105 protein-coding genes (1 of these 105 running past the window's edge) are annotated in these 115,343 nt (G+C 51.0%); 31 read left to right on the top strand and 74 right to left on the bottom strand.

The window, feature by feature from the left end; genetic code table 11:
- Positions 1 to 33: the 5' portion of a DUF896 domain-containing protein gene (locus C2I18_RS28780; protein WP_249899106.1), read on the bottom strand. It extends 177 nt beyond the left edge of the window; 33 of the gene's 210 nt are visible here — the first part of the coding sequence; it begins with the start codon at positions 31 to 33; its stop codon lies beyond the left edge, outside the window.
- Between the two features lie 109 nt (positions 34 to 142).
- Positions 143 to 556, bottom strand: coding sequence for a LysM peptidoglycan-binding domain-containing protein (locus C2I18_RS28785; RefSeq protein ID WP_249899107.1), 414 nt, complete (start codon positions 554 to 556; stop codon positions 143 to 145).
- Positions 557 to 752: 196 nt separating this feature from the next.
- Between C2I18_RS28785 and lexA the strand changes: the two genes are divergently transcribed.
- Complete coding sequence (gene lexA, locus C2I18_RS28790; RefSeq protein WP_249899108.1) at positions 753 to 1,379, top strand: transcriptional repressor LexA; 627 nt, start codon at positions 753 to 755, stop codon at positions 1,377 to 1,379.
- A 129-nt stretch (positions 1,380 to 1,508) separates the two neighbouring features.
- Positions 1,509 to 1,847: a L,D-transpeptidase gene (locus C2I18_RS28795; protein WP_249899109.1), complete on the top strand. Its 339-nt coding sequence runs from the start codon at positions 1,509 to 1,511 to the stop codon at positions 1,845 to 1,847.
- A gap of 97 nt (positions 1,848 to 1,944) precedes the next feature.
- On the opposite strand, the gene C2I18_RS28800 is transcribed toward C2I18_RS28795, so the two are convergent.
- The 4 genes from C2I18_RS28800 to C2I18_RS28815 all read right to left on the bottom strand — a co-directional run bounded on the left by C2I18_RS28800 (position 1,945) and on the right by C2I18_RS28815 (position 3,114).
- Positions 1,945 to 2,166, bottom strand: coding sequence for a hypothetical protein (locus C2I18_RS28800; protein WP_249899110.1), 222 nt, complete (start codon positions 2,164 to 2,166; stop codon positions 1,945 to 1,947).
- 120 nt (positions 2,167 to 2,286) lie between these two features.
- Positions 2,287 to 2,511, bottom strand: coding sequence for a hypothetical protein (locus C2I18_RS28805; RefSeq protein WP_249899111.1), 225 nt, complete (start codon positions 2,509 to 2,511; stop codon positions 2,287 to 2,289).
- Positions 2,508 to 2,720, bottom strand: a complete 213-nt coding sequence (locus C2I18_RS28810) for a hypothetical protein (protein ID WP_249899112.1) — start codon at positions 2,718 to 2,720, stop codon at positions 2,508 to 2,510. Before C2I18_RS28810 ends, C2I18_RS28805 begins: the two co-directional genes overlap by 4 nt.
- A gap of 202 nt (positions 2,721 to 2,922) precedes the next feature.
- Positions 2,923 to 3,114, bottom strand: coding sequence for a sporulation protein Cse60 (locus C2I18_RS28815; RefSeq protein ID WP_249899113.1), 192 nt, complete (start codon positions 3,112 to 3,114; stop codon positions 2,923 to 2,925).
- Positions 3,115 to 3,544: 430 nt separating this feature from the next.
- On the opposite strand from C2I18_RS28815, the gene C2I18_RS28820 reads away from it, so the two are divergent.
- Positions 3,545 to 4,000: a GreA/GreB family elongation factor gene (locus C2I18_RS28820; protein ID WP_249899114.1), complete on the top strand. Its 456-nt coding sequence runs from the start codon at positions 3,545 to 3,547 to the stop codon at positions 3,998 to 4,000.
- Positions 4,001 to 4,094: 94 nt separating this feature from the next.
- Here C2I18_RS28820 and C2I18_RS28825 read toward each other — a convergent pair whose 3' ends face one another.
- Positions 4,095 to 4,280 carry a hypothetical protein gene (locus C2I18_RS28825; protein WP_249899115.1) on the bottom strand — a complete coding sequence of 62 codons (186 nt, stop codon included), beginning with the start codon at positions 4,278 to 4,280 and terminating at the stop codon, positions 4,095 to 4,097.
- 150 nt (positions 4,281 to 4,430) lie between these two features.
- Between C2I18_RS28825 and C2I18_RS28830 the strand changes: the two genes are divergently transcribed.
- The 4 genes from C2I18_RS28830 to C2I18_RS28845 all read left to right on the top strand — a co-directional run bounded on the left by C2I18_RS28830 (position 4,431) and on the right by C2I18_RS28845 (position 7,524).
- Positions 4,431 to 5,021 carry a hypothetical protein gene (locus C2I18_RS28830; RefSeq protein ID WP_249899116.1) on the top strand — a complete coding sequence of 197 codons (591 nt, stop codon included), beginning with the start codon at positions 4,431 to 4,433 and terminating at the stop codon, positions 5,019 to 5,021.
- 110 nt (positions 5,022 to 5,131) lie between these two features.
- On the top strand, positions 5,132 to 5,380 hold the full coding sequence (locus tag C2I18_RS28835; protein WP_249899117.1) for a DUF3951 domain-containing protein: 249 nt from the start codon (positions 5,132 to 5,134) through the stop codon (positions 5,378 to 5,380).
- 246 nt (positions 5,381 to 5,626) lie between these two features.
- Entirely contained in the window at positions 5,627 to 5,818 is a 192-nt protein-coding gene (locus C2I18_RS28840) for a hypothetical protein (RefSeq protein WP_249899118.1), read from the top strand.
- 530 nt (positions 5,819 to 6,348) lie between these two features.
- A complete protein-coding gene (locus C2I18_RS28845; RefSeq protein ID WP_249899119.1) occupies positions 6,349 to 7,524 on the top strand; it encodes a serine hydrolase domain-containing protein in 1,176 nt (391 codons plus the stop codon).
- A gap of 305 nt (positions 7,525 to 7,829) precedes the next feature.
- Here the strand turns inward: C2I18_RS28845 and glnA are convergent, their stop codons facing one another.
- The 13 genes from glnA to mutS all read right to left on the bottom strand — a co-directional run bounded on the left by glnA (position 7,830) and on the right by mutS (position 25,945).
- On the bottom strand, positions 7,830 to 9,158 hold the full coding sequence (glnA, locus tag C2I18_RS28850; protein WP_249899120.1) for a type I glutamate--ammonia ligase: 1,329 nt from the start codon (positions 9,156 to 9,158) through the stop codon (positions 7,830 to 7,832).
- Between the two features lie 30 nt (positions 9,159 to 9,188).
- A complete protein-coding gene (locus tag C2I18_RS28855; RefSeq protein ID WP_019910684.1) occupies positions 9,189 to 9,599 on the bottom strand; it encodes a MerR family transcriptional regulator in 411 nt (136 codons plus the stop codon).
- A gap of 95 nt (positions 9,600 to 9,694) precedes the next feature.
- Positions 9,695 to 10,948: a methionine gamma-lyase family protein gene (locus C2I18_RS28860; RefSeq protein ID WP_249902287.1), complete on the bottom strand. Its 1,254-nt coding sequence runs from the start codon at positions 10,946 to 10,948 to the stop codon at positions 9,695 to 9,697.
- Between the two features lie 150 nt (positions 10,949 to 11,098).
- The gene (gene hflX / locus C2I18_RS28865; protein WP_249899121.1) at positions 11,099 to 12,385 is read right to left on the bottom strand and encodes a GTPase HflX; all 1,287 of its coding nucleotides are present in this window, start codon (positions 12,383 to 12,385) and stop codon (positions 11,099 to 11,101) included.
- A 63-nt stretch (positions 12,386 to 12,448) separates the two neighbouring features.
- Positions 12,449 to 13,420, bottom strand: coding sequence for an AAA family ATPase (locus C2I18_RS28870; RefSeq protein ID WP_249899122.1), 972 nt, complete (start codon positions 13,418 to 13,420; stop codon positions 12,449 to 12,451).
- Between the two features lie 101 nt (positions 13,421 to 13,521).
- Positions 13,522 to 14,178, bottom strand: coding sequence for a YdcF family protein (locus C2I18_RS28875; RefSeq protein ID WP_249899123.1), 657 nt, complete (start codon positions 14,176 to 14,178; stop codon positions 13,522 to 13,524).
- Between the two features lies 1 nt (position 14,179).
- Positions 14,180 to 14,734, bottom strand: a complete 555-nt coding sequence (locus C2I18_RS28880; protein WP_249899124.1) for a ribonuclease FAU-1 family protein — start codon at positions 14,732 to 14,734, stop codon at positions 14,180 to 14,182.
- 462 nt (positions 14,735 to 15,196) lie between these two features.
- On the bottom strand, positions 15,197 to 17,914 hold the full coding sequence (locus C2I18_RS28885) for a transglycosylase domain-containing protein (protein WP_249899125.1): 2,718 nt from the start codon (positions 17,912 to 17,914) through the stop codon (positions 15,197 to 15,199).
- A 137-nt stretch (positions 17,915 to 18,051) separates the two neighbouring features.
- On the bottom strand, positions 18,052 to 18,291 hold the full coding sequence (hfq, locus tag C2I18_RS28890) for an RNA chaperone Hfq (RefSeq protein WP_249899126.1): 240 nt from the start codon (positions 18,289 to 18,291) through the stop codon (positions 18,052 to 18,054).
- 19 nt (positions 18,292 to 18,310) lie between these two features.
- Positions 18,311 to 19,291 (bottom strand): tRNA (adenosine(37)-N6)-dimethylallyltransferase MiaA, encoded by a 981-nt coding sequence (miaA, locus tag C2I18_RS28895; RefSeq protein WP_249899127.1) that lies wholly within the window; start codon positions 19,289 to 19,291, stop codon positions 18,311 to 18,313.
- Positions 19,288 to 20,061: a class I SAM-dependent methyltransferase gene (locus C2I18_RS28900; RefSeq protein WP_249899128.1), complete on the bottom strand. Its 774-nt coding sequence runs from the start codon at positions 20,059 to 20,061 to the stop codon at positions 19,288 to 19,290. The genes miaA and C2I18_RS28900 overlap by 4 nt, the downstream gene beginning before the upstream one ends.
- 907 nt (positions 20,062 to 20,968) lie before the next feature.
- On the bottom strand, positions 20,969 to 23,086 hold the full coding sequence (mutL, locus tag C2I18_RS28905; protein WP_249899129.1) for a DNA mismatch repair endonuclease MutL: 2,118 nt from the start codon (positions 23,084 to 23,086) through the stop codon (positions 20,969 to 20,971).
- 48 nt (positions 23,087 to 23,134) lie between these two features.
- Positions 23,135 to 25,945 (bottom strand): DNA mismatch repair protein MutS, encoded by a 2,811-nt coding sequence (gene mutS, locus C2I18_RS28910; protein ID WP_249899130.1) that lies wholly within the window; start codon positions 25,943 to 25,945, stop codon positions 23,135 to 23,137.
- 194 nt (positions 25,946 to 26,139) lie between these two features.
- On the opposite strand from mutS, the gene C2I18_RS28915 reads away from it, so the two are divergent.
- On the top strand, positions 26,140 to 26,943 hold the full coding sequence (locus C2I18_RS28915) for a GNAT family N-acetyltransferase (RefSeq protein WP_249899131.1): 804 nt from the start codon (positions 26,140 to 26,142) through the stop codon (positions 26,941 to 26,943).
- Positions 26,944 to 27,506: 563 nt separating this feature from the next.
- On the opposite strand, the gene C2I18_RS28920 is transcribed toward C2I18_RS28915, so the two are convergent.
- Positions 27,507 to 28,280 (bottom strand): putative amidoligase domain-containing protein, encoded by a 774-nt coding sequence (locus C2I18_RS28920; RefSeq protein WP_249899132.1) that lies wholly within the window; start codon positions 28,278 to 28,280, stop codon positions 27,507 to 27,509.
- Here C2I18_RS28920 and C2I18_RS28925 point away from each other — a divergent pair.
- The gene (locus tag C2I18_RS28925; RefSeq protein ID WP_249899133.1) at positions 28,279 to 28,557 is read left to right on the top strand and encodes a hypothetical protein; all 279 of its coding nucleotides are present in this window, start codon (positions 28,279 to 28,281) and stop codon (positions 28,555 to 28,557) included. The two genes, C2I18_RS28920 and C2I18_RS28925, sit on opposite strands and share 2 nt — an antisense overlap.
- A gap of 584 nt (positions 28,558 to 29,141) precedes the next feature.
- Here C2I18_RS28925 and C2I18_RS28930 read toward each other — a convergent pair.
- The 6 genes from C2I18_RS28930 to C2I18_RS28955 form a co-directional block, all read right to left on the bottom strand.
- Positions 29,142 to 29,699 (bottom strand): outer spore coat protein CotE, encoded by a 558-nt coding sequence (locus tag C2I18_RS28930; protein WP_249899134.1) that lies wholly within the window; start codon positions 29,697 to 29,699, stop codon positions 29,142 to 29,144.
- 217 nt (positions 29,700 to 29,916) lie between these two features.
- A complete protein-coding gene (locus C2I18_RS28935) occupies positions 29,917 to 30,933 on the bottom strand; it encodes an HD-GYP domain-containing protein (protein ID WP_249899135.1) in 1,017 nt (338 codons plus the stop codon).
- A 179-nt stretch (positions 30,934 to 31,112) separates the two neighbouring features.
- A complete protein-coding gene (locus C2I18_RS28940; protein WP_249899136.1) occupies positions 31,113 to 32,102 on the bottom strand; it encodes an aromatic acid exporter family protein in 990 nt (329 codons plus the stop codon).
- Between the two features lie 164 nt (positions 32,103 to 32,266).
- The gene (locus C2I18_RS28945) at positions 32,267 to 33,106 is read right to left on the bottom strand and encodes an ABC transporter permease (protein ID WP_249899137.1); all 840 of its coding nucleotides are present in this window, start codon (positions 33,104 to 33,106) and stop codon (positions 32,267 to 32,269) included.
- Positions 33,103 to 33,882, bottom strand: coding sequence for an ABC transporter ATP-binding protein (locus C2I18_RS28950; protein ID WP_249899138.1), 780 nt, complete (start codon positions 33,880 to 33,882; stop codon positions 33,103 to 33,105). Before C2I18_RS28950 ends, C2I18_RS28945 begins: the two co-directional genes overlap by 4 nt.
- Positions 33,883 to 33,896: 14 nt before the next feature.
- Positions 33,897 to 34,904 (bottom strand): ABC transporter substrate-binding protein, encoded by a 1,008-nt coding sequence (locus tag C2I18_RS28955; RefSeq protein ID WP_249899139.1) that lies wholly within the window; start codon positions 34,902 to 34,904, stop codon positions 33,897 to 33,899.
- 382 nt (positions 34,905 to 35,286) lie between these two features.
- Here C2I18_RS28955 and C2I18_RS28960 point away from each other — a divergent pair, with 382 nt between their 5' ends.
- A complete protein-coding gene (locus C2I18_RS28960) occupies positions 35,287 to 37,017 on the top strand; it encodes an alpha-amylase family glycosyl hydrolase (protein ID WP_249899140.1) in 1,731 nt (576 codons plus the stop codon).
- Here C2I18_RS28960 and C2I18_RS28965 read toward each other — a convergent pair.
- Complete coding sequence (locus tag C2I18_RS28965) at positions 37,004 to 37,672, bottom strand: hypothetical protein (protein ID WP_249899141.1); 669 nt, start codon at positions 37,670 to 37,672, stop codon at positions 37,004 to 37,006. The genes C2I18_RS28960 and C2I18_RS28965 overlap by 14 nt on opposite strands.
- 170 nt (positions 37,673 to 37,842) lie before the next feature.
- On the opposite strand from C2I18_RS28965, the gene C2I18_RS28970 reads away from it, so the two are divergent.
- Positions 37,843 to 38,082: a hypothetical protein gene (locus C2I18_RS28970; protein ID WP_249899142.1), complete on the top strand. Its 240-nt coding sequence runs from the start codon at positions 37,843 to 37,845 to the stop codon at positions 38,080 to 38,082.
- Between the two features lie 105 nt (positions 38,083 to 38,187).
- Here C2I18_RS28970 and C2I18_RS28975 read toward each other — a convergent pair whose 3' ends face one another.
- Positions 38,188 to 38,325, bottom strand: coding sequence for a hypothetical protein (locus tag C2I18_RS28975; RefSeq protein WP_249899143.1), 138 nt, complete (start codon positions 38,323 to 38,325; stop codon positions 38,188 to 38,190).
- Positions 38,326 to 38,653: 328 nt separating this feature from the next.
- Here C2I18_RS28975 and C2I18_RS28980 point away from each other — a divergent pair, with 328 nt between their 5' ends.
- The gene (locus C2I18_RS28980; RefSeq protein WP_249899144.1) at positions 38,654 to 39,280 is read left to right on the top strand and encodes an FMN-dependent NADH-azoreductase; all 627 of its coding nucleotides are present in this window, start codon (positions 38,654 to 38,656) and stop codon (positions 39,278 to 39,280) included.
- A 207-nt stretch (positions 39,281 to 39,487) separates the two neighbouring features.
- Here C2I18_RS28980 and rsgA read toward each other — a convergent pair whose 3' ends face one another.
- The 4 genes from rsgA to C2I18_RS29000 form a co-directional block, all read right to left on the bottom strand.
- Positions 39,488 to 40,582, bottom strand: a complete 1,095-nt coding sequence (rsgA, locus tag C2I18_RS28985; RefSeq protein WP_249899145.1) for a ribosome small subunit-dependent GTPase A — start codon at positions 40,580 to 40,582, stop codon at positions 39,488 to 39,490.
- A 664-nt stretch (positions 40,583 to 41,246) separates the two neighbouring features.
- Positions 41,247 to 41,918 (bottom strand): HAD family hydrolase, encoded by a 672-nt coding sequence (locus C2I18_RS28990; protein ID WP_249899146.1) that lies wholly within the window; start codon positions 41,916 to 41,918, stop codon positions 41,247 to 41,249.
- A gap of 149 nt (positions 41,919 to 42,067) precedes the next feature.
- Positions 42,068 to 42,523: a DUF3939 domain-containing protein gene (locus C2I18_RS28995; RefSeq protein WP_249899147.1), complete on the bottom strand. Its 456-nt coding sequence runs from the start codon at positions 42,521 to 42,523 to the stop codon at positions 42,068 to 42,070.
- 298 nt (positions 42,524 to 42,821) lie between these two features.
- Positions 42,822 to 43,502: a hypothetical protein gene (locus tag C2I18_RS29000; RefSeq protein WP_249899148.1), complete on the bottom strand. Its 681-nt coding sequence runs from the start codon at positions 43,500 to 43,502 to the stop codon at positions 42,822 to 42,824.
- A 223-nt stretch (positions 43,503 to 43,725) separates the two neighbouring features.
- Between C2I18_RS29000 and C2I18_RS29680 the strand changes: the two genes are divergently transcribed.
- The gene (locus C2I18_RS29680; protein ID WP_275100947.1) at positions 43,726 to 43,857 is read left to right on the top strand and encodes a hypothetical protein; all 132 of its coding nucleotides are present in this window, start codon (positions 43,726 to 43,728) and stop codon (positions 43,855 to 43,857) included.
- Positions 43,858 to 43,887: 30 nt separating this feature from the next.
- Here the strand turns inward: C2I18_RS29680 and C2I18_RS29005 are convergent, their stop codons facing one another.
- Complete coding sequence (locus C2I18_RS29005) at positions 43,888 to 44,484, bottom strand: DUF2087 domain-containing protein (protein ID WP_249899149.1); 597 nt, start codon at positions 44,482 to 44,484, stop codon at positions 43,888 to 43,890.
- 192 nt (positions 44,485 to 44,676) lie between these two features.
- Between C2I18_RS29005 and C2I18_RS29010 the strand changes: the two genes are divergently transcribed.
- Both C2I18_RS29010 and C2I18_RS29015 read left to right on the top strand, forming a co-directional pair.
- Positions 44,677 to 45,660, top strand: a complete 984-nt coding sequence (locus C2I18_RS29010) for a YpdA family putative bacillithiol disulfide reductase (protein ID WP_249899150.1) — start codon at positions 44,677 to 44,679, stop codon at positions 45,658 to 45,660.
- A gap of 18 nt (positions 45,661 to 45,678) precedes the next feature.
- Positions 45,679 to 46,122: a DUF441 domain-containing protein gene (locus C2I18_RS29015; protein ID WP_249899151.1), complete on the top strand. Its 444-nt coding sequence runs from the start codon at positions 45,679 to 45,681 to the stop codon at positions 46,120 to 46,122.
- 421 nt (positions 46,123 to 46,543) lie between these two features.
- Here the strand turns inward: C2I18_RS29015 and C2I18_RS29020 are convergent, their stop codons facing one another.
- Entirely contained in the window at positions 46,544 to 48,292 is a 1,749-nt protein-coding gene (locus C2I18_RS29020) for an ABC transporter ATP-binding protein (RefSeq protein ID WP_275100948.1), read from the bottom strand.
- A 121-nt stretch (positions 48,293 to 48,413) separates the two neighbouring features.
- Here C2I18_RS29020 and C2I18_RS29025 point away from each other — a divergent pair, with 121 nt between their 5' ends.
- The gene (locus tag C2I18_RS29025) at positions 48,414 to 48,932 is read left to right on the top strand and encodes an ADP-heptose synthase (protein WP_249902289.1); all 519 of its coding nucleotides are present in this window, start codon (positions 48,414 to 48,416) and stop codon (positions 48,930 to 48,932) included.
- Positions 48,933 to 49,041: 109 nt separating this feature from the next.
- Here the strand turns inward: C2I18_RS29025 and C2I18_RS29030 are convergent, their stop codons facing one another.
- Positions 49,042 to 49,359 carry a HesB/YadR/YfhF family protein gene (locus C2I18_RS29030; protein WP_249899152.1) on the bottom strand — a complete coding sequence of 106 codons (318 nt, stop codon included), beginning with the start codon at positions 49,357 to 49,359 and terminating at the stop codon, positions 49,042 to 49,044.
- A gap of 528 nt (positions 49,360 to 49,887) precedes the next feature.
- On the opposite strand from C2I18_RS29030, the gene C2I18_RS29035 reads away from it, so the two are divergent.
- The 3 genes from C2I18_RS29035 (at position 49,888) to C2I18_RS29045 (ending at position 55,123) form a co-directional block, all read left to right on the top strand.
- On the top strand, positions 49,888 to 51,636 hold the full coding sequence (locus C2I18_RS29035; RefSeq protein WP_249899153.1) for an ABC transporter ATP-binding protein: 1,749 nt from the start codon (positions 49,888 to 49,890) through the stop codon (positions 51,634 to 51,636).
- Between the two features lie 33 nt (positions 51,637 to 51,669).
- On the top strand, positions 51,670 to 53,760 hold the full coding sequence (locus C2I18_RS29040) for an ABC transporter ATP-binding protein (RefSeq protein ID WP_249899154.1): 2,091 nt from the start codon (positions 51,670 to 51,672) through the stop codon (positions 53,758 to 53,760).
- A gap of 121 nt (positions 53,761 to 53,881) precedes the next feature.
- Complete coding sequence (locus tag C2I18_RS29045; RefSeq protein WP_249899155.1) at positions 53,882 to 55,123, top strand: winged helix-turn-helix domain-containing protein; 1,242 nt, start codon at positions 53,882 to 53,884, stop codon at positions 55,121 to 55,123.
- Positions 55,124 to 55,319: 196 nt separating this feature from the next.
- On the opposite strand, the gene C2I18_RS29050 is transcribed toward C2I18_RS29045, so the two are convergent.
- The 5 genes from C2I18_RS29050 to C2I18_RS29070 form a co-directional block, all read right to left on the bottom strand.
- Positions 55,320 to 55,784 (bottom strand): hypothetical protein, encoded by a 465-nt coding sequence (locus C2I18_RS29050; RefSeq protein WP_249899156.1) that lies wholly within the window; start codon positions 55,782 to 55,784, stop codon positions 55,320 to 55,322.
- A gap of 26 nt (positions 55,785 to 55,810) precedes the next feature.
- A complete protein-coding gene (locus C2I18_RS29055) occupies positions 55,811 to 56,521 on the bottom strand; it encodes a hypothetical protein (protein ID WP_249899157.1) in 711 nt (236 codons plus the stop codon).
- A complete protein-coding gene (locus tag C2I18_RS29060) occupies positions 56,518 to 57,480 on the bottom strand; it encodes an ABC transporter ATP-binding protein (RefSeq protein WP_249899158.1) in 963 nt (320 codons plus the stop codon). Before C2I18_RS29060 ends, C2I18_RS29055 begins: the two co-directional genes overlap by 4 nt.
- A 208-nt stretch (positions 57,481 to 57,688) precedes the next feature.
- Positions 57,689 to 58,036 carry a four-helix bundle copper-binding protein gene (locus tag C2I18_RS29065; RefSeq protein WP_249899159.1) on the bottom strand — a complete coding sequence of 116 codons (348 nt, stop codon included), beginning with the start codon at positions 58,034 to 58,036 and terminating at the stop codon, positions 57,689 to 57,691.
- Between the two features lie 93 nt (positions 58,037 to 58,129).
- The gene (locus C2I18_RS29070) at positions 58,130 to 59,161 is read right to left on the bottom strand and encodes a CobW family GTP-binding protein (protein WP_249899160.1); all 1,032 of its coding nucleotides are present in this window, start codon (positions 59,159 to 59,161) and stop codon (positions 58,130 to 58,132) included.
- Positions 59,162 to 59,344: 183 nt separating this feature from the next.
- On the opposite strand from C2I18_RS29070, the gene C2I18_RS29075 reads away from it, so the two are divergent.
- Complete coding sequence (locus C2I18_RS29075; protein ID WP_249899161.1) at positions 59,345 to 59,866, top strand: MogA/MoaB family molybdenum cofactor biosynthesis protein; 522 nt, start codon at positions 59,345 to 59,347, stop codon at positions 59,864 to 59,866.
- Between the two features lie 90 nt (positions 59,867 to 59,956).
- Here C2I18_RS29075 and C2I18_RS29080 read toward each other — a convergent pair whose 3' ends face one another.
- The 5 genes from C2I18_RS29080 to C2I18_RS29100 form a co-directional block, all read right to left on the bottom strand.
- Positions 59,957 to 60,154 (bottom strand): hypothetical protein, encoded by a 198-nt coding sequence (locus C2I18_RS29080; RefSeq protein WP_249899162.1) that lies wholly within the window; start codon positions 60,152 to 60,154, stop codon positions 59,957 to 59,959.
- Between the two features lie 99 nt (positions 60,155 to 60,253).
- A complete protein-coding gene (locus tag C2I18_RS29085) occupies positions 60,254 to 60,856 on the bottom strand; it encodes a DUF1349 domain-containing protein (protein WP_249899163.1) in 603 nt (200 codons plus the stop codon).
- A 189-nt stretch (positions 60,857 to 61,045) separates the two neighbouring features.
- Entirely contained in the window at positions 61,046 to 63,352 is a 2,307-nt protein-coding gene (locus C2I18_RS29090; RefSeq protein ID WP_249899164.1) for a thiamine pyrophosphate-dependent enzyme, read from the bottom strand.
- Between the two features lie 26 nt (positions 63,353 to 63,378).
- The gene (locus C2I18_RS29095) at positions 63,379 to 64,389 is read right to left on the bottom strand and encodes a 2-oxoacid:acceptor oxidoreductase family protein (protein WP_249899165.1); all 1,011 of its coding nucleotides are present in this window, start codon (positions 64,387 to 64,389) and stop codon (positions 63,379 to 63,381) included.
- Between the two features lie 440 nt (positions 64,390 to 64,829).
- The gene (locus C2I18_RS29100; protein ID WP_249899166.1) at positions 64,830 to 65,201 is read right to left on the bottom strand and encodes a winged helix-turn-helix transcriptional regulator; all 372 of its coding nucleotides are present in this window, start codon (positions 65,199 to 65,201) and stop codon (positions 64,830 to 64,832) included.
- Between the two features lie 1,111 nt (positions 65,202 to 66,312).
- Here C2I18_RS29100 and C2I18_RS29105 point away from each other — a divergent pair.
- Positions 66,313 to 66,897 (top strand): NAD(P)H oxidoreductase, encoded by a 585-nt coding sequence (locus C2I18_RS29105; protein WP_249899167.1) that lies wholly within the window; start codon positions 66,313 to 66,315, stop codon positions 66,895 to 66,897.
- Between the two features lie 65 nt (positions 66,898 to 66,962).
- Here C2I18_RS29105 and C2I18_RS29110 read toward each other — a convergent pair whose 3' ends face one another.
- The 6 genes from C2I18_RS29110 to miaB form a co-directional block, all read right to left on the bottom strand.
- Complete coding sequence (locus tag C2I18_RS29110; RefSeq protein ID WP_249899168.1) at positions 66,963 to 68,195, bottom strand: family 8 glycosyl hydrolase; 1,233 nt, start codon at positions 68,193 to 68,195, stop codon at positions 66,963 to 66,965.
- Between the two features lie 174 nt (positions 68,196 to 68,369).
- Entirely contained in the window at positions 68,370 to 69,782 is a 1,413-nt protein-coding gene (locus C2I18_RS29115; RefSeq protein ID WP_249902290.1) for a nicotinate phosphoribosyltransferase, read from the bottom strand.
- 95 nt (positions 69,783 to 69,877) lie between these two features.
- Complete coding sequence (locus C2I18_RS29120) at positions 69,878 to 70,423, bottom strand: cysteine hydrolase family protein (protein ID WP_249899169.1); 546 nt, start codon at positions 70,421 to 70,423, stop codon at positions 69,878 to 69,880.
- 21 nt (positions 70,424 to 70,444) lie between these two features.
- Positions 70,445 to 71,215 carry an NUDIX domain-containing protein gene (locus tag C2I18_RS29125; RefSeq protein ID WP_249899170.1) on the bottom strand — a complete coding sequence of 257 codons (771 nt, stop codon included), beginning with the start codon at positions 71,213 to 71,215 and terminating at the stop codon, positions 70,445 to 70,447.
- A 50-nt stretch (positions 71,216 to 71,265) separates the two neighbouring features.
- Positions 71,266 to 71,682: a YlbF/YmcA family competence regulator gene (locus tag C2I18_RS29130; protein ID WP_249902291.1), complete on the bottom strand. Its 417-nt coding sequence runs from the start codon at positions 71,680 to 71,682 to the stop codon at positions 71,266 to 71,268.
- 65 nt (positions 71,683 to 71,747) lie between these two features.
- On the bottom strand, positions 71,748 to 73,355 hold the full coding sequence (gene miaB, locus C2I18_RS29135; protein WP_249899171.1) for a tRNA (N6-isopentenyl adenosine(37)-C2)-methylthiotransferase MiaB: 1,608 nt from the start codon (positions 73,353 to 73,355) through the stop codon (positions 71,748 to 71,750).
- A gap of 495 nt (positions 73,356 to 73,850) precedes the next feature.
- On the opposite strand from miaB, the gene C2I18_RS29140 reads away from it, so the two are divergent.
- Positions 73,851 to 75,428 (top strand): alpha/beta hydrolase, encoded by a 1,578-nt coding sequence (locus C2I18_RS29140; RefSeq protein ID WP_249899172.1) that lies wholly within the window; start codon positions 73,851 to 73,853, stop codon positions 75,426 to 75,428.
- 49 nt (positions 75,429 to 75,477) lie between these two features.
- Here the strand turns inward: C2I18_RS29140 and C2I18_RS29145 are convergent, their stop codons facing one another.
- The 6 genes from C2I18_RS29145 to C2I18_RS29170 all read right to left on the bottom strand — a co-directional run bounded on the left by C2I18_RS29145 (position 75,478) and on the right by C2I18_RS29170 (position 82,919).
- Positions 75,478 to 76,668 carry a beta-ketoacyl synthase N-terminal-like domain-containing protein gene (locus C2I18_RS29145; RefSeq protein ID WP_249899173.1) on the bottom strand — a complete coding sequence of 397 codons (1,191 nt, stop codon included), beginning with the start codon at positions 76,666 to 76,668 and terminating at the stop codon, positions 75,478 to 75,480.
- A 134-nt stretch (positions 76,669 to 76,802) separates the two neighbouring features.
- Positions 76,803 to 77,897, bottom strand: coding sequence for an NADH:flavin oxidoreductase (locus C2I18_RS29150; RefSeq protein ID WP_249899174.1), 1,095 nt, complete (start codon positions 77,895 to 77,897; stop codon positions 76,803 to 76,805).
- 182 nt (positions 77,898 to 78,079) lie between these two features.
- Entirely contained in the window at positions 78,080 to 78,925 is an 846-nt protein-coding gene (gene rhaD, locus C2I18_RS29155) for a rhamnulose-1-phosphate aldolase (RefSeq protein ID WP_249899175.1), read from the bottom strand.
- 33 nt (positions 78,926 to 78,958) lie between these two features.
- Positions 78,959 to 80,218, bottom strand: a complete 1,260-nt coding sequence (gene rhaA / locus C2I18_RS29160) for an L-rhamnose isomerase (protein ID WP_249899176.1) — start codon at positions 80,216 to 80,218, stop codon at positions 78,959 to 78,961.
- Between the two features lie 52 nt (positions 80,219 to 80,270).
- Positions 80,271 to 81,740 (bottom strand): rhamnulokinase, encoded by a 1,470-nt coding sequence (gene rhaB, locus C2I18_RS29165; RefSeq protein ID WP_249899177.1) that lies wholly within the window; start codon positions 81,738 to 81,740, stop codon positions 80,271 to 80,273.
- Positions 81,741 to 81,767: 27 nt separating this feature from the next.
- Positions 81,768 to 82,919, bottom strand: coding sequence for an iron-containing alcohol dehydrogenase (locus tag C2I18_RS29170; protein WP_249899178.1), 1,152 nt, complete (start codon positions 82,917 to 82,919; stop codon positions 81,768 to 81,770).
- Between the two features lie 379 nt (positions 82,920 to 83,298).
- Here C2I18_RS29170 and C2I18_RS29175 point away from each other — a divergent pair, with 379 nt between their 5' ends.
- Positions 83,299 to 84,054: a DeoR/GlpR family DNA-binding transcription regulator gene (locus tag C2I18_RS29175; RefSeq protein ID WP_249899179.1), complete on the top strand. Its 756-nt coding sequence runs from the start codon at positions 83,299 to 83,301 to the stop codon at positions 84,052 to 84,054.
- Between the two features lie 489 nt (positions 84,055 to 84,543).
- On the opposite strand, the gene C2I18_RS29180 is transcribed toward C2I18_RS29175, so the two are convergent.
- The 3 genes from C2I18_RS29180 to zwf all read right to left on the bottom strand — a co-directional run bounded on the left by C2I18_RS29180 (position 84,544) and on the right by zwf (position 88,468).
- Positions 84,544 to 85,815, bottom strand: a complete 1,272-nt coding sequence (locus C2I18_RS29180) for an L-cysteine desulfidase family protein (RefSeq protein ID WP_249899180.1) — start codon at positions 85,813 to 85,815, stop codon at positions 84,544 to 84,546.
- Positions 85,816 to 86,005: 190 nt separating this feature from the next.
- Positions 86,006 to 86,899 (bottom strand): phosphogluconate dehydrogenase (NAD(+)-dependent, decarboxylating), encoded by an 894-nt coding sequence (gnd, locus tag C2I18_RS29185; protein WP_249899181.1) that lies wholly within the window; start codon positions 86,897 to 86,899, stop codon positions 86,006 to 86,008.
- Between the two features lie 45 nt (positions 86,900 to 86,944).
- Complete coding sequence (gene zwf / locus C2I18_RS29190; protein WP_249899182.1) at positions 86,945 to 88,468, bottom strand: glucose-6-phosphate dehydrogenase; 1,524 nt, start codon at positions 88,466 to 88,468, stop codon at positions 86,945 to 86,947.
- 200 nt (positions 88,469 to 88,668) lie between these two features.
- Between zwf and C2I18_RS29195 the strand changes: the two genes are divergently transcribed.
- Positions 88,669 to 88,983 (top strand): winged helix-turn-helix transcriptional regulator, encoded by a 315-nt coding sequence (locus C2I18_RS29195; protein WP_249899183.1) that lies wholly within the window; start codon positions 88,669 to 88,671, stop codon positions 88,981 to 88,983.
- 88 nt (positions 88,984 to 89,071) lie between these two features.
- Here the strand turns inward: C2I18_RS29195 and C2I18_RS29200 are convergent, their stop codons facing one another.
- Entirely contained in the window at positions 89,072 to 89,707 is a 636-nt protein-coding gene (locus tag C2I18_RS29200; RefSeq protein ID WP_249899184.1) for a class I SAM-dependent methyltransferase, read from the bottom strand.
- Between the two features lie 97 nt (positions 89,708 to 89,804).
- Between C2I18_RS29200 and C2I18_RS29205 the strand changes: the two genes are divergently transcribed.
- Entirely contained in the window at positions 89,805 to 90,308 is a 504-nt protein-coding gene (locus C2I18_RS29205; protein WP_249899185.1) for a GNAT family N-acetyltransferase, read from the top strand.
- Positions 90,309 to 90,384: 76 nt separating this feature from the next.
- Here the strand turns inward: C2I18_RS29205 and C2I18_RS29210 are convergent, their stop codons facing one another.
- Entirely contained in the window at positions 90,385 to 92,496 is a 2,112-nt protein-coding gene (locus tag C2I18_RS29210) for a glycoside hydrolase family 52 protein (protein WP_249902292.1), read from the bottom strand.
- Between the two features lie 175 nt (positions 92,497 to 92,671).
- Here C2I18_RS29210 and C2I18_RS29215 point away from each other — a divergent pair, with 175 nt between their 5' ends.
- Positions 92,672 to 93,595, top strand: a complete 924-nt coding sequence (locus tag C2I18_RS29215; protein ID WP_249899186.1) for an AraC family transcriptional regulator — start codon at positions 92,672 to 92,674, stop codon at positions 93,593 to 93,595.
- A gap of 88 nt (positions 93,596 to 93,683) precedes the next feature.
- Here C2I18_RS29215 and C2I18_RS29220 read toward each other — a convergent pair whose 3' ends face one another.
- Positions 93,684 to 96,416 carry a discoidin domain-containing protein gene (locus C2I18_RS29220; protein WP_249899187.1) on the bottom strand — a complete coding sequence of 911 codons (2,733 nt, stop codon included), beginning with the start codon at positions 96,414 to 96,416 and terminating at the stop codon, positions 93,684 to 93,686.
- A 240-nt stretch (positions 96,417 to 96,656) separates the two neighbouring features.
- Here C2I18_RS29220 and C2I18_RS29225 point away from each other — a divergent pair, with 240 nt between their 5' ends.
- Entirely contained in the window at positions 96,657 to 97,427 is a 771-nt protein-coding gene (locus C2I18_RS29225; RefSeq protein WP_249899188.1) for a hypothetical protein, read from the top strand.
- Between the two features lie 65 nt (positions 97,428 to 97,492).
- Here C2I18_RS29225 and C2I18_RS29230 read toward each other — a convergent pair whose 3' ends face one another.
- A complete protein-coding gene (locus C2I18_RS29230; RefSeq protein ID WP_249899189.1) occupies positions 97,493 to 100,159 on the bottom strand; it encodes an alpha-L-rhamnosidase in 2,667 nt (888 codons plus the stop codon).
- Positions 100,160 to 100,293: 134 nt separating this feature from the next.
- Between C2I18_RS29230 and C2I18_RS29235 the strand changes: the two genes are divergently transcribed.
- Together C2I18_RS29235 and C2I18_RS29240 are read left to right on the top strand one after the other, a co-directional pair.
- Positions 100,294 to 101,163, top strand: a complete 870-nt coding sequence (locus C2I18_RS29235) for an AraC family transcriptional regulator (protein WP_249899190.1) — start codon at positions 100,294 to 100,296, stop codon at positions 101,161 to 101,163.
- A 41-nt stretch (positions 101,164 to 101,204) separates the two neighbouring features.
- Entirely contained in the window at positions 101,205 to 101,753 is a 549-nt protein-coding gene (locus C2I18_RS29240; RefSeq protein WP_249899191.1) for a GNAT family N-acetyltransferase, read from the top strand.
- A 105-nt stretch (positions 101,754 to 101,858) separates the two neighbouring features.
- Here C2I18_RS29240 and C2I18_RS29245 read toward each other — a convergent pair whose 3' ends face one another.
- From C2I18_RS29245 to C2I18_RS29270, 6 genes are all read right to left on the bottom strand, one after another.
- Complete coding sequence (locus tag C2I18_RS29245; protein ID WP_249899192.1) at positions 101,859 to 102,695, bottom strand: carbohydrate ABC transporter permease; 837 nt, start codon at positions 102,693 to 102,695, stop codon at positions 101,859 to 101,861.
- Between the two features lies 1 nt (position 102,696).
- On the bottom strand, positions 102,697 to 103,632 hold the full coding sequence (locus tag C2I18_RS29250) for a carbohydrate ABC transporter permease (protein WP_249899193.1): 936 nt from the start codon (positions 103,630 to 103,632) through the stop codon (positions 102,697 to 102,699).
- 80 nt (positions 103,633 to 103,712) lie between these two features.
- Positions 103,713 to 105,074: an ABC transporter substrate-binding protein gene (locus tag C2I18_RS29255; protein ID WP_249899194.1), complete on the bottom strand. Its 1,362-nt coding sequence runs from the start codon at positions 105,072 to 105,074 to the stop codon at positions 103,713 to 103,715.
- A 249-nt stretch (positions 105,075 to 105,323) separates the two neighbouring features.
- Positions 105,324 to 106,670 (bottom strand): ABC transporter substrate-binding protein, encoded by a 1,347-nt coding sequence (locus tag C2I18_RS29260; protein ID WP_249899195.1) that lies wholly within the window; start codon positions 106,668 to 106,670, stop codon positions 105,324 to 105,326.
- A gap of 35 nt (positions 106,671 to 106,705) precedes the next feature.
- The gene (locus C2I18_RS29265) at positions 106,706 to 108,454 is read right to left on the bottom strand and encodes a cache domain-containing sensor histidine kinase (protein ID WP_249899196.1); all 1,749 of its coding nucleotides are present in this window, start codon (positions 108,452 to 108,454) and stop codon (positions 106,706 to 106,708) included.
- Positions 108,455 to 108,489: 35 nt separating this feature from the next.
- Positions 108,490 to 110,091, bottom strand: coding sequence for a response regulator (locus C2I18_RS29270; RefSeq protein WP_249899197.1), 1,602 nt, complete (start codon positions 110,089 to 110,091; stop codon positions 108,490 to 108,492).
- Between the two features lie 231 nt (positions 110,092 to 110,322).
- On the opposite strand from C2I18_RS29270, the gene C2I18_RS29275 reads away from it, so the two are divergent.
- Positions 110,323 to 111,069 (top strand): YdcF family protein, encoded by a 747-nt coding sequence (locus tag C2I18_RS29275; RefSeq protein ID WP_249902293.1) that lies wholly within the window; start codon positions 110,323 to 110,325, stop codon positions 111,067 to 111,069.
- Between the two features lie 273 nt (positions 111,070 to 111,342).
- Here the strand turns inward: C2I18_RS29275 and ybaK are convergent, their stop codons facing one another.
- Positions 111,343 to 111,816: a Cys-tRNA(Pro) deacylase gene (gene ybaK, locus C2I18_RS29280; RefSeq protein ID WP_249899198.1), complete on the bottom strand. Its 474-nt coding sequence runs from the start codon at positions 111,814 to 111,816 to the stop codon at positions 111,343 to 111,345.
- A 390-nt stretch (positions 111,817 to 112,206) separates the two neighbouring features.
- Entirely contained in the window at positions 112,207 to 113,376 is a 1,170-nt protein-coding gene (locus tag C2I18_RS29285; RefSeq protein WP_249899199.1) for a DUF1835 domain-containing protein, read from the bottom strand.
- Between the two features lie 671 nt (positions 113,377 to 114,047).
- Here C2I18_RS29285 and C2I18_RS29290 point away from each other — a divergent pair.
- Positions 114,048 to 114,263, top strand: a complete 216-nt coding sequence (locus C2I18_RS29290; RefSeq protein ID WP_249899200.1) for a hypothetical protein — start codon at positions 114,048 to 114,050, stop codon at positions 114,261 to 114,263.
- A 554-nt stretch (positions 114,264 to 114,817) separates the two neighbouring features.
- On the opposite strand, the gene C2I18_RS29295 is transcribed toward C2I18_RS29290, so the two are convergent.
- The gene (locus C2I18_RS29295; RefSeq protein ID WP_249899201.1) at positions 114,818 to 115,069 is read right to left on the bottom strand and encodes a YolD-like family protein; all 252 of its coding nucleotides are present in this window, start codon (positions 115,067 to 115,069) and stop codon (positions 114,818 to 114,820) included.
- Positions 115,070 to 115,343: the final 274 nt, after the last annotated feature.

Consider the following 115,343-nt stretch of genomic DNA (forward strand, 5'->3'; position numbering starts at 1 on the left):
GTTGATGCGTGCGACCAATTCATCAATATTCAATTCTTTTCCCTCCCTATAAATATCATTTTAACTTTGCCATGAGAAAAAGAGCTTGTCAAGGTTTGCTCCCTGAAAGCTCTTAGAGATTAAGTATAACAGACACTAAGCATTAATACACAGGCAAAGTCAGAACATCCCCGGCCTTGATCCTGGTATCTTTCAAACCGCTGGTTTGTTTAATTCCTTCTATATAAACTGCGGTCTTCATATTGGAGGGTTTGTTCTCCAGTGCAATACTCCACAGTGTATCTCCTCGCTCGACTACAACCCGCTTGCTCTCGGTAATCAAAGATGTTGAACCTGCGAACACATTGCCTACAACAGTAAAGCCGGAAATTACTAACATGAGCACCAGCACAAGCTTAACAAGGCTAACCTGGCGAAGCACTCTCATAATTGATGTTAACTTATCAACAGCGGAACCTTTAGTTTCGTTCATATAAGCTGAAGCGGAATGATTACTGGCAGCCTGCACCTGACGGGGTTCATCGTAAATGCTGCGGTATGTACTGTATTTTAACATAATTATCGGCCTCCAAACACTTGTTCTTACTTTCGAAAATAATATAACACGAACATGTGTTTTGATCAACAGTTTTTTCGAACAGCTGTTCGCAGTTTTGTTTTTGCCAAAAATGCAGATAGTTAGAACTTATGTTTGTACGAACGGCAGTTCTATGTTATAATTTTCCCAAACATATCATATGGGGTTGATTCCGATGTCAAAGATCTCGAGTCGCCAGCTGGCGATCCTGGAATTTATACGTAACGAAGTCCGCAGCAAGGGATATCCTCCTTCCGTCCGGGAAATCGGCGAAGCTGTAGGCCTGGCCTCCAGTTCCACTGTGCATGGTCATCTGGACCGTCTGGAGAAGAAAGGCCTGATCCGCCGCGACCCGACCAAACCGCGTGCCATTGAGCTGCTAGGCCAGGAAGATTCCGAGAATGTGCATCAGTTCGTTCAGACAGTTACCCGGATCCCTGTCGTCGGTAAAGTCACCGCCGGTTTACCGATTACCGCAACTGAGAATATTGAAGACTATTTTCCGCTCCCTACTCATTATGTAGGGGATAACAAGGTATTTATGCTTTCTGTCCTCGGAGACAGTATGGTTGAAGCTGGCATCATGAACGGCGATTATGTCATCGTCCGCCAGCAGCAGACTGCTGACAATGGTGATATTGTTGTTGCCATGACAGAAGAAGATGAAGCAACTGTCAAGACCTTCTACAAGGAACGTGACCATATCCGGCTGCAGCCGGAGAATCCGGCCTACGAACCTCTCCGCCTTAACCGCGTAACGATATTAGGCAGAGTCATCGGACTTTTCCGTGACATCCACTAAAAATTAACTCTCCCTGAAGACTGCACCGCCTCCCTGGCGAAGCGGTCTTTTTATTTTGCCAATATCCTGAAAGTTCCTGAACCGTAAAGACTCCCGGCACATATCCTGTTAACAAAGGAGTGCTGCCCCATGCCTAATTACCGGATTATTGTCGACCTGTCCCAACGAATGCTGTATCTGCTGGATAACGATAAGGTTACCCGGGGGTTCCCGGTCGGGATCGGTAAGGTCCTCACTGCCTCCCCTGTCGGCGAATACACCATTATCAATAAGCAGCCTAACCCCGGCGGGCCTTTTGGCGCCTTCTGGATGGGATTGTCCAAGCCGCATTACGGCATTCACGGAACGAATAACCCTGCCTCTATCGGGCACATGGTGTCACTGGGCTGTATCCGGATGTACAATGAAGATGTAGTGGCCCTCGCTGCGATCATTCCTATTGGAACACGGGTAACGATTCGGGAATAAATCCAACCTCATTGTACCGACGCGGGGCTGTTTATTCCGGAATAAGCAAAAAGGCATCCCGCAGGATGCCTCATCATACTTAAATATCATTTTACAGTTACAGGATACTGCGCAAGAGTCTGCTCGCGACACGGTTTAAGCGCAATGCTTCTCTGATCGATGCTCTGGCTGCCAGCAGTTCACGTCTGGCCCGGCTGGGATTCGGGATCCGGCGCAGGTTCTCATTGATTTCCTCAAGTCTTTCCAGCAAAACCGCACGCTGTGCCTGCAGCGCTCTAAGCGCCCTGCGTATTCTTGCACGTTCAGTCTGTGTCATCATTACACCTCTTTTACTTTTGATAGTATAAGAGATGCAATGCCAACCTTCTGTGCCTGTGTGATCCGGCAGTTTTCTATTTAATAGTGACAGTTAACTATGAACAGACATGTACAGGAACTGTTACTTCGTAATAGACAGACGCACGCGAAACTCAAATTCATCCCGCTGATACAGCATCCCCGCAATCATCACATCATCCGGCGTCCATCTCTGCACAGGCCCGGCATAGTCAGCAATGACATGCGGGCGTCCGTTGACCAGTTGCACGACATAAACTTTTACCTGGGCCAAGGCCGCAGTGAACAGATCTGCATCGCTTTCCAGCACTTTGTATGGAGCTTTCACCGGAACTCCCCCTTGCCTGCGGATTCGTAGGTACTGCGTATTTCAAGGTTTTTGGCGTGTATGTACAAATCCAGAGCAACAATTCCTCTGCGGGCCAGCTTCACAAACAGAATAAAAGCGTATACACATGCCGCCGCCGTAACCAGCCATATCAGTATAGAGAATAGACCTAATCCACTCAGAAAAAAAGCACCGGGATACACCGACATTTCACATACACTCCTTTGTCATCAGTACTCCCAATATACCTGATATGGGACATTCTGTAAATGAAAACGCCCTCTCCCCGCCAGGGAAAAAGGACGTTTTCTTCTATACGATCAGAACGATGTGACAGCAAAATAGCAGACCAGGATGACAATCGATAAGGTCGAAGTCAGCGACAAAAAGGTGAAAAACGAGTTCCAGCTGTTATTTTTCATCTGTTTTGTACACCACCAGTATTGTGCTTCGTTGGTGCTCTGCCCCGTCACGCGATGATTTCACCACTGAACCGTAACAGATATTCACCACCTGCTCCTCACTAAGTCCTTTAAGGAATTCATTGGCCTTATTCTCCGCATAAAAATTATCGCCATCGACAAACTCTTTTACCTGAATCATCACGTTCTCCTTTAATTATAAAGATCTGAAATGCGTATTTACGTTTGGATAGGAACACTTGTTAACGAAACCAGCGAAATGCACATGGCGCATCACCCCTTGGCACAGATGATAAACAAGCAGCAAGGCACCCCGCAGTCTCCTGCAAAATGCCTTACGTTCAGCCTAGCTTAACATCAAGCGGGTCACGGGTCAATTGTTTTTCATACACTATTTTACAATAAGTCGCTTACGCCTTTACTTTGTCAATGATTGGTTATTCTTTAGGAAGCTGTTATACTGTTGTGAAGGTCTCCGCAGCCGGAGGTCTTTATTTGTACATCCTTCTCAGCGGAGAGGCTGTGCCATTAATGATCAGGAGGGATACACATGTTACAAAGGGTTAATCCAGCAGCAAGGGATGTTGTTCTTAGAGGGGGTGAAATCTACTATGAACCGTAGTCTACTCTATCAAAGCTCAAGAACCCAGCTGATTCAGCAGCTGATTTATTTTGACGAAGAGAGAAACGGATTTCTTAATTCTTATTGCAATGGCAGCACCAGGCTTAAAAATAGTGCCGAAGAATTGATTAACAGATACTGCGCCGCTCTGGAGGAGCTTCTGTCCGATTTCAGCGAAGACAAGCTCAATTCACGCGTATTAATAGGAAGCAGGCTGAACTTGCGTTATTTGGAGGACGGCTATACGGACACTCATACGATTGTGTTTCCCGCTTACACCGAACCGTCGGCAGGCAAGATTTCCTTATTATCGCCTATGGGAATGCAGCTGCTGCTCGCGGAGTGTAATACAGAATATCTTCTCGAGGTTCCATCGGGAAAAATTGCGGTGATGATCGACAGCATAACCTATGAGAACGGCGGTGAGGTTGAAAAGGCTATTTAAACGTTAAAAGTTACACTGGTGAATAAAATTTGTTTGCGTCTGGGCCGGGTCCGAAGGATCCGGCTTTATCGTTTTGCGGCTTAAAAAGCTTGCATTATTTGCTTCTCTTGCTGAATATCCTTTTAATGATCATCTGGGCTATCCCTCCTGCCACAACCGTCAACTGCCCTGCAAGGATAACCAGCTTTTCAGTTTCACCAAAATGCCGTGCCTGCAGCCCGATACCGGCGAACCATACCAGAAAGCCAAGCAGCATCACAGCATATCCGATATATTTCATATGACGCCTCCTGACATTTGGATAAAATAACGTATTTCAATTGTATCAAACAATTAAATTAATTGGGTCTGAAATCAATAATCCGGGTAAATTGTTTTCAGTAATATTTAAGGGGGAAAAGTTTTGAAGAGGCCATTTTATAAACAATGGATGTTTTGGGTCATTGCCGTAGTTATCGTAGGGGTCATTGGATGGTCAGTCGGAGGTGAAGACACTGCTGATCAAGCTGAACCCGCGGCTACTGAACAAGCACAGCCGGATGTTAGCGCAACCGAAGCTCCAGATCAGCCAGCTGCTGAGCCAGCTTCTACTGAAGCACCGGCGGCTTCACCAAGCGCTGACTCTGCACCATCCGGAGCGCCATCCATCCATTGGGAATCAGCAATTAAGCAAATCGCCCAATCCGATACAGAAGCCACTCAAAAGGCCGATGCTGTTGAAATACTGGCCCGGGACTATCAGCCTTCTGCCGAAGAAATGTCGGATTTCCAATCACAGATAGTTGAGGAATTCACCGCTCAGAATTATTTGTCCCAGGTAGAAGACGCAGAATATATGCTGACCAATATCTTCAAAGCAGTCGTTGTGGAACGGGCCAACGAAGGAACGCCTGCCGGCGATTTTGCCTTCGATTTTTATCAGAACTCCAAATATGTGTTACGCGGTGCCGACACTCCTGACAGCGAAGCTGTAAAAAGTAATGAGGAGCAGATGCAGGCAGCGCTGGATAAAATGAAGTAAATGAAACCCCGGGATGGAAATCCCGGGGTTTGTTTAGTTTACAGAATTCATGAATTGAAATTGAAAATATTAACATTAAATTATAAAATTAAACAAAGGGGGTTTTATCAATGAACTTTGTGCAAGTCACGCTTGTTGGATCATTCGGCCTTGTAAATATCTTATTGGGAATCATCATTGTCAAGCTATTACTTACAAGAAAATTGCCTAGTAATAATTACACTCCCTTTGACTACATCACGGCCCATTCTCTTGTCGAGTTTCACGATGAGAAAAAAGAGATCGAAGAAAATGCCGACCATGGTGACGATAAGGATAAAAACATTATTTCGTTATCAAAACGATCTTCTCTTCCTTAAGGCGCATTAGGTATTAATAGTCCGCATCTTCGTACTGCATAATAAGCAAACCGATCAATATATAAAGATTCCAAATTTAGTGGTAAAGTTTGAAAGTAATTCAGTATAGAAAGGGAGTTTTTATATGAAAGAGTTTTTTGTTAAAACCGCGAATTGTATGCTTCGTTATAGTGATTTCCCAGGAGAAAAAAAACCATTTTATTTATACATGGCCTAGGATGTACTGGCTCGTTCGATTATCCACAAGTGGCAACTCAAGAAGCGTTAAAAGGACACCGTTATATTATTGTTGATCTTTTTGGTGCCGGTTATAGTGACAAACCCGATGACTCTGACTTCAAATACACAGCAAATCGCTGGCATTCTATGGCTTGGGAGAATCCAGAAGGATTAGCTAAAGCAATTGAAAACGGCATTCAAACAAATTTACATACATAACAGTTAATTTTGAAACAGTCTTTAGCAATTGACCTATTCAAATCATGCCTATAGGCTGTCTTTCTCTTATGAAGCACAGTTTGCGTCATATGCGGCATAAAAACGTCCACTTATCTTGTTCAACTATCCTGCCCGTTAACGAAATAAAGCTGCTAATCACAGCGGCAGATTTAACAATGTAATTATTAACTCAACTTTCGCAGCTCAAATCTTTAAACAAACCCCTAATATAGCTGGGTAAACTGGAGATCCATTCGTGTAGTAAATCTATTAAATTCTCCTTACGTGCTCTAGGGTTTAAGCTATTTTCCCAGGTGTGAAAATTGAGTGAAAAATATATTAATATGCCAGGCAGGCGAAGAGTTACCTCCTCATTGATGTCACAGTTTTTTATTACATTCCCGGAGGAATCAGATGCGTCTATAAAAGTATGTAGTTCATAATTGGGGGATGTCACAGCAATATCACTATACAAGCTTCATTAAAGCACTTAATATACTCATTAAAAACTGCTAAAAAGGAGACAGACCATGCTCGATTCAGGCACAACCGCACAGCTGACCAAAACGCTCAGTACCAGTATTGCTAACAACGAGATTGCCGGTGCTAACTTTATGGTCATTAAAAACGGCGAAGAAGTATTTTATCATGAGGACGGCCTGGCTGATATTGAGGCGGGGCGTCCCATAAGCAGAGATTCCATATTCCGCTTATATTCCATGAGCAAGCCTGTGACCGCGGCAGCCATCATGCTGCTTCTGGAACGGGGAGAACTGGATCTGTTTGATCCTGTAAGCCATTACATACCCGGATTCCGTAATCAAAAAGTAGTTAAGGACGGCAGACTGACGTCTCCAGTACGAGAAGCCAACATCCATGATCTGCTGAATATGACTTCTGGACTTGTCTACGGCGGTACAGATCCGGCGGGGCAACATACAGAAACGCTGATTCATGAACTGAGCAGCCGCATGTTCGGCGAGAATCCGATGACTACTATGGAATTCGCAGACAGGCTGGGCCAGGGTCCGCTTGCATTCGAGCCGGGATCATTCTGGCAGTATGGAACTTCAGGGGATGTACTCGGCGCAGTTGTGGAAGCAGTATGCGGCATGCGATACGGGGAATTTCTGCAGAAGGAATTTTTCGGGCCGCTGGGCATGAAGGATACCGGCTTCTGGCTGACTGTTGAGCAGCGAAGCCGGCTCGCCAGAACCTATCAGGATAACGGGGCAGGCGGACTTAAGCGATATGATGACAGTCAACTGGGAGTTAATCACCACTTTGACCGCGAACCGGCATTTGAATCCGGCGGAGCCGGACTTGCCTCTACGATCGATGACGCGGCCAAATTCACCACCATGCTTTTGAACAACGGAAGTCTCCACGGGCACCAGCTGCTCAAACCAAGAACTGTGCAGTATATGACTTCGGCTGGCTTAACGCCGCTACAGCAAAAGGGCTTCACCTTATGGCATTCTCGCTGCGGTCACAGCTATGGCAACCAGATGCGCATTATGACCGAGCCCGGCCAAGCCGGACATATCGGCAGCAAAGGTGAATACGGCTGGCACGGCTGGCTTGGCGCTTATTTCACGAACAGCCCTCAGGACGCGCTGAGCGTACTGTTTATGGTGCAGAAAAAAGACGCCGGCACTCTCCCTGTCACCCGCAAGCTGCGGAATATTGTGTTCAGCAGCCTGTAACAGATTGAAAGAAATATGCAACGGCAGTCAAAGGCTTGATGCTACAAGTCTTTGACTGCGTTACGTAAATATACATTGCTAAAGCAGTGGGTCCATGCTGCATAGAACGCTTCCGCCCAGTATGGAAAAAAGCGGATATTCTCTGATCAAGCAAGCAACGGTACTAACTTTTTGATTGTCCGGGGTTACTACCGTAAGTTCGTAAATACGTTGGCTATAAAAGCACCTCAAATGTCGAGCTTCTAATCCCCTTCCCATCCCACAAAAAAAGCCCCCGACGCTTTCGCGCCAAGGGCTGCTTTATCCTAGTAAAGAGTCATGTACTGATCTCTTTCCCATTCGTGTACTTGTGTCCGATAGATGTCCCACTCGATTTCTTTTAGCTCGTAGAAGTGGGCCAGTGCATGCTCGCCGAGGGCTTCGGTGATGACATGGCTGCGGATCAGCTCGTTCAGCGCTTCCTTCAGGTCGGCTGGCAGGCTTGGGATGCCTTCTTCAATGCGCTCTTCCTCAGACATCACATAGATGTTGCGGTCGATTGGAGCCGGGAGGTCAAGCTGGCGTTTGATGCCGTCCAGACCTGCCTTCAACATTACAGCAAGTGCAAGGTAAGGGTTAGCTGCCGGATCCGGGTTACGAACCTCAATCCGTGTGCTGAGTCCTCTGGAAGCCGGAATACGGATCATCGGACTGCGGTTGCTGGCAGACCATGCCACATAGCAAGGTGCTTCATAACCAGGAACCAGACGTTTGTAAGAGTTGACAGTCGGGTTAGTAATGGCGGCAAAAGCACGTGCATGCTTCAGGATACCTGCCATGTAATAACGGGCTGTTTTGCTCAGTCCAAGTGTATCGCTCTCATCGTAGAATACATTCTCGCTGCCTTTGAACAGGGATTGGTGTGCGTGCATACCGGAACCGTTCATACCAAACAGCGGCTTAGGCATAAATGTAGCATGCAGGCCATGCTGACGGGCAACTGTCTTCACGACAAGCTTAAAGGTCTGAATCTGGTCCGCAGCCTTGATTGCGTCTGCATATTTAAAGTCAATTTCATGCTGGCCGGAAGCCACTTCATGGTGGGAAGCTTCAATTTCGAAGCCCATCTCTTCAAGGGTCAACACGATCTCACGGCGGCAGTTCTCCCCGAGATCCATCGGTGCAAGGTCAAAGTATCCGCCCTGGTCGTTCAGCTCAGTAGTCGGATTGCCCTTCTCGTCCGTTCTGAACAGGAAGAATTCCGGCTCAGGACCGACGTTCATGGCTGTATAACCCATCTCTTCAGCTTCCTTCAGGCAGCGTTTGAGAATACCGCGCGGGTCGCCGGCAAAAGGCGTTCCGTCAGGCATGTACACATCACAAATCAGGCGTGCAACACGGCTGTCAGTCACCCACGGGAAGATTACCCAAGTGCTGAGGTCAGGGTAAAGATACATATCAGATTCTTCGATACGCACATAACCTTCGATGGAGGAACCGTCAAACATCATTTTATTATCGAGTGCTTTTTCGAGTTGGCTAACGGGAATCTCAACATTCTTGATTGTACCGAGCAGATCGGTAAATTGCAGGCGAATAAAACGTACATTTTCTTCCTTTGCGATACGTAGAATATCCTCTTTAGAAAAACTCACGTTACCCTCTCCCTTTCAAGTCTCTTTATGTTATTTATTAAAAAACCGGGATAGTTCACCTTGAATAAGAGATACTTGTCCCGGCCTCTTACCGGAAACCAGCTCCTGCTTCAGCAAACGGTGAAGCTGCGAATCAGACAACTCTCTACGTCTAACTTCTGTGTCAGGGGTTATTACCGTAGCTTCTTCAGACTCCTTCGAGACAGGGTTCATGACCTGCTTAATACCGGCAATGTTAACACCCTTCTCGATTAACGCTTTGATTTCCAGCAGGCGCTCGACATCGTTGAATGAGAACAAACGCTGGTTACCGGATGTGCGTGCCGGAACGATCAGGCTGTGCTGCTCATAATAACGAATTTGTCTGGCAGATAAATCAGTAAGCTTCATTACAATGCCTATAGGAAATAGTGCCATATTTCTGCGGATTTCATCACCCATGACTCATCCAACCTTCCAATGATCTTTTTCTCATCTCATTGTACATTTCTTAATTTGGCGTGTCAATGGTGTGTGAGTTTTCTTTACAATACTCTTTATAAAAGTTTACGTTCCCTCATACTCTGCAGGGACATTAGTACCCCGTATTTCACATGCGAATAGGTCAAACCGCCCTGCATGTAGCCGATATAAGGCGCTCTGATTGGCGCATCTGCAGATAATTCCAAGCTGCCGCCCTGGATGAACGTACCTGCCGCCATGATGACAGGATGCTCGTACCCCGGCATATCCCAAGGCTCCGGAACGACATGGCTGTCCACGGCTGCCGCCTTCTGGATTCCCTGTACAAAAGCAATCAGATGCTCCGGTCCATCGAAGGCGACGGCCTGAATCAGATCCGTACGCGGTTCATTCCAGGCCGGCTTCGTCTGGAACCCGCAGCGCTGGAACACGGCAGCGGCAAAAATACTGCCTTTAACCGCTTGTCCCACAGTGTGCGGAGCCATGAACAGCCCCTGGTACAGGCCGCGGGTCGTCCCCAGCATCGCACCCACTTCCCCGCCGATCCCGGGTGCTGTCAGCCTGTATGCCGACAATTCAACAAGATCACGCCGCCCGCAGATGTAGCCGCCAGTCTCGGCAATTCCTCCGCCGGGGTTCTTGATCAGCGAACCTGCAATCAGATCCGCACCGACCTGCGGAGGCTCAAGTTTTTCCGTAAACTCACCATAGCAGTTATCTACGAATACGATGACATCCGGTTTCAAAGATTTGATCCTGGTCACCATCTCACCGATTTCAGCCACAGTAAAGGAAGAACGCCAGTCATAGCCGCGCGATCTTTGAATACCGACAACCTTAGTCTTGCCGTTAACAGCCAGGGCAACCTCATCCCAATCAATTTTACCGTCTGCCGTAAGCGCTGTCTCCCGGTAAGTGATTCCATAATCCGCCAAAGAGCCTGTTCCGTCTCCGGGTTTGCCGATTACCTTGTGGAGTGTATCGTAAGGACGGCCTGTAATGTACAGCAGCTCGTCTCCCGGACGCAATACGCCAAAGAGCGCCGTTGATATGGTATGGGTACCGGAAGCGAAATGGGGACGCACCAGCGCGGCCTCTGCGCCGAATACCTCGGCATAGACAAGATCCAGCACCTCACGGCCCCGGTCATTATAAGCATATCCTGTCGAACCGGCAAAATGGAAATCGCTGACCTGCTGACGCTGAAACGCCTGGATGACCTTCCACTGATTGTGGTCTACAACCCGGTCCAGCTCTTTTACCGCACCTTCAATTTCAAGCTCTGCAGCCTCCGCCGCCTGTAATAAATCCTCTGCAAAAACAACCATTTCCCCTTTTTCTCTCCTTACATCACATTTACTTGCCATCAAAAGTCAGCCCCGCAAAGCTTAAGTCCGGCTTCAGCACCAGCCGAAACCTTCTTCATGCTCTGCAGGGACTCAGAAAAACCATCCTATCTTAACTTGAGCAGCTGTTACTTATTGCTCTACAACATACTCTTCCAGTTTGTAGCTCCATTTGGAATAGTCCTCTTTATTCAGCCGGACATTGTAGAGAACATCATTCTCGTCATAGTTCTGTTCCAGCACTTCCCCTACCCGGTAGAGCAGCGATACAACATCTCCCCTGTCTCCGGGAATCCGGAAGGTCAGTGTATCCCCGGCCAATTGGTCCGCAATTACCTCCGTGATCTTCGCCAGATCCTCCGGATTAAAGGCGCTGATCTTCAAAAAACCGGGACCTGACGGCAGCATTTCCAGCTGTTCGTCCCCGCAAATGTCACTTTTATTAAACAGCACGATTTGCGGTTTGCCCGCTGCGCCAAGATCCTGCAGGATGGACTGCACAACCTCCATCTGCTCCTCCCGCATCGGGGACGAAGCATCGACTACATGCAGCACGAGGTTTGCTTCATTCACTTCCTCCAGGGTAGCCCGGAAGGAAGCCACCAGATCATGCGGAAGGTTCTGGATAAAGCCGACTGTATCCGTAAGCACTACGTCTTTGCCGCCTGGCAGCTGAAGCACACGTGAAGTAGGATCGAGCGTAGCAAACAGCTGGTTCTCGATATATACATCAGCGTCAGTCAGCTGCTTCAGCAATGTGGATTTACCGGCATTGGTATACCCGACAAGCGCGACCTGTACCGCACCGCTCTTGCGGCGGCGCTCACGGTGCAGCTCACGGGTCTTCACCACATCTTCAAGCTGGCGCTTAAGCTCATCAATCCTCCCCCGGATATGCCGGCGGTCCGTCTCCAGCTTGCTTTCCCCCGGTCCCCTGGTGCCGATACCTCCGCCGAGCCTGGACAAATTTTTGCCCTGTCCCGATAAACGGGGCAGCAGATAGGAGAGCTGTGCAAGCTCTACCTGAATGATGCCTTCCCGGGTCTTCGCCCGTCCGGCAAAGATATCAAGGATCAGCTGCGTACGGTCGATAATTTTCAGATCCAGTGCCTCTTCCAGATTCCGTACCTGGGCCCCGGACAGCTCCTGGTCGAAGATCGCCGTATTGGCACCCAAGCCGTCTGCCGCCATGCGCAGCTCTTCTACTTTACCTTTGCCGATGAACCATTTGGGGTCAGGGGTTTCTTTATTTTGGCGGAGGACATCCAGTACCTCTACACCGGCCGTTTCAGCCAAAAGAACCAGCTCCTGCAGTGACAGCTCTGGATCTATACCGGTACGCTTGATTTTGTCTGTAACGAGACTGACCAGGACTGCACGGTCTTGAACGTCTGTCTGTGTGTCATGTGTTGTAGCCATAAGTTTAGTACTCCTTATCTCTGCACCTTTAAATGTGTATATTACTCTCTATTACCCTTATGTTTACAACTTAAAATCCTCTGTCCTGAGCGTCATGAGCTCCTGCTTGCCGGGACTTGCGCTCTCGTATTGATGAAGCAGGCGCACCGCCTGGGCACGCACAGCCTTCTCTATAGCGTTACGGACATAGCGGGCATTGCTGAAAGCATGAAAGCTCTCTGTTTTTTCAACCAATAAATGCTGCTTAAGCTTGAGTATCGCCTGCGGCATCAGAATATAGTCACGCTCTTTGGCCATCAGCTCTGCAATCTGCAGCAGCTGGTCGATCGAATAATCCGGAAACTCCACCTGAATCGGAAACCGTGAAGGCAGACCGGGATTGCTCATCAGAAAATGATCGATCTCGTCCGAATATCCGGCCAGAATCAGCACAAACTGGCTGCGGTGATCCTCCATGGATTTGACCAGCGTATCAATAGCTTCCTTGCCAAAATCCTTATCGCCGCCGCGGGCCAGACTGTAAGCTTCATCAATGAATAAAATGCCGCCGAGCGCTTTTTTGACCAGATCCCGGGTTTTTTGCGCTGTATGGCCGATATACTCGCCTACAAGATCCGCACGCTCCACTTCGATAAGATGCCCTTTATTCAGCACACCCATGCGCTGAAACAGCTTGGCAACGATTCTCGCCACGGTTGTTTTGCCGGTTCCGGGATTGCCCTTGAACACCATATGATAAGCCTGGCCGCCGCTGGCAAGCCCTGCTTCACTCCGCATCTGGGTAATCTGCAGCAGGGCATATATCTCAAACACAAGCTCCTTGATATTATCCAAACCGACCAGACCATCGAGTTCCCGGCTCAGTTCCTGAAACAATCCTCCGTAGCTGTTGCTTTTGGGAGGAAGTGTACAATTGGATTTCTCTTGCGCCCCGCTGATTGCCGCCGGAGGCTCCTGATTCCGCAGCACAATATTAATCTGTCTGGACGGTCTGCCTTCCTCCCGCCCGCTTGCCGCCGCTGCGCGTCCGTTCATCGGTATCACCTCATTATCCAGGGCTGACTGCTCTACCTCAAGTCTATTCCTGTTAACAAGTTCTTATTAGCAGATTCTGATTATTTATCACTTTGCGGAAATTACAGAAACAGCTGCTGCAGCTTCCATTTGGTATAGGCCAGAATTTCGCGCGATTTATACTTTGCCATCGACATGACTGCAGACTCGGTCAGCCCCAGCTCAGGCGCGGTATAACCAAGCTCCTCAGCAATTTCCAGGGCTCTGGTTCCGTGAAAGGAATGAGTGATGATAATAGCTGAAGCCATCCCCTCGCGATCCATAATTTCCTTGCTGAACAAAAGATTCTCATAGGTGCTGGTAGCTTCATTCTCCATAAGGATATCCTCATCCGGAACGCCCTGCTCTACCAGGTAATTGCGCATCCCCTGGCCCTCGGTATACTTATAGCCTTCCTGGTCAAGTCCCCCCGATACAATAAACCGCCCGAACTTGCCTTCCCGGTACAGCTGCAGCCCGTAATCCAGCCGTTCCTTCAGGCCCGGGCTCGGTACGTCCCCCCACATTGACATGCCAAGAATAACTCCCGCATCCGCTTCTGCCATTGGTGAGGAGGTTACCGCGCTGTTGATTTTGTTAAAAACGACGGCACACCAGAGCAAGCCGGCCGCTGCAACAACCGCACAGGCAACAGCCAGGCGGCGTTTGCGGCGGGACCGCCTTTTGCCCGAAACTTTGCGGATCGGTGATGATCCCCGCTGATACACATACCATTCCATGTTATTTCCTCCTGAATTCTCCGTGATGGAACAATTCGGCACGCTGCTTCAGAGAGAGAGAGAAAAAGGGAAAGGCATGTGCATCTATGCTGCGTAAAATATTCTTGGCGGTTGCCCAGGCCAGATTGTAGTCACTGTCGGTGATATCGCCTCTTTCCAGCGCTTCCTCCAGTTCATCCTCATCCAGCAGATACACTTCTCCGTTCCAAAGCACTACAACGTCCAGATACAGGTCATCAAACCAGGGGACCCCCTGATCCGTAACGCCCTGAACCTTGCAGGTGTCGATATACCATTGTACGATATTTTGCCGATCATCAAACATAGCCGTCACAATATAGTGGCTGTCCTTGGGGAAATACTGGAGCCACGAATAACCTTTGTCCGCAATGCGGTATGTATGCCTGCCATAGCTTTTCCATAGGGGTTCCTTCAGCCCGTAAATCGTATAGAGCGTAATATATCCGCTGAACTCCCGTGTTTCCACATAGCGGCAAGCAAAATGGCGGCGCGTAATCCGGCGCCAGTTGGCCCGGTCTCCGAATTTACGTTTCATATGAATTACCCTCTCCGTGATTTCATTCCTGAAAGCTCATAACCTCAGTCATGGACAAATGCTTGAGCAGATATCCCTCTATTAACAATTCTCTTATAAAATATCCCACAAAGTGCGGCTCTTCTTCGATGCGCAATTTAAAAAGTCGGCCGTCTTCGGACCATTATTGCTTTGGCAATTGCTTCCCCTTCTTTATATGTTAATTCTTTGTTGCTCTCCGCGTCAACTGAAGTCCGCTTTGCTTCACAAATAGACTAGGACCGGGTGAGGATGCAGATAGTATTATCTAACCTTAAATGATCTCTTTTAACCTGCGGCGGGTCTAAACAAAAAAACACCAGCCGGGTGCACCTTTAAAATAAAAGGTGATTCCACAGCTGGCGTTAACCTGTAAATGTACTAAAATCACAATTCTGTCCTTACTAAAGTTTAAAAGCAATACTGCTCAGCAAGCAACAACTGCTACTGCACACTGCTTTCGTCTACAAAGCCTGCGGCAGGATCTACACCGGCGTTGGTACCGTTGTCCGGTCCCGGATTCCCGGCAGCAGCCGTAGCCTCCGGAGAAGGAGCAGGGGGCGGTGTTGCCGGAACCGGCGGAGCGGTTATTTCCGGCGGAGTCTCACTTCCGCCGGTGTTACCGCTGCCGTCCCCGTTTCCGCTGCCACCACCGTTACCATTCCCGTTGCCGTTACCATTATTCCCGTTGCCATTGCCGTTTCCGTTTCCATTTCCATTACCATTACCATTTCCATTAACGTTACCATTACCGTTACCATTACCATTTCCGTTGCCATTCCCGTTATTGCCGCTCCAATTACCTTCGCCTTCGTTCCATTCATCTTCCGGACTCTCCGTCGGAAGGTTAGGATCAATAGTAGGCACGGGCTCAGGGGTCTGAAGCTCATCCTGCACGGCAATGGTTACTGCACCGGAAGGCTCGCTTTCCACATCCAGCTCAGGATAATATGCCGTAACATAATATTCATAGGTCAGTCCAGGCATGGCGCTTATATCGCCTACACTTGCATTCGTCGTATTCATGACCGGACTGTATTCGGACTCCGAGGATTCCCGGCGGTAAATCCGGTATTCCACCCCGTCACCCGGAACAGGCTCCCAGCTGAGATTGACGGTCATTGTCGAAGAATCGTAAGAGGCTGACAGGCCGCTTACCGTGGCTACAGCTTCCGGCGTCTCCGTCGGTTCAACTACTTCTTCATTGACCACATTGTTAGGCTTAGGGAAAGATTTCTCCTCTATCCCCTCAAGCGCTTCTTCCATCACCTTACCCCAGAACGCCGCGGCTAGCGGACTGCTGTTCTTGAGCAAATGGGTCTTACTCGGTTTGTCATACCCCATCCATACGGCTGCAGTCCATTCCGGAGTGTAGCCTACAAACCAGACATCACGGTTGGAGCTGATGCCGTCGTACCCGCTTTGGGTAGTACCGGTCTTACCGGCAACCGGGCGGCTGATCTTGGCCTTTCTGCCCGTTCCGTCCTGTACTACCTCCTGCATCATCTCCGTCATCTGGTAAGCGGTCTGCTCGCTCATGACCCGTTCTGGTGTAGTATTTGCCTTGTAAACTGTATCCCCGTCACTATTAGTAATCGATTTAATCGAATACGCATCGCGGAGCTCGCCCCCGTTCGCAAAAGCACTGTAGGCCTGAGCCATCTCCAGCGTATTGGTCCCTTTGCTCATCCCGCCCAGCGCAAGTGACAGGTTCTTGTCTTCATCTGCAAGGCCGATTCCCAGATTCTTAGCGAACTGGAATCCGGTGTCCACGCCAATTTCATTCAGCAGCCACACGGCCGGAATATTTTCCGACTTTGTAATCGCTGCGCTCATGCTGATCGTCGACGAATAACCGTGCAGGTTGTTCGGGCAGTATTTCCCGAAGCACTGCTTCTCGTTGCTCAGCATGGAATCACTTGTAAACTTACCCGATTCAAGCGCAGGAGCGTATGCAACCAGCGGCTTAAAGGCTGAGCCCGGAGATCTGCGGCTGTCGTTCACACGGCTGAATCCTTTTTTCTCATAGTTACGTCCGCCGAGCAGCGCCACAATACTTCCGTTCTCCTGGTTGATGATCGTCATCGAACCCTGAACGATTTCCTCATCCGCACTTTCCTCGAAGTTCTCACTGTCTGCGAACGCATCCTCTACCGTCTCCTGGGCATGCTTATCCATGGTAGTGTAGATTTTGTATCCGCCGATATTCAGATCATCTTCCGTAAGTCCGAACTTCTCTTCCGCCTCATCAATTGCATAATCGATAAATGCCTGGTAACGCTGCTTGCTCTCAGGCGGCTTATAGTTGTAATCTACGGCTTTGGCTTCTTCCATTTCCTGCTGGGTAATATACCCCTGCTCATTCATGAGCGTCAGCACTACCGCACGGCGTTCCTTGGACAGGTCCGGATTACGCAGCGGATTGTAACGGGAAGGACCCTTCGGCATTGCAGCCAGCGTGGCCATTTCCCAAATATCCAAGTCCTCCAGATTGCTTTTGCCAAAATAACGGATGGAGGCCGCTTTGATGCCATATACAGTTCCTCCGAAATTGATCCGGTTGAGGTACATCGTAATAATCTCTTCCTTGGTCTCCTGCTTCTCGAGCGCTACTGCGATCGATACCTCAGTCGCTTTGCGGAAAAAGGTTTTGTCACGCGTCAGGAAGATATTTTTGGCCAGCTGCTGGGTAATGGTACTGCCGCCTTCCACCATGCTGCGTGCCGCAATATCCTTCACGGCCGCACGGCCGATGGACCATAGATCCACACCTTTGTGCTCAAAGAACCTTTTATCCTCGGTCGCGACAAAAGCATTCACCAGCAGCGGCGGAATATCCTCATATTCTACCGGATCACTTTTTTCCAGCGACAGCTCGCCGATCAGATTGGCATTACGGTCATACACTTTGGTTGTCGGGTTAACGGTCAGCTTATCCCTGTTCTCATCCAGCAGCTTCGAGCCGTTGAGCATAATGAACAGGTAACCGCCCAGCGCACAAAAAACCGCCAGCGCCACAGCGAAAAACATACTCCACAGCACACGCTTCTTCGTTAAGAACTTTTTCTTTTTCTTTGGCTTTCCTGGCTTCCCCTTGGAGCTTGAACTGCCTGAGGGTCTCTGTCTATTACGGTTCGTCCTGGATATTTCGTCTCTGGACATGGTTCCTCCTGACTCCCTTTCGGAAATATCTTCAAAGTATGAGCACGAATGAAAAGAACAACCTTCTCAGGTTGCTCTCGCACTCTCTATTCAAACGATTTATAAACAAAAAGGTTTCGATTCAAAACAATAAAAAGTTACTCTTCGCTTGTGTTGTCCTGCATCAGCGATACGCTGCGCTGCGGCGTAAAGGTGGAAATGGCATGCTTGTACACCATTTGCTGACGGCCGTCGCTGTCAATGACAATGGTGAAATTGTCGAACGCTTTGATGATTCCCCGAATCTGAAATCCGTTGGTCAAATATACTGTAGCAGGGATATTCTCTTTGCGCAGCTGGTTCAAGAACGTATCTTGGATGTTAATGGACTTGTTCATATGACGTACCCCCAATGGTTCAATTAGATTGTTCAGAAGTATATTCAAGACCTGAGAGAAACTTTCCTGCTATTATATCACGTATTTTTTGAAAATTCTCAAGAAAGTTTTGATCATCGAAATCGTCGATCCACTGAATGTCCTTCATGTGGCGGAACCATGACAGCTGTCTTTTGGCGAAGCGGCGGGTATCGCGTTTGAGCAGTGTCACGGCCTCGTCCAGCGTAAGTTCTCCCGCGAGATAAGCGGCAATTTCCTTGTAGCCCAATCCCTGCATGGATACAAGATTTCTGCTGTAGCCGTGTTCCAGCAGTCCTTTTACCTCGTCAATGAGCCCGTTAGCCAGCATCTGGTCGATTCGGTCCTCAATACGTTTATATAGTATTTTCCGGTCCATTGTCAAACCTATGAGGCACAGCTCATATGGAGATTCCTTCTTCTGGCCCTCCTGGGAAGCGGAAAGTGTAACCTTTGTCTGATGGTGAATTTCCAGCGCGCGGATGATTCTGCGGCGGTCATTCGGATGCAGCCGGGCCGCACTGACAGGGTCCACAGCAGCCAGTCTGGCATGCAGCGCTTCCGCTCCGTGCTCTTCAGCAAAGGCATCCTGTTCACTGCGGAAGGCCTCGTCCGCGACAGCTTCGGAGAAGCGGAATCCGTAGCAGAGAGATTCAATGTAGAGTCCGGTTCCGCCGACAATAAAAGGCAGCTTCCCCCTCGAGCTGATCTCCTCAATCAGCCTCTTGCCCTGTTCCTGAAACTCAGCTGCGGAGTAGGCATCCTCCGGATCATGAATATCAATCAGATGATGAGGGATCCCCCGCATCTCCTCCGGTGTAATCTTGGCGGTCCCAATATCCATACCCCGGTAGACCTGCATGGAATCACCGGAAATAATTTCAGCCCCGTAGGCTTCTGCGAGTTCCAGGCTGAGCCTTGTTTTGCCCACTGCAGTCGGTCCCAGAAGCACCAGAACCTTATGTTTGGTCTTCGTTGTCAATTGCGTATCACCCCGTACGAAGTTTTGGAGCTGCCGCGCAGGAGCTCGGTAAATCCGAGACGCGCGAATTCTCCGCTTAATGCTTTTTCTTTCAGTAAAACGGTTTTGCGGGCAACTCTGACCGCCTCGGCCACGCTTTCCGGTGACAGTGCCGCATCGTTCGCGAACTGGCGCAGCGGGGAGATCGCCGAAGAATCCGTAAGCGGCACCCTGAACATCGGATCAAAATAAACGATGTCCACGCTCTTGTCCGGCTGGCTCCGCAGATACTGCAGGTGGTCACTGTGCACGACCCGGATGCGGCGCAGCGCCTCGTTCACTTTGGGCTGCCCGGAGACATACTCTCTCATCCCTTCAAGCAGCAGCGCATACAGCGGAAGAGAGCTCTCTAGTGCGGTGACAGACGAGCTCTCTCCGCCGTAAACGGAGAACAGCAGCGAATCGCTGCCCAGGCCTGCTGTGCAGTCTAGCACGCTGTCACCGGGCTCCATCGCAGCAGCCTCAATAATAGGGTCCGGTTCCCCTTTCAGAATCCGCTTAGCCCGGACAAAGCCCATACTGGGGTGAAACTCCATCGCCGGCATGTCAGGCGTAATCAGCCGGACGGCTTCCTGCAAAATCACCAGGATTTCCGCATCCCCGTAACGTTCTGCCATCTTCGGGATGGACAACCGCCCGCGCGGTGCAAAGGCGGTGCCGGTATGCTCCGCAAGCCGCCGGGCACGCAGGATGATTTCCGGATTCGGGTCAAAGCCCGTTGTTATAATCATGCTTCCTCCGATCTGGTACGCTTTAAGCTGTAAGTATAAAGTAGTTTTTGTATAAACAAGGTATATGGTGTGCCTTCTTCGGTATTTCATCCTCTGCAGCGGAGTGCACACACACCAGGAATGATTATTCGGGCGCCATCCAGTAACTAAGCTTGAAGACGTACTTTGGAGTCTAAATACCAAAAAAGGTTGCCGCGCTTGCACATGGTGCCGCAGAATTCACGCTAAACCGCTGAAAATTTGCGTCAAAGGCCCCGCAAAGTATGAGTCTGCGAACGTACTACAGACCTTATTGGGATTTCCTCCACCTAATTCTGTTCTTTTTCATCATTTATGAGCTTTAGTTGGAAATTCTCCAGGTAACCGGACGTATATAGCGCTTTTGTGACTTTGCGCGTCCATTTAAGTGGACTTTTTCCCACTCGTGTTGGAATACCGGTACTTATCAGAGAATTAAATGGAGAATTTCCGCCACCCCATGCCTGAAGTGCCCGCTTAAGGTCTATCGTAGTCATGCTGTTCAATGTACCCTTGAAGATATTCACCAGACCCTGCTAAACGCCAACTAAGCCCACTCAAAAGTCATAAGCCAACTATGATCGTTTGCTCCTGCTCCAGCATCCCAGGTTATGCAAATAAAGCCAGATTCCACACTTAAACAGCCCGCTTAAATTGTATGAATTGTATGAATCACAGTTAAAGTCTGCTCGCTGGCCCCGCCTCACCTAGCCTCCAGCTTAAATATAAAGCCAGCGGCGCAGATGAACTGCAGCTTGAGCATGTATACAACGGCTGGTCCGCAATGTCGTCTGTCCGGCTGAAAAGCACAATAAACCAAATATACTATCAAGTAACCTTAACATGCCCCTCTCCCAGCCTGCCTTCAACTAGTAAAATGATCAGGCCGTTACATGACGCGTTTGAACAGCTTTTCCAGATCATATGCAGAGAAAGAAACGACGATCGGCCGGCCGTGCGGACATGTGTAGGGCTGGCGGCAGGCCGCAAGCCTCGACAGCAGCGCCTCCACTTCCTGTTCTGTCAGCTTCTGGTTGGCCTTAATAGATGCCTTGCACGAGCATAGAATCGAGGACTTCTCACGCAGCTTGGCCAGGTCGATCGAGCGCTCGCTAAGCACCCATTCGGCCATTTCCTCGATAACCGCCTTCTCATCCCCTTCAGGGAACCAGTAAGGCAGGGAACGGACCAGAAAAGTCTGGCCGCCGAAATGCTCCAGATAAACCCCGGCCTGCTCGAACCAGTGCAGCCGTTCGCTGAGCTGGCGGCTCTCCGATGGAGTAAACTCCAGGGTGATCGGCAGCAGCAGTTCCTGGGAAGCATCTTCGGGCTTGCCGAATTTCTCATAGTAAAATTCGTAATTAATCCGCTCATGGGCTGCATGCTGATCGATCAGATACAGCCCGCTGTCATTCTGGGCAATAATATAGGTCCCGTGATGCTGACCGATATAGTTCAGCTCCGGAAACTGCGGAAGTCCCTGTTCCTCTTGGCCGGGAGGAGCATACAGCTCCCCGATTGAAGGAGCTCCCCCGCGTGCAGGCATGCCTGTACCAGGCTGGCGGTAGCTGCCGCCAAAGCTGCTTTCACGCGGACGGGAAGAAGCATTCGCAGAACCCGCCGGGCTGCTTCCGCTGTACGCTGCAGCAGTCTCTCTGACCTGGGCTTGTCCCGGCTGGGGCAGGCTGCTTCCGCCATTATACCCGCCGCCGGTAACTCCGGAACCGCCGGGTAAAGGCGCTTTACCGCCCTCCCTGATTAAACCGGCTGCAGCCAGACCTGCACTGCTGCTGAGCGGTTCTGTTCCCCCCGGAACCTTCATACTCGCAGGTGCTGCCCCAAACGGCCCGGCACTGCCGGATACATCATCGCCCGTTCTCTCCTGCGGGCTGCGGGAGCCGGGAGCCGTACCTTCAGAGCTGCCGGGAGCAGCACCTTTAGGAAAAGCAAACTGCTCCTGAATAAACGAGGAGCTGCCTTTGGACCCGATAATCTCCTTGGTTGGACGGGGAATCAGGGTCTGGCCCATCAGCACTTTGCGGATCTCCTGCTCGACAAAAGCATACAGCTCAATCTCCTTGCTGAATCGGACCTCCAGCTTGGCCGGATGCACGTTGACGTCGACGAGTGACGGATGCATGTCAAGTTTCAGCACGAGCAGCGGGTAACGGTTGATCGGCAGCAGCGTATGATACGCCCGCATAATCGCTGCATTCAAACCGTTGCTGCGGATATACCGGCCGCCGACAATCGTGGTTACCGCATTGCGGTTGGACCGTGTCCATTCCGGACGGCTGACATAACCGGAAATCCGGTAGTCCGGATCCTCCGCCTCGACAGGCAGCATCGCCTTCGCCGCAGAGGTGCCGTAAACAGCGGCAATGACCTGCAGCAAATCCCCGTTGCCCAGCGTGTGGAGCAGTTGATTGCCGTTATGGTGCAGTGTAAAAGAAATATCGGGGTGGGCAAGGGCCATCCGGTACATCGCATCCGAAATATGCCCGAGCTCTGTCTGGATACTCTTCATATATTTCAGCCTTGCCGGAGTATTATAAAATAATTCCCGGACTGCAAGATCGCTGCCTTTGCCGGAGGGTGTATCCTCATTTCGGATCAGCTTGCCGCCTTCAATATCGATTAATCTGCCTTTACCATCCTCATTGCTTGACGTAAGCAGCGAGACTTTGGAAACAGCCGCGATACTGGGAAGGGCTTCCCCCCGGAAGCCCAGGCTCGTGATCTGGAACAGATCACGGCCATTCGCAATTTTGCTGGTGGCATGCCGGTAAAAAGCCGTTTCACAATCCTCCGGCTCAATACCGGAGCCGTTATCCTTGACACGGATGCTCTGCAGGCCGCCCTCTTCCACCGAAACCTCAATCCGGGTGCTTCCGGCGTCAATCGCATTCTCGCAAAGCTCCTTTACTACAGATGCCGGCCGCTCAACTACTTCCCCGGCTGCGATCTGGTTGGCAATATGCTCGTCCAGTACATGAATTTTAGCCAATGTTGCTCACCTCGTGATTTAAGATTTCATAGCCGGGGCCGGCATAACTTACAGCCCCTTGGCCTTCTGCTTCAGTTCATTTAACAGCCCCATTGCCTGCAGCGGAGTCATGTTCATGAGATCCGCATCCTGAACCGCGGCAACAAGCTCCTTGAGCAGAGGATTCTCTTTGACCGGGGAAACTGCTGCAGCTCCGGCCTTCCTGCCTTTGCGGGTCTCTTCCTCGCCGAAGATCGAGAGCTGTACAACCTCCTGCTCTTCTTCCTCTTCAGGAGCTGCCAGTGATACAGCAGCTTCCTGGTAAGCAGTTCTGGTGCCGCCAAAGGAAATCCCTCTTGGCTGAGGCTTCACAGATTCTGGCTCCACTGGTTCCACTGGCTCCTTAGACTGCTCCGCCTGCTCTCTTAATACATCTCCTGTTGGTCCTGCAGAACCGGAACCGGTTGTATAGTCAGCCGCTCCCGGAGGCGCGGCCTGTTCAATACTTTGCAGCAGTCCATAGGCCCGGTCAATGATGCCTTCCGGCAGGCCGGCCAGCCTTGCGCAATAAATCCCGTAGCTGCTGTCAGCAGCTCCCGGCACCAGCTTGCGCAGGAAGTTCACCTTGTCCCCGCTCTCCTGGACAGCCATCGAGAAATTGCGCAGGCCGGCAAGGCTCTCTTCCAGATGGGCCAGTTCATGAAAGTGTGTCGAGACCAGTGCTTTACAGGCAATGGTATCATGCACATATTCAATTACCGCCTGGGCAATGGCCATCCCTTCGCTGGTCGAGGTGCCCCGGCCCAGCTCATCGATAATAATCAGGCTGCGTGCCGTAGCCTTCTCGGTCATGACCTGGATATCGGCCATTTCCACCATAAAGGTGCTCTGTCCGCCGATCAGGTCATCTGCCGCCCCGATCCGTGTAAAGATGCGGTCGATCAGCGGCACCTCCGCACTCGCAGCCGGGACAAAGCAGCCGATCTGGGCCATGATGCAGATCAGGGCCACCTGCCGCATATACGTGCTTTTCCCTGCCATATTCGGTCCTGTAATCAGCAGGATATTCCCTTCATCCTTGCTGAGCGTGCTGCCGTTGGCAATAAAGGAAGCATCCTTCAGGACAGCTTCAACCACAGGATGGCGCCCGTTCTCCAGACGCAGGTCATATCCGTCAGTGAGCTTCGGCTTGACGAACCGGTGCTCGGCACTTACCGCCGCCAGGCACTGGTACACGTCGATTTCCGCCACCTTCTCCGCAAGGGCCTGCAGCCGGGGGATCTGCGCAGCCACCCGGTCGCGCAGCTCGGTGAACAGGCTGTATTCCAGATCGGTCATCTTGTCCTGCGCTTCCAGAATCAGCGCTTCCTTCTCCTTCAGCTCCGGGGTTACGAACCGCTCGGCATTGGCCAGCGTCTGCTTGCGTTCATATCTTCCTTCCGGCAGCGCCGCAAGGTTGGAACGGGTAATTTCAATGAAATACCCGAAAATTTTGTTATAGCCGATCTTCAGCGACTTAATGCCTGTTGCCTGGCGTTCCTTTGCCTCAAGCTCGGCAATCCACCGTTTGCCGCTGCTGCTGGCTTCCCGCAGCTCATCCAGACGTTCATGGTAGCCTGTCCGGATGATTCCGCCGTCACGCACGGACACCGGCGGATCCTCGATAATGGCATGCTCAATGTCTTCACGAAGTTCTGTACATTCATCCATCGAAGAGCCGATTTCTCGCAGGGTTGCCGACCCTGATGCCAGACACATTTCCTTCAAGGCCGGGATCTGCGCCAGCGACAGCTTCAGCGCATTCATGTCCCGTCCGTTGGCACTGCCGAAGGCGATGCGGCCGACCAGCCGCTCCAGGTCATAAATCTCCTTCAGCGCACCCCGCAAATCCTCCCGCACAATGAACTGGTTGTACAGATAATCGACAGCCTCCAGCCGGCGCTCAATCGGAGCACGCTGGAGCAGGGGCTTATCGATTCTGCGGCGCAGCAGCCGTCCGCCCATCGACGTCTCGGAGCGGTCCAGCAGCCAGAGCAGCGAGCCTTTTTTGGAACGCTCCCGCACGGTTTCGGTCAGCTCCAGATTCCGGCGCGTAAACGGATCAAGGATCATATAGTTCCCCGGTTCATACGGGGAGATCTGGCTCAGCTGACCCAGCGACCGGCGCTGTGTCTCATTCAGATAGGAGATCAGCATGGCCAGGCATTTGCCCCGCTCCTGCTCCAGCCTTACCCAGGCGGCTTCACCGAACTGGCGGCGGGCAAGCTCCTCCTCTCTCTTGTCCCAAGGGGTATACACAACCGGCTTCGCCAGCAGCGACGCCTCACTGCGCAGCTGCTCAAGCAGTGCCGCATCCCCGATAATCTCTGCCGGTTCATAGATCCCAATCTCATCGCGCAGCCACTCGGCACCTGACAGTACGGAAGTGACATACAGCTCACCGGTAGTCAAATCACAGGCCGCCAGCGCCATCATCCCGTCTTCCTCAGTGACACAGACGAGATAGTTGTTGCTTTTGTCCGTAATAATCTTGCCGTCCATCACCGTACCCGGTGTTACGACACGGACGATATCCCGCCGCACCATGCCTTTGGTTACCGCCGGATCGTCCAGCTGTTCACAAATGGCGACCTTGTAGCCTTTTTCAATCAGGCGCTGGATGTAGCCTTCAGCGGCATGATAAGGCACCCCGCACATCGGGATCTTCTCTTCACTGCCCCCTTCACGGCCTGTTAAAGTAATCTCAAGTTCCTTGGAAGCGAGAATCGCATCCTCAAAGAACATTTCATAAAAATCGCCCAGCCGGAAAAAAAGGAAAGCGTCCTTCGCCCCTTCCTTTACCTTCAGGTACTGCTCTATCATTGGCGTATATTTTGCCATCACTAACCTCCATGCCTGACTTCTGTACTCTCCATTATAACAGAAACACGCAAGTCAAAGTTACACCGCAGCGGACAATCTGCCATACCGGCCAACGAACGCCTATTCTCCGGCAGAATGATGTAATTTTCAGCACACATGCAGTAAGATAATTACCATACATATTTTTCACTAAGTAAAAGGGGGCTTGCGCAATGATTACTAAATTACAGGAGAACGATCTGGACAGAATAATGGCGCTGGTGGGCAAAAATCCGGCGATTAACCTGTTCATTATCGGAGACGTGGAGAACTTCGGGTTTGGTCAGGATTTTATGGAGCTGTGGGGAGAATCCGATTCACCGGAAGGGCCGCTTACAGCAGTCATGCTGCGGTACTTTGGAAGTTATCTGCCTTACGCGGAGGGCGCTTTTGATGCGGACGGGTTTGCAGAGCTGATCCGGAGGAACACAGCGGCTGAAATGATCTCCGGGTCTTCTGAGGTTGTACAGGCGTTCAGGGGAAAAGTAGGTATCCGGAATGAGAAAAACATGCATTTTGCCCAGGTCAGTGAGATGAATGACGAAATCCGCAGTGCAGTATCCACCCCCGTTAAGATTAAAAGAGCCGCAGTAGAAGATGTAGAAGCCATATGTTCCTTAATGGACATTATTGAAGAGTTCGAGAGCAGTCCGGAGGACTCCCGCCGCAGCTACCGTAAAACTCTGGAGAGCGGAACCGGGCGCACTTATTTTGCCGAGCAGGATGGCCGGGTCATTGCAGCAGCGTCCACTACAGCGGAGAATTCCATGTCAGCGATGATCGTCGGAGTGGCAACCCATCCTGAATACCGGGGCAAGGGTCTGGCTACCCGTGTGGTCGCCCAGCTGTGTACTGAAATTATTGCTGAGGGTAAATCGCTGTGTCTGTTCTATGATAACCCTCAGGCAGGAGTGATTTACAAAAAGCTTGGCTTCAGCGATATCGGCTCTTGGACGATGACGTACTTACATAAGTAGAAGCCAGTTCATATTGTGTAAAGATAGCGTCCGGCCTTATATGAATGTTAATAAGAGTTAGACCCATTTACAGGGTCTATCTCTCCATAGTATTGAGAAACCCGGCTCTTTTAAGGGTCTTGGGTTTCTTTGCTGTGTTTTCATGTCTGCGGACGCTGCTTCGGTTATATGCTTCCTCCTCTTTGGCACGCTAACTGTTGCAGCCAACTTTAGCACACTAACTTTTGCACGCTAACGGACACTGCGTCCGTTATTTGCCGGAAATCGCCCCGTTTCCGACGCTTACGGACCGTGGTTCCTTTATTCTGCTAAATGATCGGTACATTAAGCCCTTTCGGATGAAATAACGGATCCTTGGTCCGTTAGGATTCTAAAATACACCTCTAGCGCAAAATAACGGATCCAGGGTTCGTTAGCCTTAGCATATCAAAGGAATTAACAGGTTCTGGTGTCCGTGAGGCGATAATTTGGAGCCGGCAATGGAGAACGCGGTGCCGTGTGAAATCAAGATCACATAAAAAAGGCTGTCGTGACTTTCCCGACAGCCTGAAGAGGGAGACCTTTTACGGGGTCTCCCTCTTGCTGCTCCATAGTCCGCGGATATCACGCGACTCATCCCAGGTCTGTTCCGCGGCGATGGAGCGGAACAGCGGGTCTATGTAGCGCGCGGCGCTGCCATAGCCGGGCAGGGCGCGAAGCTGCGCTTCCAGCACAGGAACTGCTGCGCGCAGCGGTGTTTTGTCGCCGCGGTAGTAGGCGGCATGGTGCTCTTCCCGGTCGAGCGGGCGCAGCGGCAGGTCTTCATAACGGCTCACAATAAGGTGAGCCAGGAAGACAGCGCCTTTGGCGATGACCGGGGAGACCAGGAAGCTCGGCAGGGTCCGGTATTCAAAGCCGCCATGCGGCTGAAGCCGGAAATCGCCGAGCACGCCGTAACGCGGGCGGCGCGCAGCCGCCCTGGCGTCCTCCAGCAGAAGCAGCGGCAGCGCCAGGTAGCTGTCGAGCGCGCGCAAGAGCGGCGCCGTCAGCGTGACGCCGCTGAAGTGCAGGTGGCCGCCGAGGGCCCAGCCGGCCACCGGCATGCCTCCCGCCCGCCAGCGAAGCGAGCGGTCGGCGACCAAGCGGTCCGCCGTGCGCGCGGCGGACATCAGCTGCGCCAGCAGCGCGCGCGGCGAAGGCCGCGGCGCAGGGCGCAGCTCGGCGACCGGGAACGCGCCGCGCGTTCCCGGGGGTCCGGCGTCGCAGCCGGCGACGCCGTCCGCAGGCAGGTACCGCGACGCGGGCACGACGCGGCCGGAGGATTCCCGGAGGATAAGGAACTCCGGGTCCATGCCCATGAGCAGCCCGGGACGCCCCGGCTGCTCATGGGACAGCGCCCCGCTAAGCGCGGCGGCGGCTGTCCTGTACGGCTCCGGCAGCGGCTGGCCGGGCCGCTCCGGCAGCGGGGTCATCTCCTCGACGATATACCGCCGGCCGCCCATGGCCCGCAGCAGCACTTCCCCGCTGTCCAGACCCAGGGCATACAATGCCCGGATAGCAGCGGTCTCCAGATGTTTCCCGGACCTGCTCCGGCCGGAAGAATCCAGGCCCCCGGGTCCTCCGTTATCATCCTGATGTCCCGGGATACCGGCAGCAGCCCCCGCCGGTATCCCTGCGGCCCCGCGCAAAACTTCAGGACGCGGTCCGATCCTCCCGGCCCTGCCCGCATAGAGCGGCAGAATCCCAATAACGGCAAGATTAAAGACAAGCACCCGGTACTGCAGCCTGTGTACACCGCTTTTCTCAGAATATGTATTTTCCGCTTTCCCGCATGAAGGGAAGCTGGCTTCCACTCCGCAGCGCTGCAGCCTGGCTGCCCGTTCCCCGGGCGACAACCTCAGATATACGCCGATCCCTTCGTTCATACCTGCAGCTCCCTCTAGCCTTTGCAGCCTGCCGCCGCCCCGCCATAATTAAATTCTACAAAGGAGCTTGACTTCAATCCGTAATCAAATAATTGGCAGGCCCCAAATATATATCTTCAGATACATCAAGAAGAAACGGTCTTGCCGTCCTGTTCAGACGGTATCCGTTTCTGCGAGAAATATAAAAGTGACTTTTTAAAAAAAGGAGGGCATTCGCCCTCTTCGCCGCCGCACCTGCTACATATAATGGATTATAACCCACACGTTGCAGCAGGGCGGCGGCGTCTCCCCTTCTTACAGCTCATCATCCAGGGCGTCGGGATCCAGATCGTCGTAATCGAAGCTTTCACCGTCAAAATCATAATCCTTGTCTTCAAGATCATCGGCCTGATCGCTGACAAATACGCGGACCTTGGTCTCAGCCACCAGTTCCGCTTCGAACTCTCTTTCTACGCGCAGCGTCACACTGCCTCCGCCAGGCGATACTCCTGCTTCCACACAGTTAGGCTCCTGCGTTGCCTCCGCAGAAACCTCCACCGTGGAAGCACGGTGTCTCGGGTCCAGATACGACAGCGGAATAAGCTCCACATAAGAGACCGTTTCTTTAGCCACCTCGGTCTGCTTGTTCTTGTCGTAAGAGTACCAGATGTTAACATCGTAAGTACCGATGACTTCAATTCCGTTTCCGGCGGCAACCGCTTCGTACTGGTGGTTAATGATCCAGGCCCCCAGAATACTAGTCGGATGATGTGGCGGAGTCACGGTATGGGTTGCGGTAGAGAACTTACGACCTTTGCCGCAGATGGCCTTCGTAATGATCTCCCTTGTTTGACGTTTATGACTTAATGACATCTTTAAACCTCCTCCATACAATCATTCACTATCAAGTGTATGCAGGTTCTGGGCATTTGTTGATTGTTAGAGTAGAAATAAATTTGGGTAAGCCCTCCCTTCGCGCTTCTTTAAGATTCATAGTACATTTTATTGCCGGCATCGGCCGGATATGAGTGCCATGCCAAATACCCCCTGCCGCAATTCTCCCGGCAGGGGGTATTTATTTTAATGATGATTACGGCAGCACCCGCACAATGCCCAGATCGCGCTGTCTGCTGAGATCAATGAAATCTTCATCTATATTTACAACCGGGCGCAGCGGGTCATGCGCCAGGATCAGGATGATCCTGCCCATCCGGCCATCCGTAAGCAGCACATCATTGCCGATCATCGACTGCATCAGCTTATTGATAAACACACTGCAGATATATGGATCAAGCTTGCCGAATACACTATCTTCCATTTGCCTCAAAACTTCATATAAAGGCGCGGCAGGGCGATAGAGCCGGTTGGAGGTCATAGCATGGAAGACATCGGCTACAGCCACAATCTTGCTGAAATCCGTAATCCGGTGGCCCAGGACGCCAAAGGGATAACCGCTTCCGTCCATCCGCTCATGATGCTGCAGGGCAACCAGCGCCTGCATATGGGTCGTCCCCACCGTATCCCGGATCATTTCGTACCCGAGTGTGGTATGCCTGCGCATCACCGCCAGTTCCTCTTCGCTCAGCGGACCGGGATTGGCCAGGATCTCGGCCGGTATCATAATTTTGCCGATATCATGAAGGGTGGCTGCAATCGTCAGTGAGCTAAGCTCTTCCGGCTTCAGCTTAAGCCATTTGCCAAGCAGCGTGGATATGATTCCGACAGCGACATTATGCCTGTATGTATAATCATCCTTGGACTGCAGCGCAGCCAGTATTCCAAAGAAATCATTCTTTTCACTTACCTGCTGGATAAAAGGTATGACTTCATTCCGGAGTTCAATCATGGGCAGCCGCCTGCTTTTGTTATAACGCAGCTGTTCAAAAATCCCCTCCATCGCAGACGTGCATTCGTCGACGGCCAGCTGGTAAAAGACCGAGCTGTCAATCTGAACAACATCATGCGGCTCCAGCGTAATCTTGTGCTGGCTTATTAAACGGATATGGTCTTTGTTTAATAGGGTAAGCGCGGGAAGAACAAATACACCATTGTGATTAAAAAGATTGGCTACCAGCTGTTTGCCGATATACTGCTCATTGTCGTTCATTGTCCTCACCTGCCCCGGTTGAAATTCACATCATGCAGAACACAGCGGAATTTAGAACTTCTGCGCCCGCTTTCATTTATCACTCTCGAACGATAACATGCTCACTTTTAGTGCTTATGTATCTTATCGTAATTTTACACGGTAATGTTAATAGTTCCTCCAGTTTTACAGCTTTGGTCCTAGTTACGGCCGCGGAATGAAAACGGACGGTTCATCTGTTTGATCTCAACCGGCATTTTGTCCCGTTTGGCAATTTTCAGATAGAGGGCAAGCTCCCGGCATAACTGCAGAATCGCGGAACGGACTTCAAACTCCTCGCGCGTCTCCGGCAGCTCCATCTGCTGAAACTCCAGCTCAAGCTCCAGAAGCAGCTTTTCCGTGCGTCCGGTATATTCTTCAGCCATCACATCCCTGCTTAGCTGATCGAACAAATCTGCCACCATGTCCCCGTGCGGCATCTGCCGGTAGACCTGTGACAGCAGCTGCATCATATTCTGGATCGATTCCAGCTGTTCCTTGCGCATGTAGAAATAGACATTCCAGGCCTCGTCCGGATGAATGACATGATTCTCCATCTCCCGGGTAGCTGCCGTAAGTCCCCGCTGCACCGCCTGGTTGGCACCGATCAGCTCCTTGCCGTCCCATACATAGGCGGGATCACGCAGCGTCCGGGCCATCTGTGTAAAAATCACAGAAAAATTCATGTCGACCTCTTTGCGTATTCCTGCAATGACTCCTCCCGTCTGCGGCATGTAGATCAGATTGACCAGACCGGCCGATCCGAGACCGATTGCCAGCAGCTCGATCTGCTGGAGCAGCACATGGAGCGACAATTCGGCTTGTCCGAACACACGGAACACGATAACCGAACTGGTGACAATTCCTTCCTTAAAGCCTGATTTTACGATCAGAGGGAAACCGAACAGCACATAAAGCCCCAGCACCCAATAGTGAAATCCCAGCGTATAAAAGAGAATACAACCTAAAAAGAGTCCCACCAGCGAAGCGAAAAAACGCGCTGTTATCGTCCGGAGACTCCTTTTACGTGTGGTTTCCACGCCCAGGATCGCAAGCAGGCCTGCACTTTGCGCGTTAGGAATACCTGCGGCGGCTGCCAGCAGAATGGACAGCAGCGTTGCAGCCGCCGTTTTGATTACACGAAATCCCATGTACATACCTCTCTTTGATTGCTTTGCAAGCCCTGCTGTTTCAAGAAGCAGCCTTCACTCCAGATGCAGCCGTCAAATGCAGCTTACAATTATTTGCTTGATTTAACAGGTAAGATATAGACATGGTACTTGATTTTACAGGGAGACACAATATGACATTTACCTCACCGCCTCGACAAAAGCCACTTCTCCAGATAGACCACCAGCTGATACATGGCTGTTGCCACCGCCGCAATAACGAGCAGGCTTGACATGACCAGGGTAAAGTTGAACACCTGAAAACCATAGATGATCAGGTATCCGAGTCCCGATTTGGCGACGAGGAATTCACCTACGATCACTCCGACCCATGACATTCCGACATTCACCTTTAACGTGGAGACTACGGTAGGAAAGGAGGCCGGAAGAATGACTTTGTTAAATTCCTGGACCCGGGACGCCCCGAAGGACCTGACTACTTTGAGCAGATTGGGGTCAACGCTGCGGAAGCTGTTGTAGACAACGAGAGTAGTGATAATGACGGTTATCGAGAGTGTGGTAACTACAATCGCCACAAAGCCGGCGCCAAACATGACGATAAATATCGGTCCCAGCGCCACCTTCGGCATACTGTTGAATACAACCATGTACGGATCAAGGACGGCAGATAAAAATGGTGACCACCAGATAATAACCGCCAGCAGCGTACCCAGCAGTGTACCCAGCACAAAACCGACAACAGTTTCGCCTACTGTCATTCCCAGATGAGGCCACAGGCTCCCGCTGATCATATCCTGCCAGATCGCCTGAAAGACCCTGGTGGGAGAACTGAACAGCAGCTTGTCAATCCAGCCCAGTCTGGCCCCGGCCTCCCAGAGTACAAAAAACAGTACCAGAAGGCTTCCCTGCACAGCCAACACCCTGTTATTCCACCGCCGCTGCTTTCTTTTATAATCTCCGTGCTTCTGTTCCAGCCACTGTTGGCGGGAAGCCGGCGTTCCGCTGGAATTCCCGTATGGTTTCACGACTCTCCCCTCCCTGCCAGCTCCATTTCCTTCCACACCTCATGAAAAAGCTCCGCAAAGCCTGGTAAATCCCGCGCGTACAGCGGAGGCGTATCCCGGATATCTTCCGGAATGGTAAAAATCCGGCGGATCCTTCCGGGATTAGGCTGCAGCAGAATGACTCTGCTGCTGACCGCAATCGCTTCGGAGAGATCATGTGTAACCAGGATAGCCGTTGTTCCCCGCCGGCGCAGCGTCTCTGCGACCAGATCCTCGAGCTGCAGCTTGATCTGGTAATCCAGGGCGGAGAACGGCTCATCCAACAGCAGCAGGCTTGGATCCGTGGCCAGCGTCCGCACCAGCGCCACACGCTGGCGCATCCCGCCGGACAACTCGGCAGGGTAAGACTGCTCCTTGCCCCTCAGCCCCATATCGGCAAGCAGGTCAATGGTCTTCTGCCGTGTAGCTTCATTTAAATTACCGGTCAGCTCCAGTCCCAGCAGCGCATTGTCCAGGATGGTCCTCCATGGAAACAGATAGTCCTGCTGAAGCATGTAACCCGCTTCCGGCGTCGGGCCCAGGGTGAGATGTCCGTTGACGTACACATCTCCGCGGGAAGGACTGAGCAATCCGGCTATAATCGACAGCAGCGTAGTCTTGCCGCATCCGCTCGGACCGACCAGACTGACGAATTCACCCTGCTCTACGCTAAGGCTGAAATCTTCAATGGCGAGAGAAGCCTCGCGGTCGCCCAGATAGGCATGCGTTACTTCCTTCAGTTCCACAGCCGGATGCATAGCGCCCGCCTCCTTTATTTAATGCTTTTCTCCGCCTGCTCGGCAAAGCTGTTGTTCACAATGCTTTCCGCTGCAACACGTTCCTTCAGTTCTCCGGCATTGTCCATGACATCAAGCAGATTGTTCCATTCTTCCTCATCCACTACCGGATTCACCGCATAAGTGTCCTGCTCTTTGTACCGCTTGATGGATGAAATCACAATGTCCCGGTCTGTCTTCTCAAAATAAGGCAGCACCGCATCCGCAATCTCTTCAGGGCTATGGTCCCTGACCCACAGCTGTGCACGCTGAACGGCATTGGTGAACTTCTGGACAGTGTCCTTGTTCTTGTTGATATAGCTTTCCTTGGACATGAATGTCGTGTACGGCAAATATCCGCTTTCTACACCAAAGGAGGCCACCACCCCGCCGCGTCCCTCTTTTTCGAAGATGGAAGCCTGCGGCTCAAACAGCTGTACATAATCGCCTGTCCCTGAGGCAAAGGCACCGGCAATATTGGCAAAATCGATATTTTGAATCAGGGTAAGGTCCTTCTCTGCATCAATACCTTTGTTATGCAAAGTAAAGGCACCGGCCATCTGCGGCATCCCGCCTTTTCTCTGGCCGAGGAACGTGGACCCTCTGACTTTGTCCCAGTTGAACTCCTCATCCGGTGTCCGCGCAAACAGGAAGGTGCCGTCCCGCTGGGTTAACTGGGCAAAAGTAATTACTGGATCCTCCGTCCCCTGCTGGAATACATAAATTGAAGTCTCCGGACCTACAAGAGCTACATCTATGGCCCCCGAGAGCAGCGCAGTCATCGTTTTATCGCCTCCAGGAATCGTCTGCAGCTCCACATCCAGACCTTCGTCCTTGAAGAAGCCTTTAGACAAGGCCACATACTCGGGCGCATAAAAGACAGAACGGGTCACTTCGCCGATCTTCACCTTGACTGCACCGGAATCTCCGCCGCACCCGGCCAGTACTGAAAAGGCCAAAGTGAGGATTACAAGCAGCAGGGAAGCCTTTTTTCTTGTGTTCATCCTTCATTCTCCTTTCTTCCGGGGTCTTCCGCCCTTGCTTAAAGCATATGCGGCAGCCTGAACAATGGTTAAAGACTGAACCTGACACCGTTTGCGCAGATATTACTCATTAGTGAGGCAGGAGCTAAACAAGATCTTATTGAAACGAGCTTTAAATTCGTGACTCAGGAACAGAAAAACAACCAATTTAACAGCTATCAGCAGTAAATAAAGGATAAAGCATTGTTTATTTATAAAAATGATCATATTACGTCAAATATCATCCTTTTTTTCTTGTGCAAACGTTTTACCAAATGAAGATCTTCGACTAATATAAATCAGTAAAGCGCTTACCATTTTACATAATGTCTACAGCTTTTTAATGAGAGGAGTTTTATATACCATGAAGCACAACGCTACTCCCCTGCCCATGCAGCGAATGTTCCGAATTTTGGCCGTGACAGGACTAACCGCAACGCTGCTGGCAGGTTGCTCCGGTACTGCCGGTAACTCAGCAGGAACCGGGAACCATGCCGCTCCAGCATCACTGCAAAGCCCGGGGACGGCAACCCCCTCCTCTTCTCCGGAACCTTCAGCAGCAGCCGCGGTTTCTGCAGACAGTTCCATAGATGAGCAGCCTTCCACTGTTTACTATGAAATTTTTGTCCGTTCCTTCTACGACTCCGACGGCGACGGGATAGGTGATTTACGCGGAGTGACCGAGAAGCTGGATTATTTGAACGACGGAGATCCCGATACCCGGGATGATCTTGGCATCGGAGGCATTTGGCTTATGCCCGTTAACCCGTCCCCAAGCTATCATGGCTATGACGTGACGGATTACCGGAGTATTCACCCGGATTACGGCACACTTCAAGACATGCAGGAGCTGATCCGGGAAGCGCATAAGCGGGGCATCAAGGTGATCATGGACCTGGTTGTCAATCACACCTCCAAACAGCATCCATGGTTTGTGGAATCGGCCAAAAACCCTGAGGGCAGCTACAGGAACTGGTATGTCTGGGCTGAGGACCAGAACCGTCCGGCTAGCGGAGTCAGCAGCGCCGGCAGCGGTAACCCTTGGCACCCCCTGCTCGGCAGCCATTATATGGGGGCCTTTTGGGACGGAATGCCTGATTTGAATTTTGATGAACCGGCGGTCCGTACGGAGATGAAGGAGATCGGCAAATTCTGGCTGGAGCAGGGAGTGGACGGTTTCCGTCTGGATGCCGCCAAACATATTTATGAGGATCTTCTTTCGGATAAAAGCGAAGCCGTAACATCCAAAAATGTGGCCTGGTGGCAGGAATTCCGCAAAGCGATGAGTGAGGTAAATCCTGAGGCTTATATTGTAGGGGAGGTATGGGAGAATTCGGCTGTATCTGTCGGGGCGTATTTAGATCAGGCTTTTGACTCCGGGTTTAATTTCGGACTGGCTGACAGTCTGATGAATTCAGCCAAGTCAGAGAAGGACAGCGGGACCGCCTTTACCCTGGAGCGTACGTACAAGCTGTTTTCCCAAATTTCCGGGGGAACCTTTACGGATGCCACTTTCCTGGCCAATCATGACCAGAACAGGGTGATGAGTGTGCTTGATAACCATACGGACCACGCCAAAATGGCAGCAGCTATGCTGCTTACCCTGCCCGGCAATCCTTTCATATATTACGGCGAAGAAATAGGGATGCTGGGCGTGAAGCCGGATGAAGGCATCCGCGAGCCCATGAGATGGACCGGGGAGCCGGATGCCCAAGGACAGACCACCTGGGAGAAATCCGTTAACAATTCAGGCAATGCCGGAGGAGATGTCGCCAGCCAGCTGGGAAACAACAATTCGCTTCTTGAGCGTTACCGGCAGCTGATTTCTCTGAGAAATGAACTGCCTGCCCTGCGGGACGGTGATCTCCGTGATTACGCATCCGGGAATAGCGGTGTCATGACCTATGAACGGTTGACTGCCAGTCAGCAGGTGCTTGTAGCACACAACCTTACTGGAGAGCCCCAGGTTATCGAGCTGAAGCCCGGTACAGGGGATCATAACTATACAGCTGTATACAAGGCAATATCAGGAGAGGCCGGCCTTGCCGGAAGCAGCCTTACCCTCCCTCCCTACACTACAGTCATTCTGAATTAGACACGGCTGCCGGCTGGAGAAGCCATTCATATAAGGCAGTGCAGACCTCGGCTTTGGTCACAGGCACGGCAATGACCCAATCCTCAGCGGCTTCGCTGCTTATGCGCAGCAGCCAGCCGCTTGAGGAATTTTCAATATATAGGGCATGCTGGATGCTCCATTCATTTTTGTCACGTGAACATAATTTCAGCTCTCCGTCTGCGGTACATTCCTTCAGTACTCTGGCAAGCTGCGCAGATTGGATCAAATCCCCTGTCTCTGCAGACAGGCTCTCCGCCAGAAACAGTAACGTACAGGAACCGGCTTTTTCCCTGAGCTCCTCATATTTCCGTCTGGACAACAGCAGTGCACTAATATCCCCCTCAACAGACTGTTCCGGCACCTGACAGTTCAATAAGTAAAAACAGGCTCTTTTCAACTCAGCAGGTTCTTTAATCTCATAACCGAAGGGGTCCTCTTCTTTAATGCCGCATATTAGCGAAGAATGCTTATGTACATGCATGCAGACGTCCTGGTTATGATCCTCTTCATTATATTTTAACCGGCATACGCGGCTGGCAGATTCTGCCTCCTGCAGTATTTCAGATACTCCCTGCCAATGCTGTTCATCAGGGAATAAAAATTGGGCTACATATGCCATATCCTTATTCTTCACAACGATATTTCCTTCCCGGACCCCCTTCTCAAGGAATCACACTGCGATAAAAGCGCTCAAGCTATAAAACTAGTAATCTTTATGTTATCATAAGCTAATTTTAAGGTAAAATTAAGAAACGGAGGGTATGATCTATACCATGAAATACTTGTAGCGAGGTGATTTCAATTATGAGAATGCTCATCACATTTCAGAACAAACTGGTACCCGTATACTTCACTACTGAAAACAAACAGCCTACCCAAAAGGTGCTTCGCTTGCTGAACAACACGCTGGAGCTCAAGATTCAAAAGGGTAAAAGCGCCCTGCAGAAATGCCTGAACTCTCTAATAAGTATCGAAATTAAAGGCTCTGAAGCTATATTGCACAGTTACAGTGAAAATGATTCATTGGCGCTATCCCTCTATTAACAGGGGGGTAGTTTTTTTTACCCAAAAAAAAGCACACCTTCCAGCATTGGAAAATGTGCTCCGCTCTATGTGTTGGCCCGGGTTTGTAATGTCGGCGGCTTGTATTCAGCTAATACGGTGATTTCTGTTCTCTTCCTTCTCTGCCTTTTGAATCCGAAGCTTGAACAACTTCACAAGGTTGCGCCGTGTATGCTCTTCGTGACAGTTGTCCAATTTCTTAATGATGAACCGGTCAATGGACATGTCAATCGCTCCTTTTTTGATGATTCTTAGCCAACCAGAGCAGAGGAAATCATTTCCTGCCGCCTTGTAACACCTATATAACCGGGACCTGCGAACCTTAAACTTTGCCCAAAAATGCAAAAAAAGACGTGTCGGCGCCCTTTTTACTACATATTGATATTCCGTCCCCGAAATATTCCCCCGCATCAGGAGATATGGTATGTCTGAAAAGAAAAGCACTTTGCTGTCGAGAAAATAAAAATTTGTTTCGACGATTGTTTACAAACTAAAACCTAAATGCTATATTATTTATAGTTAATATTTATTATATACCTAAGGAGAAATCATAATGTCTAATGTTCTTTTTATCAAAGCTAATAACCGTCCGGCTGAGCAAGCGGTAAGTGTTCAACTTTACAATGCCTTCCTGGCCAGCTACAAAGAGTCACATCCGGAAGATCAAATCACTGAGCTGGATCTGTTCGCTGAACAGCTTCCTTACTATGACAACACTTTGATTACAGGCATCTATAAAGCCGCTCAAGGCTTTGAAGCCACTCCTGAAGAAGCTGCCGGTGCAGCGCTTGTCAAGAAATATCTGGACCAGTTCGTTGCAGCTGACAAAGTTGTATTCGGCTTCCCGCTGTGGAACATGACTGTTCCTGCAGTACTGCATACTTATATCGATTACCTGAACCAGGCCGGTACAGCTTTCAAATACACTGCTGAAGGTCCTGTAGGTCTGCTTACAGGCAAAAAAGCGGCTGTTCTGAATGCAAGAGGCGGCATCTACTCCCAGGGTCCTGCAGCTAACGCTGAAATGGCTGTTAACTTCATCGTCAACAACCTGAGCTTCTGGGGCTTCCAGGATATCACTCAAGTGATCATCGAAGGCCACAACCAGAATCCGCAAGCTTCCGCTGATATCATCGCCAGCGGCCTGGCTGCTGCCAAAGACGCTGCTGTAACATTCTAAGAACCGCACCAGCGTTAAAGGTCCGGTTTCAGGCAATAGATTTCTTCACTTTTATCAGGCATCTGCACCAGTAAAAACCGGACTTTTATTTATATATATCACAAGAGGGGTTTCCTGCAGCCATTGGCTGGCAGGGAACCCCTCTTGTTGTACAATGCAGGCTCTTAATATACTCCAGATCGTCCTGACTGTATTACTTACATAGGCTCAATACTCATCCATCTCTTTACGCCAGCCGGAATTTCTGGAGCGTGATGATCCGGCCTTGACGGCAGCTGCAGCAGATTTCCGTTTCTGCTTCACTTCTTTACTGCTCTGATACAGCAGCTCCCGCTGGGTTTTGCGGTAATTCAGCAGCCGCTTCTCTTCGAGCACACCCTCTGCGACAGCCTGCAGGACGGCGCAGCCCTCTTCACGCTCATGGCTGCAGTCACTGTAGCGGCACCCCGCGGCCAGGCTGCTGATGTCGCCGAAAGCCAGATCCAGTCCGCCTTCATCCTCCCACAGCTGAAGCTCCCGCATTCCCGGAGTATCTACGATGATTCCGCCCTCCGGCAGCACGAAGAGTTCCCGGTGGGTCGTCGTATGCCTTCCGCGGCTGTCCCCCTCCCGTACATCCTGGGTAAGCTGCAGCATCCTGCCGCTGAGCCAGTTCACCATGGTTGACTTTCCGCAGCCCGAGGAGCCCGTGAGGGCAACCGTCTGCCCGCTGCGGATATAGGGCAGCAATGCCTCCCGCCCGTCTCCGAGGAGCGCGCTGACCGCGTGGACTGGAACACCGGGAGCCGCCCGCTCCATTTCCGCGATTTTTAACTCGGCATCCTGACAGAGATCGGCCTTGGTTAGCAGGATTACCGGGTTGGCTCCGCTGTTCCAGGCCATAATCAGATACCTTTCCATCCGCCGGACGTTAAAATCATCATTTAGAGCGCTGACCAGGAACAGGGTATCCACATTGCTGGCCACAATCTGTTCATCCCTTGTATTTCCTGCCGCCTTGCGGGAAATTACACTGCTGCGGGGAAGCACACCATGAATTACGGCATGCTCTCCCCCGTCCTGCACCGCAAGCAGCACCCAGTCCCCTACTGACGGATACTCACCCGAGTCCGTCATGGTATGTCTCAGCCTGCCGGCCAGTTCCCCCCAGGTTTCCCCTGTCTCCGTAATGACCCGGAATTTACTGCCGAAATCCCCGATGATTCTCCCCGGAAGAAGATCTCTGCCCTCATGCTCCCGGTATTTCCCGTTCCACTTGTCTTTCCATACTGTATTCCAGCCGTATTGTTCAATAATCGTCATCTGATTCCTCCTGATTGCTTGATGTTAACTATATACATTGAACTAATGATTTTTCTTTTTAGGGATTGGGGTGACTCCAGAGAATGTTTGGACTTCCGGCCGCTGTTGTCGCAAGAATTTCTTGATTTGTACCGCTTCTCGCTGTTGAAATCCGGTGACAAAGGCGGACGCTCACGCTCCTACAGTTCCAAACTTCTCCTCCGCCACTATCCCCCAAAGTTTATGAGTTCAATCTATATAGTTTTTGTTTTCATACTTTTTAATATCTTTGAAAGACACAGATTCCGGGAACATAAAAAACCGCCGGAACATGGTTCCGGCGGCAGTTTCTCTTCAGAAAATGACAGTCTTCTTCCGTACAAGACAGACCTGCCCTATTCTGTGCGTGAATCGTTCTATGGCTCTAATCCACGCAAAAAAGCCGCCGGAACCCTACGGTCCCCGGCGGCTCTAATAAGCAAATAGAGCTTACCTGTTAAGTCGATCAGAGCTTACTCTGACTCAACTGTTCCCGGAAGACGCGTATATACAACAGTAGCAACAACACTCGAAATTAAAGTATAAACTGTCATATAACATCGTCTCCTTCCAGACTAAGATGCTGTAATCATAAACGCACTTCCGGATGATTGTCAACCACGATATGGTAAAATGTATGAATTGCCTAAAGAATGTCCTTCAGTTCATCCAGCTCATCAATGATTTTCCACGGCCTAACATCAAGCTTATCATCCCATGCATGGTTTCTTCTCAGCCAGATGGTTGTCATGCCTGCTTTGCCCGCTCCCCAAATATCATTTACCGGATGATCGCCAATGAACAAAGTTTGTTCAGCAGAGAACCCCAGCCGCTTAAGGGCCAGCCGGTAGATATCCGGGTCGGGTTTGGCAATGCCGGCTTCCCCGGAAATGACGATAGCGGAGAAAAATTCGCGCAGGGACAGCAAATCGATTTTGCCGTCCTGAATTTCCTTCCGGCCGTTGGTGACCAGTCCCATAACGTAGCCCCGTTTCCGGCAGTAATTCAGCAGGTCCACAGCGTGTTTCATGACCGCCCCATGGCCAGCATAATTTTTATCATAATAGCTGCGTATAGCCTCTGCCGGCACCGGACTCTGCCATGGAAGGACTTCACTCAGCTCAGCAAAAAACCCGTCCTTGTCCCGATAGCCGTCCGCATCCCGTTCAATAATATCCTCGACCGTTTTCCGCGCTTCTTCCGGCGGCAAATGTCCCAAAAAGTCCTGTACGAATTGCTCGCTGAAGCTGCGGAAGGTGTGGTCCCGGTCCATCAGCGTATTATCCAGATCGAACAGTAAGGCTTGTACTTTTTTCATGCGTTAGGTTCTCCTTCAATCCTGATATCGGTCAATCTGCCAGAAACTCATTGTACTATGTTCTTATTCACAAAGAAAAGACTGTCCGGTGAAATAAAGCCTTACGGCCTCCCAGCTGGACAGTCTTTCTTGAAATACAGTATGCTGTTTCATTCAAAATGCTCCGCACGATGCGTCAGCATCATTTCCTCCTCTGTGATGTACAGCGGGAATGGCGGGGTTTCTTTGAGGTAACGTTCACTGTGCAGCAGGCGGTAATGCACCTCAGGCAGGTAAGCATCCTCAATCAGCGGCAGCTTGCCGGTATCACTGATATAATTGTCCACAGCAGATTGCACCAGATCAAGATAATAGGGCACCAGCTTGTCAGATTCTTCAAAAATCTCAAAGGTTTCCCGGGACATATAGAACTTCTGACGGGGAACTCCGCCCAAATAACGTTTGAGCCGGCTGACATCGATACTTTTGTCCTCGAGAATCAGTGCGGTCCGGTTAATCGCCGGAGGCATATCTGCTTCAAATTGCCTGACAGCCTGTTTGATCTGCGGCAAGGTAACAGCAATGTGATCGGAAGTTGTATTTTTTTTGGCGCGTTTGAATATCATACGGAAGTCTCCTTTCGATGAATATATCAGATAACGCTTACAATTCCAGTTTATTCATTATTCAAAATATTTAATCAGGCAGGTATTCCACCGTCACAAAATATTCCTATTTATTAGAGCATTATGTGTCATTTAAATTTTGGGCTTTTCTAATTCAATTATTATAAATATTGTATTTCTACTTATATTTTAATATTTTTGGACCGTTCCAGTCAACTTTTGCAACCGGAACAGTGATGTTTCAGCCTGCTCAAAAAAACAACAAAACCCGCCAGGCGCAGGCCTGACGGGTCATCGATTATCCTTCAGTTTCAAGGGAGGCCAGGGAAACCATGATCCAATTAGCGAATTCTGGTGATTCCCCTTCCGGATTATGGATCCGGAACAGAAAAGCATCGCCGGACTGATTTTTCCATACCACATAATCTGCAGATCCTTCAGCACCGCTTACCTGCAAATAAAGTTCAGCGAACCCGAGCGGATGCTCAATCAATTCTCCGCTGTAGTCCTGCGGCTCTCCCATGGCTGACAGCTCCGTCTGGCCCTGCTGCTTCAGCGCAGCGAGATTATAATCGGCAGGCAGCAGCTCTATCTCCGCATAATAGTCCGGGTCTTCGGCCAGTGACAGCCTGTTCTCTGCCGGATCAAAAGCAAAGCTGTCAAATACATATAGTGAATACCCGTTCCCCTGGGTAAGTGTACCCGCTTGGCCAGGGACGCCCCCCTCCTGTTCGCCAAACTCCTGTGTTACAGGACGTTCGGAAGCCTGTGGTACGGTTTCTGCCGGGCTGGCTGTTTCATCCGGGGTGGCAGCAGGCCCCGGTGCGGCGGTTGCCTCTTCAGCAGGGACTGTGGCTGCAGCTGTAGGTGCAGCAGTCGCTGTCGGCTCCGGCGTGTTATTTGCGCCTTCGCTGCTGCATGCGCCTAGAATCAGGCCAGACATCAAAGTGAAGCTTATCGTCAGCATCGATTTTTTCATGATCATCCCTCCATTTCCGAATTAACGTTTATTACCCTTAATGAACCCATTATATGCCATGAATTTATTCCGGTCCCCTTCAGGGCAACTGTCGGAGTACTTGAGTCCAAGGATATATACCTTACTTTATTCATTGTTAGATGATATGTAAGATTATATTATCCTCCCGAAATGCCGTACAGAAGCCCCCGTATGTTATTATAAACAGAAAGGGGGCTTATCCATGAAATTCCTGAACAGGCTGTACTCCGAGTATCTGGTCATTCCCCGCTCATTCCGACTTTTGATGCTGTGGGGATGGATCGTTCTGTTCCTGGTTGCCGGGTACAAATCCGGCTGGTTTTATTGGCAGTAGCAGTAACAAGAACAGGCATAAGCATTCCTATTATTTCACATCTTCCCAGCGTGTCCACACTTCCGGCGGATTGAGCTCATACCGGTCGTTGTCGCGGTACATGAACTGGTGCATGATGAACTCGCGGCGGATCGTCGCATAATCCTCATGGTACTGTTTGATAAATTCGTTAATCTCTTTCTCGCTGTACACTCTGCCCGGCTCCAGCTGCTCCACCATATACTGCAGGGCGATCAGCTTCTTTTTGTATTGTGCGGGAATCTGGCGCAGCCGGCCGTCCTTGGCAAAAAAATTACGCAGCACTGAGTTCTTCAGGCTGTCTGACGCTGATAAATCCTCCATCTCCTCTGCTCCTTTGGCAAAAATAAATTTTAGCGAGGCATCCGCCCCTGCTTGGATGAACTCGGGATTCAGCGTAAAATACACTGTATTCTTGTCCCTGCGCTCCTTGATCATTGCGGCTTCGCGCAGTTTGGCGGCATGATGCGTTACGGTAGGCTGTGAAAGGCTCAATTTCTCGGCCAAAGCCTGTCCGTGCATCTCCCCCTGGGACAAAAGCAGCAGCATACGCAGCCTTGTCGGATCGGCCAATGCTTTATGATAGTTCACAATTTTCTCGAGCTGCATAGGTTCACTCCCCTAATCATTTATTGAACTGCATTTCTTTCGATCATCAATTTAGATATATATCTAATTATACTTCAATCTTTTTTCCCAAGCAATCAAAGATCATTAAATTTCAATACCGTTGGCGAAAACCTTTAATTTGAGGTACGATTTAGATTAGAGAAAAACCATACCCAGGAGGTTGTAAACAGCATGAAGGATGTAATCATTATCGGAGCCGGTCCCTGCGGACTATCTGCCGCTATAGAATGCCAGCGTCAAGGGCTGTCCAGCCTGATCATCGAAAAAAACTTTATCGTCCACTCCATCTATCTGTACCCGACCAATATGCAGTTTTTCAGCACTACGGCTTTGCTCGAAATTGGTGAGGTGCCCTTCACTTCCCCCAATGAGAAGCCATACCGTCATGAAGCACTTGTCTATTACCGCCGGGCAGCCGAGCATCACGGAGTGGATATTGCCGCATACGAAGAAGCAACCAGCGTCGAGCGTCTCGAAGACGGAAGCTTTATCGTACATACACTTAACAAACGCGGAGAACGCCAAAGCCGCAAAGCAGCTAATGTCGTGATCTCAACCGGTTATTTTGACCAGCCTAACATGATTGGTATTCCGGGTGAGGAGCTGCCTAAAGTTTCGCATTATTTTGGTGAAGCGCATCCTTATACGGGAATGAAGGTTACTGTGATCGGGGGAAGTAATTCCGCTGTAGATGCGGCACTGGAGCTAATCCGCGTTGGCGCAACAGTGGATATGGTGTACCGGGGAGCCAGCATCTCCAATAATATCAAGCCGTGGGTGCGTCCGGTCTTTGAAAGCATGGTCGCCAAAGAAAAGATTACGCTGCACCTGGAATCACGTGTAACGGAAATCACGCCAGGTTCAGTAACAGTAACGGGGCACAGCGGGGAAACGGCAGAGCTGGATAATGATTTTGTCCTCGCCTTGACCGGCTTCCGTCCGAGCAGAACATTGCTGTCATCTGCGGGCGTTACCATGGACGATGATCTGGACAAGCCGACCTTTAATCCTGCCACTATGGAGAGCAATGTTCCCGGACTGTATGTCGCAGGAGTCATTGCTTCCGGACGCAACGCCAACGAGGTGTTCATTGAAACCGGGCGGGGTCACGGTAAACTGATTGCCGATCATATCACAGCAAAGCGGCTGGCATAGAACAGGAGTCCAACAACAATGGATATTACCTCCCTTCTATTGCTTGCACTCGCCGCACTCGGTATTGTCAGCAATAACTCACCGGTAACCATCGCCATGGTGTCGCTGCTGCTGCTTAGAGTACTCGGGCTGCAGCAGGTCTTTCCGTGGCTGGAGAAGTACGGATTGACCATCGGGATCATCATCCTGACCATCGGCGTGATGACTCCGCTCGCCAGCGGCAAAATCACGCTGCAAAGCATCTGGCAGTCCTTTTTTCACTGGAAATCGCTCGCCGCGATCGGGATCGGCATTCTGGTTGCCTACCTGGGCGGACGCGGTGCCGTGCTCATGGGCAGCCAGCCTACTGTCGTCGCCGGACTTCTGATCGGTACGGTCATCGGTGTGGCCGTCTTCAAAGGCGTACCGGTAGGTCCGCTTATTGCAGCCGGTATTCTCTCACTGGTGATTGGCAGAGGCTAGTCCCACATCACTGTAAGACAGGCAGTCCTATAAGCTCAATCAAGAGCTTGGGGACTGCCTGTTGTTGTTTCTAGGTTTAAGTTATCTGCCGTGTTATGGAAAGTTGGCTTAGGGAACGTGTATAAATCGAGCGAAGCGGATTTTCTCCATTTAATTCTCCGAAAAATACCGGTATCAGAATACTAGCGGGAAAAAGTCCGCTTATACGTGCCAGATTTGTCACTAAAGGTTATTATCCGCCAGAATAGCTGGAGAATTTCCAACTAAAAATTATAAATGACGAATAAGGAAAGGATTAGATGGAGTAATTCCATCTAGACTCTATAGGTCTGCAGCAAATAATCCCAGTCCGCTGTGCACTCGACCTCTTATCAATAATCGAAAAAAGACAGCCCTAAAGGCTGTCTTCAGTATATCTATTCTATCCGTCCAGCCGCTGCACATTAAACAAACGCGCATAGCTGCCCTCCAGCTCCATAAGCGCTTCATGCGTACCGCGCTCGGTAATCTCACCATTCTCCAGCACCACAATCTGATCGGCATGGGTGATGGTAGACAAGCGGTGGGCTACGATCAGCGTGGTGCGTTCTGAGGACAAGGACTGCAGCGACTGCTGGATCAAATGTTCAGACTCCAGATCCAGCGCAGATGTCGCTTCGTCAAGAATCAGTACCTTCGGGTCCTTCAGGAATACCCGTGCAATCGCTACACGCTGCTTCTGGCCGCCAGACAGCTTCACACCGCGTTCGCCGACTTCAGTATCATAGCCGTCCGGAAGCTGCATAATGAAATCATGGGCATTGGCTGCCTGGGCTGCCGAAATGACCTCCGCATCGCTGGCTTCCGGATTACCGAACAGGATGTTGTCACGTACAGAACCGCTGAACAGGAAATTGTCCTGCAGCACCATCCCGACGGTCCGCCGCAGGCTCTCCTGAGTCAGGCCCCGGATATCCTGCCCGTCCATGAGCAGGCTTCCTTCACTGATATCATAGAACCGCGGAATCAGGCTGATCAGCGAAGACTTGCCGCCCCCGCTCATCCCGACAAAAGCCACCGTTTGCCCGGGTGAAATGCCCAAATTAATATTTTTCAGCACCCAATCATTCTCATCGTTGTATTTGAACCATACGTCCCGGAACTCGATTGCCCCCGAAGGGTTTGCCAGCGGTTTCGCACCTGGTCTGTCGACGATATCATAGGGTTCATTCAGCAGCTCCATCACCCGCTCCAGCGAGGCGGAAGCCTGGGTCAGAACGGTCGAAGAATTGATCAGACGGCGCAGCGGCGCATACATCCGGTCGAGATAACCGAAGAAGGCCACAAAAGTACCCAGGGACAAATTACCGTGAATCACCTGATAGCCGCCGTAACCGATGACAAGGAGCGGGGCAATATCCGTCAGTGTATTGATAATCGCAAAGGTGACGGCGTTCCAGCGGGTCTGGGCCATAGCTTTATCGAGGAATTTGCCGTTGATGTCCTGGAACTGCCGCTGGTCCACCCGTTCCATGGTAAAGCTGCGGATAATCGATATCCCCTGAATCCGCTCATGCAGATAGCCCTGGATCGCTGCCAGCGCCTGTGAGCGGTCCTTGGTCAGCACCTTCAGCCGTTTATAAAGCACATTTACGGCGATGCCGTATAACGGCAGTATGGCAATCGATACAAGCGCCAGCACCGGATTCAGGTAGAACATAAAGGCCAGTGCAAACACAAGCGTGAACATATCCAGCCAAACGTTCATCATCCCGACTTCCACCAGATTTTTCGACTGCTCTACGTCGTTGATGAATCTGGAGATGGCCTCACCAACCTTGGTGTTCTGGTAATACCTCAGTGACAACCGCTGCAGATGTCCATACAGCTTGTTGCGCATATCAAAAAGTACGCGGCTTGTAATGAGCTGGGCAAAATATTGGCGGAAATACTCCACCGGTCCTCGGACCACTACGAACAGCACCAAGGCGCCGCCAAGGACAAGCAGCAGCTTGGAGACTCTCTCCGCAACGGTAAGCACCGAGTTTGCAAGAAGATCATCCACCACATATTTCAGAATAAGCGGCAGCGTCAGGGGAATGGTGAATTTGATCATGCCGATAATCAGGGTCAGCACAATCCATTTCATGTATGGACGGACAAAAGTAAAGTAGGATTTCCATTGTTTCACTGAAAGTTACTTCCTCTCTCTCCTGAATGACTGGGTACTGTTGACATTTGGGCTCCACAATGTTTTTATATTTTTAAGTCCATATGTACGATAGCAGTACCCGAACTTCAGGAGGATAATGATGTCTAGACAATTTGTAACGGAAGCAGTTATGATGGCGATTTACGGCCAGCTTCTTTTACCGCAAAGCCCTGTGGAATATATAGTGCCGTACACCAGCGTCATGGAATTGTATGAACTGCGGGACAGCGATGAACCTTTGATGAACCGGCCTGACGATGACAAGCATGTCAAGTCCAAGATCCGCGAGCTGATCGACTATTTTGAAGAACCGCTCAATTCCAAGAAGATTAACCGCTGCCTTGCAGTCCCATGGGCGAAGAGCTCCGGCATCCTGCTTGGCGGCGGGCAGGCGCGGATTACCATAATCAACAGCGTAGATACTGCTGCATACGGTGAAATGTTTGATCCGATCGAAACCGAGCTGCTGCTCTCTTCCCAGCGGGAGAAGGTACCGGTCCTGACCGACCAGTTCGAGCTGATCCAGCGGATTATCGAAGGGGGAATTCCTGTTCAGGTCTACGACATTGATGACTTCGATTTCGCCATGGAGGAAGAACCGTTCCGCAGCTCGCACTAGCTAATACATTATACCCCTTTATTTTCAATTCCAAAAAGCCCTGCCTCCCGGCAAGGGCTTTTTTTGGTTTTTTGAAATACTCCGCCGTTATAGCCGCTGACCTGCAGTATTACTTCTGCAAGCCTTCCTTTACCGGGAGCGGCTCATAGTTATATTCGATATCGTCTTCCTTCTCGGAATAGACAATAGACAGACTATAGCCTTCCATATACCACAGGTCCTGTTCTTCCATATAAAAAATTAATCCTTCCTGCTCGGCGGTCACCGCCGGCCGGCCCGGCGGTTCGGTGGCAATGCCCAGCGAAAAACCGGGATGCAGTCCTCCGCCCGAGCTGTAACGGGGAAACAGCCGGATATGGTCTCCGGACTGCAGCGTAAGCTCTCTCTTGAACCAGGCGGCTGCTTCCGGGGTAATTAACATCTTCATTCTAATCAGCTCCTCCTGTTTTTCTTATCATTTTTCTTATCATACTGTAACAAAGGCGATTATCCAAACCGCTATGGCGTCTTTTATCATACAGCTAATTCGTAAATTATTCAAAATTACATTTGACATTTCTTAAGTCATGATGATAAACTCTGAACAGAAGTCAGCGTTGCAAGTAATTACCAAAATTAATGAAAGGGTGATCTCGGTGCTTAATTTAGTTGATGTGAAATTTTATGATCTTGTCGGCAGCACTCCACAACTGAATACCGAAGCAGCCCAAGTAGTGGAAACCATCTGAGTCATCATGCGTGTTACGCGTACATGTTGATGACCAGGTTCTGAAAGTTCTCCAGTTCACTGTGCTGTTCTTTAGCACCGTGACCATGATAGCCGCTGTATATTACAGGCATATCATCCGCTCCCGGATGGTATGCCTTTTTGTATGCTGTTAAGAGCTTCCGCTACCCTGCAAGTAATCTGGCCACTGCCCGACAACCAAACCAAATCGAAAGGTAGGGATTCCCCTTGTTCTCCGTTCTCCGCAATCTCGGCTGGTTCTTCCGCCGGGAGAAAAAGCGCTACGCTGTAGGCTTAATTTTGTTAATTTTAGTTGGGGTGCTTGAACTGCTGCCCCCCCGTCTGCTCGGCAATGCCATAGACGATATTGTACAGGGGTCTATAACCGTCAGTTCCCTTATGATGTACATCGGCCTGATCATTTTCTTTCTGATTATTATTTATTGGATTACGTACATATGGATGCACAAACTATTCGGGGGCTCCAACCTGGTGGAGCGGCTGCTGCGTTCGCGCTTTATGGACCGCCTGATGACGATGACTCCGTCCTTTTTTGAACGCAACCGGACTGGTGACCTGATGGCAAGAGCTACAAATGATATCCGTTCCGTATCAGCGACTGTTGGCTTCGGGATGCTCACGCTGGTCGACTCCACCATCTATCTCACCGTTGTTCTGCTTGCCATGGGTATTCTGGTCAGCTGGAAGCTTACCCTCGCAGCTGTGCTGCCGCTGCCGCTGATCGCAATCGCCATGATCTTTTACGGCAAGGCCATTCACGACCGGTACAGCCTGGCTCAGGATGCTTTTGGCGATATGAACGACCAGGTGCTTGAATCGGTATCCGGTATCCGGGTCATCCGTGCTTATGTGCAGGAACGTCTGGATGAAAAACGGTTCTCCGACATCACCGAAGATGTATACCGCAAAAATATGGCCGTCGCACGCGTCGATGCCTTTTTCGAACCCACCATCCGCTTCTGTGTCGGGCTCAGTTATATCATTGCGCTTACTTACGGTATTTTTCTTGTGATCCGCAATCAAATTACCCTGGGGGATCTTGTCTCCTTCAATATGTACCTCGGGATGATCGTCTGGCCGATGTTCGCCATCGGTGAGCTGATCAACATTATGCAGCGCGGCGGGGCTTCCCTTGAACGGATCGATGAAACACTAAATTCCCTGCCTGATGTCCAGGACGACCCACACCCGACTCCTGTGGCCCAGCCGTCCACGATTGAGCTGAAGGATGTAACCTTCCGTTATCCGACATCAACCATCGACAATCTAAGCGGAGTGAGCTTCTCCCTCTCCAAGGGCCAGACGCTCGGCGTAGTCGGACGGACCGGCAGCGGTAAATCCACGCTGCTGAAGCAGCTGCTGCATGAATATCCGACAGGTACCGGGGAGATTACAATCTCCGGCGTTCCGATTGACCGGATTGCCCTGGATCAGCTGCACAGCTGGATGGGTTATGTGCCGCAGGAGCAGATTTTGTTCTCCAAATCCGTGCGGGAAAATATCCAGTTCGGTTATGACAATGCCAGCGATGAACGTATTATGAAGGCCATTACGGCCGCTGCTTTCCAGAATGATCTTGGTACACTGTCAGACGGTCTGGATACAATGGTCGGTGAACGCGGCGTGTCCCTCTCCGGCGGCCAGAAGCAGCGTGTCTCCCTGTCCAGAGCGTTTATTTCAAACCCGGAAATTCTGATTCTGGATGATGCTTTGTCAGCTGTTGATGCACGCACCGAAGCACAGATTATTGAGAATATCCGCAAGGAACGTGCCGGCAAGACGACTCTGATCTCTACGCACCGCCTCTCTGCCATCGAACATGCCGATCTCATTGTCGTGCTGGATAACGGACATATTACCGAACGCGGAACCCATGAGGAGCTGCTGCAGATGAACGGCTGGTACCGCGAGCAGTTTGACCGCCAGCAGGTGGAAAATAACCTTACAAACGAATAATTTCTCCGCACAAACCTTTAGGAGGTGTCAACCTTGACACAAAGTACAGGCAAACGCCTGCTGCAATATGCACTGACTGCCAAAAAAACCTTTATCGCAGCCCTGCTGCTGCTTACGATCGGAGTGGCGGCTGAGCTGGCCGGACCTTTTATCGCCAAGAACATGATCGATAATCACCTGCTGGCGATTGAAAAGCCCTTCTTCGTCACCACGGCTTCCTCTGAGGATGCCGCTGAATATAACAACACCCTATATAAACGCGGAGACCGTTTTGCTGAAGGTGAGGCCAAGGGCCAGGAGGTCCGCCTGCTTCAGGTGGGACGCAGCTTTTACTTCATTAATGAGCCTGTAGCCCAGGCTGAAGGCAAACGCACTTTCTCTGACGGAATGGTGCATATCAAATTTGGTGAAACCGAGTCCGTCTATCCGGCAACCAAGCTGTCGGCGGGTGAGCTGTATGGCTTTTACAAGCCGGAGCTTCCAGGCATTTATGAGCTGGTCGGGCTCTATGCTGTATTTCTGTTCATCTCCATTCTGGCAGAATTCGGCAAAACCTACTGGCTGCAGTCTTCAGCCAACCAGGTGATCCGCAAGCTCCGTACCGACGTGTATGCCCATATCCAGCGGCTGCCGGTTTACTTTTTCGACAATCTGCCGGCAGGTAAAGTGGTGTCCCGGGTTACCAATGATACGGAGGCGGTTAAGGATCTGTTCATCGCCGTACTCTCTAATTTCAGCACAGGGATCATTAACATTATCGGGGTCTATGTTGCCCTGTTCCTGCTGGATGCCCGGCTGGGTCTGGTCAGCTTGTTCATCGTTCCGATTATCATTGCCTGGATTGTGCTGTACCGTAAAGTGGCTACCAAATACAACACGATCATCCGTTCACGCTTGAGTGAGATTAACGCGATTATTAATGAATCGATTCAAGGGATGTCCATTATCCGGATTTTCCGCCGCCAGAAGAGAAGCAGTGAAGAATTTGAGCAGCTGAACGATGACTATCTGAAATACCAGAACAAAATGCTCAATCTGAACGCCTTTACCTCACACAACCTGGTCAACATTCTGCGGAATGTCGCTTTTGTGCTCGTGCTGTGTTATTTCGGCTTCGGCAGCATGAACGGCTCTACCTTTGTGTCGCTTGGTGTACTGTATGCATTCGTCGATGTACTGGGCCGTCTGTTCCAGCCGATTACCGGTATGGTTAACCAGCTGGCGAACCTGGATACCTCCATGGTATCTGCCGGACGTGTCTTTACCCTTATGGATGAGCCAGGTGAGCCGGTAACCGATGGTTCCATGCCGCGCTACAAGGGAAATGTGGTCTTTAAGGATGTATCTTTTGCCTATAAAAAAGACTTCGTCCTGCGCGATATCTCCTTTGAGGCCCGCCCGGGCGAGACCGTCGCACTTGTCGGACACACCGGTTCAGGAAAAAGCTCGATTATCAATCTGCTGTTCCGGTTCTATGATCCGCAGCGCGGCAGCATCACGATTGACGGCCAGGAGGTTACCAAGCTTCCGAAGCAGTGGCTGCGCAGCCATATGGGGATTGTCCTTCAGGATCCATATCTCTTTACAGGGACGATCGCTTCCAACGTCAGTCTGGGGGATGAACGGATCTCCCGTGAGCGTGTAGAACGGGCGCTTAAGGAAGTCGGTGCGGATAAGCTGCTAGCCCATCTGCCCCAAGGCTTTGACGAACCGGTTGTGGAAAAAGGCAGCACGCTGTCTGCCGGACAGCGCCAGCTGATCTCTTTTGCCCGGGCATTGTCCTTTGATCCGGCGATACTTATTCTGGATGAAGCGACATCCAACATCGATACCGAAACAGAGAGCATTATCCAGAACGCGCTTGAGGTCCTCAAAAAGGGCCGGACTACCTTTATCATCGCACACCGCCTCTCTACCATCCGCAGTGCCGACCAGATTCTCGTCCTGCATAAAGGCCAGATTGTAGAGCGGGGAAGCCACGATGAGCTGATGGCGCTCGGCGGACGTTACTTCCGGATGTATCAGCTGCAGCTTGGCGCTGGTGCCGGAGGCGGAGCAGAAGGATCTGCTGCCGCAACCAGATCTTCGGCTGCCGGACTTCAGCCGTCTATGAAACAAATTTAAGGATTTTACAGTCTGAAAGCCCTTCGCCGTTATTAGAACGGCGGGGGCTTTTTCTGTCCTTGTATACAGAACATCAGTTCCGTATAATGGAATCTAATACATAAGATTGGAGTGAGCGGCATTGGTTACCTATCAGATCAGCAAGCAGCAGGCCCGGCTGTTTTTGCTGCGCCACCAGAGGCTGGTTAACGGAGGTTTGGCTGCCGGGAAGCAGAGTATTTATGAATTTGTCCGCCATGCAGGCTGCATTCAGTATGATCCGCTGAACATTGCGGGACATAACCATGAGCTGGTGCTTCAAGCCCGTGTCCCCGGCTTCGTTCCCGAGCTCGCCTCTGAACTGCTCTATAAAGACAGACTGCTGATCGACGGCTGGGACAAGAACATGTCTATTTACTGCACAGAGGATTGGCCTTATTTCGCACGGCGCAGAAAGCTGACTGCGGAACGCTACCAGCAGAACGAAGCCCTGAATCTGATGGCCGCCACCATCCGTGAACAGCTGATTGTGCGCGGGCCGCTCTCCTCTATCGATCTGGAAGGCAAAGAGAAGATCAACTGGGCCTGGGCTCCTGCCAGATTAACCAGGGCAGCCATGGAGAGCATGTACTTCCGGGGAGAAATTACTGTACATCACCGTGTGCATACCCGCCGCTATTATCATTTAACGGAGAAGCTGCTGCCGGAGAAGCTGCTGGCATCTGAAGATCCCAATGTGACAGAAGAGCAACACCACGACTGGTATGTGCTCCGGCGGATTGGCAGCATCGGGCTGCAGTGGAACAAATCCGGGGACGGCTGGCTTGGCATACACGGTCTGAAGAGCAAGGAGCGTACAGCTGCAGTGCAGCGCCTGCTGCTGAATGACAGCATCCGCGAGGTACGGGTTGAAGGCGTGAAGCTTCCGCTGTACATGAGGACAACGGATGCCCCGGTACTGGAAGGTGTTTTATCCGAAGGGGTTGCTGGTGAAGCTGTACCGGGCAGTTATGCCGCCGCCCTGGCTCCGCTCGATAATCTGCTGTGGGACAGGGAGCTGATTCTTCAGCTGTTCAACTTCCAGTACCGCTGGGAAGTGTACAAGCCCGCTGCTCAGCGGGAATACGGGTATTATGTGCTTCCGCTGCTGTATGCTGACCGCTTTGTGGCCCGGTTTGAGCCGGTGATGAACCGGAAAACCGGAATCCTGACGATTTCCCGCTGGTGGTGGGAACCGGGAGAAGCGCTGGATGCAGACATGATTCCTCCGCTGAGCAGGGCTTTGTCCAATCTGGCCCGGTGTACAGGAGCCTCCGCTGTGCATTTTGCTCCCGAGGTCATTAAGACATGCGGTCTACTGGAGCTTGCGCAGGCAAATTCCTGAGTTTGGCGGTTAACGCAGACCGCTAAAACGCAAAGACCCTCAGTTCAGCCGGATATCCGGCTGCTTGAGGGTCTTTGTTCTGGTCATTGTATCCTTGTACTGCTAAAGCTTCTTCACGATATAATCGATAAAGCCCTGGCGGATCTTTTCTCCATTATAGAAGCGTTCAAGTACCCGGTCTTCTTTATACAATCATTCATTTATAAGTCCCCTCCTCAAGTCCGAGCTTTGTATACATTTCCGTGCAATAGCTCTGCAGCTTGATTTCAAGGCTTCTGGCTTTGTTCTTAAAACGCTTCAGTTCGCGGATCATATGGGCTCTGCCGGCGGGAGTAAAGGTCTCCTGAATCCGTTCCTTGAAATAATCATGGACAATATGATTGCGCTGTTTCCAGACAGCCTGCAGCTGCTGTGTCTCTTCCTCCGAGAATGGAAAATGATGCTGGATTTCTTTGATGAGCTGGCCGAGTGAATTGCTGAGTTTGCGCTGATACAAATCTGCCAAATCCGCTTCTGTAGGGGTTTTGCCCTGAGACAGCTTCGTAAGCAGGAGCAGATTCGTCAACTGCTGCTCCAAAGCCTGACAATAATAAACGGCCAGACCGAAATAAGCAAATAACTCTTTGGATTGTTCACTCTCCGGTACTTGTGTATCCTTCATCTTTCCTCCCCTTACTTTTCTTTATATTACATGCTTTTGTTAAAATCCTTCCGGCTGGTGCGCAGCAAATACATTCCGGCCAGTAATGAAATGTAGATCAAGGCATGCAGCGCAGCGCCCCAAAAGGCCGTGTCCGCCGGACTGTCCCCATGCATCATTTCCTCCATCAGGCTTGAAACCGGAGGGAGCAGCACTTGGACAAAAAGTCCCGGGACAAACGAAGCAACCTCTGCGCCCCCAATGGAGAGTATGATTACAATCATCATCAGCCCTATTGCGTAGCTGTGTTTTGGAATCCACGAAGCCTGCAGATACAGTGAAATGACAACCCCGAGAAGACCGCACAGGAAGTGTCCGGTTATAGCCATTACGAGCTGATTCATGCCTGCCGGACCGTCAAAACTGCCTGTGACTAACGGATACAGGACAATAATCAGTGTAAACGACAGCGTTAAAATGATAAGTGTCAACAGCTCCCCGAAACTATATCTGACAGCACTCCGCATATGCACGGCTGAGACCTGCCGCTGCACCGGCGGCTGATGATTCAGAAAGCTAAGCCCCAGCCAGGCGCTGCCCGCAAACAGGATGACTGCCGTTGCTGCATAGCTGCTCATTACAGGGTTCGGGGTATAGGAATACAGAATCAGCACTGGTATCAATATCCCTGCCATAGGCGCAAAATACCGCTGAGAAGCGCTGTAGCTGCGGAGCAAATAGACAATGAGCGGCATCATGTGTATCCACCCTCCCGTGCTTTTACCGGGTCCATCCATTGCCGGAGACGGTTTAAGCCGCTGCTCGGTTCTACTGAAATAATAGAAGAGCCTGTGTCCAGCAAATATCTGAGATATACATCACTACTGGCCGATTCAACAGATAAACCGGTACATTTTGCCCCTGAGTCATCAATACATTCCTCTAAAGAAATGAAGCCGGGCATGGCTGTTATTTCATCGGTGTCCCATCGCCCGCTTGTAAATACTATGTATGTGGAGGGCTTATCGCGCAGCTTACCCCGGTCTGTAATTTTCATTACCGTTCTCCCGTGCTGCAGCACATGGACACTGTCAGCCAAAGCTTCCACACACAGCGGCTCATGCACTGAGAACACCATAGCTGTTCCGCCCTGTTTTAACTCCAGAAGAATTTCAAGCAATGTCTGCTGTGAAGGAAGATCCAGGCCTGACATCGGTTCATCAAGCAGCAGCAGCTGAGGCTTCCGGATCAGGCTTTGGATTAGGTTAACCTTTTGCAGCATGCCTTTGGAAAAGTTGTACATGGAAGTGTCCCGGTACGGACTAAGTTGAAAAGCTTCCAGCAGTTCCGTCACCCTCTGCTCAAGCAGATTAGACGCCATTCCGCCGATCTCACCCATACTGCGCAGATATTGCACAGGTGTAAATTTTAAGGAAGGGAAAGCTTCCGGCGCATAGCCGATAACAAGCCCGGGCCTGCTGCACAGCCTTCTTCCTGAGGTCGGTTTTATCAGTCCGGCAAGGATGGAGAGCAGCGTGCTTTTACCGGATCCATTGCGGCCAATTAGAGCAACGGCCATTCCGGGATTTACTGTCAAAGAAAACTCCTGCAGTACCGGCTGCCTGTTATACCGTTTGGTGATCTGTGACAGTTCAATAACCGGAGCAGCTGTTACGCCGGAAGACATCATGTCTTCACCAGTCTTTTCAAGCCTCATCCACTGGTATCCCCCTTACTTACAAACCCCTGATCGGGCATTCAATCCGGAATCAAGACTAAGCTCTAGTATACTATTCGCCGGCGGCTAGCCTTTTCCCTCTTGCAACGGTCTTCACAATCCTCCAAAACAAACAAAAACCAGATCACCTCAGTAATTCACTGCGGCGGTCTGGTTATGTATAACTGGTTAACAGTTATTGTTACAGTTACGCGTATACCTCCACAGCACCGCTGATCAGACGGCAGGCCATAGCAGCACCGCGGCAGGCCTCAATACATTCGTGGCAGTGCGTGAGCTCATGGCGGCTGCTCTCTTCTGCACAGCGTTCACAAATCTCAGCACACAGGCGGAGAATTTCAACGACAAACGGACTTTGACGTGTCATTGCCTGGACGGCGAAAGAACAGATATCTGCGCATTCCCGGTCCAGCCGGATGCTCTCCCGCAGTGATGCCAAATCATATTCTTTCAGGCTCGAGACATAACTATAGTTACAGGCGTTCATTGCTTTAATACAAGCGTCGATGCACTCCTGATATTGAATTCGGGTCATAGCCTAAAACCTCCTGCAATTTTTATAGGGTATGCCTATGTATTAACCTGCAAGAAAAGGAACGAACCAATGCCGCTGATAGGGGAATTCTGGTTATAGACTTCTTTTCACTGAGCCGGGTCGGCTGTACAGCCGCTTTTCCAGCTGCAAAAGACGGTCGCGAAGCTCGCCGGACGAGAAGTGTTCACCGATAAATACCGCCACATCAGGCACCTCTCCCTGAGGGTTAATTTTCATAAAATCAGCTTCCCTGTAGGCATATTGAAACAGAAAACGGCCGGTAGTATCGTTAAAGGTGACGATTCCTTTAGCCCTGTATACATCCCTCGGCAGCTCCCGGACAAACTGCTCAAACTCCTCACTGTTCACGGCCCGCTTAAAATAGTGGGTATACGCCATTACATGATCATGTGTATGATGCATATTCCCGGTTTGACCGGCTCCATCACTTCCCTCAGCGGCAGCTACCTCCGGAATCACTTCATGATCTGCTTCCAGAGAATCAGAGTACACCGTTCCCATACTGCCAAGCAGCTCCCGGGGATCCAGCTCACAGCGTACAGCCGGTCTTATCTCTGCATAAGCGTTCCATTTGCGCAGCACGGCCGTAATTTCTTCTGTTTCCGCTTCGGTAACCCGGTCGGTCTTGTTCAGAATGAGCACGGAAGCGCAGCGGATCTGTTCCTGCATCAGCCTGTAGGTGGCACCCTGCTGGGAACGGTACAGCTCCAGAAGATGAGCCGCATCCACAACGGTGATCAGCCCTTTCAGCTCAATCTGCTGGTAGAGGGAAGTCTCGGTGACCGCATCCACAATTTCCAGCGGATTAGCCGCTCCGGTAGCTTCAATCACTACAACATCCGGCGATTCCTGCTTCACCAGCGTCATCAGCTCCGTGCTGAGATCCCCGCGGCTGGTGCAGCAGATGCATCCGCCCAGCATTTCCGCCATAGGCACAGATTGCTCTACAAGCAGACCGTCGAGATTAACCTCGCCAAGCTCATTCATGACTACCGCAGGTCTAAGGTTCTGCCCTTTCCAGTAGTCCAGCAGATGCTGCAGCAAAGTGGTTTTACCGCTGCCCAGAAATCCTGATAATATGTAAACCGGTAATGACTGTTCCAAGTTTCATCTCTCCTATGTTGAACGGTTATGGTAGCGAGTGTACTACAAGTGGGCAACCCATGCAAGGCAGCTTAACCGGCGTTAGCCAAACGCCGCTGCAGGGAGGTCTGGCTTGTGTTTGTCCCGCCCTTCACCTATCATGAGGAGAGGAAATTGTTACCTTACCATTGATAAAAAGGAGCCATGCCGATGTCATCCGTTGATGAACACCGCAGTGAAGCGCCGCAAACCGTGGCTTGTCATGTAATCACTGTATCCGACACCCGAACCATGGAGACTGACACCGGAGGTGCACTGATTATCTCCATGCTGGAAGAAGCCGGCTATGTGGTCAGCGGGCGTACGATCGTCAAGGACGATTATGAGGATATCCGCGAGCTGGTCTATAAAAGCTCCGTAGATTCCGGTATAGAAGCCATACTGCTGACCGGCGGTACAGGTATCGCACCCCGGGACACGACTTATGAAGCCGTAGCCTCCCTGCTCGACAAGTCCATGCCTGGCTTCGGAGAGATTTTCCGTTATCTCAGCTACACTGAGGATATCGGTTCGGCTGCTATTCTCAGCCGTGCTATAGCCGGTACTATAGGCAATACCGCCATATTCTCCATGCCAGGCTCTACCGGGGCGATTAGGCTTGCCATGAGCCGTTTGATTGTTCCCGAGCTGCGTCATGTCATGCGCGAAATTTACAAGCGGTCCTGATCTGTGATAAGAAAACAGCAAATAGCCCCCTATATCCCCTAACCTGCAAAGGGCGCAGGAAAGAGGAGCACAGGGGGCTATTCTGCGTTATTAGTGGGAATGGCTGCCCATATGCCCCAGAATACCGTTAAACAGCGACTTTACTTTGTCGGATAATTTACTCTTCTCCTTGTGCATGGAGGTGTAGGCGAGATTCCCTACCTTCTCTTGCCGCGGCAGCCCTGTTCCAGCGGTTAAGGTTACCGTAAGCAGCGCGGCCACTAGTATTCCTGTTAAATAACGTGTCATCTGCTACACTCCTTTCAGTTCATCCAATGGAATGCAATTATTCATAGGATGGCTGAAAGTTATAAAAGTATGCAGGTCGAAGCTGAAGACACCCTCACGTTACAGCAGCGGAGGGTCAGTATGCACGTCAAGGTCAGGCTCAGTCCCAATCCAGCGTGTAAAAACAACCGTAAACCCAGCCCTTGTAGGCGCACAAACCAGGGGGCCGGCCTGTACATTCTCTCTATAAGGAAAACGGGCAACCCGGATCGTCCGCCAGGGATGAGATTCGGTTCTTGCCCTCAAAATCACTGCGTCTTTCATCCGCGATGCCCGGATGGTAACGACCTCCCCTGCCCATTCCGGAACAGGCGACAAAGACCAGTCCGAATACTTGTCCGTCACTACCGCACCGATATGGGGCACGCCGTCATTCAGCTCAATCCCTGCCTTGATCCACTCTGTTTCGGAATGCCACAGCATCATTCCCGCCTGATCGTACAGCTCTGTAAAGCCGTCCAGTGAAAAGCTGACTTCAATACCTTCCTCCGCCGCCCAGGGAGCAAGCAGTGCATGACCGTTATCATGCTGAAATCCGTACATGGTCTGCTGCCAGTAGTCGCTTCCTTCTACTGCCTCAACGACCAGGGAATCTCCCTGAACTGTGCAGGATTGCGGCTCATGAGTCCATGTTCCCTCTTGCCAGCGTTTTACCTTTGGCATACGCCACCTCTTTTCAACTTTTATTACTCACTCAAGAGAATAATTCCATATCGTAACTATCATAATGCGGCAGCGTCCTGTGAATCAACCAGGGGATGAAGAAGTGGGAGTCAGGCATACAGAAGAACCCGGCAGAGCGCTCTGCCGGGTTCTATCCAGGATAAATGATTGCAGCTAGCTTAATAAAACTTACAAATCAGGATGCTCATGTTTGGCTTTGAGGCGGCTCCAGCGGCGCTGTACTTCGCTCTCAAAGCTGCGCAGTGCCGCCTCGTTCTCCGGCTTCAGCAGATGGCGGGTTTTGCCCATCGTCTTCAGCCAGGCGGAGACTTCAACACGTTTGTCCTTGTCTTCCGGATTATACGTAATTGTAGTCGTGCCTTGCTCCACCTCATAGAGCGGGAAGAAGCAGGATTCTACGGCCAGCGACACAATGTCAGTGCCGTCCTTATCTTCACTCATCCAGTTCAACGGACAGGCGATCAGGATTTTACCGTATACCAGGCCTTCATTTTGCGCATACCACTGGGCTTTGGCTGCTTTTTTGAGCAGATCCTGCGGGTAGGCCTCACAGCCGGTGAAGACATAAGGAATGTTGGTTGCTGCCATGATCTGGGCGGTATCCTTATGCTGTGTCACTTTACCCTGCTGGGTCTTGCCGATGCTCGAAGTGGAAGTACGGTGTCCCAGCGGTGTGGAATACGACTGCTGTGCACCTGTGTTCATGTAGCCCTCATTATCATACTCTACGATAATCATTTTGTGTCCGCGGAGTGCCGCGCCGATGGCCGGACCCATACCGATATCCATCCCGCCGTCACCGGTAACCATAACGAACGTAAAGTCTTCCTTCAGCCCCAGTCCGTCAAGCTCGCCGCGGCGTTTGCGTTCCCAGAACATCTCTACGACGCCGGATAAGGTAGCTGCCCCGTTCTGGAAGAGGTTATGGATAAAGGTTGATTTATGTGACGAATACGGATAACCGGTCGTTGTAACCATCGCACATCCCGTGTGATACAGCGCTACGATATCCCCCTCTATACCTTTGAAGAACAGCTCAAGTCCCGAGAAAATACCACAGCCCGGACAGGCGCCATGACCCGGAGACAGGCGTCTAGGCTTCTTCATCAGACTGCGGACCGGCGGTACCCTTACGCTCAGCTTTCCGGTCTCTTCATCCTGCTTCACGGTGATCAGCCCGGTCTTGAGGGAATCAAAATCCATTGGCTTGAGCAGGCGCTGCGGCGCTTTATCAGGCAAGCCGGGGTTATGGCCATAGTAATCAAACGGAACCTCTACACGGTCGGCCGCTACAGCATCCATCGCCAGCTGGAAGAAATGATGTCCGTCCTCAGCAAAGAAATCCTTGCCGCCGAGGCCGTATATCCGGCTGATGACCTTGGTTGTTGTGTTGCCGTAAGTGAACAGCGCTGCCTTGATTTCATTGACCATATTGCCGCCATGTCCGCCTACGGAATCCGCACGGTCACCGACGGTGATGGCCTTCACGTTCTTCAATGCTTCAGCAATCTGCTTCTGCGGGAAAGGACGGATCATGTTCGGTGAGATGGCACCGGCTTTGATCCCCTGCAGACGGAGCTGGTCAACAACATCCTTGATAATTTCGGAAGCAGAATTCATCAGGAATACAGCTACTTCTGCATCCTCCATCCGGTACTCTTCGATCATCTTGTAGTGACGTCCGGTCAGTTCGGCAAATTCCTGGGCGATCTCTTCAAAAACTTCACCGGCATTGTACATTGCCACGGACTGCTGATAGCGGTTGTTGATATAGTCCGGCTCGTTCATGTATGGACCTACAGTAACCGGATTGTTGCGGTCAAGCGTATCGGTGAAGCCGGCAGGCGGCTGTTCGCCTACAAACTTGTGTACATCTTCGCGGTGGGCAAAAGCCTGCACCCGGCGCTTCTGGTGGGATGTAAAATAGCCGTCGGAGGCAACCATGACCGGAAGGCGCACCTTGGCATGCTCAGCCAGCTTCAGCGCCATCAGGTTCATGTCATAGACGGACTGCGGATCACGGCACATCAGGATCGGCCAGCCTGTATTCAGGGCAAAGTACAGATCCGAATGGTCCCCGTGAATGTTCAGCGGACCCGAGATTGAACGGCAGACCAAATTCATGACCATAGGCATCCGCGTACCTGCTTGTACAGGCAGCTGCTCCAGCATGAACATATAGCCTTGGGCGCTGGTAGCGTTAAATACACGTCCGCCTGCAGTGGAGGCGCCGTAGCAAATCCCTGCAGAGCTGTGCTCGCCGTCTGAAGGAATCAGCATGATATCATGCTGTCCGCTTGCTTTCATGGTATCGAGGAACTGGGCAACCTCCGTTGAAGGCGAAATCGGGAAATAACCCATTACATGATAGTTGATCTGGTGGGCGGCATAGGCCGCCATTTCGTTACCTGATTCATATAGAAATTTCTGCTCCACCTTGGCGGAGCCTACTTCTTTTTCATAATCGATAGCCACTGTTCATTCCACCTTTCTTCCTGAGATTATAGCTGGGATACCAGATCAAACTTGTGATGTACGGTATGGCTGTCTGCATACCCTTCACTTTCACGCTGAAAAGACAATGCTGAGGTAGGGCAGGCACCGACACATTTCAGGCAGCCTTTACAGTACTGGTAATCGATACCGAGCAGGAACATCTGTGAACGGCCTTTGCGGTCCAGCCGCTCCTCCCAGACAAAGCACTGATCAGGACACACGGTATCGCACTGTGCACAGTTGATGCAGGATTCAATCTCAAAAGCCGGAACCATTCCGGAACGGGAAATGCTCAGATTCTTCAGGAAGCTGTTGCCCGGATTGGTGATGGCACCGCCCATCGGCTGGGTCTCATAGCCCAGTGCCGAGATATCCGAACGGACATATTCCGGCATGCTGTCGCCTTCAGCAAGCTCGAAATGCAGAAATTTCACTTCATTGTAGCCGCGCTCGAAGGTGGTGATGGCGGATTGTACAGCCTGCGGGTATTTTTTGCCCAGGGATTTCTCGATGACGCCTTTCATGGTTTCGGTATCGAGGAATGGGCATAGCCGGAACAGCGCGCCAAGCATGGCCATATTTACCCGGTTCTTCTCCTTGAGCGCAATGCTGGTAGCATCAATTACGGCAATTGTTCCTGCTTTCATCTTCAGCAGTTCTTTGAGTTCTTCCGGCGTCCTGGCCGAGTTCACAAGAACGGTGCTGTCTTCACTGATTCCGCTGATTACATTGACGGTTTTTGCCAGCGCTTCATGGAACACGCCAACAACATGGGGGCGTTCGACCGGCGAGGTATCCCGGATATGCGTATTCAGATCGCAGAACCGGATATGCGCCTTGACCGGGGAGCCCTTTTTCTCAGAGCCGTAAGACGAAAAGCTGACGCCATTCAGGCCAGCGCCGACCACGCCTGCTTCCGCAAGCATTTTACCGGCCAGATTCGCCCCCAGGCCTCCAATGGATTCCAGGCGAATCTCAAAAAAGCCGAGACTGTTGACTTTCGGTAATTGTATCACCGACATAACCCCTTCCTGAGTGTCAAGTAGAATAACATCCTTTTGACTTTTTCAACGATTGTAACTTGATTTTGCAAGTCGCGAAGTGACATATCTTGCATTTTCCACGCTTTGGGAATCACAATTATTTATGGAATTTCATTGATCTCTTTATACGCGACAGTGCGGTGTTAACCTGATAGAAGATAATCTGCCATAAAAGCTGCAATATGTGAAAATTGTGTGTAATCCTGTGTTTTCCCAAGGTACATGTGGATTCAATGTCAACTTTAATTTAGCAGTAAAATTAAAAATTAAGATGTTAAATTTATCACAGAAATCATGATAAAAATCACAGTTGGGCGTCTGCATACAGTTTCTCAAATCCTACGGACTAAGCGCTTACAAGAATGGCCGGCCACACAAAAACAACCCCGGGAATCCTCCCGGGGCCTGTTACGCTAAAACTCTTCCAGCACCTTAAATTTGTCGCCATAAACCTTGTCCAGGTGATCCTCACCCCAGTAGCATAACAGGTCCAGTGCGGGCTTTAACCCCCAGCCGTAGGAAGTTAATCCGTACTCCACCCTAGGGGGAATTTCTGTATAAGCCTTTCGTTCAACAATTTCATCCTTTTCCAGACTTCTCAATTGGGTGGTCAGCATTTTCTGGGTGATACCCGGTATTAAGCGCCTAAGCTCAGACGTCCGTTTGCGTCCTGTCATTAAATGATAGATGATTAAAGGCTTCCATTTCCCGCCCATTACTTCTAACGCTGCTTCTACTCCAACCTTATACTGTTTTTGTCCGCTATTCTGCCGTTCTTCAGTCATTACCTGTTCCTCCGTTTCACTTCTGCCGTTATTCAGGCCGGTTTCCGGGATAGTTAACCGGGGAACTTCACGCTGCACTCGCGGTGGCCCATTGCACTCGGATTTTCGAGTACATTGGGGCCGCTGACACTCGCGGTGGCCCATTGTACTCGGTTTTTCGAGTATATTGGGGCTGCTGGCACTCGCGGTGGCCCATTGTACTCGTTTTTTCGAGTATATTGAGGCCGCTGGCACTCGCGGTGGACCAATGTACTCGGTTTTCGAGTACATTGGGGCTGCTGGCACTCGTGATGGCCCATTGTACTCGGTTTTTCGAGTACATTGGGGCCGTTGGCACTCGCGGTGGCCCATTGTACTCGGTTTTTCGAGTACATTGAGGCCGCTGGCACTCGTGGTGGCCCATTGTACTCGGTTTTTCGAGTACATTGGAGCCGCTGGCACTCGCGGTGGCCCATTGTACTCGGTTTTTCGAGTACATGGGGGCCGCTGGTATTCACGGTGGCCCATTGTACTCGGATTTTCGAGTACATTGGGGCCGCTGGCACTCTCGGTGGCCCATTGTACTCGGTTTTTCGAGTACATGGGGGCCGCTGGCACTCGCGGTGGCCCATTGTACTCGTTTTTTCGAGTACATGGGGGCCGCTGGCACTCGTTGGTGGCCCATTGTACTCGGTTTTTCGAGTACATTGGGGCCGCTGGTACTCGCGGAGGCCCATTGTACTCGGATTTTCGAGTACATTGGGGCCGCTGGCACTCGCGGTGGCCCGTTGTACTCGGTTTTTCGAGTACATTGGGGCCGCTGGCACTCGCGGTGGCCCATTGTACTCGGTTTTTCGAGTACATTGGGGCCGCTGGTACTCGCGGAGGCCCATTGCACTCGGTTTTTCGAGTACATTGGGGCCGCTGGCACTCGCGGTGGCCCATTGTACTCGGTTTTTCGAGTACACTGGGGCCGTTGGCACTCGCGGTGGCCCATGTTCCTAAGGATACAAATTAGCCTACAGCACTTGAAAGTGCCTACTTTCAGAATATTTTGGTACTGTTTATAATAGCATCAGCCACGGGTCATGGCTACAATAGAGCTGTTTAGAAAGGTAGTGAGCCTATACTTATGAAAATTTTAGTTGTTGTATCGCATCCCAGAAAAGATTCGCTGACCTTTAAGGCTGCTGAACATTTTGTACAAGGTCTTGCCGGAGCGGGCCATGATTATGAAATTTTGGATCTTCACGGAATTGGCTTTGATCCTGTCCTTAGAGAGGCAGATGAGCCTGACATGTCGGCTGCAGAGCAGTCCTTTTCCCCCGAAGTGGAAACGGAAATAAGACGAATGAAGGAGCATGACGCGCTAGCCTTTGTTTTTCCGGTTTGGTGGTGGAATGTGCCGGCCATGCTGAAAGGTTATATTGACCGTGTATGGAACAACGGTTTTGCGTACGGTTCGAACAAGCTCCCCCATCAGCATGTCCTGTGGATCGGTCTGGCGGGCGTTTCCGAAGAACAGATGAAAAAACGTAACTATGATACCATGATTTCTCACCTGTTTAATGTTGGAATTGCGGATTACTGCGGAGTTACGGATTCCAAGGTTGAGTTCTTGTACGAAACACTTGATTCTCCTGCGGAACATTATGAGATGCTGCTACAGAAGGCTCATCAGCTGGGGCTGGACTATGCCAAAGGGCAGCAGGCTTAAATTACGTTTAACCGCAACCAAAAGAGCCTGCCCGTAACGGGCGGCTCTTTTGAGGTGTTGTTGTGTTAAGCGTACGTCCACCAGTTACCGGACATCACAATCATCGAAAATAGCTTGATGCTATCCTCATAGTAATCTTCAGCTGCACTGCCTGCCGTATGGCTCCATACCGCGTTCAGCCAGCTCTGGTTCACAGAAGAAGTCATTGCACTTACGCCGAAGGGCGCATAAAACGCCCCGCTGTTATAGCTTCCAAACGTCGTTCCATTAAGCTTGTAGCCGTCTTTAATATTTCCGGGAGTACTGGAAGTCTTGGTCTTGATCCAGCTGTTCAGCTGGTTCAGCTGCGCCAGTGCCCGGCTATCTCCTGAAATCAGATAATCGGTAGCTATCCTCCAGGGTGTGCGGCAGGAATTATAATTGTAATTCCCGTCATTGTCATCCTCGAGAAAACCGGCTGCAGCAGGCTTGTAGACGCCCCCGGAGTATACCACAAAATCAGGAAGCAGCCCGGTAGCCGCACTGTATCCGGTATGCAGACTGTTAATAATGGTGTACGTTTTGTCAGTGACATTCTTCCAGCGGGTATCACCGGTTGCAGCCTGAAATGCCTTTAAATGATTCAGCATGAAATCAGACGGTCGGGTTGCCGTATTGTAGGACCCGCTGCTCGCCCAATCCCCCAGCCGGATGGTCCAGGTGCTCTGATTAATGTCATGATCCATAATTGCGTTGATAATGCGCCCTGCCGCCTGGAGATAGTTAACGGTTCCGCTGCTTCCCCACTGCTTGTGTGCCAGCAGAAGCGAATAAGCAATGTCCATATCCCCGTCCGTTGCAGAATCCTGGCCCTCAACATTTTCAAAGCTGCTGTTCTGTTTCCAGGACATCAGATAAGGATTAATCGAGCTTGGATGGGCAGTGTAATAATTATAGAGTCCGTCAAAATAGGTCTGTGCACTGCTGTCATAGCCGGCCATCAGCACTGTGAACAGCATGCCATAACCATGGGCTTCCGAGACCGTCTCACCGTCAGAATTATATTTCACATAGTATTTGCCGGTACCCGCCGGCTTCAAGTACGCTGATTTCCAGTTATTCCATTTCGTCTTCACCGCATTGTCCATACTGCTCTGTGTGACATGATTCGGTTTAATTGTACCGCTGGTATACACCGTGTGCTGCGGAAACGGTTTGTTCACAGCCGCAAACACAGAGCCTGCCGGCAATAGCAGCAATGCCAGGCCTGTCAGTATAGAGCTTTTCCAGCCGAGCGAACGCTTGCCTTGCTTACCCATAATAGCCCACTCTCCTTCAAATATCTTAAGTTACTACTCTATGAGAAATATCCATATATGATTATTTTTAATATATTATTCCAGTTGATTCATGTCAATCTTTATTCCAATAAAACCTGAACCAATAAATCAACAGAAAAAAGCCGCCCCTCCCGGGACGGCTATATAACCTTATTACTCCTGCTCCAGATCCTGCTGCAAATGCTCTGTGATCAGCTTCTGCTTCAGATCCCAGACCTTTTCGCTAAGATTGACGCGGTAGACCTCAGGGTTCAGCTTGCGCAGATACTCGGGCCAGAACAGGTCGAGCTGCTCTTCATGATACCGGCGGATCTCATCCAGTTCCGGCAGCTTATACACCTGGAAGCCATTGATATAGATAGGCTCCAGCATCGGCAGCGCTTCGTAACGGTCCACATGCTTTTTCATATACGGATGCAGCGGATTGAACAGCTTCAGGCGTGCCCCGTTACGCGGCTTCTCTTCGTCCGGGAAGCTGATGTAATCAGCCAGTGCCTTGCCGTTCGTTCCGACAATCCGGAACACATCTTTTTTGCCCGGTGTGGATACCTTTTCCGGGTTGGAGGAGATTTTGATGGTCGGGATCATCTCGCCTGTAGGCGACTCGATCTCCACCAGCTTGTATACTCCGCCAAGGGAGGGCTGGTCGGAAGCTGTAATCAGCTGGGTGCCGACACCCCAGGTGTCGATAGCCGCATCCTGGGACTTGAGGTTCATAATCGTATTCTCATCAAGATCATTGGACGCAACAATCTTGACATAATCCAGGCCTGCTTCGTCGAGCATTTTGCGGGCCTGCCGGGACAGGTAAGCCAGGTCACCGCTGTCGAGCCGGATAGCATTCATGCGCTTGCCCTGAGCCTCCAGCATCTTGGCGGTGTTGATCGCATGCGGCACACCGCTGCGCAGCGTATCGAAGGTATCCACCAGCAGGGTAACACCGTCCGGCATTACTTTGGCATAAGCATCAAAAGCTTCCTGTTCGCTTGGAAAGCTCTGCACCCAGGAATGGGCATGGGTTCCCTTCGTCGGTATGCCGAACATTCTGCCGGCAAGCATATTGGAGGTGGCATGAAATCCGCCGATGTAGGCGGCACGGGCGCCCCATACAGCAGCATCCGCTTCCTGGGCACGGCGTGTACCAAACTCCAGCAACGTATCGTTAGGCGCCACCTGCTTGATGCGTGAAGCCTTGGTGGCGATCAGCGTCTGATAGTTCATGAAATTCAGGATAGCCGTCTCTACAAGCTGCGCTTCCATGATCGTCCCTTCCACACGGATCAGCGGCTCGTCCGGGAATACCAGCGCCCCTTCTTTCATGGAATGGATATTCCCCTGGAAATGGAACTGCAGCAGCTCCTCCAGAAAGGCAGGCGCATAATTCTCTTCCTGCTCCGACAGGTAACGGATATCCTCTTCTGTGAAGCGCAGATCCCTGATGTATCTGGCAATCCGCTCCAGACCTGCGAACACGGCAAATCCGTTACCGAACGGGAGCTTGCGGAAGTAGCCCTCGAATACGGCTTTGCGTTTGTGGCTGCCGTTCACCCAATGGGCATACATCATGTTGATCTGATATTTATCTGTATGTAGAGCAAGTTCTCTCCTCAATCCTCTCATCTCCTAACCGCTTTGCAGCTTATCTTCAGATGCTGTGCTTTTTATACTTCCGCGCTGACGATTCTGGCGCCAATGCTGCCCTGGAAATGTCCGAGAGCCCACTTATGCCCATCCGGGTTAAAACTGGCAACTGCGTCTTCATGTATGATGATGTCAAATCCCCGGTTATATGCATCAACAGCTGTATGCAGCACACATATATCCGTACACACGCCGATCAGATGCAGCTCGGTAATCCCGCGCCCACGCAGCTTGAGTTCCAGATCCGTTCCGCTAAAAGCGCTGTACCGCGTTTTGTCCATCCAGTAAATAGCGTCCTTGTTGTCTTCATAGACCGCCTTTAACTCTCCGTAAAGCTCTCTTCCCTTGCTGCCCCGCAGATTATGCGGCGGAAACAGCTTCGTCTCCGGATGGTAAGGATCGTCCGCTTCATGCATATCCACGGCCATGACGACAAAATCGCCATTTTTCACAAATTGTTCAGTTAACTGACTTACCCGGGGTGCAATATCAATACCAGGCTGACCTACCGGCAGACTACCGTCAATAAAATCATTAGTGAAATCTATCACGACAAGCGCGCGCATCGTACCGCCTCCAATATTGGTTTAGGTATAAATCGATAATAATGGCTCGTGGTCTGTGAACATATAGAGCTGGGCCGGACGCTGGGAGTACTGGTTGGAGCTGAGCGGGTTGCCCGCTTCATCCCTGACTTCCTTCAGAATGCCCTGCCGGCTGCGTGTTGACGTAATTTTGCGGATGAAATTCGGCTCCTTGAACTCAGGCACCACCGTCTGGATTACCTGGTACAGCTCACTCAGCGTAAAATGGTTCGGCAGAAACTGCCTGGCAATGGTCGTCTGCAGCATCTGCTGCTGAATCCGCAGGTAAGCGTCCTTAATAATATCGCGGTGGTCAAAAGCCAGCTCCAGCTCCTCCAGCGCTTCCTGCAGCGTGAACAGGCCGACTTCGCCGGCATCATCGGAGGCTTGTCTCTGCTCCAGCATCCATTCCTCCACCAGTGCGAAAAAAGCATGGCTGATAATCCAGCCGCGCGGATCACGTCCGGGTGTACTGTAGACGCCAAGGTACTCCAGATGTCCCCCGTCCACACCGGTCTCTTCCTTCAGCTCGCGTGTCGCGGCATCATAGATGGATTCATCTTCCTGGCAGAAGCCGCCCGGCAGGGCCCACATGCCTGCACAGGGCCACTTTTTACGCCGGATCAGCATTACTTTCAATTCGCGCAGCGGAAGGGTCTTGGTGACGGTCTTCCGCTCGCGTTTGGTCAGGGTAAACATTACAATGTCAGCCGGAACGCCGTCCGGTGTACGGTACTTTCGTGGATTATAGGTTTGTTCCGTATTGTCGCTCAATATAGATCATCCTTTGCAGCAGCATTAATTTTCCGTACGTAGCTTATAGATCAATCGCCGCATGTGGAGGGAGGTGAATCCGTGCCGGCTTCCACATTGATTTTTTCCGAAACGGTGTCTCTGATCACGGAAATCACAAGCTGCAGCAAATAATTGATATCGCTCTGGCTTTGCTGGAATTCATTGACGACAGGGATGCCGTCGATTTCATCCTGGAGCACTTCTATTTCGCGTTCAATCTTGGCTACCATATCTTTATTGCCGAAGCTTTCGAAGGCCACAATCTCCTTCTGCTTCTTCTTGATCTGGCTGATCAGCCCTTGTACCCGTTCATGATTCTGGATTTTGAGCTCGGCCTGCTGAAAATGCCGCACTTCTTCACTGGTCGAAATAAGTGAGGCAAGCTCTTTCGCTTTGCCCATAATATCTTCACGCACGATCAGATCTCGGGTATTGTAGGTCGGCATGCCGTACTTGTTCAAATGCGGTTGTTCCTGGCTCACTGTTTATCGCCCCGTTTCTTTATATTAAATTACAGGACAGCCGCAGCTTCTGCCACGTAGTCCCCTTTGATGTACCATGTCTTCGTATCTGTAATTCTTACCTGCACCAGAGTGCCGATCAGTTCCTTCGGACCTTCGAAATGCACCAGCTTGTTGGCGCTGGAACGGCCTGAGAGTACCTGGGCATTGTTCTTGCTCTCGCCTTCTACCAGCACCTCAACCAGTTCACCGAGCATCCGGTCATTGCTGATCCGGCTCTGCTCTTTGATCAGATCGTTCAGCCGCTGCAGGCGGGCGCTCTTGACCTCAGCCGGAACATTATCCTCCATGCCGGCCGCAGGCGTCCCCTCACGCGGAGAATAAATGAAGGTATATGCCATATCATATCCTACTTCCCGCACCAGCGACAGGGTATCTTCAAATTGCTCCTCGGTTTCGCCCGGGAAGCCGACGATAATATCGGTAGTTAACACCGCATTCGGCACACTGGCTTTGATCTTGCGGACCAGCTCCAGGTAAGCTTCACGGGTATATTTGCGGCTCATCTTCTTCAGTACCGCCGTGCTGCCCGATTGAACCGGCAGATGGATGTGTTCAGCCAGATTGCCGCCTTTGCCGAGCACCTCAATCAATCGGTCATCAAAATCACGCGGATGTGAGGTCATGAAGCGGATGCGCGGAATATCAATCTTCCGCATATCGTCCATCAGATCCCCGAACGTATAATCGATATCGGTAAAATCCTTGCCGTAGGCATTCACGTTCTGCCCCAGCAGTGTGACTTCCCTGAAGCCCTGACGGGCCAGCTCCCGCATCTCGGCAATGACATCCTCCGGACGGCGGCTGCGCTCCTTGCCCCGTGTGAACGGAACGATGCAGTACGTGCAGAACTTGTCGCAGCCGTACATAATGTTTACCCAGGCGCGCATGCCCTCCCGCTTCTTGGGCAGGTTCTCGATGATGTCGCCTTCCTTGGACCAGACCTCAACTACCAGCTCTTTGCTGAATACCGCTTCTTTGACAAGCTGCGGCAGACGGTGGATGTTGTGTGTTCCAAAGATCATGTCGACAAAGCCGTATTTGGACATAATCCGGTTGACTACGCCCTCCTCCTGTGACATGCAGCCGCAGACACCCAGCAAAAGGCCAGGTTTCTCCAGCTTCAGGTTCTTTAGATGGCCGAGCTCACCGAACACCTTGTCTTCGGCATTTTCACGGATTGCACAGGTGTTCAGCAGAATAATATCCGCTTCCCTGCGGTCTTCGGCGGCAAGATAGCCCATCTGCTCCAGCAGGCCTTTCATAGTCTCTGTATCATGTTCATTCATTTGGCAGCCGTAAGTCGCGATATGGTAGTAATGCTGCTTGTGGCGGTTCATCTCCCTGAAATCATCCATGATGCCAAGCGTTTCATCATTTTCAAAGTTGATCACTTCAATATCCTGTTTGCCTCTGCGCTTGCCCTCTTTATAGTCAGGATTAGAATTGATCTGGACCGTACGGCCTTTAATTCTGTAGGTAGTCTTTCCTTCTTCTTCACTAATTACCTTGGCATCCGAAAAATCAAAATACTTGGCGTAATCCTTCGAACCACCCTTGCCGGATTTTAAGTCCGGTGAGTTATTCCCCGTTGTCATTGTTCCACGTCCTTTATATGAAGCTTAATAAATTTAGAGAGATAATTTTACATCTTGCTAATAAAAAATTATAGCATAAATGACTCCGGCCAATCCATCCGTAAACAAAAAGACCCTCCCGGCTGATCCGGGAAGGCCGTGTATCACAATTTCAGCCCCGTACGCTATACGGGAGATTTAAAACATCATAATATACATATATACACATTAAGAACAGGAATGTTAAGCAATTGAACTTTACCTCCTACCGGCGGATGTACATCCGCATATAGACCATTTCGAACTTGGATTCTCTGACACAAATGCACAAAAACATCTTCATAAACTATGATCAGCTCCCATATGTAAATATAGCTATTTTTAAATTTAGCAGGGGAGCGTTACACTATCGTTACACATTTCTACAAAATACCGCATATTATGATAATAAACCGACTTATTTCGCTATAATAGCTTAAAATGAAAGTAATATGGCAGCGTAGAGGAGTACATAAAATGGCTTTTTTTATGAACGGCAGCATCAATTTGCATTATGAATATGAACCTGCCCGCAGCAGCCGGCATAACACAGAAACGCTCGTGCTTATTCACGGGTACGGTTTTGATCTCCGAAGCTGGGATCTCATTGTCCCTTATATGAGGGAGAACTACAACATCCTCCGGTATGATTTCAGGGGACACGGATTAAGCAGCACCGGTGAAATAGATACCGGCAGATTAGCCTGGATTTATGTCGAACATCTGCACTCCCTGCTGAACCACCTGAAGATTGACAAATTCCACTTCGTCTCTCATGGTGCAGGCTGCATTATTGCTCTCTATTTCCGGAAAGTATATCCGCACAAGGTTGACACTAATGTTCTATTGTCCCTGCCGCTGTTCAATTCAACCGGAACGGCCTATAAATATGCGGATTACAGGAAAAGCCTGATGACCCACCAGTCTATGCGTGCGCTGGCCGATCACGTTATTCCTAATGTGACGCTCTATCCGCAGGATTCGCCGGAGGTCAGCAGGCTGTATGAGGCTTTTTCAAAAGTGACCTTTGACGTTTACATCGAACTGGTCGATTTCTTTGCATCAGCACATAATGAAGTTATGGAGCTGTTCAAGGAGGATCCTGGCCCGACCCTGCTGCTGACGGGGGAACGGGATCCGATGTATCCGCCCTATCTGTCCAGTCTGATTGCATCGGCTAACCCGAACTGCAGATTTATGACCATTTATAATTCGTCTAACATGGTTTTTTATGACCAGCCGGAGGAGACCTTCAAGCAAATCAGGGTCTTTTTTGATAGCGAACGGAGCCGCCCTGCTCCTCTCGATCCGCTGCTGCTGGAGCTTCATGCTGATTTCTACAAGATGGTGAGTATCGGGCAGGAGACTGACCCCCCCGCCATCCGGCTGAAGGTCACCCTGCTCAGAACCTTTCAGGTTATCCTGGATGGTGAACCTGTTGTCAGCGGCTGGGGAAGAAGAAGCGCCAAGGAGCTGCTTATATATCTGCTGCTTAACCCGGCGGTGCCGAGAGACCGTCTCTGTGAAGAGCTGTGGAGCGATATGGACCCGGCCAAAGCAAGAAACCAGCTGCGGGTCTGTCTGACCCACCTGAAGCAGCTGCTGAACAACGAGATCACAAATCTGGTCTACAGCGACAACCAGCAGATTACCCTTCAGCAGCCGGCGGATTGCGATCTGCTCCAGCTGCTGGAGGATTTGAATTCAGCCCAGGAGGAAGAGGATCCGGAACAGAAAGGCAGGCTGCTCCAGCCTATCCTGCAGATTATAGACGGTGATATTTTCCGGAATCTGCATCAGGACTGGAATCAGAATCTGCGGACGCGAATCGAGATTCAGCTGACTGCACTGGCCCATCAGCACGCTGAGTATTTGACAGCCCGGGGAAGTTTCGCAGACGCTATTGCCGTTCTGAAATATGTACTGCTGCTTAATCCTGAAGAATATGATGCCTACGAGCGGATTGCCGGCCTGTACGAGCTGGGCAATCAAAAGCATGAGGCCAAGAAATGGCGGTCAAGGCTGGATATGCTGCATCAGGACAGAAACATTTGATTATCTGCGTTAAAATATATCTGTATAGATTGAACTTGTGAATTCCTATTCAGGATTTGGTTAAATACACACAGGCATTATTGCCGCCGTATCCATGGCTTGTAATCAGCACTCCGGAGCTGGCGGCATATATATTCTCAGTTACCAGCGGCAGATGCTCATATCCGTAACGGTCCGTCCGGATCGTCTTCGGTATGAACTGATGCCGGAATCCAAGCAGTGACGCAATGATCTGCGCCAGCCCGCTTACGCTGAACGGATGGCCGACCAGTCCTTTAATTGAGGTAATCGGCACCCTGTGTCCGAAGATATCCCGGGATACGATTTCTTCAACAGCGTCGTTCGCCGCATAGCCTAACGCCTGGCTGTTGTAGTAATCCGGCGTTCTGCCGCCAAGAACCTCCGATACCGCCCGCTTCATACTGCTTCCTGTGCTGTCATGGCCATTCACCGATACAGCATCATTATTACTTGCTACAGCATCTATGTAACCGTAAATGACGGCCTTCCGGCCAAGGGCATGCTCTTCCGTCTCCAGGATCAGCGTCGCTGCTCCTTCTGAGAGGATAAAACCCTTGCTTCTTTTATTAAAGGGTGAGCCCGAATGTTCTGCCTGCTGATTGAAGGGCAGCGCCCTGATTTTGCCGAACCCGTATACTGTCACTTTATTGTTACTGCTGTCTGCAGCCCCGACAATAGCCGTATTAATCCTGCCGTTTTGCAGATACATCACAGCATCCTCCAGGGCTTCCAGGCCTGCGGTGCAGCCGGTGGTTACCGTTTTTGTAATCCCTCCCAGCTGAAAATGGCTGGATACCGCGGAAGCCAGACTGTGATAATGTACCAGACCGCAGCAGTAGACAGGCATGTCTCTGAAGTTATTACGGTCAGAGAAAGCTATCATTTCTTCCAGCGGCCCCGTACCGCCCATTGTTGTGCCAAAAAACACGCCGGTCCTGTTTGTGCTGTCTCCTGGGTGCAGATTTGCCATCGCCAGCGCTTCTAGGCTTGTGCTGATAGCAAGCTTCGACACCCTGGGCAGCGCCCTGTACTGCCTGTCCTCCAAAGCCCCCAGACTGCCCTGAAGCTCCCCGATTATTAAAGTTTCCCCGTCCGGAGTGAAGCCTCTTGCTGCCGTAAAATGATAATCGCCGCTTAGCAGATGACTGTAAAGATCATTGCTGTCCTCTCCATTCGGCACTTTAATCCCGAACCCCGTAACCGCTATCCGCTTACTCATTAAGGTTCTTCCTTTCACGGGTTTATGAATTGAGGGTAACAAAAAGACCCCCTCTGCCTCCAGTTTCGATCTTGCACACCAAAACCTTGTGAAGCAGGGTGAGGTCCTTATTAATTCTAATTAGCTGTTTATGTTTACAGCAGCGTCTTCGTTGCTTCGGAAGTAAACGGAATAATCTCGTCCCTTCTGCCGCTTTGCACCTTTGCAGGCCATGCCGGATCACTGATCAGCGCCCTGCCCACGGCTACCAGATCAAATTCCCCGTTCTCCAGCTTCTCCAGCAGACGCTCCAGATTATCCTCTTCATTCTTTTCGGTTACGGCGTTTACAAATTCACTGTTCAAGCCTACGGAGCCGACTGTAATGGTTGGTTTGCCGGTGATTTTCTTCGTCCAGCCTGCAAGGTTCAGCTCTGAGCCTTCGAATTCCGGCAGCCAGAACCGGCGTGTTGAGCAGTGGAAAATATCAACTCCGGCGTTGCTCAGCGGTGTCAGAAAACGCGCCAGTTCGTCCGGTGTACCGGCAAGCTTGGCCGCATAGTCTCCGCTCTTCCACTGTGAGAAACGGAGTATGATCGGAAAATCAGGACCCACTGCACGGCGGCAGGCATCGATAATTTCTACGGCAAAGGTTGTCCGGGCTTCCAGATCACCGCCGTATTCATCGGTACGCTTATTTGTTTTTTCCCAGAAAAACTGATCGATCAGGTAGCCATGCGCACCGTGCAGCTCAATGCCGTCAAAACCGATTATCTTGGCATCCGCTGCTGCCCGGGCAAATGCGGAAACAATCCCCTGGATCTCCTCCCGCGTCATCGGCTCAGTTACCTCCCGGCCAGACAAGTCCAGCCCGGAGGGACCGACAGGCAAAGCTTCAGCGTTCGGCAAGTCGCCAATGGAACGGTCCATGCCGACATGCCAGAGCTGGGGAACGATTTTGCCGCCTGCTGCATGAACTTCTTCTACGACCTTGGCCCATCCCGCCAGCGCGGCTTCGCCGTAAATATTCGGAATATTCGGGTGACTGACGGCAGCCGGATGATTTACCGCCGTGCCTTCAGTAACTATCAGTCCTACGCCGCCTTCGGCGCGTTTGCGGTAATATGCCGCCACATCATCTCCGGCTACACCACCCGGTGAAAAAGCCCGGGTCATGGGCGCCATGACGATCCGGTTCTGAAGCGAAAGCCCTCCGGAACGAAAAGGTTCAAACAACTTGTCGGTGTTCATGTCTAACCTCCATTAAATAATATAATTACTTAAAGTAAGTATATTATGACGGGAATCAAAGACAAAAGCAAATTACGGAATCAGCACAATTCCGGCACTTTTTCCGGATATAAAAAAACAGACAGCGCAGTGATCCTGCAGCTGTCCGGCTGTGCCTGTATGAATATGAATAGAATTATATCTTATAATTCCAGAATACCCGCCTTAGGCGTTACACGGAATGCGGCTGCCAAATCTGCGAGCTGCTGGTCCGTAATCTTCTGTTTGATTTCTCTGCCGCCGATCAGATTGTAGACGATAGCTGCTTTTTCAATCGTTTCAACCAGGCCAAAGGTAGCGTCCATAGTCGCACCGGTAACAAAAATCCCGTGCTGCGGCCAGACAACCACACGGTAATCCTTCATCTTGTCAGCGGTAGCGCGGCCGATGTCGCTGCTGCCTGGAACCATCCAGGGAATAACGCCCACTCCGTCAGGGAATACAACGAGGCATTCAGTACACATTTCCCATAACGTCTTGGTAAACTTCAGCTCATCCAGATCATGGGTGAACGTCATGGCAATGACATTCGTAGCATGGGTGTGGAGAACGATGCGGTGGGAAGGGTCTACCTTCAGGCGCTCGATGTGGCTCATGAAATGGGAAGCTAGCTCGCTTGTAGGTACTGCGTGATTACGCAGGCCCCAGAGCACTTCAACACTTTCGCCGCTGGCACTGACACGCAGCACACCGAGATTCGCTTCCGGATCCTTGATCACATTTCTGAAATATTTGCCGGACCCCGTTACAATAAAGTATTTGCCGGCAAGCTCGGTTACCGGAAACGTAAGGTTAATCGTGCGCTGCGGTTCACGGATGTTGATATATTTGGCTACTTCTTCCTCTTCCAGCAGATAGCTGATATTGCCGCCGTTCAGCTCATCCCAGCCGAGGGACCACATATGATGGGTAATTTCGGACATTTCCTGGATAAAAGGCGCTTCAATGCTTGCGATATATCCCTTGGTTTCGATGACGGATGTACTCATATCATTCTCTCCTTTATTATGCGCTCTGATCGTTTATGCTCTTGCAGATAATACTTCGCGCTCATAGCTTTTCACTTCAGCCAGCCATTGTTCACGTACCGGGGTATTCTGTGTAGCACAATAGTAATCCCAGACTGCACCGAACGGGTAGGATTTGAACTCTTCCACCAGTGCCAGACGGGAAGTGTAATCACCTTCCAGCTCCACCTTCTTGAGCTCGTCAATCGGCTCCAGCATCGCGCGCAGCAGCGCCTTGATGGTGTTGCGTGTTCCGATTACCCATGCAGCAACATGATTGATGCTTCCGTCGAAGAAATCCAGTCCGATGTTCGTACGCGGCAGCAGATCTCCGCGGACCAGCTCACGGGCGATCTCCAGCAGCTCGTCATCCATGGTTACGACGTGGTCACTGTCCCAGCGGACCGGCCTGCTGACATGAAGCAGCAGCTGCTCGCTGAACATCAGGATCGAAGACAGCTTGTTCGAGATCACTTCGGTCGGATGGAAATGTCCGGCATCCAGGCAGATCGCTTTGCCGCGTGTTAAGCCGTAGCCCATGTAGAATTCATGCGAACCCACAACATAGCTTTCCGATCCGATACCGAACAGCTTGCTTTCCACTGCATCAATGTTATACTGCGGATCAATTTCTTCGCTGAATACTTCATCCAGCGCATCCCGGAGGCGCGCACGCGGAGCCAAACGGTCAACTGGCGTATCCTTGTATCCGTCCGGCACCCAGAAGTTGGTCACACACGGCTGTCCCAGCTCGCGGCCGAAGGATTCGGCGATTTTGCGGGAGGCTTTGCAGTGCTTGATCCAGAAGCTGCGGATTTCTTCGTCCGCATGGCTCAAGGTGAAGCCGTCGGCGGCTTTGGGGTGGGAGAAGCAGGTCGGGTTGAAATCCAGCCCCAGCCCCTGTTCCTTGGCCCAGTCTACCCAGTTCGCAAAGTGACGCGGCTCCAGCTCATCCAGATCGACCTGCTCATCCGTGTCAGCATAGATTGCATGCAGATTGACTTTGTGTTTGCCGGGAATCAGCGACAACGCTTTTTCCAGGTCCTGGCGCAGTTCATCCGGTGTACCGGCACGTCCCGGGTAACTTCCTGTTACGGCAATCCCCCCGCTCAGCTCTTTGTCTTTGAACAAAAAGCCCTGAACATCGTCCCCCTGCCAGCAGTGCAGGGAAATTTTGATTTGCGCCAGCTTCTTCAGCACTTCGTCCACATTGATGCCGTGTGCTTCATACAGTTTCTTGGCTTCGTTATAGCTGTTAATGATGTTCTGGTCCATGATGTAACCTCCTAAAAGTTGTGTATGCATAAGTTCAATAACTTATATAAATTCACTCGCTGACTGCCGCAGCAGCATGAAGCCTGTTCCAGCGTGCCAGCAGCTCTTCCAACTGCGGCACCGGACGCGGCAAGTACGATTTAATTTCGAAGGATGTGCCAATGAGTTCTCTGGCTTCATGAATATCCGCCACTTCACGGCTGTGGATCAGCTGGACGGCAATATTGCCGAGTGCCGTCGCTTCCGTAGGTCCGGCAAGCACTTCCCGCTGAATGATGTCTGCCGTAAGCTGGCAGAGCAGTGCATTATTGGCGCCCCCGCCGACGATCTGCAGGACCTCTGCCGCGTTCCCAGTAAGCTGCTCCAGCTCTTCAAGCTCACTGCGGTAATTCAGCGCCAGGCTGTCAAAGATACAGCGGGCAATCTCACCGGGTGATGCCGGCACAGGCTGGCCGCTCTCCCTGCAGGCCGCCCGGATCTCTTCAATCATATGATCCGGATTCAGAAAACGCGGGTGATTACAGGGAATCAGGCTGCGGAAACCTTCCGCTTCCCCTGCCATTTCCGCCAGCTCGGCGAAGCTGTACCGCCCGCCGTCCAGTCGGCGGACCTCCTGGATCAGCCATAGGCCCATAATATTCTTGAGGAACCGGTAAGTGCCGTAGGCGCCCCATTCATTGGTATAATTGGCTTCCATGGCTCTGCGGTCATTAATCGGCCGGTCAAGCTCTGCGCCCAGCAGCGACCATGTTCCGCTGCTGATGTAGGCGGAGCTGCGTCCCTTCTCCACAGGAACACCGAGTACAGCAGAAGCAGTATCATGTGTTGCCGCGCAGATCAGCTCACATTCCGGAAGATTGTACTTCTGTACAAGCGGTTCACTGATCATGCCAAGCGACTGCCCCGGTTCAGTCAGGGCTGCGAACTGTTCTCTCTTCAGCTGAAGAAGTTGTAGCAGGTCTTCATCAAATTCACGGCTGTCGAGATTGAGCAGCTGCATTGTAGACGCATTGGTAACCTCGTTAATCATAACGCCGCTTAATCTGTAGTAGAGATAATCGGGCACCATCAGAATTTTGTCAGCACGGGCAAGCTCTGAAGAATCATGGGCATACAGCTGGTATAACGTATTAAAGGTAAGCTGTTGAATGCCTGTCTTGGCGTACACGTCTTCAGGAGAAATCCGTTTGGCCACTTCTTCCATCATCCCGTCTGTTCTCCGGTCACGGTAAGCATACACCTCCTGGATGCGCTGCCCCGCGTCATCCAGGAGCACATAATCTACCGCCCAGGTATCGATCCCGAGTGTGCAGGAGGTTATACCGGCGGCTTTGGCCTTTTGCAGGCCTGTTATAATTTCATCAAATAAATAGTCAACATCCCAGAAGCAGCTGCCGTCACGTTCGGCGAAGGCATTGCTGAAGCGGTGAATCTCTTCAAGCAGGAGAGTCCCCTGCTGTATTCTTCCGAGTACCAGCCGCCCGCTGGAGGCACCGATATCCACGGCAATATGATTGTTCATAGGGAATCTCCTTATATACAGGTTGTTCTAGAGAATCTTGCGGAACAAGGCAATAACTTCTTCCTTGGTCGGAATGAACGGATTACCCGGAGCGCAGGCATCCTTCATGGCATTTTCGGCAAGCAGGTCAAGATCCACTTCATTAACGCCAAGCTCGGATAATTTGGCCGGAATGCCAACTTCCTTGGACAAGGCTTTGATGGATTCAATAACAAAATCTGCGCATTCCTTGTCGCTTTTGCCGTCCACTTGCAGACCGATTGCTTTGGCAATGCTTCTGAATTTCTCCGGAACATATTTCGCATTCTCTTCCTCCACATAAGGGAGCAGCATCGCATTGCAGACGCCGTGCGGCAGATCGTACACACCGCCAAGCTGATGCGCCATCGCATGTACATAACCGAGTCCGGCATTGTTAAAGGCGAGACCCCCGAGGAAGATCGCGTAGACCATTTGTTCACGTGCTTCAATATCATGACCGTTCTTCACGGTGCGGGCCAGATTGGCAAAAATCAGCTCCACTGCAGCCAGTGCAGTCGCATCCGTCACCGGATAAGCCCCTGGTGTTACCAGCGCTTCAATCGCATGGGTCAGTGCGTCCATTCCGGTCGCCGCGGTCAAATCAGCCGGCTTGTCGACCATAAGTTCAGGGTCATTCACGGAGATGGCGGCAATGCTGTTCTTGTCGACCATGACCATCTTGACTTTGCGTTCCTCATCCGTAATTACATAGTTAATGGTAACTTCACTTGAGGTTCCTGCAGTGGTGTTGACCGCAACAATCGGCAGCGATTTGTGCTTGGATTTGTGGACACCTTCGTAATCGGCAATATGGCCTCCGTTAGTGGCAACGATACCGATGGCCTTGGCCGTATCCTGCGGTGAACCTCCGCCGATGGAAATCAGTGAATCACAACCGTTCGCCTGCAGAAAATCTACGCCGTCATGCACATTTTTACAAGTCGGGTTCGGTTTAACTTCATCATATACTGCATACTCAATTCCCGCTTCATCCAATACAGCGAGCAGCTTGCCGGCAATACCGCTCTTCATCAGAAACTTGTCGGTAACCACCAGCGGCTTCTTCAGGTTCAGCTCCTGAATGTAAGGGCCGATTTCCTTCAGACAGCCTTTTCCCATAATGTTGATAGATGGAACATAATAGACATGAGTACTCATTGATTGACCAGCCTCCCGGGCATTTTAAAAAATGGACTTGCTTCACTTGTACTTCATTGCTCGCCTCTGTAAGCTCAGTTCAATCCTGCTGCGGTACCTCAGGCTGGCCTCTGAGTATATCGCAGCTGACCGGCTCCGGTACTCCTCTAAAAAGCATACGCTTTCAAAGGGGAATCAACATCCTCATCGTATCCCCAATAATCTTTGTTGTCAACAAATAAAATATAAATAGTGTTGTTTTTATTTGTTTAATGTTTGTTTCACGCAGGTTTTCACCCTTGAAATGAATAAAACCATGTGGTTTTTCTCTATTTTTGTTGCACAACACAGATCTTTAGGTCTATATTATAGGCTATAAGCCCACGGAAAGGTGATTACAATGCTGGCAGCCGAAAGACGCAAAAGAATTATAGATCTCGTCCATCAGGATAAACGGGTGCTGGTCTCCGACTTAAGCCGGATGTTCGAAGTGACGGAAGAAACGATCCGCAGGGATCTGGAGAAGCTGGAGAAGGACGGCATCCTGAGCCGCACTTACGGGGGAGCGATGCTGAACAGGCATACTAACGAAGATCTTCCCTTTGTAACCCGGAATGCCCTGAATACCGATATCAAACGCAACATTGCCCTGAAAACGCTGGATCTTGTGAACGATGGAGACACGCTGATGGTGGACCCCAGTTCTACTGCTTTTGAATTTCTGAAGCTTCTCGGGAATAAAAATAATCTGACGGTGATTACGAACTCCATCAATATTTTGCATGAGTTTGCAAGCTCGGGGCTAAACATCATTTCCTCAGGAGGTTCGCTGCGCCACCGTTCGCTCTCACTCGTCGGGCCGGTCGCCCATGATACAATTCAGCGTTATAATGTGGATACTGCCGTGATCAGCTGCAAGGGGATTGATATGGAACGGGGAATTACCGATTCCAACGAACCGGAATGTGAGCTAAAAAAACATATGCTCCGCCAGGCTGAAAAAGTGGTGCTGCTCGCCGATCATACCAAATTTGACAAAACGGCCTTCACCAAGCTGGTGGAACTAAACAGAATTGATGTGCTGATTACCGACCGCAAGCCGGCGGATGCCTGGCTCAAGCGGCTGGACGAGGCGAATGTAGAGGTTATTTATTAATTGTACAAATTGGGCCGAATAGACAGCGGAATGGGATTGTAAAGTCTGCATTTAAAGGCGCATAGACAGCGAACAGAGCAGTGATTCTCTTTAAGGGAGTTCACTGCTCTGTTTATTTTCTGCAAATCAAAGGAATTGGCGCCTTGCATCCAGGTCATCTGCTCTTCCAAGCCAGAAGCTGAGGTACCTTTACCTCTCATTTCGAGCATTTGGCTATTTGAGCCGAAATCAAAGGTACTTTTACCTCTCATTTCGAGCATTTGGCCATTTGAGCCGAAATCAAAGGTACTTTTACCCCTCATTTCGAGCATTTGGCCATTTGAGCCGAAATTAAAGGTGTTTCTGCCTCTGCTATTTTCTACACAGAGTAAAAAAGCACAATGTATGCGTAAATCCGAACACATTCTGCCACCCCGAGGGTATCCGAACCAATGTATGCGAAAAACCGACCACATTCCCCCACCTCGAGGGTAAACACTTCCTACTCTCCTATATCCCCGTCCCCTTAGACAGCATAATATTAAGGATGGTTGTATCGGTAGCGGCAAGCCCCTCCTGAACCAGGCGCTCCATGTTCTGGATGGTCTCCTCCACCTCCTCAAAAATCACGCCGTCATTAACAGTAGGAGAAATATTATTCATGGCCAGCGTAGCGGCCTGGATGGCGGCATTGGTAGCTGTAGATATCTTTAAGGCACAGGTGGATTTGGCGCCGTCGCAAATCATTCCCGACAGGGAGGCTATTGTATTCTGGATACCATGTTTAATCTGATCCAGGCTGCCGCCCATTAAATAAATAATTCCGCTGTTCGCCCCGACTCCGCCGGCAATCCCCGACCCGCATAGCGGTGACAGGCGCCCGATATAATGCTTGATATGGACGGTAATCAGGTTGCTAAGAGCCAGCGCCCGGGCCAGCTGTTCCTCATTCTTGCCCATGAGTTCGGCAAGTGCTATTACCGGCAGGGTGCAGGCGATCCCCTGGTTGCCGCTGCCCGCCGTCGTCATTACCGGCATTGCACTGCCATCCATCCGCGCGTCAGAAGCAGCTGCCGTTGCGGCGATGACTTTATTGGCCACGTCGCCTCCAAACAGGTTCACAGCTGATTGCTGGCTCATCTTTTTGCCGACCTGCAGCCCGTAATCACCACGCAAGCCCTCGTCAGAGATCGCCTTATTCATCACGGCACCATCCAGCAGGAAACGAAGACTATTGTAATCAACAGACTGCACAAAATCGAAAATCCCGTCCAGTGACACCGCATATGCTTCAGGTCCGGACTCTTCAGATTCTCCGCAATTCACCGTCCCCTGCGGCAGTTCCAGCTGAACTCCATCCTTGGCCAAGGAGGCAACCTGGGTATGTTCTTTGGCAATAATTGCGGCAGCTGTGTGATTCTTTCCCCGTACGATGGCTTCAATGTACAGCTTCTCCGGCGTTTCTTTCAGTTCAACCTCAAGCAGCTTCCGCTCGATCATCGAGTTCGCCTGCGCGAGCTCTTCCGGGGACATCCCGGACAGGATTTCCAGCTTCTTATATGAACGCTGAATGACGGCCCCCAGCGCAGCCGCAATCGGCAGGCCGGTCTGTCCGGTGCCGGGGATGCCTACGCCCATCGCGTTTTTAATAATGTTGCCGCTCAGCAGCAGCTTAATCGATGTGATTTCTTCCTGCACCAGCTCGGCGGCCAGGGAGACCGCATAAGCGACAGCTATCGGTTCCGTGCAGCCCTCGGCAGGTACAACTTCCTTTTTTAACACTTCCAATAAGTTGACCATATTTGAAATCACCATTTCCTCTAGTTGTCGGAGTTATCTCTATATAGTACAACAGGGCACCGTTTCGGGGAACCTCCAATCTTATCCGGCTAACGCAAAAAACAGCAGGCTTCACATTCCCCATGCAGAGAATAAAGAAGCCTGCTGTCTTTTTATATAATATAGAAAGAACTTATTTAGTCTCCACAGCATGTCCGCCGAATTCATTACGCAGTGCAGCAACGACCTTACCTGTAAAGGTATCGGTTTCCAGCGACCGGTAGCGCATCAGCAGGGCCATGGCAATAACCGGAGTGGCAGCCTGCAGGTCAAACGCCGTTTCCAGTGTCCACTTGCCCTCACCCGAGGAGTGCATTATCCCTTTGATCTCATCCAGCTTGGCATCCTTGGAAAAGGCGCGCTCCACCAGCTCCATCAGCCATGAACGGATTACGGAACCGTTATTCCATACGCGGGCTACTTCTTCAAAGTTGAAGTCATATCCGCTTTTCTCCAGTACCTCGAAGCCCTCCCCGATCGCGGCCATCATGCCGTACTCAATCCCGTTATGGACCATTTTCAGAAAATGTCCGCTGCCGGATTTCCCTGCATACAAGTATCCGTTCTCCACTGAAGTATCGCGGAACAGCGGCTCGGCAACCGCCCAGGCCTCTTCGTCCCCGCCGATCATATAACAGGCTCCGTTGCGTGCGCCTTCCATACCTCCGGAGGTTCCTGCATCCAGGAAGTAAATCCCCTCTTTGCTCAGCTCATCATGGCGGCGGACAGATTCCTTGTAGTGGGAATTGCCTGCTTCAATAATGATATCTCCCTTGGACAGCAGCGGTGTAAGCTCGGCAATGACGGAATCCACGAACTGATGCGGAACCATAATCCAGGCAATCCGCGGAGACTCCAGCTTATTTACCAGTTCAGCAAGACTTGCCGCACCGGCTGCTCCCTTGGCCCCCAGCTCTTCCACTGCAGCTGCATTTACGTCATACGCTACGATCTCATGTCCATGCTCCAGCAGGTTCTGGCCCAGGTTAAAGCCCATTTTACCCAATCCGATTAATCCGACTTTCATTGGTAATCCCTCCATTATTCCTTATTTATTCTTCATTAAAAATAGTTAAGCGCCGGGCCGGATGGCCTCTGGAGTAGTCTCATCAGCTTCCTCTGTGTCCGCCTGTTCATCCAGCCACCAGTGGTCTTCACCCAGCAGATCGTCCGCTGCGGCGGGTCCATAGGAACCGGAAGCATAAGTATGAAGCGGGAGTGTGCCTTCTTCTGTCGCTTCGATAATAGGCTGAACCCACTGCCAGGACAGTTCCACTTCATCCCAGTGGGCAAAGAAGGTGGCATCCCCGAGCATAGCATCGTAAATCAAATTCTCGTAAGCTTCCGGCTTGTCCGGATTGCCCGAGTCATGCTTAATGCTGACTGGCTCAAGTTCTCCGTGCTGGCGCGGATTTTTGGTGTTAAGCTGCAGGGAAATCCCTTCCCCCGGACCGATTTCAATGACCAGAAGATTCGGATCCAGATTCAGCTTTCCTCTGTTCTTGTTATGGAAATCATTAAACGGTTCTTTGAACTCTATAACGATACGCGTTGATTTCTCTTTCATCCGTTTGCCTGTACGGATATAGAACGGCACATCTTCCCACATCGGATCATCGATTAAGAGACGTGCAGCGATATAAGTTTCATTTTGCGATGAAGCCTCTATACCCGGTTCGTCAATGTAAGCTCGTGCCGGAGCGCCTTTGATCTCACCAGCAGCATATTGTCCGCGGACGACATGCTGTGCCACCTCTTCCTTCAGCAGAGGACGCACCGAGGAGATCACATGGCGTTTCTTGCTGCGCACATCTTCAGGTGTACTTCCCTTCGGAAGCTGCATAGCCATCATCATGAGCAGCTGCAGCATATGATTCTGGAACATATCGCGCAGTGCGCCTGACTTGTCATAATAACCGGCACGTTCCTCCACGCCTACTGTTTCAGCGGCAGTAATCTGCACGTTGGCGATATAACGGTTTTGCCACAACGCTCTCAGCACCGGGTTGGAATACTTCAGCACTTCCAGATTCTGTACCATCGGTTTGCCCAGGAAGTGGTCGATCCGGAAAATCTCTTCTTCCTTAAAAGCGGCACTAAGGCTGTCATTGAGCTCCCGCGCCGACTGCAGATCCCGTCCGAACGGTTTTTCAATAATCAGGCGTTTCCAGCCCTTGGTGTCACCAAGCCCGCTTGCATTAATATTGCCGGCAATCTGACCAAAAAATTCAGGGCCGACCGATAAATAGAACATCCGGTTCTCCGGAATGCCCAGCTGCTCCTCACGTGTGCGCACATGCGCCAGCAGCTTCACGTAATCCTCCTCATGGCCGACATCAAGCATGCTATATTCAAAAGACAGCAGAAAGTTCTGCAGCTCAGCCGAATCTGCTACAGGCCGGCGGGAAAAGGTACGCAGCGAGTCCAGCACCTGGGACTGGAACTTTTCGTTCGTAATCTCTCTTCTTCCGAGACCAATGACGGAGAGAGGACCGGAAAGCTTGCCATCTGCAAACAGGTTATATAAAGCGGGGTAAATCTTGCGTTTCGCCAAGTCCCCGGTAGCTCCAAAGAGCACAAATGTTGATGATTCCACTTTCATTCCTCCCGTAATTATCTATTCTTTATGAGGTTACTTAAAATTACCCGCAAACTTTTACATAACAAATCATACGACTGTAAAATCCATTCGTCAACCTCATTTCGACAATTACAAAAAGTTATTATTTTCACGAAGTTTACACTATGTTATAGTAAGGAGGATATTTATAATAACTACGCGGGGATGAGCAGATTATGAACCAGGATGTTAAGCCGCTGCTGGCCAAAGTCGAACATGCCTTTCATATTATCGGAAAAAAGTGGGTGAATCTCATCCTTCATGTGCTGATGGAAGGCCCCAAGCGCTTCAGTGAGCTGCATGCCATCATACCGGACCTCAGTAAACGCATGCTTAATGAGCGGCTGAAGGAGCTTGAAGAATGCGGTCTGCTCAGCCGTGCCGTCATCCCGGAGCGTCCGGTAAGAACTGAATATTCCCTGACCGGCAAAGGCCGTGAGCTTGGAGAAGCACTGGGTCATGTGGAGCAGTGGGCATTGAAGTGGCTGTAAGCCTGACATCAATCAGGATCACCATGAAAATATGCAGCACTATCCAAAGAAGCGGAGCCGGCGGCTCCGCTTCTTCATGTAACAATACTTAGGATGATGCTTCCTGGTCCGGCGGCTGCACCTGCCGCGGACGGGCCCATATGAGATGCACCATATTCAGCCAGTAGCTTTCCACTTTAACCATCTCAAGACCCGACTCTCGGATGAGCTCTAACATATCTCTTGTATAATGACATCCATAGACACGGTGTAATAAAGGATTCAGTGCTTTTTGAAGAGCAGAAACGGCCGGGTTTGAACTGATCCCATGCTCCATAAGCAGGATTTGCCCATTTGGTTTACACCAGCGTTTAACTTTGTTCAGCACCTGCAGCGGATGATCATAACTGCAAAAGGACAGCGTGGAAACAATCGTATCAAATGCATGATCGGGAAAATTCAGCTCTTCAATATCAGCCGTTACAAAGCTGGCCTGAATCCCATGCCGCTGGGCTGACCGTCTCGCTTTTTCGAGCATGGCCCCGCTAAAATCAGCAGCGGTAACTTTTACTCCCGGTGGATAAAAAGGAAAATTTGCACCTGCACCGACAGCGAGCTCAAGCACTTCGCCCTTCGCCTGGCTTACCAGAAGCTGACGCCAGCGATTTTGTTCCGTCCCTTCCTTTCTCCTGTCATACCGGGCTGCCTGCTTATCAAAAATATGTATCTGTTTCTGCTTCTCCACCTGCTCCCCGCCCTTAGTGTTATATTTGCACAGCTTTTCCTTTTATAAGTATAATGAATCCGTGTCTGTTAAGCAGTAAAATTTAGGGGGAGCTCTTATGAACATAAGAAAGTTTCAGGGGTCTGACATACACGACATCGTATCCTTGTTCTACGGGACGGTACATACCATCAACACAAAGGACTATACGCCGGACCAGCTGAATGCTTGGGCACCCCTTCAGGAACAGCAGACCCGGGAAGACCTGTGGCTGGAGTCGCTCAGCAGGAATATTACTTATGTAGCGGAGATCAACGGTGAAACTGCGGGATTTGCCGATATGACAGAAGCGGGCCATATAGACCGGATGTTTACCCATAAGGATTATCAGGGACAGGGCATCGCCTCCGCTCTCCTGCATGTACTTGAATCCGAAGCAGCGCTGCTGGGCCTTGACCTGTTAGATGTGGATGCCAGCCTTACGGCAAAACCTTTTTTTGAACATCACGGCTTCCGTACAGTGACTGAGCAGAACGTGGTCCGCAACGGGATTACTTTAGTCAATTTTAAAATGATCAAGGCATTATCTTCATCAGGCCAAAACACCCTTACAAATAGATAAAAAAGCTGTTCCCCGGAAATCCTATCCCGGAAGAACAGCTTATCGGATGCTGTCCGATGTTACTCAAGACTATAAATTATTGCTCATCCAGCCACAAAATCGCTGTAACGCCGCGCGGATAATACTTGCTGCCGGTAATCTCGCCGGAGATGATCTGATCGCTCCAGCTCCAGATGGACAGCTCCGGATGCGTCAGCCAATCTGCATGGGCCCGGTCAGCGGCATGTCCGCTTTCATCCCACTCCCTGCCAAGAATTTGTCTCGCGATGAACTGGCACAGGTAAATTTTGCTCAGCCAGCTGTTGTTGCTGGTGGAGGAAATTTTCCAGCCTCCGTCTTCGAACAGGCAGACTCCCGGCACCAGCACGGCTTCCAGATGGCGGTCCAGCGCCGCAATATAGTCACCGAACCGTCCGTCCCGCTCCAGCGCGTCCTTGCAGCCGGTGAAATAAGGGAAGACCAGCCCTTCAATCGCCGGAATGATTTTGGAGTCATTCCCCTCCCCGATAACCGCCGGAATATAACCTCCTGCCGTCACGCTGGCCACAATCGTCGCTGCACAGCGCCCTGCTTGTACGCCTGCAGTTTCCGCCAGTTCCGATCTGCCTCTTCCGGCAAAAATCTTCTCCATGGCCACATAAGCCGCCCAGCATTTCCCTGCGAGATAGATATTGTTACGGGCCTGCCCCAGTGAGACATCCAGACTGTCATAGGTTGTAATTTCCGCACCGCCCATCGTACGGGAGCTGTCCAGGCCCATCACGCCATTGCGCTGCTGCGGGTCCGGATGGTCACGGTTCAGCATACTCGTCAGGCAGCTTTCCAGGACAGAGAGATTTCTGTCCATCCAGGATTGATCGCCGGTATGCTCCACATATACCGCTGCGGTAAGCACCCAGTTCACAAGCTGCTCATGGGTCATGTGGGAGAAGCAGCCGTCAATGCCGTACATCTCATATGCAGAATACCCCGGGCGTGATACCGTATTGGCTACCCCCATGTCATGGGTGAAGCTGATGCCTCCCGGATATTCGGTCTTGTCGCCGGGGAAACGTACAGTATCCTCATAGCTGAACCTGTCGACAAACATGTCCAGTTCATTGCGCACGGTCCAGGAATTCATCCGCAGTTCGTAGAACAGCTGGTCGACTGTAAGGTCGAAGGTGTTCATGATCCGGTATTCTCCCTCGTTCACGATCCAGAAAGGCTTGCCCTGGTAGTCCAGCAGCTGGGTTGAACCGTAATAGCTGCGGATGGCATGCGCGAGCATAAATGTCTGGTCAGCACTGAGGCTTTTGTCCGAAATCATAACGTTAGCCTGCTCCGCCTGTTCCTTGAGAACCTCGAAATTGGACAGGGCATATTCCGCCACAGACTCAATATTGCTGAAGTAACGGTTGTAGTAGTAAGAAGCATCAATCCCTGCGGTGACATATCCGGAGCGGTGGAAGCTGACCGTAAAGCGGTAAGTTTCCTTCACACCCGGAGGAACATCCATCACCAGCGCCCCTACCCGGCCGAGGCCAAAGGTCCAATTCTCTTCCAGTTCGGCCTGAAGAATGTCCTCGATCTTGAAATGCATCGCAGATCTCATTCTGCCCGGTTCCCCTGCTATGGCTACAAAGCGCCCCTGGCCGACGCCAGTGAGCTCGGCAGAGCTGTCATCCAGCCTGCGCATGGCGCTGTACGGATCATTGCCTTCAAAGCCGAAGAATGCCCGCCGTACGGCTTCTCCTGCAGTATTGTCCACGGTCAGCTCCACCAGCAGCGCCGGAAGCAGAGCTTTCTTCAATTCACCGTCAGAAGCCGTCTCCGGGTCCGGTACGGGCTGAACGGGCGAGTAAATCTTGAAATTCAAATCTCCGGCCGACCAGCTGTCTGTAGCCAAAGCGAATTCCCGGACGATCTCGCTGTCTGCAAAAGGGTACAAAATGTGCGGCTTCTCCTGCTTCGGATCGGGATTCTCAATGTCATAGCGTTTGCTCTCATCATTTCCCGCCTGTGTATGGAACGGCAGGGTGTCGTATCCGGTGCCGTCTTTACGCTGCAGTCCAATGAATATATTTTGTCTCGGCGGCCTGGCGGCTTCCAGATCAAATCCGCCCCCCGCCCCCTTAAATCCGAGTGTAAAGCTGGCAAAAGCGCCAATCGGCGAGTGATGTGCGTTATAAAAAATATTGTGAGGCATATCCAAAAACACTCCTTCCAGGCTGATTCCCGGCATCCGCCGGCCCATAGTTCTATGTTAGCTTTGCACCGGCAGCGGCAACAGGCCCAAAGCCGACAATTATTTGGGCAAATCAATTCCCGGAGACAGGCTGTGCTATAATGAAGACAAATTCTACCTGTAAAAGAGGATGGCAATGAAGTCATATGAACCCGGTATACTGCATTCCCTTGACGGCCGGATGTCCCCGGATATCCAGGCGGCTTTTCATATTTTTGCTGCCCACTGGAGGAAGGTTTCGGCAGCTTGGCAGTATCCTGGACATACACACCCGATGTTTGAGATTAACATTGTTCTGCAGGGCCGCCAGCAGATGATTGTCGGCGGCAGGCCTTTTATGCAGGAAAGCGGCGATATCCTATTTATCCGCCCCGGGGTGCAGCATTCCAGCCTTGGTGCCGAACCCGGCAGCGAGCTGACTTATTATTGTCTGCATTTTGATATCGACGACCTGACGCTGCGGCGCGCCCTGATGACGATGGATGTGGTCTGCCTAAGCGGTGACACCGTTGAGCTGCGCGCAATCCGCTCGGCACTGGACCATTTCATCAGCTCAACGATTCTGTCTGAAGCCAGCGATGCACAGCTGAACCGGCTGATTACCCTGAATGCCTCCCTGCAGCTGTTCACTGCACTTAGCGGCTGGGTACTGGCAGAAACGGCGGCAGTATCCAAGGGCGCGCTTCCTGGCGTGTCGGATAACACCATCGCTTTGGCCAACGCCATAGAGGGACTCCTGCAGGAATCCGTCTTTACCGCTGCGGATACGGGCAGCAGGGGCGGCGGGATTGAAGGCATCGCCGCACAGCTGGGTTACAGCCCTAATCACTGCAACCGTGCTTTCCAGCAAATATACGGGATGTCGCCAAGACAATACTTGTCGGATCTTATCATCCGCCACGCCAAGCTGCTGCTGCTGGACAACAGCCTTACCGTTGAGATGATTGCCCACCGGCTCGGGTACCGTGATGTCTCGCATTTCAGCAAGCAGTTCAAGCGCTGGACCGGCCTGCCTCCCATGGGCTACCGCCGGCTTACGGAAGAGCCGGCGGAATCATAGCGATAAATAAGTACCCGCATATGCACAAAACAAGGCTGCTCCAAACTGCCAGTTATGGCTTTTGGAGCAGCCTCTTGTGACTAACCGGCTACCAGTTGTTTCCCGTCCCCGAAACGGTAAAGCCCGTAGAAGCATTCAGGAATTTGCCGGACGGTGCTCCTGTAACGGTATTGCCGTTAAACACCGCACTGCCTGCTGCCGAACCTCTAATGTGCACACCATAGGTTCCGCTGTTCACGATGTTGTTGGAACCGAAGGTCATCGCCACGCCAGGCGACGGCTCTTCAATAAAGATCCCGGAATATGTGCTGTCCTGAATCAGATTGCCGGACACCGTCACCGCCAGATTCTGGGCCTTGCCGCTATTGTTCAGCCAATAGGCCCAAATGGCACCGATCTGATAGCCGTAATCACGGTGGGCGGATCCGGTGCGCAGCAGCTTGTTATTCTCAATGGTCAAGGTTCCGGTCATTGAGGGCGGGCTGAAATTGGTGCCGAAGGAAATCCCGCCGCCTGTCCGCACCGTATCTGTTAGCAGATTGCCAATGATTTTATTGTTCCTGCCGCCATAAACAGCGATGTTGTTCGCCAGGGTAGGAAGCTGTACGGTATTATAGCTGAACGTATTATTGGTATTCAGGTAGGTGTCTGACCACATGGCCATCCCGTCATCACCGCTGTTCCGGACAGAGTTATTAGTCACGGTGGAATTGGATGTGCCCCTATGGAGGTTGAGGCCGTCCGCCCAGACATTCCGGACTCTGGAATTGGATACTGTGACACCGTTTGTTTCATTGGTGAACCAGAAGCCTACTTTGCCGTGCTCGATCCAGAGATTGTTCATGATTGAATTCGTGCCGTTGCCTTCCACCGCAGTTACACCGTTATAATCATCCCGGATGATGTCATTGGCACTGATTTTGAAGTCAGACAGCGTAACATTTCCGCCTCTGAGATAGAAGCCCGCATAATTTCCGGACAGGGTGGAATGCCAGATACCGGCCCCTTTTACAGATACGCCGCTGTCCAGATACAGCCTTGTTCCGCTGCCGTCATATCCCGCACCTCTGCTGCCGTTGTTCAAATGGAAGGTTCCGGCCGGAATCCATATCCCTTTGTATACACCTCCGGAGAATTTGACTTCATTGATCGCGTTGTTAAACGCTGTGGTGTCATCTGCCCCATCGTTCTCCACCGCGCCATAGGCAGTAACCGATACGTAATTGGCCGGCTTGGTTAAGGCTGCAGGCACGTCTTCCGTTTCCAGCAAATCCACTGCAACGTAGGATGCCGAGCTGAAATTCAGATTAGAGGCATTCCGCTGCAGCCTGATGACCGTTCCGGCCGGATAGGTCTTATCCAGCAGAACAGAGACTTCGTCATACATATGAGCCGGTGTGGCGGATGCTGCGTTCGGATTATTTGACCAGCGGATTTCTCCGCCCTCCGTCCCCCATTCGCCGTAATTCCAGCTGTATTTGGAAGTTAAGTTAACATCTTTATACAGCGTTCCGCCCACATACATGCTGATCGCCGCATCAATCCCCGTTCCGGCCGCATTATCGGGAATGGCGTACCGGATGGTGACTCCCTTTGCCGGCTTGGAAAGTGTAATCTGCACGTATTGCCCCGCTGAGGTCAGCCTGACCGCTTTTCTCCCCGAAGCTTCAGACGGAAGTTCGCCGGCGGCAGCCGAAGGGCCAATAAGCGTTCCAGTATAAACGGCATCTTCCGCCTCAAAAGTATCATAAGGCATGACTGCACCGTACGTTCCAGCGGACGGAGCTGGTGTAGGGGTCGCGGTCGGCACTGTTGTGGCTGTAGGTACAGGCGTAGTTGTGGCAGTTGGTGCAGGTGTAGGTGCAGCTGTTGGGGAAACAGTTGGTGATGGTGCCGCTGTAGGCGTAACTGTGCCGCTGCCGTACACTTCAAATTCTGCTGCCTGGCCTCCGGTTGCACCGCTGTTGGCTGTGAAGCTCACTTTTACATATCTGGCAGAAGCTGTCCCAAAAGAAACCTGAACCGAATTGCCTGAAACAGGATTAAAAGAATACGTCTGCGAAGGTGCAAGGGTGCTGTATGCCGTGTTGTCCGTGCTGCCCAGGATTGACAGCGTCTGTGTTCTTGTCCCCCAGGAGGCCGGAAGCTTAATTATAACCTTACCAACACTTTGTATACTTCCCAGATCGGCCGTTAATGTGTTGGGATAGCTGTTGGCTGCACCTTCATAATAAGTTGATACATTACCGTCAACGGCATTTGCCGCAGGAAAACCGGAGACGGAACTGCTTGCAGTCAAAGGTTTGTTCAAAGCCAGATTGGTCCCCGGTGATATATCCAGCGTCAGTTTGTCCAAATTTACGTTACCGCTGTCCGTCGTATCAAATTTATAAAGTAGAATGTTGCTGCCGGAGTTCAATGTTACGGTCTCAACTGCTGTAGCCCAGGTATTCCAGTCCGATGTTGCGGCAAGCGAAATTTGTTTCAGCTTCACTCCGTTAATGTACAGGCTTAAAGTCTTCGCGGACCCGGTGCCGTTGGCATACCTTAGCGCTGCCGTGTAGCTGCCGGATGAGGAAACGCGTACATTGAAACCAGCAGCAGCATTCCCTTTGTTGCTGTCTGTAAATCCTCCTGCGAAGCCGCTCCCGCTGTAGCCGGTATGGTCTGAAGCTGCTGCTGCCCCGCCTGTTAATACTGCTGACTCCGCTTCATAGCTTTGTGCTGCTGCGACGACTTCTGTACCGCCCGGAAACTGCATGACTGTAAGTGCCAGTACCAGCAATACAACCAAAAGCCTGGATCTTTTCATGTTAAACATACATTCCCTCCATTGTGCAAAATTGTGGAAGCATTTATATCATAAAAGTTTTTTTGGCCGATATCCGGACCTTTTGACAGTGCTATCCGGACATTCCCGCTACTGTTAAGGAAGTGAGGTAATTAACTTCACACTGGGATAAACAGTGGTATGCTGTTTCAATTGTCATACATATTTGCTCGTATATGGAAGGGGATTGAAAAGGTGACCACCAGGGGTAATTTAAAGCCGGTTTGGATTATGTTTTTTATGTTTTTCCTGCTTTTTCTGGCGAATTTTTTAATCAACAGCAATAATCCGCCAACAGGCAGAATGTGGCTTCTAATGGAAGTGTGGACTATACTCATCAGTCTACTGCTCCTTATAAAACACAAGCTGCCGCCAATGCGGCAAATCCTGCTCTCAATTCTCTTAGCTGCAGCTGTCGCAGCGGCTTATATCAATTACTCTTTGTTCACCCTGGCAAGTACAAGTATCATTACCTTATTATCATCGTTGGCTATTTTCAGCACATTCAACAAATACAGAGAGGGCAGTCTGGTCTTCCTGAACAAAAAGAGCAAAATATCGGTTGCCGTAAGCCTGCTAATCGGGGTTGCCGCCGGTATTCTGCTGGGGATACTCAACCTGATGTTCATGAGCGACTTAGGGGAATTCACGGTCAAGCTAACTTATTTCCAGGTGGCGCTAAGTCCGGCCATTTATGAAGAGATTGCTATGCGGGCATTATTCAACGCCCTTTGCCTGTCTTCTCTGAACGGCAGAATCGAAACCAGAGCTCAACATTTCACCGTCTGGTTCATGATGATTATCCCGCATGTGCTGATCCATACTCCGGACTATTTTATTCACGGCGGGATCATTGGCGGGCTCATCCCCACGATTATGCTTGCTGTCCTGTTTGGCTTGCCATTTGCCGCCTTGCAAAAAAAGCGGGACATTACCTCCGCCATGCTGGGGCACGGGATCGTGGATGTCATCCGCTTCTGCTTCATTGGCCTGCCGGGTTAAGCCAGATTACCTAAGACAACAAAAGGCAGTGGTTCCCCTTAACAGGAAATCACTGCCTTTATACATTAATAGGTGAATTTGTAGTCTCCTGAACCCAGTGTGATCTCTGCACCCTCAGCAACATTTTTCAGCTCTTCAATGCCTTTTGCCTGCTCGGCAGGCGCACCGTTCTCAAGCACCCTTTCCGCCAGCGCTCCAAGAAGAGTCACAACTGCACGCGTATTTGCCGGAATAGTGACACTGATCTCCATTCCGCCGTCCGCTGTACGCGTCCATGAAGAAGATACGCGGCCGTACATCGTTTCGACGCCTGCCTTCACATACTCCAGACCGGTACCCGGATGCGGCTTGATCCGGATCATTTTGAAGCCCGGCTCCCCCTCGTCTGTGCCGATGCCGGCAACATACCTGTACAGCCACTCCCCGATTGCACCATACGCATAGTGATTGAATGAGTTCATATCTGCACTCCAGAAGCTGCCGTCCTCCTTGATGCCATCCCAATGTTCCCAGACTGTGGTTGCCCCCTTGGTTACCTGGTACAGCCATGAAGGATAATCCTGCTGGAACAGCAGCTTGTAAGCCAGCTCGTTCTGTCTGTTTTCGCTGAGCACCGGATTCAGATAAGGCGTTCCGACGAATCCTGTGGTCAGATGGTCCCCCGCTTCAGCCAGCAGACGGATCAGTTTTTGTACCGCGCGGTCTTTTGCAGCACCTTCTACGAGACCGAACCGCAGCGCCAATACCTGAGCAGTCTGGGTAGGCACTGCCAATCTGCCCGAAGGCGTTATGAATTCACTCTGGTAGGCAGCCCGTATCTTTCTGTGCAGATCCAGATAATAAGCGGCATCTTCATGCCGGCCAAGCGCTACAGCCGCCTTATGCGTCAGTTCCACGGAATAAGCATAAAAGGCGGTGGCGACATAATCCCTGTCCGTTGCCCCGACATAGCTGTCCGGCTTGGCATCCAGGCCCAGCCAGTCACCGAAATGAAAGCCTGTATTCCAGAGATACGGATCGCTGCCTTCCCCGTAAATATAGGCAACCCACTTCTTCATGCTGTCATACTGCTCGGCAAGCAGTCTGGTGTCACCATACATTTCATAGACAGTCCAAGGCACTATCGTGGCCGCATCCCCCCAGGCTGCCGAGGAATGGCTGGTGTCTCCCCAGCCTTCCGAGAATGCCTCCTGCAGGCTCGGGATATAAAAAGGAATACCGCCTCCCGGCAGCTGGTCAGCTTTCAGATCCCGCAGCCACTTGGTAAAGAACGGCCCCGTATTCATCAGATAAGAGGCGGTACGGACGAACATCTGGGCATCCCCGGTCCACCCCAGCCGCTCATCCCGCTGCGGACAGTCGGTCGGCACATCCAGGAAATTTCCCTTTTGCCCCCACAGAATGTTATGGTGCAGCTGGTTAACCAGCGGGTCGGAACACTCAAAGTCACCCGTACGTTCCATATCGGAATGCAGTACAACACCGGTGAAATCCGACGGCACGGCACTCTCCGGAAACCCTGTCAGCTTCACATACCTGAAGCCCTGGAACGTAAAATGCGGTTCATAACTTTCCGGCTCTCCACCTTTTAAGGTATAAGAATTGATCTGCTTGGCAGCCCGGATATTGTCCCGGTAAAAATTTCCGTCCCGGTCGAGTATCTCCGCATGCTGAAGCTCCACCCTCTGCCCCGCTTCTCCCCGGACCGTAAATTCCAGCCAGCCGACCATATTTTGGCCCATATCCAGCACCTTATCTCCCTCAGGTGTGGTCAGCAGTGCAATTGGCTTAAGCGTCTCCACCTTGGTGACCGGAACATTTTCCTGGGCGACAATGATCTCTTTGGTATGATTAATCACTTCAACGGGATTCCATCTGTCCGTAGAAGAATCGTCATATGCCAGCTCAAGACGTGCATCATAATCTTCGCCCATATAAATCTCCGACATCCGCACAGCACTCTCTGCTGCCTGCCAGTCCGGACCTGAACCAATGACTTCCTCCCGGCCATCCTCATACCAGATATGCAGCTCTACCAGCAGCGCCCGGTGCGTACCGTAAATGTTTTTTTCCTGCTTAAAGCCAAGGTATCCCTTGTACCAGCCGTTGCCGAGCAGCGCGCCGAGCGTATTTTTGCCCGGCTGGAGCAAATCTGTCACATCATAAGTCTGGTACTGCAGCCGTGTTCCGTAACTGGTCCAGCCGGGTGTAAAATAATGTTCCCCCACCCTGCTGCCGTTCAGCTCCAGCTCATACAGCCCTAGTGCGGTTGCGTAAATTCTGGCACGGGCGACAGGTGCATTGAGTTGAACAAAGGTACGAAACTGCGGGCACACGTCAGACTCCTGCGGTAAAAATGCTGCTGAAGGAGCAATCCACTCCGCCTGCCACGCTTCCGGTCCCGAAAGCCCTGTTTCAAAATAGGCTGGTTCTGCCGGCCAGCCCGACTCCAGCCCCTTCTGATCCCATACCTGAACACGGTAGAAATACCGTGTACGTGCTTCCGGGTACAGACCCTTTAATTCAACATGCACAGACTGGGCGGACTCCACTTTTTTGGTGTCAAAAATAATGCTCTTAAAGTCAGCGTCCTTGGATAACTGGATCCTGTAGGCGGATTGGCGGCAGTTTCGTTCATCCGAGACCAGCTGCCAGCTGATTCTCGGGGCGTTCACTTCGGTACCCAGCGGATTTTCTTTGTACTCCGAGCGGAGCTTCGTTACATTCAGCATCCCTTTGTTTCCTCCTTTAATGGCGATAGAGCAGTGTTTATTTTATAATTATACCTGCGGTATCGCTTACATTACCGGGAGTTCAGGCCATAACTGCCTGGTGATCAGGCCATTTTCATATCAGGAGGCATATCATGCAGCGCAAGAGCGAGCTGTTTACAAGTGAGAGTTTACTGCATAATCCTTTGCATTTGCTGGTGAACCGGGTTCCGGAAGGCTTTTATGCCCCTTTTCATGCCCATGATTTTATAGAGCTGTGTTATGTGGCGGAAGGCAGAGGTTACCATCATATTGAAGACGAGATTATCCCCGTGCAAAAAGGCATGCTCTTCGTTCTTCCTGTCGGTGTCTCCCATGTGTTCCGTCCGGCTACGCCCGATGCATCCGGCAACCGGCTGATCGTCTACAATTGCCTTTTTGATAACCATATGGTGGAGCGGCTGATGGTTATTGTACAGGAACCCCCAATTCTTGCCCACCTGTCCGCACTTGCCGCTAACAGCTGTGCTTACTACCATATCCATGATCATAACGGGAGAATCGAAAATCTGCTGCTGGACTTGTACCGCGAAAGCTATGGAGACGGAACAGGCTCAGAGACAATGCTGATCACACTTGTCAGCCAGCTGGTGGTTACGGTATACAGAACTAAATCCGGGGAGACTGGTAAATGCGCCGAAGGAGCTGCTGAGTTCGCACATATTCTAAGGTATCTGGAGAACCGTCTGGCTGAACCCCTGACACTGAAGGAATTATCCGAAAGCTCGGGGTGGAGCGTCAGACATCTGCAGCGCATGTTCCACAAGCATACCGGCCAGACCTTTGGCTCCTACCTGCAAAACTTGCGGGTACAGAAAAGCTGTGAGCTGCTGCGCTCTACCAGTCTCAAGATCCACCTGATTGCCGAAGCAGCCGGCTACCGTGATACCGATTCTTTTCATGCCGTATTCAAAAAAATCACCGGACTAACGCCATTGGAGTACCGTAAGCTTCATAATTCTTAATTTGTGACGGGCCGGGTCCGTAAAAGGAAGGAGTACCAGCTGTGGACATTACCATCAGGGAACTGAAAGAGGAAGATTTAGATCAGGGGATCCTCCTGAGCGGCAGCTTTACCGTTGATTCCATTCTTGTTTTGCATACCGAAAATCAGCAAATCCGCTATACTGTCCAAAAGGTGGCTGCATATACCAAAAGCTATGATGACGAGGAGCTGACTGCCGGTTCCCACTCTGACTACATTGACAATCCTGATAAAGTGATCTATCTGGCGTTTGCGGGAAAACAGGCGGCAGGCCAGCTTGTGCTGAAAAGGAACTGGAACAACTATGCCTATATCGAGTACATAAAGGTAGACAACTCTTACAGAAAGTCCGGCATCGGCCGGCAGCTGATCGAGCAAGCCAAACACTGGGCCAAAGCCGGCGACCTGCCGGGCCTGATGCTGGAGACGCAGAACATTAACGTGACTGCCTGCAAGTTGTATGAGCGATGCGGATTTGTCATCGGCGGATTCGATCATTTCCTGTATAAAGGACTGCATCCGCAAACCAATGAAACTGCGATTTACTGGTATTTGCTGCTGGATCAATAATGAAGCGGTTCCGTAGCACCTTATGCCCGCCAAAAAAATAAAGCAGCCTCCTCCCCTTTCAGGCGGACTGCTGCTTTATTAAATGCTATTACTGCTAAATCTCCCTTACCCCTTGGTCGCCCCTGCCGCAATCCCTTTGACAAAGTACTTCTGCAGCGAGACGAACACGATCAGCACGGGGACAACCGACATGGCGGTTCCGGCAAAAATCATATCCCAGCGTGACGAGAATTCACCGATGTAGCGGTAGATTTCCACGACCATCGTCTTGGCTTCACCCGAAGGCAGCACCAGCATCGGCAGCAGAAAGTCATTCCAGATCCCCAGTCCGTTCAGCACAACCATACTTGCCGTAACCGGTCCCATGAGCGGAAAGACAATTTTCCAGAAGATCCCGTACCGCGAACATCCGTCAATCTCGGCAGCTTCTTCAATCTCCTGCGGAATGCCTTTGACAAAGCTCGTATAGAGCAGGCAGCCAAATCCGACAGCACCGGCAACATAGACTAGAATCGGACCGGCCAGACTGCCGTACAGCCCGAACATTCTCAGCTCTTTGAACAGCGGAATCATATACGCCTGAAAAGGAATCATCATCCCGGCCAGGAAATACAGGAAGACAAACTGGGTCCAGCGTGCATTCCTGCGTTCAATCGCATAACCGGCCATCGGTATAATCAGCACCTGTGCAGCGATCGAGACCAGGGTCAGAATCAGGCTGTTCACAATCGCCCGCGGAAATTCCGTCTCGGTCAGCAGATATTTAAAGCTGTCGAGGTACAGCCCTTTGGGAAAAGCGATCGCATCCCGCATGATTTCTGCATTGCTTTTGAACGCAGACATGAGGTTGAAGAAGATCGGGAAAAAGAAGATGACTGCAACCAGCAGCGTAATCACGAACAGGGTGATCTCGCTGATTCTTTTTTTCGTCTGAATAGTCATGTTACATCTGCACCTCCCGTTTCCGGAGGAATTTCACCTGAATGATGGTGATGAGCAAAATAATCAGGAACAGCACCATCGCAAGCGCCGTACCGAAGCCCTGCCGGAGTTCGCCAAAGCCGACTTTATAAATAATATAGGTTAAGGTCTCGGTGGCAAAGCCGGGGCCGCCGTCGGTCATTACCGCAATCTGATCAAAAATCTTCAGCGCGCTGATCATGGACAGCACCATACATACGGTCAGCGATCCGGCCAGCAGCGGGAACGTAATGTGGCGGAACTGCTGGAAGCCGTTCGCTCCGTCAATGCTCGCCGCTTCATTCAGCTCTGCCGGAATACCCTGCAGTCCTGCCAGATAGATGATCATGTAATAACCTGCACCCTTCCACACCGTAGACAAAATAATCGAAATCATGGCATAGTCCGGATTCCCCAGCCAGTCAACCATCCAGCTTCCCAGCCCGACAGCATCGAGCAGCTGGTTGAATACCCCGAAGTTGTAATTCAAGATCATGGCCCAGACAAACCCCATTACAATCCCGCTCAAAAGTGTCGGGAAATAAAAGATACTTCTGAACAAATTGCGGAACCAGCGTACCTTATCGACCATGACCGCCATCGCAATGGCAGCGATGTTCTCCAGTACAACCAGGCTGACCGTCATAATCAGCGTGTTCTTCAGCGCATTGTGTACCCGCGGGCTGTGCCATATTTCCACGAAATTGGCGAACCCGATGTACCTTACATCCTCACTGATTCCATCCCACGAGGTAAAGCTTAAGTAAATGCTGCCTGCGGTTGGAACAATAACGAACAAGGTGTAGATCAAAAATGAAGGCAGAATAAACAGTAGTGCGTAGGACTGCCATTTTTTCTTCTTTTTTACCGGCATGGCTGCCGTCAGCGGCTTGTCTGCTCTCTTTACTGCTGTAGCCATAGTAGCTCTCCCTCCCGGACCTGCGCCGCCGGAGGAGACACAGCTGAAACGCTGCGCTCCTCTTTACGGACGCTTTTACTTTACTGCTGGTTGGCCTTTACCTGTGCATCGTATTCGGTATCCGCCTGCTTCATGTATTCGGCAACGTTTTCATCTTTTACAACGAGATCCTGCAGCAGCTTGTAGAACCAGTTACGGAACTGCGGAGGAATCAGGTTCTCTCCCCACCAGTTGTTAATAGCCAGCGACTTCGTCACATTCGGATCGGCAATCAGGTCCAGCGCTACCTGCATTTGCTCACCCGCTTCATAGCTGACCTTCTCCTTGGTAGAAGGAATGGCGTTGATGCTGGCCAGATAAGGAGCGTACTGCTCAGGGGAGAAGAAGAAGCGGATGAAATCCTTGATCGCCTCTGTTTTGTCAGCATCCTTGGCAGCATCAGCAGACAGGGACCAGCCGGCCGGTGACGGCAGACCGATGACATTTACTTTGCCTGCCCGGTCAGGAATGGCGTAGAACCCGAATTCGAAGCTTGGGTCCGCATCCTGGATTTGCGAGAACATCCACGTGCCGGAGAACAGCTGCGCCGCTTTGCCGGATACGAGAATAGAGGCGGTCTGGTTATCGCCGGTGCTGAGCCAGCCTTTGTCGACATAATTTTTGAACAGCTCTTTGAAATCAGTCATTGCCTGCACTACGTTGGCGTCGGTAAAGCTGACTGTTTTGGCGGTGCGCTTGGAATTCCAGTCCGGGTCTTTCGTGTAAACTTCATCGATCAGGAATTTGTTCACCCAGAAGCCCATATGGAAAATATCCTTCCCGCCGACAACCAGCGGTGTAATTCCGCTAGCCTTCAGCTTTTCCTGAATCACCAGGAATTCATCATAGGTTTTGGGCAGCTCGGTAACTCCTGCATCGGCGTATGCCTTCTTGCTGTAAATGATGCCTTGCGGCACGTTAACGGACAGCGGTGCATTCCATACCTTGCCGTCCACCTGCGGCGGATTATCGAACAGGTCCAGAAGATCGGCTGGCAGCTCGACAATTTTTCCGGCATCGGCGAACACCTGCGTATCCCGCATTTCCACAAGATCCGGGAACTCGCCTACGGCATCCTTGGTTTTGAGCCAGTCCAGATAGGCTGCTGACGAGGTCTCGCTGATATCCTTAATTTTCACATTCGGATTGGCTTCCATATAAGCTTTGACAGTGGCGGCAATAGCCTCTTTGGTAGCCGGATCGCCGGAGGCGTAGCCGATCGTGAAGCTGACTTCCTTTTTACTGTCGGTTGCTGCTGCAGCTGGTGCATCTGTTGCAGATCCGCCATTGTTACTGTTACTGCCGGCATTCCCGCTGCTGCTGTTGTTGCTGCCGCAGGCTGACAGGACTGTTGTAGCGGCAAGCAGCAGTGTGGACAGCTTGATTATCGTTTTATTGTTCATGTGAAAAGTAACCCCCTAATAGGTTCAAAGTCTGGTAACTTTGTAAGGCTGGAAAGCGGTCCGATGTGCGCATCACCGTAAGTAAGCGTTTCCTTGTGATATCAGAATAGCATTCTGCCGCAAAGGGTTGAATGAACTTTTTTAAGCGCGGTGTGCGGTAAATTTAAGTGAAAAACAGCAAAAAACGGAGGTCCGCAGACCCCCGTTTTACCTGGTTTATGAAATTATTTAAGCTGCGGTGTTCTGGTGTTACAGCCCATCCTCTTTTAACTGCCTGTCATATTCGGCATCCGCCTGGACCATATACGCCCTGACATCGCCATCCTTCCGGACCAGCTCCTGCAGCAGCCTATAGAACCAGTTACGGTACTGCTGGGGCGTCATATTGTCCCCCCACCAGGTCCCCAGCATTCTCGACTTGGTGACCGCAGGATCAGCCACCAGCTCAAGCGCGGTATTCATCACCTCACTGATCTCGTAGGTGACGGGTTCTGCAGTCGCAGGAATGCCGTTAACGCGGGACAGGAACACGGCATACTGCTCCGGATCGTAAAAGAAACGGAGAAAGTCCTTGATCGCCTCTGTTTTCCCGCTGTCACGGGCTGCTTCTGCCGACAAGGACCAGCCGGCGGGGGACGGCAGTCCCACCACATTTACTTTGCCTTCCCGGTCAGGCACCGCATAGAATCCGAATTCAAAGTCCGGGTCAGCCTCTTCGATCTGCGGGAACATCCAGGTCCCGGAGAACAGCTGGGCCGCTTCTCCCGACACGAGCATGGAGGCCGTCTGATTGTCGCCGGTGCTGAGCCAGTCCTCATTTACATAACGGGTGAACAGATACTTGTAATCGGCCACCGCCTGCACCACATTGCCGTCCTGAAAGCTAACCTCTCCCGCATTGCGTTTGGCGTTCCAGTCCGGGTCCCGGGCATATACCTCATCGATCAGAAATTTATTTACCCAAAAGCCCATGTGGAAAATATCCTTGCCGCCGGCTGCGAGCGGCGTAATCCCGCCTGCCTTCAGTTTTTCCTGGATAGCCAGGAACTCGTCATAGGTGCGGGGCAGGTCTGTAACTCCGGCGGCCGCATAAGCTTTTTTGCTGTAAATAATACCTTGGGGGGCACTTGCGAACAGCGGGGCATTCCACACCTTCCCCCACACCTGCGGCGGATTGTCGAACAGCCCGGCCAAATCGGACGGCAGCTCGGCTATTTTTCCCGCTCCGGCAAAAGCTTCAGTATCCCGCATCTCCACCAAATCCGGGAATTCCCCCAGGGCATCCTTAATCTTGAGCCAGTCCAAATAGCCGCTGGAGGACATTACGCTGATATCTTGGATTTCCACATCCGGATGAGCATCCGTATAAGCTTTAATTACAGCTGCTATGGCCCCTTTGGTGGCGGCGTCACCTGTCGCATAAGCGATGGTAAAGCGGACGGTTTGTCCGGGATCCCCTCCGCCAGACTGCGCCGCCTGAGGGACCCCGCCTGGTACTGTGCCGTTACCGCCTGCGGGACTTCCCTCACACGCTGAAAGAATGCCTGACATCACCAGCAGCAGCAAAGGAAGCCTTATCATCTTGTTGTACTGCATCTATTGCGACCTCCCGCTTGTATCATTCGTTGGATCTATTCTATCACCGGAAACAAAAGTGTAATGGATGTCCCGATATACTCACGGCTGCTGACCGACAACCCGTACTCTTCCCCGAAGCTTGTGCGGATCCGCTCATGCACATTTTTCAGGCCCACGTTTTTGCTTGGAGCCCTCATATCTTCCAGCGTTCCTGTAATTCTTGCAAGCTCTTCCTTGTTCATTCCAATGCCGTCATCATAGATCGTAATCGCAAGCTTGTCTGCCCTGCGTTCTATAGTGATGCCCACCGTCCCTCTGCCCTTCCGGCGCAGACCGTGCTGTACCGCATTTTCCACAATTGGCTGCAGGGAGAGCTTAAGGACCGGCCATTCCATCCGCACGTCAGGAGCAATATCCGGATGGAGCTCAAAGCGGTTCTCATAGCGCACAGATATGATATAAAAATAATCCTGCAGATGCTCCAGCTCACTGCCGAGGCTGACGCGGTCCTCCCCATAATCAATCACATATTTCAGCTGGTTGGAGAGCGCCAAAATCATATCCGCCACCTCGCCGGCTTCTTTGTCTACAGCATTCATCCGGATGACTTCGAGTGTATTGTATAAGTAATGCGGACGGATCTGGCTCTTGAGCGCATTGAGCTCACTCTGCTTCTGCTTGATCTGGGCCACATAAGCTTCATCGATATAGATCTGCAGCCGCTCGACCATGCGGTTGAACCCGTGGGCCAGCCTGCCCATCTCATCATTGCTGTTCACTGTGAGCTGAATATCGAGCTTGCCGGACTCCACTACGGTCATCTGCCTGATCAGCTCGCGGATCGGTGCGGCCAGACGCCGGGAGAACCAGGCCCCCATCACAATCATCACTACCGCACAGATCAGGATGGCCAGATATACCGTCGACCGGGCCGACAGGAGCTGCTCGAACAGACTGCCGCGGTGGATTTTCGCTATTATTTTTCCATTCAAAAAAGGAATTTCTTCACTCAGCGTAATTATTTCCCCGTCCTCCGGGGCAAGCTTTATTACCGTTCCCGATGGAATACTCTGATTGCTGAAGTAGACTCTGTCCTCCCCGTCCAGCAAATACAGCTCATCCTTCTCTCCCAGACTAAGCTCCTGTGTAAACTGCTGGAACAACGAGGTATCGACATCGAGAAACAGCGTTCCGACTACCTTCGGTTCCTTGGTCACACGGCCTGAAGTATCGATCAGACTGCGTGCAATGGTGAACACCGTACGGTTGGAATCGAAAAAATAGTCGTCCTCATGCGCGGGAAACACGGCTACCTTGGAGGGATCCTGCGCCATCGCTTCCAGCCATTCGGGTCTGGCGAACCCTTCACTGTCGAGTGAACGGTCCTCTTTTTGCTGGGAATAGACCTTTCCGTCCATCTTCCGGACAAATTGTACGCCAGAAATATAAGGATCACTGAATACGATCGTCTTTAAAAAGCTGTCGATGGGGATCGTGTTGATCTGCTCCAGCTCATTGACGTTGTAGGTCTGGTCCTGCCTGTAGCTGTCAATAAAACCCTCATAGCGTCCTGTATACATCAGCTTGGAAACCTCGTTATACTGGTTAAACGCAGAATTCAGATTGTAGCTCATATACATGACCATTTGCTGCAGATTGCTGGTAGTATAGCGCTCTACGTAACCCGAAAAGGTTTTTACGGAAAAGAAGCTGAGCGCCAGCAGCGGAATCAGCCCCACCAGCAGGAAGGACAACGAAAATTTGACAAAAATACTCCTGGATCTGCGCCCAAAGCTCAGCACGGACGGCGTCCCCCTTTTCTCTGTATGAACGACTGTTACTGTCTGAGCGATTGCTTGTACTCCTGCGGCAGCCTGCCGAATTTCTTCTTGAACATATCGCTGAAATGACGGGCGTTATTGTACCCGACCTGCTCTGCAATTTCATACACCATCAGATCGGTCTGCAGCAGCAGCCGCAGCGCATGGCCCATCCGGACCTCCGTAATATAGTTTTTAAAGTTCTGCCCGGTATGTTTTTTGAAAAAGCTGCTGAAATAGTACGGATTCATATACACGAGTGCGGCTGTAGACTCCAGCGTAATATTGTCCGCATAATGCTGCTCCACATAGGCTTTTACCTGGGAAAGCTGAGGCAGCTCCTTGGCGCCCGCCTGTCCGGCCAGCTGGTCAGCCATCCTGTGCAGTACTTCCATAAAAATCTGCTGAACCACGGTGTAAGCGGGCGCCTCGGCCAGTCTTTCCAGCAGCGGCTGATGGTCCGGGCCATGAAGTCCGGCATCTGCACCATAATCCGCAAGCTCCTGGTCAAGCTGAATAATCACATTATATACATAGGAAACAGCCTGGTTCCTGTTGCCCGCAGACAATCCCCTGATCTTATCCAGCAGTGTTCCTGCACGTTCAGTGAGCTGTTCCCTGTCCAGTGATTTCAGCGCATCGGCCACTCCGGCCTGGGCCGCTGTCAGCTCCGCTAAGGTTACCTGCGGCTCTGCCGGTTCTCCTGTCTCGGCCGTAATTACCCGGTCCAGTCCGGTAAAATAAGCGGATTTGAGCGCTTTCAATGCACTGCGGTACGATTCTGCCGCCTCTTCTATACCGTTCACCGGCCGTCCGATGCCAATCGATACCGCCAGCTTCAGAAACCGGTTAATCTTGCCGTGCAGATCCTCTACTAAACGCTCTGGCTCCTCCTCATGTTCATGCTGAAGCAGAATGCAGAAGCGCTCCCCCTTGCGGAACACATAACCGCTCCCTGCACCTTCCACGGTTTCCCTGATAATATTGGACAAAGCAAATTCCACCAGCTTGCGCTCGCGTTCTTCCCACCTGGACGGCTGTCCGCTGTATTCTACAGTCTCTAAGGCGCATACGGTGGCATAACGGCTGATTGCTGTATTACCCATGCGGGCCAGCGCTGCCGCAGCGCTTCTGCTGCCGTCCGTGATCTGCTCCAGCAGCTGCTCAATGGTGACAGATTCATTTTTGCGCTCATAGGATTTCAGCTTTTCCTTGTTGCGCACTTCCTCCGACTCCTGGCGGATTACGGCAACCGCTTTACCCACCACCTGCTCCAGCTGGCCGGTATTCACCGGCTTCACAAGATAATCAAGCGCCCCGTACTGTACGGCCTGCCGGGCATAGGTAAATTCCTGGTAGGCGCTTATGAATACAACTTTAATGGGCCGTCCCGATTCATGGATATCGCGTATAATATCAATTCCTGTAAATCCCGGCATGCTGATGTCGCTGATGACAAGGTCAGGGGAACAGTCATCAATCAGTGTCTTCAGTTCCGTCCCGTCACAGGCTTCACCAACAATATCTAGGCCCAGGGCATCCCAGGAGATCAGCTTTTTCAGTCCGCGCAGGATCACCGGTTCATCGTCTGCCAGTACTACCCGGATTCTTCTGTTCATTCCAGTCCCCCCGCTTATGTGTCAATATCATCTTAATAATGTAGAGAGATTCCCCCACATCTACTTTATCATGAAAGCATTGGAGAGTGAGTGCAGCTTTTTAATGGGAAAGTGCAGTTTTTTAAGGATGCCGGCATGAGGGCGATGCTGTGTGCGGGAAGCTTCGGGCCCTCTGCTTGTGGTACAATAGCTCTGTTGCTCTATACATAAAAGAAAGGGCGGTTGATCCTGCTGATCTATATCATCAAATTTATCTACAGCTTCGTTCTGCCTCCCGGCCTGTTCGTCGTACTTCTATCCGGAATGACAATCTGGCTGTGGCGCAAAAACCGCCGGCCGGCAGTAGTCCTCCTCGGAATCACTGTGCTGCTCTATCTTTCCATGACCAGCCTCGTTTCCGACGCGCTGGTCGGCAGCCTGGAGCGCAAGTATGAGCAGCCGGCCCGGATCCGGGGTGATGTTATTGTTGTCCTTGGCGGCGGAGCCTCCTCCGGGACACCGGACATTGACGGTGAAGGCAACATGTTCGGCCATGCGGCCAACAGGCTGCTGACTGCCGCCAGGCTCTACCGGGAGACCGGGATTCCGGTACTATTCTCCGGCGGGCAGGTATTTGCCGACAGCGGAAACGAAGCCAACATTGCCAAGCGTCAGCTCATCGGGCTGGGGATTCCTGAAGCCGACATTCTGGTCGAGAACGAGTCGCTGAACACAGAACAAAATGCCGTCAATACAGCAGAAGTCATGCGGGAGAACGGGCTAAGCCGCCCGGTGCTGGTCACCTCCGCATTCCATATGGCCCGCGCTATGGAGGAGTTCGGCGCTGCCGGATTGACTCCGCTGGCCTATCCTACCGATTATATCGCCAGCCGGGGAGCCTCTTTTCATTCCGGCAAATTCTCCCCTTCTCCTGGCGCTGCATCCACTACAGGAACTGCGCTCAAGGAATATCTCGGCCTGCTGGCTGCACGCTTTTAGTTGATGGATGTGTCACCAAAGACCCCAGAATCCGCAGTCGCGGGTTTTGGGGTCTTTGGGTTACGGAGGAGTGTACTTTTACGGGGACTGTATGGGTTACGGGGAAATGCATGTGTTATGCCGGACGTATAGTTATGCCGGACTGTATGGTTATGGCGGACTGTATGGTTATGGCGGACTATATGGGTTACGGGGAATTTATAGGTTACGGGGACTGTATGGGGTACGGGGACTTCTGAGCAAATATGTATTTTATGAGCTTGTTCCGGCTAATTATTTGATTAAATCGCTGAATTTGGCGTTCACCATACCTGCCAATTCTCCGGGCGTCAGCTCCATTTGCATCCCGATTTTTCCGGCACTGACAGCGATGGTTCCCAGTTCTTCCGCACTGCTGTGGATAAACGTAGGGTACAGCTTTTTCATCCCTACCGGAGAACAGCCTCCCCGGATATAACCTGTCCATTTCAGCAGATCCTTCACCGGCAGCATTTCAATCTTCTTCTCCCCGGCCGCTTTCGCCGCTTTCTTAAGGTCCAGCTCTTCAGCCACCGGAATGACGAACACATACAGATTGCTGCCGCTGTGGGCTACCAGAGTTTTAAACACACTCTCCGGCGGCCGGCCGATCTTCTCCGCAACCGCTGTGCCGTGAATGGCGCCGTCTTCATTGTCGTAGAAATGTATCTCATAGGTAATTCCCTTCGCCTCCAGCATTCTGAGGGCATTGGTTTTCGCCGCTTGCATCGTTCATCAACCTTTCGAGATCGTTTGTGTCTTTGGCTTCTTTTACATCTATTGCAGCCTGTTGATTAGCTGGGATATGGAAAATGGTATCGGAGAGCATATATAGATCAGCCTAAGTGGAATTTCTCCATTTCATTCTCCGATAAACTCCGGTATTACAAAACTAGTGGGAAAAACTCCCCTTAAATGTACTGGATTCTTCTCCAAAGACCTTTATCCGTCCGATTAATGGGAGAATTTCCTACTAAAGCTTAGAAATGACCGAAAAGCAGAGGATTAGGTGGAGAAAATCCAACTAAGTCCTTAGTCTCCTCACCAAAACAGCACTACCACAACCTGAACACTTTTTTGGTATTATACCATGATACGACTTATTGGCTGTGAAACAGGTTATATTGAGTGGTTCCTGGCTTCTATATAGTCCCGATATTTATCATGCAGCTGAATATTTTCAGTTATGGATTCCCCGGTGTTTTTATCAATGATATCTGCTTCAAAGTTCAGGCTTCTATACCCATCAAACATCTCCATAATGGAATATATAACCTCTTCTATCCATTCGTTTTTGTCCAAACTATCTGCGCTTAAACCGGCATAAGTCTGCTTGATAACCTCCAGTTCCATAAACAAACTGTTCAGCTTATCGGGCAAAAGCAAATCTTCTCGAGGCGAGCTTAATTTACGTCTACCCCATTTAACAGAGAACTGATGCAAAGCAAAGGGCAACCCGCTGAATTTTAACATCCCTTGGTTAATCAACATCCAGATTCTATAGGAAATAAATGTATCCCTTACGAATTGACGGGACGTCTCAAACACCTTGACAACGACACTCCCGGCCTTTATATATCCATTCTCATCCTGCTCGTGCTCCAGTTCAATAACGGATCTTATGATCAACTCGTCCAAGGCATCTTCCTTCCGGCCTTTAACAGTGCCTTCTTCCCACAGACGAAGCAGATGATTCTCTTCCGAGAGCATGAGCCATTGTGACTCATACATTCTTCTACGCTCAGGATCAAGAGGAATGCCTGAATAGTATTTTTGAACAATATCCTGAAAATGCTCCCGGTTGATTAATGCTCTAAAATAAGGTGCAGGTTCATCGTTCTTTTGAAACCCGGCAGCATGAAAGAGTTCCGTCACATTGACAATATGAACCGGCTGTTCCCGCTCTCTCAACAAGTGCAGTACAAAACGCAGACCCGTCTGGTCATGTGCATTATCCGCACACCAAATAACGACTGTTTGCTTTGCGGGAATGCTCCTAACTGCCTTGATCATATGATCCAGCTGATGCTCCCGGTTCAAATGCTGACCATATCTGGCATGCTCATCAAATTCCATCAGCCACAAGAGCCTATTCTGCTGTCCGGCTGCCGTTTCCAGGTTACAGATTGGCCCTACCGAAAAGCACTCATCGAATGCTAACACTTGGCAGAGCTCCTGTTTGCCGGTCTTCCTGAGCGTAACTTTTAGTGAACCTGCATCTGAGAGACTGAACACAATATGGACATATCGTCTCAGTCCCTGCGGCAGGCTGTTGTACAACTTCTCCATGTGTGCCTCCTAACGCAAACTATTCCTCTTATATTACCACATATTGTAACTGGACCAACGTTAGCCCCGCTATATACTTTGATAACAAAAAAAGCCGCGCTATAATGGCGGCTTTTAACGAGACTGCTGTAAATTTTTGAGAACCTGTTCCAGTCGGTCTCCATGTGATATTTCGGCTTTCACAGGGGTTCTAAATTTGGAGTCCGCATAACTGCAGTACAATACCAGAAAGTTATCAGCGGAATAGCTAATCGGCGCAAGGGAGCTTACAAGCTGATTGCTTTTTTCAAACTCCATCTTAGCCTCCTCTCGTTCATCCATTGTTCCGTATTCGTACACTCTGATGACTTCATCATTACTCAGCTTGCAGCTGACAGACTCCACACCGTTAAGTGCATGTCCGGAGAAAAGGTGGTGATTACCATCTGCTGCTAAAGAGATTTTACGGCATCGTTAGCAGACGTATATTTTTGTTCAGACACACAGGCACTTAGCAGAAACAGCAGCATACATGTCAGTACAACGAAAACGCCTCTTTTCATAGTAAATTCCCCTTATACTCTCCGCTTGTATCCTGCAAGATACTGGAATAGAATAGGTTCAAGTAAGCAGTTACCGGAAACTTAAGGAGGCGGGGACAGGTGTCAGACTCGGGGAACGAAAAAAAGGTTTTGGCAACGGAAAAATTGTATATGGAAACAACCGGGGTTATCACAACGCCTGTGTACAAGGTCAGTAAGGAGCAGAAAGAACAAGCCGATACTCTGTCTGCCGAAAAAATCCAAAAAGCACGCGAAGAAGCTATTCCTTCTATCCTCAAGCGTTATGAAAAGCGGCAGAAGGAGCTCCTTGGGCTTAAAGGTGACCAGGATGTTGAAGAAAACTGATACACTCTAAGGCCTTGATGCTCCATTCTGGCGCCCATCTTGATTTTCGTTCTAACTGTAGCGTTTCGCAAAATTCAACGGGACTTTTCCCGCTCATTTCGTACATCCGCCTAAATCCCCCAATTCAACGGGACTTTTCCCGTTCATTTCATCCATCCGCCTAATTCCCCCCTATTCAACGGGACTTTTCCCGTTCATTTCGCACATCCCTCTAATTTCCACTTAGCTCAAAAGCATTTGTACCTCCGATTCCGCTCCATTTCCCGATTTCCGCGGATTCAGAAGCATTTCTACTTCTCATTTCACTCATTTCCATAATATCTGCGGATTCAAGGGTACGTTTACCTCACATTCGTCCATAAAGCCAAATTTCCACAAATTCAAAGGTACTTATACCCTTCACTTCTGCCCATGCTACCATCTCCACTTATCCCGTATCGTTGCACAAACAATGGTTATGTATAATTCAGCAGATTGATTCTCTCCGTTAAATGAGTAATAAAAAAACTCCCGACAAACGTCAAGGAGTCTTAATATAATCTTACCCGGCCGATCTAGTCGCGCGGATAGTCCATTGCCATAATATCCATGAAGGTAACCTTGGTGATCTCTTCATTCAGGCTGAGATGCACCTTGCCGGTCCGCGGGTCCATTCCGACGATTGTGCCGCGTACCTGTTCTTCCTTGCCCCAAACCGTCAACAGGACCTCGGATGCCTCCTGCATCGCTTCGGTCAGCTGATTGCCGATTTCCTCCAGTACAAATTCATCTCTTGTCGGCCGTTTGGCCACTTTTGCTTTTGCCACGCCATTCCTCCAATAAGTCATTAACAAGGATTCTGATGCTGCCATCGTATGAATGCTCTTCCCTATTATACCATGGACGCACTCCGCATTGAACCGCAATCCCTGATGTTATTCCTTTTGGAAAGAATTTATTGCACAGCGTAATCCTGCCGGAAATGACTCTAAAGATGGTATCCGCTTCCGCCCGACCGGTACGGCGCCACAAGAACCTGTACCTCTCATGACGCAGCTCCCAAATCTGTTTGCGGTCCTCCACCATTTTCCCGTAAACAGG

It is taken from the genome of Paenibacillus sp. PK3_47 (assembly GCF_023520895.1).
Lineage (GTDB): Bacteria > Bacillota > Bacilli > Paenibacillales > Paenibacillaceae > Paenibacillus_AQ.

Coding starts and splice junctions, on each gene's coding strand:
- C2I18_RS28785 (WP_249899107.1), bottom strand. CDS start 556: ATGTTAAAATACAGTACATACCGCAGCATTTACGATGAACCCCGTCAG.
- C2I18_RS29680 (WP_275100947.1), top strand. CDS start 43,726: ATGAAATTCCTGAACAGGCTGTACTCCGAGTATCTGGTCATTCCCCGC.
- C2I18_RS28900 (WP_249899128.1), bottom strand. CDS start 20,061: ATGATTATAACAACGGGCTTTGACCCGAATCCGGAAATCATCCTGCGT.
- C2I18_RS29235 (WP_249899190.1), top strand. CDS start 100,294: ATGCAGCGCAAGAGCGAGCTGTTTACAAGTGAGAGTTTACTGCATAAT.
- C2I18_RS29105 (WP_249899167.1), top strand. CDS start 66,313: ATGAAAATTTTAGTTGTTGTATCGCATCCCAGAAAAGATTCGCTGACC.
- C2I18_RS29285 (WP_249899199.1), bottom strand. CDS start 113,376: ATGGAGAAGTTGTACAACAGCCTGCCGCAGGGACTGAGACGATATGTC.
- C2I18_RS29170 (WP_249899178.1), bottom strand. CDS start 82,919: ATGAGTACTCATGTCTATTATGTTCCATCTATCAACATTATGGGAAAA.
- C2I18_RS28920 (WP_249899132.1), bottom strand. CDS start 28,280: ATGGGCATGGACCCGGAGTTCCTTATCCTCCGGGAATCCTCCGGCCGC.
- miaB (WP_249899171.1), bottom strand. CDS start 73,355: ATGACAACGGGGAATAACTCACCGGACTTAAAATCCGGCAAGGGTGGT.
- C2I18_RS29050 (WP_249899156.1), bottom strand. CDS start 55,784: ATGAAGGATACACAAGTACCGGAGAGTGAACAATCCAAAGAGTTATTT.
- C2I18_RS29080 (WP_249899162.1), bottom strand. CDS start 60,154: ATGACACGTTATTTAACAGGAATACTAGTGGCCGCGCTGCTTACGGTA.
- C2I18_RS28925 (WP_249899133.1), top strand. CDS start 28,279: ATGAGCAGCCCGGGACGCCCCGGCTGCTCATGGGACAGCGCCCCGCTA.
- C2I18_RS29110 (WP_249899168.1), bottom strand. CDS start 68,195: ATGGGTAAGCAAGGCAAGCGTTCGCTCGGCTGGAAAAGCTCTATACTG.
- hflX (WP_249899121.1), bottom strand. CDS start 12,385: ATGGCTACAACACATGACACACAGACAGACGTTCAAGACCGTGCAGTC.
- rsgA (WP_249899145.1), bottom strand. CDS start 40,582: ATGACGATTATTGAACAATACGGCTGGAATACAGTATGGAAAGACAAG.
- rhaB (WP_249899177.1), bottom strand. CDS start 81,740: ATGAACAATCATATTGCCGTGGATATCGGTGCCTCCAGCGGGCGGCTG.
- C2I18_RS29130 (WP_249902291.1), bottom strand. CDS start 71,682: ATGCCGACCTACAATACCCGAGATCTGATCGTGCGTGAAGATATTATG.
- C2I18_RS29085 (WP_249899163.1), bottom strand. CDS start 60,856: ATGCCAAAGGTAAAACGCTGGCAAGAGGGAACATGGACTCATGAGCCG.
- C2I18_RS28990 (WP_249899146.1), bottom strand. CDS start 41,918: ATGAAAAAAGTACAAGCCTTACTGTTCGATCTGGATAATACGCTGATG.
- C2I18_RS29100 (WP_249899166.1), bottom strand. CDS start 65,201: ATGACTGAAGAACGGCAGAATAGCGGACAAAAACAGTATAAGGTTGGA.
- rhaD (WP_249899175.1), bottom strand. CDS start 78,925: ATGAGTACATCCGTCATCGAAACCAAGGGATATATCGCAAGCATTGAA.
- C2I18_RS29005 (WP_249899149.1), bottom strand. CDS start 44,484: ATGCAGCTCGAGAAAATTGTGAACTATCATAAAGCATTGGCCGATCCG.
- C2I18_RS29220 (WP_249899187.1), bottom strand. CDS start 96,416: ATGTTTAACATGAAAAGATCCAGGCTTTTGGTTGTATTGCTGGTACTG.
- C2I18_RS28835 (WP_249899117.1), top strand. CDS start 5,132: ATGAACTTTGTGCAAGTCACGCTTGTTGGATCATTCGGCCTTGTAAAT.
- C2I18_RS29245 (WP_249899192.1), bottom strand. CDS start 102,695: ATGACTATTCAGACGAAAAAAAGAATCAGCGAGATCACCCTGTTCGTG.
- C2I18_RS28970 (WP_249899142.1), top strand. CDS start 37,843: ATGAGAATGCTCATCACATTTCAGAACAAACTGGTACCCGTATACTTC.
- C2I18_RS28815 (WP_249899113.1), bottom strand. CDS start 3,114: ATGATTCAGGTAAAAGAGTTTGTCGATGGCGATAATTTTTATGCGGAG.
- C2I18_RS29210 (WP_249902292.1), bottom strand. CDS start 92,496: ATGCCTCACAATATTTTTTATAACGCACATCACTCGCCGATTGGCGCT.
- C2I18_RS28860 (WP_249902287.1), bottom strand. CDS start 10,948: ATGGTTGTTTTTGCAGAGGATTTATTACAGGCGGCGGAGGCTGCAGAG.
- rhaA (WP_249899176.1), bottom strand. CDS start 80,218: ATGGACCAGAACATCATTAACAGCTATAACGAAGCCAAGAAACTGTAT.
- C2I18_RS29255 (WP_249899194.1), bottom strand. CDS start 105,074: ATGAACAATAAAACGATAATCAAGCTGTCCACACTGCTGCTTGCCGCT.
- C2I18_RS28940 (WP_249899136.1), bottom strand. CDS start 32,102: ATGGGATTTCGTGTAATCAAAACGGCGGCTGCAACGCTGCTGTCCATT.
- C2I18_RS29260 (WP_249899195.1), bottom strand. CDS start 106,670: ATGCAGTACAACAAGATGATAAGGCTTCCTTTGCTGCTGCTGGTGATG.
- C2I18_RS28830 (WP_249899116.1), top strand. CDS start 4,431: ATGTTTTGGGTCATTGCCGTAGTTATCGTAGGGGTCATTGGATGGTCA.
- C2I18_RS29065 (WP_249899159.1), bottom strand. CDS start 58,036: ATGACCCGAATTCAATATCAGGAGTGCATCGACGCTTGTATTAAAGCA.
- C2I18_RS29145 (WP_249899173.1), bottom strand. CDS start 76,668: ATGAGTAAGCGGATAGCGGTTACGGGGTTCGGGATTAAAGTGCCGAAT.
- C2I18_RS28875 (WP_249899123.1), bottom strand. CDS start 14,178: ATGGAATGGTATGTGTATCAGCGGGGATCATCACCGATCCGCAAAGTT.
- C2I18_RS29000 (WP_249899148.1), bottom strand. CDS start 43,502: ATGAAAAAATCGATGCTGACGATAAGCTTCACTTTGATGTCTGGCCTG.
- C2I18_RS29225 (WP_249899188.1), top strand. CDS start 96,657: ATGTTTTTTATGTTTTTCCTGCTTTTTCTGGCGAATTTTTTAATCAAC.
- C2I18_RS29060 (WP_249899158.1), bottom strand. CDS start 57,480: ATGAGGCTTGAAAAGACTGGTGAAGACATGATGTCTTCCGGCGTAACA.
- C2I18_RS28870 (WP_249899122.1), bottom strand. CDS start 13,420: ATGAACGGACGCGCAGCGGCGGCAAGCGGGCGGGAGGAAGGCAGACCG.
- C2I18_RS29175 (WP_249899179.1), top strand. CDS start 83,299: ATGCTGGCAGCCGAAAGACGCAAAAGAATTATAGATCTCGTCCATCAG.
- C2I18_RS29140 (WP_249899172.1), top strand. CDS start 73,851: ATGGCTTTTTTTATGAACGGCAGCATCAATTTGCATTATGAATATGAA.
- C2I18_RS28855 (WP_019910684.1), bottom strand. CDS start 9,599: ATGGGTGATGAAATCCGCAGAAATATGGCACTATTTCCTATAGGCATT.
- C2I18_RS28825 (WP_249899115.1), bottom strand. CDS start 4,280: ATGAAATATATCGGATATGCTGTGATGCTGCTTGGCTTTCTGGTATGG.
- C2I18_RS28930 (WP_249899134.1), bottom strand. CDS start 29,699: ATGTCATTAAGTCATAAACGTCAAACAAGGGAGATCATTACGAAGGCC.
- C2I18_RS28880 (WP_249899124.1), bottom strand. CDS start 14,734: ATGAAACGTAAATTCGGAGACCGGGCCAACTGGCGCCGGATTACGCGC.
- C2I18_RS28955 (WP_249899139.1), bottom strand. CDS start 34,904: ATGAACACAAGAAAAAAGGCTTCCCTGCTGCTTGTAATCCTCACTTTG.
- lexA (WP_249899108.1), top strand. CDS start 753: ATGTCAAAGATCTCGAGTCGCCAGCTGGCGATCCTGGAATTTATACGT.
- C2I18_RS28995 (WP_249899147.1), bottom strand. CDS start 42,523: ATGATATTCAAACGCGCCAAAAAAAATACAACTTCCGATCACATTGCT.
- C2I18_RS29230 (WP_249899189.1), bottom strand. CDS start 100,159: ATGCTGAATGTAACGAAGCTCCGCTCGGAGTACAAAGAAAATCCGCTG.
- C2I18_RS29270 (WP_249899197.1), bottom strand. CDS start 110,091: ATGAACAGAAGAATCCGGGTAGTACTGGCAGACGATGAACCGGTGATC.
- C2I18_RS29010 (WP_249899150.1), top strand. CDS start 44,677: ATGAAGGATGTAATCATTATCGGAGCCGGTCCCTGCGGACTATCTGCC.
- C2I18_RS29025 (WP_249902289.1), top strand. CDS start 48,414: ATGTCTAGACAATTTGTAACGGAAGCAGTTATGATGGCGATTTACGGC.
- C2I18_RS29030 (WP_249899152.1), bottom strand. CDS start 49,359: ATGAAGATGTTAATTACCCCGGAAGCAGCCGCCTGGTTCAAGAGAGAG.
- C2I18_RS29150 (WP_249899174.1), bottom strand. CDS start 77,897: ATGAACACCGACAAGTTGTTTGAACCTTTTCGTTCCGGAGGGCTTTCG.
- C2I18_RS28980 (WP_249899144.1), top strand. CDS start 38,654: ATGTCTAATGTTCTTTTTATCAAAGCTAATAACCGTCCGGCTGAGCAA.
- C2I18_RS29250 (WP_249899193.1), bottom strand. CDS start 103,632: ATGGCTACAGCAGTAAAGAGAGCAGACAAGCCGCTGACGGCAGCCATG.
- C2I18_RS28935 (WP_249899135.1), bottom strand. CDS start 30,933: ATGAACGACAATGAGCAGTATATCGGCAAACAGCTGGTAGCCAATCTT.
- gnd (WP_249899181.1), bottom strand. CDS start 86,899: ATGAAAGTCGGATTAATCGGATTGGGTAAAATGGGCTTTAACCTGGGC.
- C2I18_RS28915 (WP_249899131.1), top strand. CDS start 26,140: ATGATTACTAAATTACAGGAGAACGATCTGGACAGAATAATGGCGCTG.
- C2I18_RS28795 (WP_249899109.1), top strand. CDS start 1,509: ATGCCTAATTACCGGATTATTGTCGACCTGTCCCAACGAATGCTGTAT.
- C2I18_RS29215 (WP_249899186.1), top strand. CDS start 92,672: ATGAAGTCATATGAACCCGGTATACTGCATTCCCTTGACGGCCGGATG.
- C2I18_RS29015 (WP_249899151.1), top strand. CDS start 45,679: ATGGATATTACCTCCCTTCTATTGCTTGCACTCGCCGCACTCGGTATT.
- C2I18_RS29075 (WP_249899161.1), top strand. CDS start 59,345: ATGCCGATGTCATCCGTTGATGAACACCGCAGTGAAGCGCCGCAAACC.
- C2I18_RS28820 (WP_249899114.1), top strand. CDS start 3,545: ATGAACCGTAGTCTACTCTATCAAAGCTCAAGAACCCAGCTGATTCAG.
- C2I18_RS29055 (WP_249899157.1), bottom strand. CDS start 56,521: ATGATGCCGCTCATTGTCTATTTGCTCCGCAGCTACAGCGCTTCTCAG.
- hfq (WP_249899126.1), bottom strand. CDS start 18,291: ATGAACAAGTCCATTAACATCCAAGATACGTTCTTGAACCAGCTGCGC.
- C2I18_RS29120 (WP_249899169.1), bottom strand. CDS start 70,423: ATGCGCGCGCTTGTCGTGATAGATTTCACTAATGATTTTATTGACGGT.
- C2I18_RS28975 (WP_249899143.1), bottom strand. CDS start 38,325: ATGTCCATTGACCGGTTCATCATTAAGAAATTGGACAACTGTCACGAA.
- C2I18_RS28950 (WP_249899138.1), bottom strand. CDS start 33,882: ATGCATCCGGCTGTGGAACTGAAGGAAGTAACGCATGCCTATCTGGGC.
- C2I18_RS28845 (WP_249899119.1), top strand. CDS start 6,349: ATGCTCGATTCAGGCACAACCGCACAGCTGACCAAAACGCTCAGTACC.
- C2I18_RS28960 (WP_249899140.1), top strand. CDS start 35,287: ATGAAGCACAACGCTACTCCCCTGCCCATGCAGCGAATGTTCCGAATT.
- C2I18_RS28800 (WP_249899110.1), bottom strand. CDS start 2,166: ATGATGACACAGACTGAACGTGCAAGAATACGCAGGGCGCTTAGAGCG.
- mutS (WP_249899130.1), bottom strand. CDS start 25,945: ATGGCAAAATATACGCCAATGATAGAGCAGTACCTGAAGGTAAAGGAA.
- ybaK (WP_249899198.1), bottom strand. CDS start 111,816: ATGCAAGCGGCGAAAACCAATGCCCTCAGAATGCTGGAGGCGAAGGGA.
- C2I18_RS29115 (WP_249902290.1), bottom strand. CDS start 69,782: ATGATGTATGCCCATTGGGTGAACGGCAGCCACAAACGCAAAGCCGTA.
- C2I18_RS29205 (WP_249899185.1), top strand. CDS start 89,805: ATGAACATAAGAAAGTTTCAGGGGTCTGACATACACGACATCGTATCC.
- C2I18_RS28885 (WP_249899125.1), bottom strand. CDS start 17,914: ATGTCCAGAGACGAAATATCCAGGACGAACCGTAATAGACAGAGACCC.
- C2I18_RS28810 (WP_249899112.1), bottom strand. CDS start 2,720: ATGTCGGTGTATCCCGGTGCTTTTTTTCTGAGTGGATTAGGTCTATTC.
- C2I18_RS29195 (WP_249899183.1), top strand. CDS start 88,669: ATGAACCAGGATGTTAAGCCGCTGCTGGCCAAAGTCGAACATGCCTTT.